The 93,060-nt window shown below is 44.7% G+C and carries 73 protein-coding genes, 2 pseudogenes and 2 CRISPR repeat arrays; of the genes and pseudogenes, 45 read left to right on the forward strand and 30 right to left on the reverse strand.

Annotation, left to right across the window (positions count from 1 at the left end; all coding sequences use genetic code 11):
• Positions 1–300 precede the first annotated feature (300 nt).
• From AS151_RS18810 to AS151_RS18820, 3 genes are all read left to right on the forward strand, one after another.
• Positions 301–876 carry a Uma2 family endonuclease gene (locus tag AS151_RS18810; protein ID WP_071518615.1) on the forward strand — a complete coding sequence of 192 codons (576 nt, stop codon included), beginning with the start codon at positions 301–303 and terminating at the stop codon, positions 874–876.
• 230 nt (positions 877–1,106) lie between these two features.
• Positions 1,107–1,514 carry a tetratricopeptide repeat protein gene (locus AS151_RS18815; protein ID WP_071518616.1) on the forward strand — a complete coding sequence of 136 codons (408 nt, stop codon included), beginning with the start codon at positions 1,107–1,109 and terminating at the stop codon, positions 1,512–1,514.
• Positions 1,515–1,581: 67 nt separating this feature from the next.
• Positions 1,582–4,395 carry a glycosyltransferase gene (locus AS151_RS18820; RefSeq protein WP_071518617.1) on the forward strand — a complete coding sequence of 938 codons (2,814 nt, stop codon included), beginning with the start codon at positions 1,582–1,584 and terminating at the stop codon, positions 4,393–4,395.
• 151 nt (positions 4,396–4,546) lie between these two features.
• Here the strand turns inward: AS151_RS18820 and AS151_RS18825 are convergent, their stop codons facing one another.
• Both AS151_RS18825 and AS151_RS21710 read right to left on the reverse strand, forming a co-directional pair.
• Positions 4,547–5,461 (reverse strand): hypothetical protein, encoded by a 915-nt coding sequence (locus AS151_RS18825; protein ID WP_139240770.1) that lies wholly within the window; start codon positions 5,459–5,461, stop codon positions 4,547–4,549.
• 475 nt (positions 5,462–5,936) lie between these two features.
• A pseudogene (locus AS151_RS21710) lies at positions 5,937–6,254 on the reverse strand (O-linked N-acetylglucosamine transferase, SPINDLY family protein); the annotation flags it as partial.
• A gap of 140 nt (positions 6,255–6,394) precedes the next feature.
• On the opposite strand from AS151_RS21710, the gene AS151_RS18830 reads away from it, so the two are divergent.
• Positions 6,395–6,793, forward strand: coding sequence for a HEPN domain-containing protein (locus tag AS151_RS18830; protein WP_071518619.1), 399 nt, complete (start codon positions 6,395–6,397; stop codon positions 6,791–6,793).
• 67 nt (positions 6,794–6,860) lie between these two features.
• Complete coding sequence (locus tag AS151_RS18835; RefSeq protein WP_211517646.1) at positions 6,861–7,118, forward strand: nucleotidyltransferase domain-containing protein; 258 nt, start codon at positions 6,861–6,863, stop codon at positions 7,116–7,118.
• Positions 7,119–7,149: 31 nt separating this feature from the next.
• Here the strand turns inward: AS151_RS18835 and AS151_RS18840 are convergent, their stop codons facing one another.
• The 5 genes from AS151_RS18840 to AS151_RS18860 form a co-directional block, all read right to left on the reverse strand.
• Positions 7,150–9,921 (reverse strand): O-linked N-acetylglucosamine transferase, SPINDLY family protein, encoded by a 2,772-nt coding sequence (locus AS151_RS18840; RefSeq protein ID WP_244533085.1) that lies wholly within the window; start codon positions 9,919–9,921, stop codon positions 7,150–7,152.
• A 1-nt stretch (position 9,922) separates the two neighbouring features.
• A complete protein-coding gene (locus tag AS151_RS18845; protein ID WP_071518621.1) occupies positions 9,923–12,124 on the reverse strand; it encodes a hypothetical protein in 2,202 nt (733 codons plus the stop codon).
• A 116-nt stretch (positions 12,125–12,240) separates the two neighbouring features.
• Positions 12,241–12,735, reverse strand: a complete 495-nt coding sequence (locus AS151_RS23165; protein ID WP_071518622.1) for a type IV pilin-like G/H family protein — start codon at positions 12,733–12,735, stop codon at positions 12,241–12,243.
• A 336-nt stretch (positions 12,736–13,071) separates the two neighbouring features.
• The gene (locus AS151_RS18855; RefSeq protein WP_170861452.1) at positions 13,072–13,632 is read right to left on the reverse strand and encodes a type IV pilin-like G/H family protein; all 561 of its coding nucleotides are present in this window, start codon (positions 13,630–13,632) and stop codon (positions 13,072–13,074) included.
• A 131-nt stretch (positions 13,633–13,763) separates the two neighbouring features.
• A complete protein-coding gene (locus tag AS151_RS18860) occupies positions 13,764–14,267 on the reverse strand; it encodes a biopolymer transporter ExbD (RefSeq protein WP_071518623.1) in 504 nt (167 codons plus the stop codon).
• A gap of 163 nt (positions 14,268–14,430) precedes the next feature.
• On the opposite strand from AS151_RS18860, the gene AS151_RS18865 reads away from it, so the two are divergent.
• Complete coding sequence (locus AS151_RS18865) at positions 14,431–14,865, forward strand: hypothetical protein (protein WP_071518624.1); 435 nt, start codon at positions 14,431–14,433, stop codon at positions 14,863–14,865.
• A 72-nt stretch (positions 14,866–14,937) separates the two neighbouring features.
• Here the strand turns inward: AS151_RS18865 and AS151_RS18870 are convergent, their stop codons facing one another.
• The 3 genes from AS151_RS18870 to upp all read right to left on the reverse strand — a co-directional run bounded on the left by AS151_RS18870 (position 14,938) and on the right by upp (position 16,388).
• A complete protein-coding gene (locus AS151_RS18870) occupies positions 14,938–15,216 on the reverse strand; it encodes a YggT family protein (protein WP_071518625.1) in 279 nt (92 codons plus the stop codon).
• An 86-nt stretch (positions 15,217–15,302) separates the two neighbouring features.
• Positions 15,303–15,638 (reverse strand): hypothetical protein, encoded by a 336-nt coding sequence (locus AS151_RS18875; protein ID WP_071518626.1) that lies wholly within the window; start codon positions 15,636–15,638, stop codon positions 15,303–15,305.
• Between the two features lie 63 nt (positions 15,639–15,701).
• Positions 15,702–16,388, reverse strand: coding sequence for a uracil phosphoribosyltransferase (gene upp / locus AS151_RS18880; RefSeq protein ID WP_071518627.1), 687 nt, complete (start codon positions 16,386–16,388; stop codon positions 15,702–15,704).
• Positions 16,389–16,966: 578 nt separating this feature from the next.
• Between upp and crtH the strand changes: the two genes are divergently transcribed.
• On the forward strand, positions 16,967–18,475 hold the full coding sequence (gene crtH, locus AS151_RS18885) for a carotenoid isomerase (RefSeq protein WP_071518681.1): 1,509 nt from the start codon (positions 16,967–16,969) through the stop codon (positions 18,473–18,475).
• Positions 18,476–18,684: 209 nt separating this feature from the next.
• Here crtH and AS151_RS18890 read toward each other — a convergent pair whose 3' ends face one another.
• Complete coding sequence (locus AS151_RS18890; RefSeq protein ID WP_071518682.1) at positions 18,685–20,409, reverse strand: SulP family inorganic anion transporter; 1,725 nt, start codon at positions 20,407–20,409, stop codon at positions 18,685–18,687.
• Between the two features lie 31 nt (positions 20,410–20,440).
• On the opposite strand from AS151_RS18890, the gene AS151_RS22305 reads away from it, so the two are divergent.
• A complete protein-coding gene (locus AS151_RS22305) occupies positions 20,441–20,599 on the forward strand; it encodes a hypothetical protein (protein WP_170861453.1) in 159 nt (52 codons plus the stop codon).
• Positions 20,600–20,701: 102 nt separating this feature from the next.
• Here AS151_RS22305 and AS151_RS18895 read toward each other — a convergent pair whose 3' ends face one another.
• From AS151_RS18895 to AS151_RS18915, 5 genes are all read right to left on the reverse strand, one after another.
• Entirely contained in the window at positions 20,702–21,808 is a 1,107-nt protein-coding gene (locus AS151_RS18895) for a DUF389 domain-containing protein (protein ID WP_071518628.1), read from the reverse strand.
• A 31-nt stretch (positions 21,809–21,839) separates the two neighbouring features.
• Positions 21,840–22,763: a glycine betaine ABC transporter substrate-binding protein gene (locus tag AS151_RS22615; protein WP_244533086.1), complete on the reverse strand. Its 924-nt coding sequence runs from the start codon at positions 22,761–22,763 to the stop codon at positions 21,840–21,842.
• 2 nt (positions 22,764–22,765) lie between these two features.
• Entirely contained in the window at positions 22,766–23,416 is a 651-nt protein-coding gene (locus AS151_RS22620; RefSeq protein WP_211517647.1) for an ABC transporter permease, read from the reverse strand.
• Between the two features lie 94 nt (positions 23,417–23,510).
• Positions 23,511–24,305 carry an ATP-binding cassette domain-containing protein gene (locus tag AS151_RS18910; protein WP_071518630.1) on the reverse strand — a complete coding sequence of 265 codons (795 nt, stop codon included), beginning with the start codon at positions 24,303–24,305 and terminating at the stop codon, positions 23,511–23,513.
• A 50-nt stretch (positions 24,306–24,355) separates the two neighbouring features.
• Complete coding sequence (locus AS151_RS18915; protein WP_071518631.1) at positions 24,356–26,338, reverse strand: mechanosensitive ion channel domain-containing protein; 1,983 nt, start codon at positions 26,336–26,338, stop codon at positions 24,356–24,358.
• 118 nt (positions 26,339–26,456) lie between these two features.
• On the opposite strand from AS151_RS18915, the gene AS151_RS18920 reads away from it, so the two are divergent.
• Positions 26,457–27,674 carry a DUF790 family protein gene (locus tag AS151_RS18920; protein WP_071518632.1) on the forward strand — a complete coding sequence of 406 codons (1,218 nt, stop codon included), beginning with the start codon at positions 26,457–26,459 and terminating at the stop codon, positions 27,672–27,674.
• Here the strand turns inward: AS151_RS18920 and AS151_RS21715 are convergent.
• Both AS151_RS21715 and AS151_RS18930 read right to left on the reverse strand, forming a co-directional pair.
• Complete coding sequence (locus AS151_RS21715; protein WP_071518633.1) at positions 27,671–29,353, reverse strand: choice-of-anchor K domain-containing protein; 1,683 nt, start codon at positions 29,351–29,353, stop codon at positions 27,671–27,673. The genes AS151_RS18920 and AS151_RS21715 overlap by 4 nt on opposite strands.
• A gap of 150 nt (positions 29,354–29,503) precedes the next feature.
• Positions 29,504–30,949, reverse strand: coding sequence for a TIGR03985 family CRISPR-associated protein (locus AS151_RS18930; protein WP_071518634.1), 1,446 nt, complete (start codon positions 30,947–30,949; stop codon positions 29,504–29,506).
• Positions 30,950–31,208: 259 nt separating this feature from the next.
• On the opposite strand from AS151_RS18930, the gene AS151_RS21725 reads away from it, so the two are divergent.
• The 15 genes and pseudogenes from AS151_RS21725 to AS151_RS19010 all read left to right on the forward strand — a co-directional run bounded on the left by AS151_RS21725 (position 31,209) and on the right by AS151_RS19010 (position 48,272).
• Entirely contained in the window at positions 31,209–31,637 is a 429-nt protein-coding gene (locus AS151_RS21725; protein ID WP_139240773.1) for a hypothetical protein, read from the forward strand.
• A 10-nt stretch (positions 31,638–31,647) separates the two neighbouring features.
• Entirely contained in the window at positions 31,648–32,253 is a 606-nt protein-coding gene (locus AS151_RS18935; protein WP_139240775.1) for a hypothetical protein, read from the forward strand.
• A gap of 99 nt (positions 32,254–32,352) precedes the next feature.
• Positions 32,353–33,104, forward strand: a pseudogene (locus AS151_RS21040) (IS5 family transposase).
• Between the two features lie 324 nt (positions 33,105–33,428).
• Positions 33,429–33,833 carry a hypothetical protein gene (locus AS151_RS18950; protein ID WP_071518637.1) on the forward strand — a complete coding sequence of 135 codons (405 nt, stop codon included), beginning with the start codon at positions 33,429–33,431 and terminating at the stop codon, positions 33,831–33,833.
• A 254-nt stretch (positions 33,834–34,087) separates the two neighbouring features.
• Positions 34,088–35,728: direct repeats of the CRISPR family, unit length 37 nt; unit sequence CTTTCATTTCCTTTAATCCCCGCAAGGGGACTGAAAC.
• A gap of 590 nt (positions 35,729–36,318) precedes the next feature.
• Positions 36,319–36,783, forward strand: a complete 465-nt coding sequence (locus AS151_RS18955; protein ID WP_071518638.1) for a hypothetical protein — start codon at positions 36,319–36,321, stop codon at positions 36,781–36,783.
• A gap of 500 nt (positions 36,784–37,283) precedes the next feature.
• Positions 37,284–39,671, forward strand: a complete 2,388-nt coding sequence (gene cas10 / locus AS151_RS18965; RefSeq protein ID WP_071518640.1) for a type III-A CRISPR-associated protein Cas10/Csm1 — start codon at positions 37,284–37,286, stop codon at positions 39,669–39,671.
• 135 nt (positions 39,672–39,806) lie between these two features.
• Positions 39,807–40,283, forward strand: coding sequence for a type III-A CRISPR-associated protein Csm2 (gene csm2, locus AS151_RS18970; RefSeq protein WP_071518641.1), 477 nt, complete (start codon positions 39,807–39,809; stop codon positions 40,281–40,283).
• A 2-nt stretch (positions 40,284–40,285) separates the two neighbouring features.
• Positions 40,286–41,239: a type III-A CRISPR-associated RAMP protein Csm3 gene (gene csm3 / locus AS151_RS18975; RefSeq protein ID WP_071518642.1), complete on the forward strand. Its 954-nt coding sequence runs from the start codon at positions 40,286–40,288 to the stop codon at positions 41,237–41,239.
• 27 nt (positions 41,240–41,266) lie between these two features.
• Positions 41,267–42,394 carry a type III-A CRISPR-associated RAMP protein Csm4 gene (gene csm4 / locus AS151_RS18980; RefSeq protein WP_071518643.1) on the forward strand — a complete coding sequence of 376 codons (1,128 nt, stop codon included), beginning with the start codon at positions 41,267–41,269 and terminating at the stop codon, positions 42,392–42,394.
• Positions 42,394–43,686 carry a type III-A CRISPR-associated RAMP protein Csm5 gene (csm5, locus tag AS151_RS18985; RefSeq protein ID WP_071518644.1) on the forward strand — a complete coding sequence of 431 codons (1,293 nt, stop codon included), beginning with the start codon at positions 42,394–42,396 and terminating at the stop codon, positions 43,684–43,686. The genes csm4 and csm5 overlap by 1 nt, the downstream gene beginning before the upstream one ends.
• A 2-nt stretch (positions 43,687–43,688) precedes the next feature.
• Positions 43,689–44,483, forward strand: coding sequence for a CRISPR system precrRNA processing endoribonuclease RAMP protein Cas6 (gene cas6, locus AS151_RS18990; RefSeq protein ID WP_071518645.1), 795 nt, complete (start codon positions 43,689–43,691; stop codon positions 44,481–44,483).
• A 27-nt stretch (positions 44,484–44,510) separates the two neighbouring features.
• Entirely contained in the window at positions 44,511–45,131 is a 621-nt protein-coding gene (locus AS151_RS18995; RefSeq protein ID WP_071518646.1) for a hypothetical protein, read from the forward strand.
• Between the two features lie 29 nt (positions 45,132–45,160).
• The gene (locus tag AS151_RS19000; protein ID WP_071518647.1) at positions 45,161–46,294 is read left to right on the forward strand and encodes a putative CRISPR-associated protein; all 1,134 of its coding nucleotides are present in this window, start codon (positions 45,161–45,163) and stop codon (positions 46,292–46,294) included.
• 337 nt (positions 46,295–46,631) lie between these two features.
• The gene (locus AS151_RS19005) at positions 46,632–46,862 is read left to right on the forward strand and encodes a DUF2283 domain-containing protein (protein ID WP_071518648.1); all 231 of its coding nucleotides are present in this window, start codon (positions 46,632–46,634) and stop codon (positions 46,860–46,862) included.
• Positions 46,863–46,940: 78 nt separating this feature from the next.
• Complete coding sequence (locus AS151_RS19010) at positions 46,941–48,272, forward strand: TIGR02710 family CRISPR-associated CARF protein (RefSeq protein WP_071518649.1); 1,332 nt, start codon at positions 46,941–46,943, stop codon at positions 48,270–48,272.
• A 341-nt stretch (positions 48,273–48,613) separates the two neighbouring features.
• Here the strand turns inward: AS151_RS19010 and csx18 are convergent, their stop codons facing one another.
• The gene (gene csx18, locus AS151_RS19015; RefSeq protein WP_071518650.1) at positions 48,614–48,934 is read right to left on the reverse strand and encodes a CRISPR-associated protein Csx18; all 321 of its coding nucleotides are present in this window, start codon (positions 48,932–48,934) and stop codon (positions 48,614–48,616) included.
• A gap of 108 nt (positions 48,935–49,042) precedes the next feature.
• Between csx18 and cas1 the strand changes: the two genes are divergently transcribed.
• From cas1 to AS151_RS19040, 5 genes are all read left to right on the forward strand, one after another.
• Positions 49,043–50,056 carry a CRISPR-associated endonuclease Cas1 gene (gene cas1, locus AS151_RS19020; RefSeq protein ID WP_071518651.1) on the forward strand — a complete coding sequence of 338 codons (1,014 nt, stop codon included), beginning with the start codon at positions 49,043–49,045 and terminating at the stop codon, positions 50,054–50,056.
• Entirely contained in the window at positions 50,053–50,334 is a 282-nt protein-coding gene (gene cas2 / locus AS151_RS19025) for a CRISPR-associated endonuclease Cas2 (protein ID WP_071518652.1), read from the forward strand. The genes cas1 and cas2 overlap by 4 nt, the downstream gene beginning before the upstream one ends.
• Before the next feature lie 331 nt (positions 50,335–50,665).
• Positions 50,666–52,437: direct repeats of the CRISPR family, unit length 37 nt; unit sequence GTCATTTCCTATCTATTCCCCGCAAGGGGACGGAAAC.
• A gap of 439 nt (positions 52,438–52,876) precedes the next feature.
• Positions 52,877–53,311 carry a nucleoside deaminase gene (locus tag AS151_RS19030; RefSeq protein WP_084639761.1) on the forward strand — a complete coding sequence of 145 codons (435 nt, stop codon included), beginning with the start codon at positions 52,877–52,879 and terminating at the stop codon, positions 53,309–53,311.
• A 90-nt stretch (positions 53,312–53,401) separates the two neighbouring features.
• Positions 53,402–54,244: a CPBP family intramembrane glutamic endopeptidase gene (locus tag AS151_RS19035; protein ID WP_139240777.1), complete on the forward strand. Its 843-nt coding sequence runs from the start codon at positions 53,402–53,404 to the stop codon at positions 54,242–54,244.
• Between the two features lie 99 nt (positions 54,245–54,343).
• Positions 54,344–55,324 carry a sulfotransferase gene (locus AS151_RS19040; RefSeq protein ID WP_071518654.1) on the forward strand — a complete coding sequence of 327 codons (981 nt, stop codon included), beginning with the start codon at positions 54,344–54,346 and terminating at the stop codon, positions 55,322–55,324.
• Between the two features lie 38 nt (positions 55,325–55,362).
• Here the strand turns inward: AS151_RS19040 and AS151_RS19045 are convergent, their stop codons facing one another.
• From AS151_RS19045 to AS151_RS19055, 3 genes are all read right to left on the reverse strand, one after another.
• The gene (locus AS151_RS19045) at positions 55,363–55,989 is read right to left on the reverse strand and encodes a tetratricopeptide repeat protein (protein WP_071518655.1); all 627 of its coding nucleotides are present in this window, start codon (positions 55,987–55,989) and stop codon (positions 55,363–55,365) included.
• Positions 55,990–56,021: 32 nt separating this feature from the next.
• Positions 56,022–56,936 (reverse strand): CRISPR-associated ring nuclease Crn3/Csx3, encoded by a 915-nt coding sequence (crn3, locus tag AS151_RS19050; protein ID WP_071518656.1) that lies wholly within the window; start codon positions 56,934–56,936, stop codon positions 56,022–56,024.
• A gap of 143 nt (positions 56,937–57,079) precedes the next feature.
• The gene (locus AS151_RS19055) at positions 57,080–59,365 is read right to left on the reverse strand and encodes a dynamin family protein (protein ID WP_071518657.1); all 2,286 of its coding nucleotides are present in this window, start codon (positions 59,363–59,365) and stop codon (positions 57,080–57,082) included.
• Between the two features lie 507 nt (positions 59,366–59,872).
• Here AS151_RS19055 and AS151_RS19065 point away from each other — a divergent pair.
• Both AS151_RS19065 and AS151_RS19070 read left to right on the forward strand, forming a co-directional pair.
• Entirely contained in the window at positions 59,873–60,838 is a 966-nt protein-coding gene (locus AS151_RS19065) for a tetratricopeptide repeat protein (protein WP_071518659.1), read from the forward strand.
• Positions 60,839–61,033: 195 nt separating this feature from the next.
• On the forward strand, positions 61,034–62,020 hold the full coding sequence (locus AS151_RS19070) for a hypothetical protein (RefSeq protein WP_071518660.1): 987 nt from the start codon (positions 61,034–61,036) through the stop codon (positions 62,018–62,020).
• A gap of 331 nt (positions 62,021–62,351) precedes the next feature.
• Here AS151_RS19070 and AS151_RS19075 read toward each other — a convergent pair whose 3' ends face one another.
• A complete protein-coding gene (locus AS151_RS19075; RefSeq protein ID WP_084639765.1) occupies positions 62,352–64,340 on the reverse strand; it encodes an S-layer homology domain-containing protein in 1,989 nt (662 codons plus the stop codon).
• An 844-nt stretch (positions 64,341–65,184) separates the two neighbouring features.
• Between AS151_RS19075 and AS151_RS19085 the strand changes: the two genes are divergently transcribed.
• The 3 genes from AS151_RS19085 to hcp all read left to right on the forward strand — a co-directional run bounded on the left by AS151_RS19085 (position 65,185) and on the right by hcp (position 71,210).
• Positions 65,185–67,701 carry a DUF4347 domain-containing protein gene (locus tag AS151_RS19085; RefSeq protein WP_071518663.1) on the forward strand — a complete coding sequence of 839 codons (2,517 nt, stop codon included), beginning with the start codon at positions 65,185–65,187 and terminating at the stop codon, positions 67,699–67,701.
• The gene (locus tag AS151_RS19090; RefSeq protein ID WP_139240780.1) at positions 67,625–69,370 is read left to right on the forward strand and encodes a calcium-binding protein; all 1,746 of its coding nucleotides are present in this window, start codon (positions 67,625–67,627) and stop codon (positions 69,368–69,370) included. Before AS151_RS19085 ends, AS151_RS19090 begins: the two co-directional genes overlap by 77 nt.
• 202 nt (positions 69,371–69,572) lie before the next feature.
• Positions 69,573–71,210 (forward strand): hydroxylamine reductase, encoded by a 1,638-nt coding sequence (gene hcp, locus AS151_RS19095; RefSeq protein ID WP_071518665.1) that lies wholly within the window; start codon positions 69,573–69,575, stop codon positions 71,208–71,210.
• A gap of 337 nt (positions 71,211–71,547) precedes the next feature.
• Here hcp and AS151_RS19100 read toward each other — a convergent pair whose 3' ends face one another.
• The 3 genes from AS151_RS19100 to AS151_RS19110 all read right to left on the reverse strand — a co-directional run bounded on the left by AS151_RS19100 (position 71,548) and on the right by AS151_RS19110 (position 74,853).
• A complete protein-coding gene (locus AS151_RS19100) occupies positions 71,548–72,219 on the reverse strand; it encodes an OmpW family protein (RefSeq protein ID WP_071518666.1) in 672 nt (223 codons plus the stop codon).
• A 471-nt stretch (positions 72,220–72,690) separates the two neighbouring features.
• Complete coding sequence (dapB, locus tag AS151_RS19105) at positions 72,691–73,521, reverse strand: 4-hydroxy-tetrahydrodipicolinate reductase (protein WP_071518667.1); 831 nt, start codon at positions 73,519–73,521, stop codon at positions 72,691–72,693.
• A gap of 75 nt (positions 73,522–73,596) precedes the next feature.
• On the reverse strand, positions 73,597–74,853 hold the full coding sequence (locus tag AS151_RS19110) for an S-layer homology domain-containing protein (RefSeq protein ID WP_170861455.1): 1,257 nt from the start codon (positions 74,851–74,853) through the stop codon (positions 73,597–73,599).
• A 268-nt stretch (positions 74,854–75,121) separates the two neighbouring features.
• Between AS151_RS19110 and AS151_RS19115 the strand changes: the two genes are divergently transcribed.
• Both AS151_RS19115 and AS151_RS19120 read left to right on the forward strand, forming a co-directional pair.
• Entirely contained in the window at positions 75,122–75,664 is a 543-nt protein-coding gene (locus AS151_RS19115; protein ID WP_071518687.1) for a peroxiredoxin, read from the forward strand.
• A 79-nt stretch (positions 75,665–75,743) separates the two neighbouring features.
• Positions 75,744–76,220: a YggT family protein gene (locus tag AS151_RS19120; protein WP_084639769.1), complete on the forward strand. Its 477-nt coding sequence runs from the start codon at positions 75,744–75,746 to the stop codon at positions 76,218–76,220.
• 22 nt (positions 76,221–76,242) lie between these two features.
• Here AS151_RS19120 and AS151_RS19125 read toward each other — a convergent pair whose 3' ends face one another.
• Positions 76,243–78,246 carry an NAD-binding protein gene (locus tag AS151_RS19125; RefSeq protein ID WP_071518668.1) on the reverse strand — a complete coding sequence of 668 codons (2,004 nt, stop codon included), beginning with the start codon at positions 78,244–78,246 and terminating at the stop codon, positions 76,243–76,245.
• On the opposite strand from AS151_RS19125, the gene AS151_RS23275 reads away from it, so the two are divergent.
• On the forward strand, positions 78,245–78,679 hold the full coding sequence (locus AS151_RS23275; RefSeq protein ID WP_071518669.1) for a zinc ribbon domain-containing protein: 435 nt from the start codon (positions 78,245–78,247) through the stop codon (positions 78,677–78,679). The genes AS151_RS19125 and AS151_RS23275 overlap by 2 nt on opposite strands.
• A 347-nt stretch (positions 78,680–79,026) precedes the next feature.
• Positions 79,027–80,397, forward strand: a complete 1,371-nt coding sequence (gene trxB / locus AS151_RS19135; RefSeq protein ID WP_071518670.1) for a thioredoxin-disulfide reductase — start codon at positions 79,027–79,029, stop codon at positions 80,395–80,397.
• Positions 80,398–80,495: 98 nt separating this feature from the next.
• Here trxB and guaA read toward each other — a convergent pair whose 3' ends face one another.
• Positions 80,496–82,103: a glutamine-hydrolyzing GMP synthase gene (guaA, locus tag AS151_RS19140; RefSeq protein WP_071518689.1), complete on the reverse strand. Its 1,608-nt coding sequence runs from the start codon at positions 82,101–82,103 to the stop codon at positions 80,496–80,498.
• Between the two features lie 488 nt (positions 82,104–82,591).
• Here guaA and chrA point away from each other — a divergent pair, with 488 nt between their 5' ends.
• The gene (chrA, locus tag AS151_RS19145; RefSeq protein WP_071518671.1) at positions 82,592–83,776 is read left to right on the forward strand and encodes a chromate efflux transporter; all 1,185 of its coding nucleotides are present in this window, start codon (positions 82,592–82,594) and stop codon (positions 83,774–83,776) included.
• Positions 83,777–83,867: 91 nt separating this feature from the next.
• Here chrA and AS151_RS19150 read toward each other — a convergent pair whose 3' ends face one another.
• Together AS151_RS19150 and AS151_RS19155 are read right to left on the reverse strand one after the other, a co-directional pair.
• The gene (locus tag AS151_RS19150) at positions 83,868–85,265 is read right to left on the reverse strand and encodes a UDP-glucose/GDP-mannose dehydrogenase family protein (RefSeq protein WP_071518672.1); all 1,398 of its coding nucleotides are present in this window, start codon (positions 85,263–85,265) and stop codon (positions 83,868–83,870) included.
• A gap of 209 nt (positions 85,266–85,474) precedes the next feature.
• Positions 85,475–86,416, reverse strand: coding sequence for a UDP-glucuronic acid decarboxylase family protein (locus AS151_RS19155; RefSeq protein WP_071518673.1), 942 nt, complete (start codon positions 86,414–86,416; stop codon positions 85,475–85,477).
• A gap of 353 nt (positions 86,417–86,769) precedes the next feature.
• Here AS151_RS19155 and AS151_RS19165 point away from each other — a divergent pair, with 353 nt between their 5' ends.
• From AS151_RS19165 to AS151_RS19185, 6 genes are all read left to right on the forward strand, one after another.
• Positions 86,770–87,474, forward strand: a complete 705-nt coding sequence (locus AS151_RS19165; protein WP_071518675.1) for a DUF3318 domain-containing protein — start codon at positions 86,770–86,772, stop codon at positions 87,472–87,474.
• A 1,152-nt stretch (positions 87,475–88,626) separates the two neighbouring features.
• On the forward strand, positions 88,627–89,694 hold the full coding sequence (locus AS151_RS19170) for a trypsin-like serine protease (protein ID WP_071518676.1): 1,068 nt from the start codon (positions 88,627–88,629) through the stop codon (positions 89,692–89,694).
• Positions 89,664–89,801: a hypothetical protein gene (locus AS151_RS22310; RefSeq protein ID WP_170861456.1), complete on the forward strand. Its 138-nt coding sequence runs from the start codon at positions 89,664–89,666 to the stop codon at positions 89,799–89,801. The genes AS151_RS19170 and AS151_RS22310 overlap by 31 nt, the downstream gene beginning before the upstream one ends.
• A 63-nt stretch (positions 89,802–89,864) precedes the next feature.
• Complete coding sequence (locus AS151_RS19175; RefSeq protein ID WP_071518677.1) at positions 89,865–91,073, forward strand: DegT/DnrJ/EryC1/StrS aminotransferase family protein; 1,209 nt, start codon at positions 89,865–89,867, stop codon at positions 91,071–91,073.
• A 276-nt stretch (positions 91,074–91,349) separates the two neighbouring features.
• Positions 91,350–92,231: a cyanoexosortase B gene (gene crtB / locus AS151_RS19180; protein WP_071518690.1), complete on the forward strand. Its 882-nt coding sequence runs from the start codon at positions 91,350–91,352 to the stop codon at positions 92,229–92,231.
• Positions 92,232–92,261: 30 nt separating this feature from the next.
• Positions 92,262–92,969, forward strand: a complete 708-nt coding sequence (locus tag AS151_RS19185) for a cyanoexosortase B system-associated protein (protein WP_071518678.1) — start codon at positions 92,262–92,264, stop codon at positions 92,967–92,969.
• Positions 92,970–93,060 lie beyond the last annotated feature (91 nt).

Below are 93,060 nucleotides of genomic sequence, written 5' to 3' on the forward strand. Positions count from 1 at the left end.
ATGGGGCTAAAGCCCCACGAGGCGCTTTTCCTCCCCGCGCTAAAGCGACGGGGATTCCAAGCTACCGAAAGTTTTACTTGAAAAGTCCGTTTTTTCCGGGGTTGTGGTTGGATGGGGCGGCGCTGTTGGCTGGTGACAGGCAACGGGTGCTGTCTGTGGTAAACTCACAGATACAGTCGGCGGAGCATGAAAGATTTGTACGGCAATTGTCAGACCAACGTTAAATCGCTCGTTTCCTAGATCTGGATCGGCTACATATAGCGAATTAAGGCCAGCATACAAAATCATGAGAATGTGCCTATGGGGACGCAAACCGCACAAAAACAGCTTTATTCGGTCGAAGAATACCTCGATCTGGAAAATAGTACCAACGAACGCCACGAATATATTCATGGATCGGTTATTCCCATGGCTGGGGGTTCCCCAAGACACAACAAAATCAAAGTCAATTTCATCATTGCCCTTGGGGTTGCCCTCAAAGATACGTCTTATCAAGTTTTTGATAGCGACCAGCGGCTATGGATTCCAGCAAATCGTACCTTTACCTATCCAGATGTGGTTGTCGTTCGAGAACCGATTCTGACGGCTGACAACGACGCCACTGCCATTACCAACCCAACACTCATTATCGAAGTTCTTTTCGAGGCGACTCGCAATTACGATCGCAGCCAGAAATTTGTTACCTACCGGGGAATTCCCAGCTTTCAAGAATATCTCCTCGTCGAACAAAATAGCGTTCAAATCGAACAATACGCGAAACAAGACGATCGCCACTGGCTGCTAGCGATTCACGACGATCTCAATGCTACACTTCCTTTGGCTTCTATTCCGGTTGAAATCGCGATCGCCGATTTGTATCATCGAGTTCGGTTTTGATTTTTCTCTGGGTTCGCGGTCAAAAGGTGGAACAATTGACGATTTAGCGCTTGGATGGGAGTTGTGGTGGGATAGGGCGGCGCTTTTGGCTGGTGACAGGCGACGGGTGCTGTCTGTGGTAAGATCGGGGATGCGTTCGGAGGGATAAAGAATTGGAAGAAGCGATCGCTCGTTTCCTAAGTTTGGGTATGCTGGAAATAGGGAGTTAAGGCCGGCATTGGGGTCATTTTATGGCTAAGTTACATCCAGAGGAACAGAAAAAGGTTAACCGACAAAAGCGACTGCAAAAGCTTAGGATGGTGGTTATGGCCTTTGCTTTTACCTTTACCTTTGGCAGTCCTTTTGTGAGAATGTTTTGGCAGTCTTTTGAAGAACCCACACAAGCCGAAGTTGCCCAACAAGAAGCAAAGGAAAAACAGCAAGACATTCAGGAAAAAATCAAAGGATATCAACTTGTTTTGGAAAGAGAGCCAGAAAACCGCAACGCTTTGGAAGGCTTGGCAGAAGCCTATATAAAAATGGGAAAATTTGAAGCTGCAGTGAAACCTTTGCAAAAACTCGTGGAACTTTATCCACAACAAGAAAAATACCAGCAAAAGCTCTCTCTTGTTAAAGGTAAGGAAAAACAAGCTCAGTAGAGATGGATTATATCAAACTCTTCGACTACAATTTATCTACCACCGTAGTTAGCTAGGGAAAAAGCCAATGTTTACAACTCAATTATTATTCAGAAATTTAGAAACTGTTCTAGATAGTGATATTTTTCTCGCATCATATCCTCGTTCTGGTAATACCTGGTTCAGGCGGCTACTAGCCGATGTCATTCTACAGGTTAATGGCTTTCATACTGAAACGGATTTACCCATTCCGTTTCAGCGAATTATTCCTGATATATACGAAGATGATATCAATCAAATAGACAATCGTATAGATATTCCTTTTCGGATAATAAAAACTCATGAGTTCTACAGCAGAATATATAAAAAAATAATATATCTATTTCGCGATCCTCTAGATACTTTGTACTCGTACTATCGCTTTCATTTAAGGTACCCTTCTATCAGGGAAAAAGTACCAGAAAATCCAGATATTTTTTGCACAAAAAAAATTGATGAATGGTGCAAACATCTTGAAAGCTATATCCAAGCAAAATCGGAACTTACAGATTCTGTTTTGTTTGTAACTTATGAAGATATGCACCAAAAACCTATTAAAACTTTAAACAAGATTTTTTCTTTTTTAGAAATTGATGTCCCTTCTGATATGCTCGAAAAAGCCGCTCAAAATCAAGCTTTTATTCAGGTCCGTTCTAAAGAAGAACTTGGCAATTATTCTGAATATCTATGTCGTAAAGGTGAAATTGGTGATTCTAAAAAGAATCTTTCTATTGACACGATTGAGTTTTTAGAAAAAAGAACAAACTCCATATATAGTAGAGCATTACTGGCTAATGAGGAAAATAGCACAGAATGTTCAAAAAAAATCCAAGAAGAAATCGAGCAATATCTTAATCAAAAAAGAAGTCACAAACCAAAAATATCTATCATATTGACCCCAAAAATTTCTACAAAAATAATAGAAAACTGTGCCAAAAATACTAACGTAGAACCATATATTGTTACATATAACGGTAGTCAAGAAAGATTTCAAAAACATATTGATTCTATGCCTCGATTAAATTATATAAAATTTAACGAAATTGCAAAAGAAAATACTAAATATACTTGGGATGTTTTAATTACAACTAGGAAGGACGCTTATGAAGTTGGACTCGATAGACTGCGACATATCTTATGCTATAAATCTGTGATTTTCGCTGACTCTATTAGCTATACCCAACAAAAAATCATCCAAAAACAACTTTATTTGTGGGGATTTGAGAAGGAATCCGAAAAACCACTTGCTTACCATTTAAAAACTAAAACAATTCTAGTCATAAATAATTTATATCCGCCTCAAGAACTTGGGGGATACGGTCGTTATATTTGCGATTTCGCAAATATTTTACGTAACCGTGGTCATATAGTTAAGGTTTTAACTTCTGATGCTCCTTATTTAGGAGATATTTCTACTACCGAACCGCATGTCGATCGCAGTTTACTTTTATTTGGTAATTATGAAAAAATGCCCCCGAAAGCGGTTCAAAGTCAAGAAGAAAAAAATGATATTATAAAAAATAATGAAAAAATTATAAAACAATATATAAAAACTTATAATCCTGATGTTTGTTTAGTAGGGAATATAGACTTTCTCAGTGAGGCTATTTTTCAACCTTTTCTTGAAAACCAAATTCCTACTATTCATCATGTTGCCTTTAATCAAACCGGTTATTCTTTAGAAAAAACTCCCCAAAATGATTTTTACCATCTATCAGCTTGTAGCGAGTTTACCAAGAATAAAATTTTAGAGCTAGGATATCTTCTAGACGATATCAGTGTGATTTATCCAGGTGCTTTTGTTAATAAATTTAGGCTACCCGTTTCTCAAAATCTTGATAAACTTCGAGTGGTCTTTGCAGGTCTAGTTCTGCCCTATAAAGGGCCTCAAGTATTAATTAAAGCTTTAAAGATTTTACATGATGCTGGTATAGATTTTCACTGTTCAATTGCAGGAGCCACACCAGAAGAAAGCGTTCTGCAAGAATTACTCAATTTTACTCAAGCTGCAGGTATGTCCCAAAAAGTAGATTTTTTAGGTTACTTATCACGTAATGAGTTAATAAGCCTATACGCTACACATAATGTATTTGTTTTTCCTTCAGTTTGGGAAGAACCTTTTGGAATTTCACAAGTAGAAGGGATGGCGGCTGGATTATTATTAATTAATAGTGGAACTGGAGGTGCTAGTGAAGTTATTGAACATGGAGTTAGTGGTATAAAATTTCCTGCAGGAAATGCTCAAGCTCTCGCAAATGCCTTAATAAGCTTGTTAAACGATCGAGATAAATGGAAGCATTTAATGATTAACGGTCAGGAACGAGCTATGAAATTATTGAATATAGAAAACTCTATAGATTTATTAGAGGAAAAGTTTGAAGAAAAATTTCAAGAACTTGTAGTGCAAGAAAATTATAAAGAAACATCTTTATTCAAAAGAAGACAGATTAGTTTGCAAGAAAATTTAAAATTACAATCTTTTAACCTAATTATTTTTCCAGATTGGTTCCAAAATGATGAGGAAAAAATTGGAGTTGAAATACAAACAATTATAAGCTCTATAGTGAATTCCCGTAAAAAAGACCATTCAACGCTTTTAATCGATTCAACTGGAATCCGAGAAGAAAACGCAAATTTAATTATAGCAGGAATTACGATGAATTTGCTAATGGAAGAAGACTTAAATGTTGAAAACGGACCAGAAATTTCTCTTATAGGAAAATTAAATAGAATGCAATGGGAAGCATTAATCCCTCTATTAACGGCAAGAGTAGTTATAGAGAATGAAAATCAAGAAGCTGTTAGAGAAACTTCAGCTGATTTACTTCCTGTATATTCGATAGATTCTTTAAATAAATATTAATGCCATTTTTATGGATCTCTTGAAGAATATAGAGGTTTCCCCTTCTTTTTAAGCGATTTTGGAGAATTAAAGACTATTACTATTTATAGAAATTTATAGAAATTTTATAAGCTCTTTGATTATCTATAAATATACTTGCAATTACAATCAACTAGGAAGAAGATTGCTTCAATTCAATCAAATATTTGCTTGAATTGACTGTTTTTCCTGGATAAGGTTGCGGTATAAAATCACCTAATTCCGGTATTTTACTACATTTTTTAATTAAACTTTTTGCTTGGTAACATTTATCAATAAGTTCTTGATTTATAGTTAGAGATATACGTACCCCCGTATCAGAATTCTTTTTGAGAGTCCAGCACAATTCTTCCCCTGGACTTAGTAAATGACAATTTATTATCATAGGAACTGTGGGAATTGCAGGATAGAATCTTTGACAAATTCCTTCTAAACCAGTTGAATCATCAAATAACAAATATGCTAAACCTTTTTCATACGCTTGCAAAATACGTTCTGCACTATTGATATGATCGTCGAAAAACACTAAAGTTTTATAAAAAGAAGTAGTATCAATATCAATTTGATAAAAATCTTTATCATCAACTAAAAGCATATCTAAACTGTTTTTAGTTGAAACTTTTAAATTGCTTAAGTTAGGATCGATTGCAATTATTTTCTTTAAATCTGGGTTTAGGGAGTTGATAAAGGCATGTAGAGAACTACCTATAAACACACCAGATTCAATATACATTTCAGGAGAAAATATATTTGCAAGACACCAAAAATTCAAGTGGTCTTTTTCGCTAATACCACCAGGCTGAAATAAACCTAATGATAAAGCATGGGAATAAATTTTATTATACTCTATATAAAGTTTTTCATTATCTAAATCCTGTCCAATATTTACCCCTTCCCCAAAAAAATCTGAGTAAAAATCACAAGCATATCTTATAGCAGCTTGAATGAATTTCGATCGTAATTTGGGACTCATGAAAGTTGGTTCATTTTTCTCCACACTAGAGTAAGTTAGTACACTATTTATATGCATTAAGTATTGTTTTTCCATATTGCAAACAAACGAAATTATCTATTCGATGAACTATAGCATTAATTTCTTCTCTTGTCAAGGAATAGCTTTCAAATCAAAAAGGATAAGGATCAAGTATAGAGCTTATACTTGGGCAAAAAATTGAATCTCATCTTTTCCTGTTTTGAAGCATTTTGACAGATTTAGAATTTTTAATGTTGAGAATTTTCGCCATGGTCAACTCCCTTCCCGAGACTCCTCTAATAGCTTAATAAACGATAGTCCATTAAATTTTGTAGTTAAAATAACTAGCAGAAACCAAATGAATAGCCAAAAATTGATTTGATTTTTAATGGGGGTTGCTATTCACTCAATCCACCGATATACTTCTGCCACATTTGCTGGTAATACTATTTCTGAAAAACAACGATTGTATGGAATTTGCAAATTGCCCTGGTAGGGGCGCTTCGCGAAGCGCCCCTACAAAAATGCCTCTATTATCTCTTGCAAATTATTAAGGAAATGTATAAGCTACTTCCATATCGCGGGTAAATTGCTTAGCATTCCACAAAGTGCCGATTTTTTCGACTGTTTGAGCTTCCAAGAATTTTCCTTGCGCAACTGCGGTTCTTTACCCCAGACGAACTCCCCATTTCACATATTCTTCATCCGTCCAAGCAATACCTTCTTCAATGCCCGCATTCACCATCATGGCATAGTTATTGCGAGCGGCAAATTGTTCTCCCACTCTGGTGACCATGGGAACTTCCATCCAAAGCATCTCCATTGTAGTTGTAGCGCCATTGTAGGGATAGGTATCCAAAACTATATCTACTTTTAAAATATGATAAGATATTACACATAGACAGGTTTTATCATTGCTATTTATTTAGGGAAACGGTAGCTAGGGAATAATCTCATTTTACCTGCTAGACTCCTGAAATAGAAAATGTTATGAACTGAAATAGATAAATGCCCAACCGCTCGCTAGATTGGCTTCGACAAGCAAACCGCGATCTTGAGCAAGCTCGCTCCTCTGGCTCGGAGGGAAGACATGAATGGGCTTGTTTTGCAGCACATCAAGCCGCCGAAAAAGCAGTTCAGGCACTACATTTACATTATCTTCAAGAGGCTTGGGGACATTTGGTAGCACGTTTGCTAAACGAGTTACCTCAAACCGTAGAAATTCCTAAGATTCTGGTCGAACAGGCTAAAGTACTCGATAATTTTTATATTCCCACGCGGTACCCTGATAGCCATCCAGAAGGTTCTCCATTTGACCACTATGGCTCTTTGCAAAGTGAGGAGGCAATTCATTATGCCAGTGCGATTATTGAATTCGTCAGTCGCGCGATGGCCCAGTCGGAATGAAGTAGATAGGGCTCTTCGTCAGTGGTTATCCAATCTTTCAAATACTGACCAGGATCGTATCTTGGGTATGGGTTATTTTGGCTCTTATGCGCGGGGAGATGCTGGGTTTGGCAGCGATTTAGATTTAGTTTTTATTGTTACCGAGAGCGATTTGCCATTTGAACGCAGAGCAAGTGTCTGGGATTTTTTCTCGATTCCTGTACCAGTAGAGGCTAGCGTGTATACTCTTGCCGAGTGGCAGGATTTACTAAAAAAGCAACCTCGCTTTTATCAAACGCTAGTTCGAGAAACTGTGTGGTTAAAAGAGTTACCGGCAACTATCTGAACGATCGCGAATCGATTTTCAGTGTAGTTGGCTATTCACTCGATTCATCAATATACTTTTGCCACATTTGCTGGTAAGCTGCTTCCATATCACGGGTAAATTGTTTGGCATTCCACAAAGGTGCCGATTTTTTCGACTGTTTCAGCTTCCAGGAAATTTCTTTGCGCAACTGCGGTTCTTTCCCCAGACGAATTCCCCATTCCACATATTCTTCATCTGTCCAGGCAATCCCTTCTTCAATGCCTGCATTCACCATCATGGCATAGCTATTGCGAGCGGCAAATTGTTCTCCCACTCTGGTGACCATGGGAACTTCCATCCAAAGCGTCTCCATTGTAGTTGTAGCGCCATTGTAGGGATAGGTATCCAAAACCACATCCGCGATCGCGATATTGGCACGATGAACGGCTTCTAAATTAACTCTAGGTAAAAATCGTAAGCGATTGCTGTCTACACCTTCCTCAGCTGCAATTTCAGTAAAGAAAGCTTGTATAGATTCTTGGTCCCCTAACATTGTTTTCGTAATAAAATAACTATTGGGAACCTCTCGTAAAATCCGCATTTGTAGACGTATATTATCTGAGTTACGTTTTGAACCAGTTTGAGAACTAAAAAAGATAACTGCATCTTTAGAAATTTCCAAATCTTCTCGGCGAAGACTAGGTGAACCAACATCAAACCCACCTACAGCAATGTAAGTTTGGGGAAGTCGCCATATCGTTTCGTTGTAATATTCATGAGCATTTTCTGGAAGAACATATGGATCGGCAATAAAATAATCAATAGTTGGAATTCCCGAAGCATCAAATCCCAACCAAGTTGCTTGAATTGGTGCTGGTTTCATGAGCATAACTCTTGAAACTTTCTGGTCTGTCAAACTATCTAAATCTATTAAAATATCGATATCATCTTCTTGAATAGCGTTGGCGATATTAGTTAGTTTGCTTTCGTTAGTTAAATCACGAAAATAGCTATTTTGCTCAAAAAATAACGCTAATGGATCTTGGGTATGATTTAAAGAATATACATAAAAATCGAATTTTTCTCTATTATATTCTTGGAAAAACCATCCAGACAAATAACCTACTGAGTGCCTACGTAAACTACTAGAAATATAACCTATTTTAATTCTAGATTGACTTTTTGATATTTTTGTTGTTGTTTTAGATAAACCTATGTTTTTAATTTTATGCTTTTCTATATATTTTTGCAATTGCTTGTGCCAAAAACAGCCAACTTTCCCTCGCCATTTATGCATTTTGCTGGGATTGTCATACAAATAGGGGAAATAGCAAGCAGCAGTTATAACTTGAAAATAACTATTTATGTCATCTATGTCTTGTTTATTAGCCTCAAAATTACAGTTGTCAAGGAAATAATTGAGTAGTCCTAAATATTCTTCTTCATGTGTTTTTATAAGTTGATAATATTTGAACTCGCCGCTATTTAACATGCCTCTTATGAGCTGATAATAACTAATTATTTTTTCTATGTCATTACTAGCAGTTTCAAGCATCCTTTGGGTAGCATATATAGCTTCTCGGTATCTTTCTTCTAAATAACAAGCTCCGCTCAATTTTGTCCATAAAGAGAAACGATTTGGTTGAAAAGATAGAGCCAAATTACAAATTTTAATAGTACCAATAAAAGGGAGATTTTTATTGTTTAAAATTTTAAGTTTTTGAGATAAAAATATATTTCTATATTTTTCATTATTAGACAAAGTTTGTCGGTATGCTTCTATTAAAGGATCGATAATATTTTCTTTAGGATTACTTTTCAAAAAATCAACTAAAATTTGAATAGCATCCTCAAATCGATCCTCTGGTAACTGTTCTGATTTCAAAATTTTAGCAAAATCATAAATTATATATTCATGTTCGTTTAGTAAATGTAACCCCATCGATAAACGAATTAGGGATATTGTATTGTTTAGATTCGTAGGATTGAGTTCCCGGATATGTTGTCGAAGAGCCCAAGCTACCGAATCTTTTTGTATAGATTCAAACTGATAAGCTGCTTTATCAAGTCGATCCACTAAACCTTTAGTTAATACATCTTCATTCTCTATATCTAACTCTAGAAAAGGATAAAACCAAGCAGCTTGTGCTTCTTCTTCTTGCTCTTGCAAAAGCAAACACAAACCATAATACCAATAGTTTTCTGGAAGATCCGATTGCTTGGCAATTGCTTTTTCATATTCTTGCATAGCATACTCATATTCTTCCTTTAAGAAATAACGGTATGCTGTTTGACTGTAAAAATCAGATTCGCAAACTTCTTGTAATTTTTGCATCCAAGTAAAAGCAAGATCTTGCCAATCGTAATTCTTATTTTGAACAAAATAAGTTAATGCTTGAGACTGAGGATATATTTCATCAAAAGATTGCTTTTCTTTTTTATTTTGGAAAAAAATAGCATCAAAGCTTTCTAGTACGCCGGGTTTTTGCAATTCATCACTTGTCAATATATTGCTATTTATAGTGCTGTCAATAAATAGTACCAAACGAGTAGACACTTCTAAATGTTTGGCAATTTCTTCTCCCCTTTCAATACCATTAAATACAATTACTATATCTACAGATGATAGCAAATCTCTGCTAATACCTTTCCAGGGAAGGCATATTACACCTCTGTCTATAGCTGGCTCTTTGGTAGCATTTAAAAACACAATTTGGTGACTTTGTTGTGCTAAAGCTACACTTAAATAGCACAATGAAGCTTGAGCTAAATCGAGAGATTCTCGATATGGGGTACTAACAGTATAAGAACAATCGCTGGGGTCATAAATAGCAATCTTCATTTTAAGCTTCACCTAAGAATTTCTGCCACATTTGTTCGTATGCCTTTTCTAAATCTCTAGTAAACTGTTCGCTATTCCATAAAGGTGCTGTTTTTTTTCCAACTCGCAACTGCCAAGAAATATTTTGCCTCAATTGAGGATCTTTGCCAAGACGGATTCCCCACTCAATGTATTCTTCTTGACTCCAAGCAATTCCTGCGGTGACTCCCGCATTTAGTAACATTGTGTAGCTGTTACGTGCTGCAAACTGTGTGCCTACCTGGGTTACTATAGGAATCTCCATCCATAAAGTTTCTAGAGTGGTAGTTGCTCCATTATAAGGGTAGGTGTCCAGAACTACATCCGCAATTCTGAGATTACCTCGATGGGTAGCCTCGAGAGGAACTTTAGACAGAAAACGCAAGCGATCGCTGCTAACTCCTTCAGATTCAGCTATTTGTTCAAAAAATGCTTGAAGCGACTCCATATCGCCACGCATACTTTTCACAAATAAAAAGCTGTTAGGTACTTCCTTTAAAATTTGAATTTGAGCTTTTACATTATTGGGATTGCGTTTGGCTCCTGATTGAGCGCTCAAATATACAATAGAATCTTGAGGAACTCCCATGCGATCGCGACGTAAAGTTGGTACAGCTACTTCAAAACCATCGACGGCAACATAAGTTTGAGGTAGTCGCCATATAGTTTCTGCATAATACTCCGAAGCTGACTCTGGCAATACATAAGGATCTGCTAAAAAGTAATCTATGGATGGAAAACCAGAAGCATCAAATCCCAACCAACTTACTTGAATCGGCGATGGCTTCAATGCCATTACAGCACTATTAATATTAGAAGTCAGGCTGTCTAAGTCTACTAAAATATCAATTTCATCTTCTACAATTTTCTCAATAATTTCGTTGATATTAAGGTTAACTTGATGAAAATTTGGTTGACATATTTTAGCTAATGTTTTTTGTAATGGAGACTCTATATGTTTTGTGGAATATGCATGGACTTCAAAACGCTCGCGATCGTGGTACCAAAGGGGCCATCTAGCAATCCAGCTTACAGAATGGTTGTAAAAGCAGTTCGATAAATAACCAATATTTATTTTTTTAGAAGCATATGGTTTTTTACTGATATACTCTTGATATCTATTAACTTGTTCTTGATATTCTGTTTGCAGTTTATCCTGGCAGAGCTTAGCATACTGATTTCTCAACGGACGATATTTTTGAGGAGAATCTTCAAAATATGCTGAAAATATACCTGCACTTATGATTGGTAATAATTCGTTAGCATCTAATTCTTCCCGCTTCGTAATAATTTCTTCCAGGAGCTTTTGATGCTGCTGGTAAACAGCATAGGCCTGTCGCCAGTGCCCACCGGCGTATACCCAACCTCTAATTTGAGAATACAGTGCTGCTAATTTTTCACCCCATCGTTCGGCCTGAGCAAAAGATTTTTCTGCAACTGGTATACTTTCTAAATGTTTTCCAGAATTTTGCAAAAAGCCAGCCATATCTTTAAATACCTTGGGATGATTTGGTGACAATTGCATGCAAATTTCTCCTAAAGAAATTGCTTTTTGAGCTTGACCTTTTTCGCTGAGTTCGTGGGCTGTTTTTAGTAATATATTAGTTATCCGATCTTTTGATTCCACATGTAAACTACAAATTTTTGCAAAATCAATTACTGATTCTTTGTCCGGAGCAATCTTTAATAGTTGGTCTAAAATATCTAGTAGTATTTCCCCATTTTTTTCATATTTAATACATTGCAACCTTTCATTGATTTTTTCTATAAGTCCATTGTATTCTGAAAAGTTTTGCAGACGAATCGCTAATATGAGGAGCTTGAGAAGATTGTCAACATTTTGAGGTAAAATTTCTTGTATATATTGGCGAATCAACCGAGCTAACTGTAATTGCTGCTGTGACTCTTGATTCTGAGATTCCTTTTCTAAAATTTGTGATAGATCTTTAATTAATTTTTCTTGTTCCTCTTCATCATGAGATGACAAAATTGGTATCATCCAGGCTGCTTGTGCCGAATCTTCTTTTCCCAATATCAATAAAGCAAGTCCTAAGTACCAATAATTTTCAATAATTGTAGGTTTTAATTCTATAGATTCTTCATACAAGTCCACTGCCTTATCATATTTCCTTTCCTGAAAATATTCATTTGCTTTTTTTTGTTTTTGTAACCAAATTTCTTCCATAGCTTATATACTATAAAAACTGCTTCAACAATAAAGAATGGATCGGATAGATATTTTCTACCCGATCGCCAACAATTTTTGTCTAAGAAAATTCGAGTAAAGACAAGGAAAATCTACTATGGACAGCTAATGGTGCCTTGGTTAATAGTTGGGTCTGGTGCCGTTGAGTCTCCATTTTCGCAGATTTCTGTAGTAATTGCTTGGGTATCTGTGTTTAAGGCAACTGCACCAGCGAAACCAGGAATTTGGCCGTCACCCTCTAAATTCTCTGCATCTGCAACAGCTCCAGTGTCGTTAGTGTTACCAGCATCTATTGAAAACTCAAATACGCTTCCTTGACTAGGCACAGCTACGTCTAAAGCTGTCAGGGTAGTAGCAAAAGAACCATTTTCCAGACGAAAAGCTTGTTGAGCCCGGTTAATGGAACCTAGCTGAGTTCTTGCTTCACTTTCCCGGGCACGGTTCGCTTGGTTTAAGAAGTTGGGCAAAGCAATGGCAGCCAAGATACCGATAATAATGATAACAACGAGTAGTTCGATTAGAGTAAAACCTTCGTTTTCTCTCTTATGCTGGATGTGTTGGAGAAATTTAGCTTTGAATTGGGTTTTCATGATGTCCTCTCCTTTCGGTGTGGGATGCTTACAAATTGAGGTATTGGTTTCATTTACCCTTTCTATGGATAGCTTACCCGGTCCTTGGTATATTTCTATCACCTTTCACCAAAAATTTTTCTCTGAGTTCTTTAATGAACTTTCTAATCTTGTTATCTTTTCTCCCATCCCATAGCAAAGCCCATCCAGCAAGTAATATATCAGTTCGCTGGTAGATTAAGAGAAGAACATTTTGCTTTACATAATGGATATTGAGTGGGCTAAACTAGCTTTTAGAGCCAATCAACAATATATCATTTTCCCAAAACTACCGTTAGGCATGATTTTGCTGTATCATTAATTTAAATTTATTGGAGAGCCGTTGTTACAGTTGCCGGTTCCATTATCTTGAATATTGGCTTCCGGAACGATTCCAGTCCCATCAGACTCGCAAATTACAGTTCTTAATACTTGCCCATTTGGAGCTCCACTAGGATTCACTAATCTGGTCGCACCTTCATATCCTCTAAATTTGCTATCCAGAGGTTGTGCTGTAGCTGTTCCTTGCTCATCATCTCCGGTTATACCATATTGATAGTTTTCAGTTTGGGTGGGAATCATAACTTCCTCTAGGTCGTTTATATTATTGGCAAACCTTGTGTTGGCTATCCGGTGGGACTGTTGAGCCCTTAAAATTGAACCTATATAGTTCTGAGCTTCACTTTGACTAGCTCTATCTACTTGCCTGAGGAAGGTAGGTAATGCGATCGCCGCCAAAATTCCAATGATAACGATGGTCACGAGAAGTTCTATGAGTGAAAATCCTCGATTATTGTAACTTTCTCGTTGCGCGTTAAGCGTCTGCTGTAAAATCTTGGCTTTAAATGCAGTCTTCATAGGAATCATAAAATAAATCATAGACATCTCTTATAACTTACCCAGATCGCGTACTCCTCCTTAACTTCTATCTCAAATTTTTTGCAATTGCCAAGGCAAATCTCCGTAAATTTAACGATTGTTAAGTATACATTTGTTAACAATTCTGAAATTTAGTTGGTTTGCTGGGGCGAAGGCAGGGTCAAAAGGTCTTCGGAGTTGATATCTGGAGAGGATTGGTTGAAGTTGCCAGGGGATTGTTGCCCTTCTTGATTGTTGGGATTGGTCGCCAAGGCTACACGCTTGCCGCCGACTCGACGCAGCAAATCCAGCACTTCGACCACCTGCTCGTAACGTGCCATTTTAGAAGCGTTGAGAACGATCAGACCATTGGGATTGTTTTGGTGGTACAGTAGAAGTTCCCGTTGTAACTTCCTGCGGCTAACTGGCTCTTGGTCGATGTAGGTTTGCCCAATCTCATCGACGCTGACCAAAAACATTTCCTGCATCTGGGGAGTACCAGTTTTGGCATCGGGAATATCTACATTTATAGCTTGCTGGCGGGTTAGCTGCAAGGCGGCGAGGAGAAAAAAGGTCAAAATCGAGAAAATGACATCCAGCAGGGGGATGAGTTCGATGCGAACTTCGTCTTTGGCAGCTTCGGCTTCGATTTTCATGGATGGTATCGCAAGGAGAGCGGTGTTGGTTTGCTCGTGCTATCTAGAAAGCATATATGGATGGTAAGGCAGGATAAAAGATAAATTTTATCGATCGCAAAAATTTCTATAATTGGTAAACGTGGTTATATCGTTGTTTTTTGTTGGTAGGCAATATCAAACTATGCGTACCTGGCTTTTCTTTCTATTTGCTAGTTTTACCGTTATGGCTAGCTGGTTGGTAGCTCCTGCTGCCTGGGCAATTACTGATATTGAGCTTTCGGATATTTCCTACAAGGAATGCCCGGAGGATGTGGGAGAAAACACGTTCATGAGCGGTTCTAGCAGGCGTGCTAATTGTTTCATGATTACTGGTTCGGCGGAAAATCCCTCTGGGAACCCGGTTTACGATGCCGATGTGTACGGCAGAATTTTCGATGCCAATGGCAATCCGGTTTTGCCGAATCGTACCCGCATTGGTTCGATTGATGAAGTTCCCCCGGGAACCAGCGAGTTTGAGGTGCGAATTTCGGTTCCTGCCAACCAACCGACACCTTTGCAGTTGGAAAATTTTAAGGCTTCTGGCTTTAGCCGCAGCGTGAAATTTCGCCTTCCCTAGGGTTTAAAAGCTGTTCGTGGTTCGTAGGTTTTGTTACCTATGTATCGAACCACGAACAAACTGGTTTTCTGTTTAAAACCCAAAGGCAGCGGGAGACGGTAGGAAGGATTGCACGACTTGCAGCAAGATGATTGCCAGGATGGGGGAAAAGTCAATCCCACCAAGGGAAGGGATGATGCTGCGGAACAGGTTGAGGTAGGGGTCGGTTAGCTGGCTGAGGATGGAAAAGGGAGGGTTCATCCAGTTAACGTTGGGGAACCAACTCAACAGGATGCGTATAATAATCAGTACCAGATAAATGGACAGAAACTGGCTAATGGTGGTTAACAAAAGGGCGACGATACTATTCATAGGATTTCCGATTTGGCTATACGTCGAACGAAATTACTTCTAATTTTAGTTTATATGCATTCCCAGCGCTTCAGCAGGGCTCGGAGTTAGCTATCTTCGGCGGTGGTGTACTCGCTTTCGGTGTCGGCGGCGCTGCGGTCTACGCTGTGCAGTTGTTGGCGCACTTCGTCGATGGCTTCGTTGAGTTGGGCGATTTTGTTTTCTAGGTTGCGGCGGTTGGCTTCTATATTTTCGTCGGTGTTGGCGGCTTGGCGTTGGTTTGTGGAACCTTTTTCTGGAGACCCCTGAGAACTTAACAGTAGCTCGTCTTCTTCTTCTTGGCTTCTACGGGAACCAATCAGTAAACCGGCTACTGTGCCAATAGCTCCGCCTAGCAGCACCCCGGTTAAAAATCCGCCTGTAAATCCTTCGCGATTGCTCATAATTTCCCTATTGTCGTTGTCGTCAGTTGGTGTTGCTATGTTATTTAGTATGCCGACCCCAGCTTATCCCGCTTCGCTGTCAGATGGCGAATCAACGGCTGTGGTGCCAAAACTGCGATCGCCGGCGTCGCCCAAACCAGGTACAATAAATCCGCGATCGTTCAACCCTTCATCAATACACGCGGTGTATACGCGCAGCGAAGAATAGGATTGGTCGAGTTTTTGCAAGGCTTGCGGTGCTGCCACGATGGAAACAATCCGCACCAAACTTGGGTCAATCCCTCGCTGTGTTAGCTCTTTCATGGTTAGCTCTATTGTACCGCCCGTTGCCAACATGGGTTCGGCGACAATAATTTGAGTGCGAGGTGGAAACTGTTCTGGAAAGCGATTGAGATAGCAGTTGGGTTGCAGGGTTTGTTCGTCTCGTTCTATTCCTAAATGGTAAATGGATGCTAGGGGCAAAACGGTTTGGGCACCTTCTAGCAATGCCAACCCTGCCCGTAAAATAGGTACGATCGCGATCGGTACTTCTGGATCGATGGTGGTTGCCGCACAAGAAGTTAGCGGTGTCTGTACGGTGGTTTCCAAAGTGGGTAGCCACTCGCGCACAGCTTCGTAGGTTAGCCAATGCCCCAGTTCTTTCATGGCTGTGCGAAACAGCGACGGCGGTGTGGTGACATCGCGTGCTACTGCCAGCCAGTGTTTGACCAGGGGATGGGGGGGAACGTAAACCAATAATCGGTCAGCCATTGTTTGTGCTTTTTCCTTCAAACCTGAAACATAATACTCGGTTGCCAGCCATTTTCGCGATACTACCAGACAACGGTGCCCCAAAAGGCGATCGCTTGTTGCCCAGAAATTTTATTGAAAATTTTTCCTGAGAATATTGACAAAATATTTCAACAAACCTAGAGTAGAAAGCAGTGTTCTCCTCTCCTTAGATTGCAGCGTCGAACAGGCATATTCCCGTAGCTGAGGGCGTCGGCTCTAGGGAGTTTGGTTTGAGACCGTCTTGTTGGTAGCCAGGCGGTCTCTTTTTTTTGGATTTTGGCGGTTTTTGGATTTTAGCGATCGCATAGCATTTTCCGCCCCAGGAAGCTACACTCTAGAATGCCTGTCATTATTTAGGCGTGGGAGCCTGGGAGCGTGGGAGCGTGGGAGCGTGGGTGCGTGGGTGCGTGGGAGCCTGGGAGCGTGGGAGATACAATTGGTTGTTTTATCCGATGCCCCGAAGCTCCGACGCCCCGATGCCCCGAAGCCCCGATGCCCCGACGCTCCGACGCTCCCTCTACCAAAAACCTGGCGTTTTCCAACTTCAAAAAGACTCTATGAGCGCAACAGCACGTACGGATTTTGATGCAATTATCATTGGATCGGGCATTGGTGGTTTGGTAACCGCTACCCAGCTAGCAGCCAAAGGTGCCCGTACTCTGGTTTTAGAACGCTACCTGATTCCTGGTGGTAGTGCTGGCTATTTCGAACGCTGCGGCTATCGCTTCGATGTAGGCGCATCGATGATTTTTGGTTTCGGTCAGCAAGGCACCACCAATCTCTTGACCCGGGCTTTGGATGCAGTAGGCGTGCATTTGGAAACCATTCCCGACCCGGTGCAAATTCACTACCATTTACCCGATGGATTGAATGTGCAAGTTCATCGAGACTATGAGAAATTTTTGCAAGAATTAACCGCTCATTTTCCCCACGAACGGGAAGGTATCAGAAAATTTTATGACGAATGCTGGCAAGTTTTTAATTGTTTAAATTCTTTTGAACTACTTTCGCTAGAAGAAATTCGCTATTTGACGCGGGTCTTTTTCCAAAATCCCATTGCTTGCTTGCAGTTGGTGCGGTATTTGCCCAGCAATGTGGGAGATTTGGCACGCAAACATATTCGCGACCCGAAATTATTAAAATTTATTGATATGGAATGTTACTGCTGGTCCGTAGTACCCGCAGAACGTACGCCTACCATTAATGCTGGTATGGTATTTAGCGATCGCCATTACGGTGGCATCAACTATCCCAAAGGTGGCGTGGGTCAAATTGCCCAAAAACTGGTAGAAGGTCTGGAAAAAGCTGGCGGTAGCATCCAATATAAAGCCCGAGTAACCAAAATTCTCAAAGAAGGAAAACGTGCTGTCGGGGTTCAACTAGCTGACGGTACCATTTATCGTGCCCGACGAATTATTTCCAACGCTACCCGCTGGGATACCTTCGAGGGGCTGCTGCCGACAGAGGAAATGCCCCCCAAAGAACGTCGCTGGCAGCAAAATTACCAACCTTCCCCCAGCTTTCTCAACCTACATTTAGGCGTGGATGCGCGCGTTTTATCTGAGGAAACGGCTTGCCACCACATTGTTTTAGAAGATTGGGAACGCATGGAAGACCCGGAGGGCACCATTTTTGTGTCTATTCCCACTTTACTCGACCCGGATTTATCCCCCAATGGCTACCACATCGTGCATACCTTTACCCCCAGTTGGATAGATAGTTGGCAGGGATTAAATTCAAAAGAATACGAACAGAAAAAAGAAGAAGCCGCCGGTCGAGTTATCGAACGTTTGGAAAAAATCTTCCCCGGATTGGATGCCGGTTTGGATTATATGGAAGTGGGAACGCCGCGCTCTCACCGTCGCTTTTTAGGCAGAATGGATGGTACCTACGGTCCAATTCCCCGCAAAAAATTACCAGGCTTGCTGACAATGCCTTTCAATCGCACTCCTGTTCCCGGATTGTATTGCGTTGGCGACAGTACGTTTCCCGGTCAAGGGTTGAATGCCGTGGCTTTTTCGGGATTTGCCTGTGCCCATCGGGTGGCAGTGGATTTGGGAATTTGATGGAGGATGGGGCATCGGAGCGTCGGGGCGTCGGGGCGTCGGGGCGTCGGAGCGTCGGGGCGTCGGGGCATCGGAGCGTCGGGGCATCGGGGCATCGGAGCGTCGGGGCATCGGAGCGTCGGGGCGTCGGAGCGTCGGAGAAAACAACCAATTATATCCCCCAAGCTCCCAAGCTCCCAAGCTCCCAAGCTCCCAAGCTCCCTATCGCTTCACTCGCTACCTACGGAACGATTGTTGCCTTCTACTGCGGTTATCACTGCCGCGTCTTGTGGAAATACTTCTTGGGATTTGCCAATGAGTTTCATGGCTTCCCGTAGGGCTTGGCGTCGGTCCATGAGTAGGTGGTCTGGTGGTAGCATGTTAAGGATACCAAAATCTTCCAAACGGCGTTTGATGTTGCCGGCAGCGCCGACGATGAATACTTCGCGGTCGTTTTCTACAGCTTCTTGAATGGCATTTTCAATGGCGAGTGAGGAAGTTACACCTAGCAAGGGAACGTCGCTGAGGTCAAAAATCAAGACCTTATAGCGATCGATGGCATTGTGCTGCCGGGAAATAGCTTTGGATACACCAAAAATCATGGGACCGCTGAGATGGAAGAGTAGTACATCTCCTCGAGCGCAGTTTAATAGTTGTTTTTCTTCTTTATCTAAATTAATTTCATCATCGGCATCGGTAATTGCCCGCACATCTTTAGATTGTAACTTGGTTAACCGATCGATGGTGAGTACGTTGGCAACGAAGACGCCCACCCCAACGGCGGTAATCAAATCCACAAATACTGTTAGCAGAATCACTCCGTAGACAATCAAAGCGCCTTTCCAGGAAACTTGGTGTGCCCGTTTGAGGAAGCTCCAGTCAATGATGTCAATCCCCACTTTGAGGGCAATGCCGGCAAGAACAGCCATGGGAATGTCTTCTACCAATCCCCTGGCACCAAAGACCACCACAATCAAAACGCCGGCGCGGGTCAATCCCGATAAAGCGGTACGAGCGCCAGTTTGAATGTTAACCACGGTTCCCATGGTGGCACCGGCACCGGGCAAACCGCCGAACAAACCAGAAGCTACGTTGCCCAATCCTTGACCGATAAGTTCCTTATTGGAGTCGTGCTGGCTGCGCGTGAGGCTATCGGCAACGGTGGAAGTGAGCAAAGCATCGATGGCTCCCAACATGCCCAACACAGCCGCATCGACCACCATCATGCGGATCTGACTTAGGTCAAACATGGGCATTTGCAATTGAGGTAGACCGGCGGGAATTTCCCCAATCCGGCGAATGCCTTCTGGGTCGGAAAACGCTACGACTGAGATGATGGTACCGAGGATTAAAGCGGTTAGCTGCGGCGGAATGATGCGACTTAGCCGGGAAGGCATGAAGAAGAGGATGGCAATGGTGAAAAGGGCCAAACCGGTCTCGCCGAGGTTCACATTACTAAAAAATTCTGGCATCTGCTGCAGGGTACCAATGACCCCGCCGCTGCTGTCGTGACCCAGAAATGGAGGTAGTTGCAGTACGATGAGAATAAAGCCAATCCCCGACATGAAACCAGATACGACTGTGTAGGGCATGAGGGTGATGTATTGCCCCAACCGCAAGGCACCTAGGGCAATTTGGAACAATCCCCCCAGCATAACTACGGTAAACGCCATAGCCATGCCGTCGGCACCGGGGTTATTGGCGGTGAGGTTGGCAATGACCGCGGTCATCACCACGGTCATGGGTCCGGTGGGTTCGGAAATCAAGGTTGGCGTACCGCCGAATAAGGCAGCAAAAAATCCAACCAAGATAGCGCCATACAAACCAGCGGTGGCACCAGCACCGGAGGCAACCCCAAAGGCAAGGGCCATGGGAAGTGCGATAATAGCAGCGGTAACGCCGCCGAAGATATCGCCTCGTAGGTTTCTAAAGTGGATTTTATTGGTAATTCGCATAAGAATCGTTTGAGTACACAACAAATAACCGTTGGCTACAACCAACATTCCAAAATTTGTTGATGGATATCTATCAAAACATCAAGCATATTTGATAGATACACCCGATAGCAATATTTCGGGTTTAGGATTTGTGGTTATTTTTATAACTATACCTTATAAAGAAAATACAGCAACACCTGGAAAATAGGAGAGAAATTGCCAGCTAAGAAGCACAGATGGATGTTCGGCGTTTGCCAATAATTTCTTCTTTGTTTTTTTCTACTATTTCCATTGTCTAAAACAATCTATGCTACTCTCCTGAGTTCCCATTTTCGGAGGGAACCACCAATTCTGGGGGAATGGGAGTGGAAATGGGGGAAGGCATGGGAGATTTTGGCGTTTTTTGGGAATTTTTGGGGTCGGAAAGGGTTTCGCGTTCGAGGTTTTCTGGATCGGCGGCGCGGACTTCTTCCACTTGTTCTACTACAAAAATCAGTTGAAATTTTTGATTCATTTCCCTTTGCACGAACTGTTCTACCAACAAAACTTGTTTTGAGGTGATGGGTTCTCTGGCAATGACATTTAAATGGGCGGCAGGAGGTGTTTGCGTCCAGTCGATTTCCGTTTTGACCAGATCGACTTGCTGGCCGACGGTGACGGTACGACTGAGTAAAATGGTTTTTAGGGTTGAAGTTAAATGAGCTTGGCGGATAAGCTGCCAAAGGCTCAGTCCTAGGGGAACAATAATGGCGGCGGTTAAAATGAGAGTAAGGCTTAAGGCCCGGTGTACGCGCCGATTTTCTACATAGTAACCTCCCAAAACAAAGACGATGATGCAGGCAAGGGTGATTCCCAACAGGTTGGTGATATAGAGGAGAAAGGCACCACCGGTGTTCGACCAGTTGCCTTGGGAGAGGTTTAACCCTACAACGCACAGGGGAGGCATGAGGGCGACGGAAATGGCGGTTCCGGCGAGGGCATCGTTGATTTCCGGGCGAATTTTGGCGAAACCACTGACTACGCCAGCTGCGATCGCGACGCCTAAATCGAATAAGTTGGGACGAATGCGGGATACAATTTCGGAACCAAACTCGGATTCGGGAATGCCAACGATTCTACCGACGATCCAAGCAATGCCAATCCCTGCGATCGCGCCTACAATAATAGAAATAATACTTTTTTGAAATAGAGAAATATCCCCTTCCAAAGCTGCTAGGGACAACCCCCGCAAGGGGAGCATGAGCGGGGCAATAATCATAGCACCAATAATAACAGCAGGACTGTTCACCAACAATCCCAAAGAAGCAATCACCGCAGAAGCAAAGGTTAATACCAGGTAGTTGGCATTGGTTTCGGCTTCTTGCATGAGGCTTTGGCGTAGTTGGGTTAGTTCTTCCTGGGAGACTTTGGAAATCATGAGTAATTCTCGCGATTTACCGAAAAAGTGGCTACGGCTTGACCAATCCTGAAGACTGCAAAAACTCTGCAGCTACTGCTTTCGCCGTCCGGTTTTCTACATCAACAGCATAATTCATTTGTTGCATTTTTTCAGCAGAAATTTTGCCAGCCAATAAGTTTATCGCCTGTCGCAGTTGTGGGTATTTTTCCAATGTATCTTGCCGTACTAAGGGAACAGCTTCGTAGGGAGGAAAATAATTTTTATTATCTTCTAAAATTGTTAGATCGAATTTTTGAATCAAGCCATCTGTAGAATTGCCAGCTACTAAATCGACCCGCTTTTCGACTAAAGCTTGATAAATTAATCCCAACTCCATCAATTTAGGGTCGTTTTGAAATTCCAAATCGTAGGTTTCGACCAATCCGGAATAACCATCTTCCCGTTCCACAAATTCATAGCCAAAACCTGGGGTCCACTGGGATGTATATTCGGCCGCATCGGAAATGGTTTCCAGATTGTATTGTTGGGCATCTTCTTGACGAATGACAATGGCAAAGGTATTGTTAAAACCTAAAGGAGACATAACTTCGATGCCAAACTGATTTTGATAGGTATCTTTGACAGTTTGGTAAACTTTTTGGGCGTTGGCATTGGTATCTTTTTCTAAAATTGCCTGTAGGGAAGTGCCGGTGTATTCGACATAAGTATCAATTTCGCCGGATTTGATGCCTTCGTGGCAAATAAACGTGCCGCCGAGATTGAGTTTGCGTTGGACGTTGAGGTTGGTAAAATTTTCAATTTGCTGGGAGAGAATTTCCCCTAAAATAATTTGTTCGGTAAAGTTTTTTGAAGCAACCACGACAGTTTTGCTAGCGCGATCGCTAAAAGTTTGACATCCCGCGATCGCAAAAGCAAGCAACAATCCAGCCATTCCCCAAGCAAAAATCCGTTGGTATAGGTTTTTCCAGTTCAATTTCAATTCCCCCTTTTGGATACAAATTGACGTTCTATCCTACCAAGAATAAAATCCACCAGCAATGCCATGAAAGCAGCCGGAATGGCACCAGCTAAAATTTGGGGTGGGTTGGCGCGGGAAAGTCCTTGAAAAATTAAAGATCCCAAACCACCAGCACCAATGGCGGCGGAAATTGTCGCCGTTCCAATGGCAATAACTGTTGCTACACGTACCCCTGCCAAAATGACACCCATCGCCAGGGGAATTTCTACTTGCCATAACAATTGCCAATCGGTCATTCCCATGCCTTTGCCAGCTTCGCGAATGGAAGGATCGACGCTGGTAATGCCGGCGTAGGTATTGCGGATAATTGGTAGCAAAGAATAAAGCATTAGAGCTAAAATAGCGGGTCTGGCACCAATACCGCCAACCAAGGGAACGGAAATTAAAAATCCAAATAGCGCCAAACTGGGAACGGTTTGAAAAATATTAGCAAGTCCCAAGATAATGCGGGATAGTTTGGGTTGGCGGGTAATGACAATTCCCAAGGGAATGCCAATACCAATGGCGATAACAGTGGAAATGCCAACCAGTACCAAATGTTCTCCTGTATGTTGGAGCATTTGGTCGCTATATCGCCATAGAAATAATTCTGGTTCGGTTTCATTCATGGCTACGATTTTGGTGGTTTTTGGTGGGAAATTGCTCAATAACTACATGCAAGGCTTGATTTTTGGTTGCAAGTTTGATATTATCTTTTATAGATTACGATCGCTTGTATTGCTGCAGCGTTTTTTCGACAGCATACAAACAGCGAGTAAAAGCACGTGCTTGGTCATCTTGCGATCGCAAAAATTCTTCTGGCGTACACAGCGTGACCAGTTCTCCTGCTTTCATCAAACCGATGCGCGTGGCTAGGGTAAATGCTTCTTGAATGTCGTGGGTAACGAAAACCACGGTTTTGCCTAACTGTTGCTGCAAGCGAGCAAACTCTTGTTGCAATTCTACCCGGGTAATCGGATCGAGAGCGCCAAATGGTTCGTCCATGAGTAACAACGGTGGATCGGCAGCCAACGCTCTTGCCACGCCGACACGCTGTCTTTGACCGCCAGAAAGTTGGTGGGGATAGCGATCGCAAAACCGACTGGCTTCCATTCCTACCAATTCTAGCAGTTGTTCTACCCGAGAACGCACGCGATCGCGGGACCAACCTTGCAATTTTGGCACCAATCCCACATTTTGAGCGACCGTAAAGTGAGGAAACAATCCCACATCTTGAATCGCATACCCGATATGCCGTCGCAGTTGGATGGGATGCCAATGGGTGGTTGGTTTGCCTTCTACCAAAATTTCTCCCTGGGTGGGAACCAGCAAATGGTTGATGGTTTTCAGGGTGGTGGTTTTGCCGCTGCCGCTACGTCCTAACAATACCAAAGTTTCGCCGCGCTGGATATAGAAAGTAAGGTTGCGAATCAGAAAGCGACGGCGGATTTGGTAGCTAACTTGGTGAAATTCTACAATGTTGGTTTGGGAGTTCCTGTCGGTGGGAATGGCACTCATTTGGCAAGAGAACTAGGTTGCATGAGAACTTGTGCTGTTTGTGCTGCAAGCTACGTGGAAGCATCGGTTTTAGCCTGTTGGTATCCTATCCGAATTTCTGTAGGATAGGCGATCGCAATATTAGCGTTTGCCAAGCCATTTTGAATCATTTCAAACAACTCCCGCCGTACATCCCAAAACTTTTGGGTGTCGGTCCACGCACACAAGCCCACGCAGATGGTAGAGTTGGTATATTCCCAAGGCAATATGTAGGGAGGTGGGTTGTCGAAAATGAAGGGATGCGATCGCACGGTTTCGCGGAAAATTCGTTCTACCTCAGCTAGGTTTTCATAGTAATCCACTTGAATCCTAATGTAGATACGACGCGATCGCGTACCGGTGTTATTCTGAATCACATTTTGCCAAACTCGTTCGTTGGGAATAGTAAACGCTTCCCCATTAAACCCGCGAATTCTAGTGGTGGCTAGCGTCACGGCTTCCACTTCTCCCCAAATATCCAGCAATTGTACTTCATCGCCGATGCGAAACGGTTGGTAGAGAATTAGCAGGAAGCCGCTGGCAAAATTGCTGATATTGGTTTGTAAGGCAAAGGCTAAAATAAAACTTGCACCTCCCAGCAACGCCAAAATTGGTCCCAAATTAACCTGCAAAACAGCCAACGCTAGCAACAACCCTACCAAGATACCGCTGCGTTTGACAGAAACCACCAAAAACTGGCGTAGTAGCAGCGGCGTGTTGCCAACTCGTTGCAAGATTTGTTGGAGAAGCCAACCGAGGATTTGAAAGAAAGGGGTGACAATCGCGAGAATTCCTGTAAAAATAACGATATTGTTCCGCCAACGCCGACCTCCCTGTTCCGATTGCCACCAACCCATCAACCGTACCCCCAAACCGCTGGTATCTCGAACGTCGATTTCCGTACCGCGAATGGCTTGGATGTATTTTTGATAGGGCGCGATCAGACCGCCTTTTTTGTCGATTTCGTCTAAAATGGTTTGCAAGCGATCGATGTGTAAGGTGCGTTCTCCTTGTAGTTCGGTGACATCTTTGACCAGTTGGTTTTTGATTTCTGTTTCGGTGGCGATCGCGTTGGTTAATTTAGAACGAATCTTTTCTAAGTTGGGGTCCGATTGTAAAGATTGCGCGATCGCTTCTAACTCCGATATGGATTGTTGCTCGAACGTAGCACCAGCAATCCCCGGAAATCCTACGGCATCCGCGATCGCAGCTTGTAGGTTTTCCCTGGTTATGGCCAAATTTTGACTGACTTCAATATAATCGGGAGCATCGGGTTCCATGGTTTGTTCCTTATCTCTCGCTGTTTCAAAATCCGCGATCGCCGTTTGTAGAGTTTCTATTTTTTTCGCTATCTTCTTATATTTCGACTGGTTCGGTTCTTTTTTATCTCGTTCTTGTTCAAGCTTATCGAGAATTTCCTTAGCCTGTTGTAGCGTTTTCTTATCTTGCGTTTCAATTTCCGCTTGTTCTACCGTAGCGCGCAAGCTGTAATCCGATTGAATGTTAACTGCTGCTTTTTTCGCTCTTTGCAACGCCTGCTGTGCTTGTCGAATACTTTGTTTTCTTTGTTCTTTTGCTTGTTCGATTTGGGAATATTCTTCCGACTTGCTTGGCTGCGCAGCCGCAGAAGCAGCTTCCTGAGCATTTTGGACCGCATTCGCTGCCTCTTCCATGGCTTGAATTTTGCGATTGCGATGTTTAATAGCAATTTCCGTTTCGCTGATGGCTTGTACCTTTTGCTTCAACAAGAAAAACCAAGCTGCCGCCTCATTTTGCAGTTCTTCTAACGTTAGCGGCTTCACCAGCAACTTGAGTTCGTCTACAGGAATGCTACTGTTGTCTGTGGTCGTCGCTGCCGCCGGTTTCGGATGGTCAACCACAGTTTGGAAGAAAGTTGGTTCTGTGTTACTCTCGCTAGAGGCAGACATTGGTTGCGAATGCACTGGCGACATGCCACCCAGCCAAACCACCAAAATAGCAGCAAACAACAACGACAAAATACGAACTTTTGGCATACAGAAATCTTTAGATCCGTACGATAAAACAATTCATTCCCCACCATCCTAACCTCCCCCTCCTCCCCCTCCTCCCCCTCCTCCCACTCCTCCCACTCCTCCCCCTCCTCAATCACCTATGCTTCCCACCGACCTACTCATCCACCGCCTGCAAGGAGAAACCATTGTTCCCAAACGGCTGCCAATCGATGACAAATATCTCAACATGGCAGCTTCGTTAATCGACCTGTTTGTCGAAGCCAGGGGATGTTCTCAAGGAGAATTGGACCGGCAACTGCGGGAATTTGAAGGAGATAGTCCCGATTATCGCATTATCCGGGGATTGGCGCATATTTTACGCAGCAGTTTTTCTACCTTTGAAGTGGTTAGTCCTTTGGAACCTGTAGAACTGCGGCGGCAGGTATTTACCATGGCTGCCAATCGGGTTCCCTGTCGCCAATCAACGGAAAAAACCTTAGACGAACTAGCCACGCAGCTTTCACAACAGTTGGAACGGGAGGTTCTTCCCAGCGAAATCAAAGATGGATTGTATGCCGATTTAAACGAAAATAAGATATTGACGGAGTTGGAAACCCCCACGCCGGAAGCTTTGCTGCATCGCTACAATCTTTCCCAAGTTCAGGGAATTTTCTACAAAGCCAGCCACATTGTTATTACCGCACATCGCAACGTACCGGGGGAATATAAGTTACTTTTTCGCTATTTGAAATTGTTTCAGTTGATGGCTTACATCGAAGGGGATGCCGATTATGGGTTTACCATTACCATTGACGGACCCGCTAGCTTGTTTAAAACCAGTACCCGCTACGGGTTGGCACTGGCAAAGATGATTCCGGCGTTGCTACACGTGACTCGTTGGAGTTTGCAGGCAACGCTACAGCATAAAGATGTTTATACGGGAAAGTACAAAACCGGTTATTTTTCTCTAAATTCGGATTGCGGGTTGGTCAGCCACTATCCGCCAGGTAAAACCTACGATAGCGCCATCGAACAGGGATTTTGCGATCGCTGGGAGAAAACCAAAACCGAATGGCAGTTGGAACGGGAGGTGGATTTGGTTCCCATTCCCGGTAGCGTCATGATTCCCGATTTTCGGCTGGTTCATCCCGACGGCAGAACCTTTTTGTTGGAAATTATTGGCTATTGGCGACCGGAATACTTGCAGAAAAAGTTCGCACAGGTACGCAAAAGCGATCGCGAGGATATTATTTTAGCAATTTCCGAACGGTTAAATTTAGAAAAAGCGGGGATTGACGTGCGCCATGTCCCCGCTCGTGTTGTATGGTTTAAAGATAAGCTACTGCCAAAGTTGGTGTTAGAAGTGTTGCCAGATTAGAGAGCAAAATCTTCTTCGGGAACTTGCAGCGTCGCGGATTCTACCTGGGTGGTGTTGCTGGTGTCGAGAACGTAGCCAATGGTGGTACCGCTTTGCAGTTGGATGGCTACGTCTTGGCTGCCATCGCCGTTGAAATCGGTTACCTCAAACACCAGTTGGGTTTGAACGGTCAGACCAATGCGATCGCTACCGGCTTCAAAATCGGCGATAATATCGGTACTGCTACCGGATTCCAGTTCGGAACGCAGGATATAGGTATCGCTGCCATTGCCACCAATGAGGGTATCTTCCCCTAAATCGCCAAGCAGAATATCGTTGCCATCGCCACCGTCGATTTCGTCGTTGCCTTGACCGCCACGCAAAATATCAACACCGTTACCACCAGTGATGGTATCGTCGCCGCGATTGCCATTGATGGTGTTGCTGCCGGTGGTACCTTCTAAGTTGTCATTGCCGTCGCTACCGATAATGACATCGTTACCATCGCTGCCACTGACATCATCATTGCCGTCACCAGCCACAATGGCATCGTTGTCGGAACTGCCAGCCACCGTATCGCCGCTATCGGAACCAACGACTTGAGTTTCGCCAAGGGTTTCCAGGTCGATTTGCTGGCTGCTGGTTTCTAGCTGGAAGAACTCGTTGCGTTCAAAACTCAGAGAAGCCGACGTGGTGGTACTCCAGAACAGATTGAGTTGGCTGGAAGTTTCGAGAACCACCGATCCAGCGATCGCACCTTCACCGCTTTCATCGCCGCCAATGAAGACACCGCCAGCATTGCGAATTTCGATGATGGTTTCTTGCGATAGGGAAGTAAACGGAGAATCTGTATCCCCGTCGTCGTCACCATCATCATCGTCACCATCGGAAACCTGGGTCAACCTAGCAAACAGCGACGCAATATCGAAACTTTCTTCTGGCGAATCAAAGCCACTTTCCGTGGTTTCGCCGCCGTCTTGGGAAAACCCAAGCAGTTCCATGGTGAAGACATCGCCATCTACTTCAAAAGTTTGCGGCGACAAGCCGCTGCTGGAGAATCGCAAACGGTCGGCATCTTCCACAGGATCGCCAGTTTCGTTGGGAGTATTGAGAATATTGAAGAAGAAATTGAAGGCTTCCGGGTCTTCTTGAGTTCCTTCAATATCCAAAATCACATCCAAACCAAAATCCCCGTCGAAGCCAGTGCCACCTTCAATCGTACCGTTGCGATAGAAGATTTGACCGACCTTAAACGGTTCTCCTGGTTCGGCAGCAAATAAGTTGGTACCGTCAAACTGCAAGACACTGTTAAAGCTATCGGAAACCGCTTCTCCCCATTCAAAGCGATTGTCGGTACCGCCGTTGCGGTCGGAAATGTCAATAACGGCTTGCGATTGCGGGTTTTCTGGTTGGGAGAACTCGCCAGCAGATGTACCGATAACGTAGGTTGTCGAGGTACTGCCGTTGCTGTCGTCGTCAGATCCGTTACCGTTTTCCCCGGTCATGTCGTCAGACCCGCTGCCGTTGCTGGGAGTATCCCCATCATCGTCATCATCGTCATCGTCGTCATCATCATCGTCGTCATCGTCGTCATCATCGTCATCATCGTCAAGGATGGTGACTTCCCCCTCGTCAGAGACAACGGTAGAGCCATTTTTCTCTTCTTCTGACAAAACTTGCTGGCTCATCTGCGTTTTCATAGGTGTTCTCCTGGAAATAAATTGCTTCAATCCCCGATGGATCCAATTGCAGCGTTTTATATTTTATTGGCTGCATTTATGGTCATTGAAGGTACTAGACAACTCAATTTGTCTCTATGTTCCTCGGATATCGAAAAAATTGGGAGAATTTCATTTTTCATAGTGGGATAGTTCTGCCATAGCTTCTGCTTTCATTTGTTTTCGTATAGACAGAGGCGCGATCGCTTCTCCGTTGGGTCGCCAATCCCGCAACCGCATGAGAACGTTAATATCATTGGTACGAATCCAAGCACAATAGTAAACATCTTGAGAAGACCGCTGGCGCAAAATATTTTGAACGGTTTCTTGTTCTTGGGAATTGCGAATATTTTTTGCTATAAGTTCTGGCAAATCCTGATAGTCAACTTTGACAAATGTGGGATGGCGAACGGTGTCATCCACATACCAGCGTGCAAAGTCTGCCGGAAAACGCATGATGAGAAACGCTTTGGGATGGTAAAAGTTAAATCCCCAGGCATTTTGAAGTTCTTGGCGTACGTATTCTGGTTGCGGCAGTTCCCCGCGACGGCGCATTCTTTTCAGGGGTTGGGGAATTTGCGGGTCTCCCCAGGGAAGAACGGTGAGGCTCTTGCTGCTGATGCGATCGAGACGATAGTTATGCCAGTGTAAGCTTCCTTGGGGGTCTAAGCCATAGGCACTGAGATATTTGGCACGGCGGAGATAGTGCAAGCAAACGGGATAGGTGATAATGTTGGCTTGTTTGTTGGTTTTGGCAATCCAGTAGCTAAATTGAATGACGCCACCTTCGGCAGTACGCCAAAGCTGTTCCAATTGTTCTTGGTAGGTATCGACGCGGTCTTGTGCTTCGTCGGATAAAATATAATCCATGTGAACGAAGATGCGTTTGGTGTGACGTTGGGGATGGAGGGGTTGGTTGGCGTTTTGGGAAAGCTGCTGCCAAAAGGTATCGATGAGAACTTCTAAGTTGGGTTGAACGAAGGCAATATCTTCTAAGACGGGAATGAGTTCCCGCAAGCGATCGCTAGAAAGGGAAAGTTCGGTCGGGGGTTCTGTGGCAACGGTATTGGTGGTGGGTAAGGTTGGCAGTTGTGCGTGGGGGAGAAGGCGAAAGTGACCGCGTTTGGCTTGTTCCAGCCATCCCAAGCTAACCAGTTGTTTTAAGTCTTGGCGAATGGAACGGTGAACGGTGGCGAAAGGACGTTCTTGCAGGTAGGTGTCTAATTCTTGGTTGGTAAAGCCGGTGAGATGGATAATTTGCTGTTTCCATTCGTCGGAGATGGTGCCTAGTAGGTTTTGGCTGGTTTGCTGGCAAATACAACGGCTTTTACGACAGTGGCGAATGAGTTTTTCGGTGGGGAGTTGGTCGCTTTTGCTGTGGGTGGCGGCGTACAAGCGATCGCGCAGTTGGGGATAGGAAAAGGGGTCTGGCAGTTCCCCTTGCCAGTTGTTTTCGCCATACAGTTTTTTCAGCAGTACCCACAATCGTAGCGATCGCAGGAAGCGGTTGGCAAGCTGACCGGCTGATAGCCACTGCAAAACATCTGGTGTTGGCGGGTAGGGAAATGCGCTTTCCATATTGAAGTACCCAATTCAAAGCTTTTCCATGGTAGCATATGGAATTTGTAGTTGCGGCAGGGCGATCGTCTTGTTTTGGTTAGCGATTGTAAAAAAACAGAAAAATTTTCTTGATATGATAGGTTGACACTGCAATCAAAGTAATTTATTGTACAAAAGTATAGTTATGGGAAATCTCTATGAGAGATTAGTTTCAACAATGTTTATTAAGTAAAGGCATTTTTGAATATCTGTTAAAATGGTTATTTTTTAACATGTTATGTCTAATAAATCACCAATAAATAATAGAAAAAAGTTCTTTCATAAGCTTTTAGCAGTTACGTTTAGAAAATTTGTTAACTTTCTTGGTTACGCAGGATTGATATTCATATTTTATGGAACTATATCTACTGTTACAGGAGAACAGTGGAGTTGGTTTGAAAAATATGTAGATTTTTTATCTTCTTTGCTAACTATATTAGGAACTTTAATAACAGCTTCCTCGATATATCTATATACTCCTACCGTACATGAACCTGAAATATTTAGTAAATGGATTTCAGCACCAGTTGCGATAATACTTTCAATAACTGCTATAATAGTGTTGTTTATCAAAGGACAATTACCTAGCTCTATTGTAAATGGTTTTGCCTTATTGGGACTGGCAGGAGGTTTATTCAGAATTCAAAAACCTCCAGAGAGTTATTAGTTTGCATCTTATGAATAATTTTCAAGACAATATTTTTTTAATAATTTTTGTGATGCAGGAATATAATGCATTACGTTCAGAAATGAAGCAGTCCATCGCTAATCGAAACTTGGTAGCTCTTTTTGGTTTTTTAAGTTTAACCATTATGTCCTATATCGGAGTATATTCTATAATTAATGGGTTTCAAGATATATCTTTCATGGTTTTTTCAGTTTTCTTACCTGCAATTGGAATAATTATATTAAGTATTTGGCTTGGAGAAGCAGAAAGAGTTACTCGACTAGGGATATATTTATACAAATTAGAAGCAAGAATTAATTTACTTTTACATAAGAGCAAAACTAATAAATTGATTCTCAATTGGGAAAACTGGTTGAGGGGTGATTCAAATACCAGTCAACAACAATCAAACAATCAATTTTTGTATCCATACTATGCCATAGTTTTATTATTTTTAGCAATTCCTAGCTTATTAAGTTTCTTATCTATAACATACATAGATTTAGAAGTGGAATATAAAATTACCGTTAGTATATTAAATTTTTTTATGTATGTTATATATACAAGATGGTTTGTTAACAGAGCTAAAAATCTCGAATTAAGATATAAAAAATAAAGGTTTTCATTTCTTTTTAAAGATAGAAATTATTAGGTTGTGTTGACATTCTGAAAACGGACTCGATAAATTACAACGGAAGCGACTTTGAACAAGGATATGCCTTCAGTTGAACTTCAACAGCAACAATGGCAACGAGTCGTCAAGCAACTGCGAGCCCTGCCCGGCGTCTATGTGGGTCGAGAGAGTGATTATCGTCGTTTTGTAGAGGCGGTTTTGTGGATTGACAAAACGGGAGCGCAGTGGCGCGAACTGCCTGCTTATTATGGGAATTGGAACAGCATTTTCAAGCGCTTCAACCGTTGGAGTAAGAAAGGCATTTGGCAGCAGTTAAGCTATGCTGTGGCCGATCTGTTTGACTTGGAAAATCTTGCCATTGATAGCACTGTCATCCGCGCCCATCCTTGTGCTGCGGGTGCAAAAGGGGGACCTCACAACAAGGATTAGGTCGTAGTCGAGGTGGCTTTAGTAGTAAGCTCCACGCCAGCACGGAAGGGTTGGGCAATCCCTTGAAATTACGAGTCACTGGAGGCGAGCGACACGATATTACTCAAGCGGTTGCCCTACTGGAAGGCTACACAGCTGAGGCCGTTTTAGCCGATCAAGCTTACGATTCCCAGACTTTAGTGGCGTGGTTAGAACAACAGGGCATGGAAGCTGTGATTCCGTCCCGTAAAAACCGTCGAATACCTCGCGAATATGACCACCATCGCTATGGTGAACGCCATTTGGTAGAGTGTTTTTTCAATACACTTAAGCGCTTCCGACGGATTTTTACTCGCTATGACAAACTACTGCGGAATTATTTAAGTTTTGCTTATATTGGAATCATGCATATTTGGATCAGGTAAAATGTCAACACGTCCTAAACTTCAGCGATCGCAGGAAGCGGTTGGCAAGCTGACCGGCTGACAGCCACTGCAAAACATCTGGTGTTGGCGGGTAGGGAAATGCGCTTTCCATATTGAAGTACCCAATTCAAAACTTTTCCATGGTAGCATATGGAATTTGTGGTTGCGGGAACTCCTTTGTCCAAACCATCTTGGTTGGTTTTTGGCTACGTATCTAGCTTATTTCAGTGCCATGTTTTAGAAATCAATCTCAAGCCATGTTGCGATCGTATATTTCGCTTTGTTAATCAATGTCGCTTGGAAAGGAAAAGCAGGATACTATGTATGGAAGATGAACTCACGATAAAAAAAATGGAAAGCGATCGCGCCAACCAAACCAAAACCCGCAAAGCCTATCAGTTTTTACAAATTAGGGTACAACTTCTAGGACGTGGCATAACCAATGAAATCATGAATCTGTATGTTAACGGCAAACGCATTAAACCCAAAAATAGTCAAACGCTACACGACTTTCTGAACCAGTTGGGAGCGCAAGGTTTTCGCATCGTAACTGCCGAACTGGAGACTGAGGGAACGTATACACATTTCTATACGATGCAGCGAGAGGTGTTTACCAAGGAAGTGCCAGAGGAAGATATCTATGAAATCCTCGACAAAACCAAGGAAGGAGCGGACTTTGGCGATTCTATGAGACACCTTTTGGAATTGAGTCTGTTCGACAATTTCTAAATTCAGGGAAAAACTAGACAAGTTCCAGAAGCTACTATACAATGAAAACAGTTTCCGACGAACCTAAGCGGAGGCAAAAACCCCGGGGGGTTCGTCAAAAACGCTAGAACCTAGACAATTCAATCGTTTCAGAAGTTTCAGTTAGAGCTTTATTGAGAGAAGGTGCCCTTTATTGCTTCTCAAGAAGCGTTTTTATTGAGCCTCGTCGGAACGGGGTCTGAAATCCTTTCCTCATCTGCTTTGTGAGTGCCAGCTCTTTCATTTCCTTTAATCCCCGCAAGGGGACTGAAACCCGAATGCATCTCCTTCTCCAAATACATTGTATTTGGAGCTTTCATTTCCTTTAATCCCCGCAAGGGGACTGAAACTTAACGTTCACGATTTGCTCGTGTGGCGTTCCTTCTTTCATTTCCTTTAATCCCCGCAAGGGGACTGAAACCCGCCAAAAATTTCGCGTAAGCCTCCTTGTTGGCGGCTTTCATTTCCTTTAATCCCCGCAAGGGGACTGAAACATTTGATTTCACTTCAAAATCTTCAAGCCAACCCGCGTTGCGCGGGCGCGACTTTCATTTCCTTTAATCCCCGCAAGGGGACTGAAACGCGAAGCGCGAGGGGATACGGCTTATCTGGATAGAATCTTTCATTTCCTTTAATCCCCGCAAGGGGACTGAAACGAACCGAACCACCTGTTCTCGATCCGCGGCTTCCTGCTTTCATTTCCTTTAATCCCCGCAAGGGGACTGAAACACGGATGCGACTGGAGAGCATCGCGTTTTTGAGAAAGCTTTCATTTCTCCCCGCAAGGGGACTGAAACACGACGACGGCAGCGATGAAACGCCACCCCCACCCCCTTTCATTTCCTTTAATCCCCGCAAGGGGACTGAAACAAAACCTTCTTAACGGAGGACTGTCGAGGGTCTTGACTTTCATTTCCTTTAATCCCCGCAAGGGGACTGAAACAATTAATGCATCGTCGTTTCCATACCACATGGCAAAACTTTCATTTCCTTTAATCCCCGCAAGGGGACTGAAACACAGAGGGGCGACCTTTTTTCTATATCATAATAGACTTTCATTTCCTTTAATCCCCGCAAGGGGACTGAAACCCTTTCATGGTTTACCTCATTATTTACTCTATTATCTTTCATTTCCTTTAATCCCCGCAAGGGGACTGAAACAAGCTCGCCAACAATACCAACAGCAACAGCTTTCATTTCCTTTAATCCCCGCAAGGGGACTGAAACGCAACACTGTCCACCAAGTCGCGCCAGGGAAGGACTTTCATTTCCTTTAATCCCCGCAAGGGGACTGAAACTCTTCTGTAACGTTTTTCCCACTCAAAGTTCCCCGCTTTCATTTCCTTTAATCCCCGCAAGGGGACTGAAACATGACAAAACGGTTTCCCCATGCTTTTCCTGACGGTCTTTCATTTCCTTTAATCCCCGCAAGGGGACTGAAACTCGAGTTTCTGGAAACGAGAAATAGAGCGGGAAAAGCTTTCATTTCCTTTAATCCCCGCAAGGGGACTGAAACCTACCTGACCGCAGGTACCTGGATGTCATGTGGGAGTACTTTCATTTCCTTTAATCCCCGCAAGGGGACTGAAACTTGTTGGTTCCACCGGTCACTACCTGAACTTTTGCTTTCATTTCCTTTAATCCCCGCAAGGGGACTGAAACTATTTTCGCTGCTATTGAATAGAACTCAATAGGCTTTCATTTCCTTTAATCCCCGCAAGGGGACTGAAACCACGACTGCCAAAATGGCAGCCCGCCACCTGGAGAGGCTTTCATTTCCTTTAATCCCCGCAAGGGGACTGAAACTAAAACTACTTGGAATAATTCCTGCATTTTTCTTCTTTCATTTCCTTTAATCCCCGCAAGGAAACTGAAATAAGAAATTTTTGCCACAGTGTGAGTAATACAATACAATTGCGAATATTGCCTCACTAAAAAAGGCGATCGCGAAGCAATTTTGATTTCCAAATGACCAACCGAACCACCAAGTGAAAACGCTGGTGGTTCAATTTTTATCGCCGGCAAATCGTTAACCTATAAAATCGCTAGAAGCAAAGCGAGTTCTGTACCCGATAACAAGCGTCGCAAAACATAAAACTCACAAATTGCTCAAAGTTCCTCCAAATCGATTGGTAAAAAACTTTGGATCGACCTTGTAACCGCAGGTTTCGCTATCTTAACCAAATGTGGATTCTTGGTTAAAGGCAGGGTACTATTAGAAAAACGTAAATTGACGCACTAGAAGCTACAGGAGGCAGATACAAAAACAGAAAACAACCACCAAACAAGCACAAGTACCATCGAAAGCCGCGATACCAATCGCCTTTGATGAAACTCAGCATGAAAAATGCGATCGCGAAACAGACCAGGCAGAAGTTGCACGACTCCACCAGTCACAAGTGGCTGAAATGCACTGGAAGTAAAATCCATAGCAGTAACTGCCATTTAACTTTGAGGGGAAACAACCATGAAATTCATAAAAGCAACCATAAAATTGATTAAAAAAATATTGGCGGGATTTTTTCTATTGTTGGGAGTGCCGCTCTTAATCCTTTGTATTGTATTTATCATTAATCCAGACCTTGCTGGTTCTCCTCCTTCCTCAACCGAAGCTCGCACAATTTGGGTAACAGTATTGTTAACTATCCCTATTCCCAGTACAGCTATTGGAAGTTATCTGGTATGGAGTATCGTACAACAAAATAAACGAGAAGCGCAGCGAGAGCAAGAAAAAGAAGACCAACGCCTACGCAAGATTTTCTTCAACCTCGTTCAGCAGCAAGGTGGAGAGATTACTGTATTTCAGTTTTCTGTAGCAGCTCAAATTTCTGGGAAGTTAGCCAGAAAGTACCTTGACAAGTTTGCTGGGGAATATAATGCCACCTTTAGAGTTGACAATCGAGGCAACGTTATTTATACGTTTATCCTTTGAAAGGAAGGATTGACAAAAAGCAACTTTCCGCAATATCGCGAAACGCAAAAAACAGTTGCAGCTTCACCTTCAGCGTGTTCCTGCCAGGGGGAACATCAAGAGGAATGCGTCTCGTGTTTGCCGTGGGTAGATGCATACAAGTTGGTGTAAATTTCGATACAAAGGACTTTCTAGCTATTTCGCTGGCTAACTGTAGAATTTTTTTTGAACAGTACCCGCGATCGCAGGGATATCTAGTGGCAATCGAAATGGTGTAAAATCGCTGAAGTTCCCCATTGGTGAGCATTAGAGAGGCAAAATATATTTGAATTACCCAGTTCAAAATTTTATTATAATGGTATATAGCATTTGTTGATGAAGCCAGCCGTCAAGGCAAGGAGGTTCGTTACCTATCTATCGTTAAGAATTGCGAATGGAGCGTCCTGAGAATCAGCAAAATCGGTATGGTAAAACCAAGGAGTTGCCAGCCAAGTTGGTCAAAAACATGAGGAACGGCGATTATGTCAAATACGAAATCAGCCTATAAAGCTGCTTTGGGGGTTTTTCAGCAAGCTGTAAGGACACTTGCCACCTGGTCGGGTACGAATTTGCCTGATGGCTGTGAGGATGTAGCGTCTTTGGAAGCAATGGAAATAGCCAAAGAACTCCTATCTTGGCAGTCAGAGGCAGACAATATTGGCGCATTACGTCTGCTGTTCGATGGTATAGGTTCCTCCAACTCAGAATCGGAATCTATAAAACCTAAGCGTCATTACTGGCAACCGCAAGCAATTGAAACGGTTGGGGAAGAATTCTATCCCCGAATTCCCTATCCTCTTTCTTATCCTACTGGTAGCGATCCAACGGATATGGATTTTGAAAAACTGAAACAAAAAATTCAGGAACAGATAAGGAATTTAAACAAATATGACTGGCAAAACTTGGCGTTGCTGACCTTATTTGTCGAAAAATTTGGCTCCTATATTCATTTGGGAGAAGAGGATGTCGCTTTTACCGATATTACCAAATCGACAGCCGCGATCGCAGCCACCCTTGCTGAAAATCCCGAAGCAGAAAACATTGCTTTGGTAGCTGGCGATTTATCAGGAATTCAGAACTTTATTTATACCATATCATCCGATGGTGCTTTAAAATCCTTACGCGCACGAAGTTTCTATCTAGAGTTGGTAACAGAGGAAGTGGTACAGCAACTTTTACAAAATCTTGAGTTGCCTCGTACCAATGTTGTCTATGCTGGTGGCGGCAATTTATACGTACTCGCGCCAGCTGGTGAAGATACCCAAAGGAAAGTTGCGCAAGTTCGCGAACAAATCAATCATTGGTTGTTCGATTGTTTTCAAGGCAAAGTGTTTTTGGCTTTAGACCATCTTGAATTCCATAGAAATAACATTCAAAGCAAAGAATTCTCTGAGTATTGGTCTGCAGCCACCAAAAAATTAGCCAAACAAAAAGCGCGTAAATTTGAAAACCAACTCCAGACTTTACTTGGCAAGCAAACTACTTACGAACCTTGTCGGGTTTGCCATCGCGATGACGAACCCAAGTTACATCCCCTCCGTCAAGAACCGGATTCCCCTCTAGCTTGTAAAACTTGTCGTGAAATGTTTGAACTAGGTGGGGATTTATTAAAGGTCAAGGCAATTGTGCGATCGCACCGAAAAGATATTCGAGGGAGTTGCCATTCTATTCATTTCCAACTACCAGCAACGCCTTCTCTAAATCAAGAAGATATTTGGTACCATCTTTTTGATAGCGATAAACCGGTGGTTGTTGAATCCGATACTGTTCTGTTGGTAGATAATTGGAACATTGACAATTATCAATTTAAACTGTTCAAAAATCCAGTTCCTTTGCTCCTGGGGAACTATGGGAAAGAAAGCGAACAAGAACAAAGCAATTTTATACGTTCTGAAGAAATGGTGGAATACGCGGAAGGGATTCCTAGAGTTGGCTATCTGCGTATGGATGTCGATAATTTAGGAACAATTTTTGCGCAAGGATTGGGAGAAGCGCAAACTTTACCGCGTTTGACTGGATTATCGCGCCAGATGAGCTATTTCTTTAAGGTCTATCTAAACAGTTTGGCAGCCAATCGTCAGGAGAATATGCCGCCAAATGCCAGAAAATTAACGCCTAGTGCCAAGAGAGAAAACCTCCTATTTATTTATGCTGGTGGTGATGATTTGTTTATCAGCGGCAGTTGGAATGAAGTGGTAGAGTTTGCTTTTGATATCTACCAGAGTTTCCGATCGCATACGGGATACAATCCCAACATCAGTATTTCTGGAGGTATTAGTTTGGCAGAAACAAAATTTCCCCTCTATCAAGCAGCAGAGGAATCTGGTGACGCAGAAGAGAAAGCAAAAGGAAATGGTCGAGATAGCTTGGGAATGTTCGGTCAAGTGTTCAAATGGGATGAGTGGTTGGGAAATCGCGATCGCGTTTTGGATGCTTTCCTACAAAATCTCGAAAACTATTTTTCTCGGGAAGAGTTTCCCCAGGAGGAGGTGCCTATTGGAATTTTCCCAACCGTTGATATTCTACGGAACCAGTTAGAAATTGGCTATGCTAGAAGTTTCCTCAGAAATTTGCTAGCCACAGCTCAACTGCAAGAAAAAGCGATTGAGGATTTGGAGGAAAAACAGAAAATATATCCAGAACAGGATAAAGACCTACGCTACTACCTGCATTTGCCAAAGGTTGCTTACACGTTGGCTAGGTTGCCACAAACCATGCGTGACAATCCAGAGTTTGAAAAGGTCAGAAAGGCGTTGCTCAGTCCTTATAATGCTCCCTATTTTCGCGCGATCGCAACTTGGTTGGAATTGCTCAATCGTTCCAGCGATACGACAACAGGTAAAGAAAAAGAGGAGGAATTGCGATCGTAAGTTTTTAATCTTTTATTTTTTGGAGAAGAGGCTTTCTTTGAGTCAAAATATGCTATAATGCAAGCATATCTACAGCGTTTAAACCTGATTCTAGCATCGATAAAATGTTTGTACTGTAACTTCACGTAACAAGCTATGCCAGAAGAAAATCAACAAAAAACGGAACAAGATTTATGTAAAAGAATCCAGAGTCTTCAAGGCTTAAAAGATTATCCCATTCGGAAGCTAGTTGAAGATGCAGAAGGATTCGGTCCTTATCTAAAAAGGAAACGTTTGGAGACGAACCAAATTCGCAAGTTTCTTGACGCCATAAACCGCGTCAAAACCACACTATCCCAAATAGATATTGATACAAACAAAACCCAACAGGAAGCAAACACAGACGAACCGAAAAAACTGCCAGAACAGACCAAATTTGACTATGTTGAGGCAGATATTGTCCTCCTCAAACCCAAATTGGCTTATGCTGCTGCCAGGCAAAGTTCGGCACAGCCTCTAAGTGACGTTATGTCAGTAGCCATTGACAAAGTTCATAGCGTTCAAGATTTTGAACGTCTCGTACAATTCATCGAAGCCATTATTGCCTATCACAAAGCAGCTGGAGGAAAATAAAAATGCCTGCATCTTTCCAACAAAAACCCTTAAAAGGAAAACTGCGTCTGGTTAGTACGATTCGTGTCGAAACTGGATTGCATATTGGTGGCGGCGGAGAAACATTGGAGATTGGTGGAATCGATAAGCCAGTTCTTCGCGATCCTCTCACTAAAGAACCCTACCTTGCTGGATCTTCTATCAAAGGCAAGTTGCGTTCAATTTTAGAACGTTTGCTCAACAAACCTCTCAATCGTCCGGGAGGTTCGGGTACTTATCGTTATGAAAGCGATGATTTAGAGGATGGATATTCCAAGGTTCAAGGACAAAAAATCTGGTTTCAAGGAGCAAAACACTGTCCGTTAAGTCGTGTTTTTGGTTCGACTGGAAATAATTGCTGGATTGAAACTTCTATAGCCGAGGACCAACAATTATCATACCAGAATACTGAGACGGATGAAAATGGCAAACAATATAGTTTCATCAGAGGCAGAAATGCTCCTGCTCGTTTGCTCGTTCGCGACGCTCATCTAACGCCAAAATCTGCGGAAGACCTGAAAAAAATTGATACGGGATTGTTCATGACGGAGTGGAAATTTGAAAATGGTTTGGACCGCGTAACGGCGGCTGCCAATCCCCGTCAGTTGGAACGAGTTCCTAAAGGAACCGAGTTTAATTTTGAACTGGTTTACACCGTAGAAGACCCCAATCAAGTTGAAGAAGATTTGCGCAATATTGCGATCGCTTTGGCTATTTTAGAAGACGATGCGTTGGGAGGACACGGTTCTCGCGGCTACGGGAAAATTAGTTTCCATAACTTTAAACTGTACTATCGCAGCATCGAAAAATATAGGGATATTGTAGGAAACGGTGGCAGTTCGTTCGATCCCATTTACCAGAAAGAGAATACACCAGAATTCCTAGAAGATTTTGGTAATGTCAACCAACAAATTCGCGGTTCTCTCGATGAACAATAGCAGCAAACAAGCAAATATGAATTTACTATGAGCGTTTGGAGATTGGTCAAACTCAATTTTGGACGTACTCCCGTCCATTTTGGGGAAGTAGGCATTGGTATTGAGAAAACAGGCGAACGAGTAAAGTCGGATACTTTATTTAGTGCTTGGATAACGGCTTATGCTCGTTTGTTTGGCAAGGATGAAGTAGAACATTTATTAACAAGATTTTTAAGTTCGCCACCAGTGCGAATGAGTTCTACATTTGTCTACCGACGATATCAAGACACAAACAAAAACTACCAAGATATCTACTACCTTCCCCGTCCTTTGCAATTTCCTCCGAACTATCCTGACGAGGATTTGAGCTTTTTTAAAAGCTACAAAAAGTTAAAATATCTTCCTTTGCCTGTATGGCAACGTTGGTATCAAGGGAAAGGTTTTACAGAAAGCGATCGCGAACAATTAGAAACAGAAACCAAAGGGAAATCCAATGGTTGCTTGTGGCAACAAGGTACTTTTGATTATGGCAAAGCATACCAGTCCCATAAAGTACCACGAATTTCCGTCGATCGCACAACCCAAGCCACCAATTTGTACCATACTGGTCTCGTACAGTTCCAATGGGAATCCACTGACAATGGAATTCAAAATTTAGCTGGATTGTATTTTCTTTTGGAATTTCCCGAAGAAGATAGCCAACTAGAAAGCAATTTGAAAGCTGCACTGCATTTATTGGGAGAAGACGGTCTTGGCGGCGAACGTTCCACAGGTGCCGGACGTTTTGAGGTAGAATCTTTTGAAGAGTTACCCGAACAATGGCAAAAATTGTTGGAATTTCCTTCAACTAGTTCCTATCGCTGTTTGCTGAGCTTGCTTTGGGAAAACGAGGCTTCAAAACTAACTGCATTAATGAATGGCGGCGAGAATATTGGTTACGAAATTCTCGAACGCGGTGGCTGGGTTTTTTCACCATTTTCCGGTCGTCAATCTCGTCGCCAGATGGTGAGGATGTTTGCAGAGGGATCGGTATTTGCCGGTGTTCCTGAAGGTACGTTGGCTGATGTTACGCCACCGAGTTTCCAAGCTCATTCTATTTATCGCAATGGCATTGGTCTCAGTCTTCCCATTCAAGTGAAAACAGCAAGCAAAGACAATACCAAGGAGGCTTCGTAATGGTAGCGACCTCAGATAAAGCAATTCCCAAACCAAATTTTTACGATACCAAACGTATTCGGCTAACCAGTCCTCTATTGCATATTGGTTCCGAACTTCAAAGTTTAAATCCTTTTGAATACGTCGCCACCAGCGATCGCGTTTTTTATCCCAACTCAGAAGCGTTGGCAAGAGCTTTGTACAAACGGGGAGCTCTTCCAGATTATATCGCTAGAATTGAAGCAAGAGAATCTATTATTTCGCTGCTGGAAGATGTATTTGGCGATGAGTGGCAACGGGAAAAAGACGATCGCGGCAATCCGCTTTTTCCCAAGCATCGCATTTGTCGCAAATGGACCAATAATAGCATCACCGATTTGCGTCCAGCTATCAGAAACGGTATGGGACAATTATATATTCCCGGTTCTTCGATTAAAGGAGCTATTCGTACCGCGATCGCATATTATCTCCTAAAACACGAAGACACATATCGACTTCCCGAAGAAAAGCGTACGAGTCATATTGAACAGCAGTTAAGAGAACGGATCGGAGGTGGTTCGCTCAAAAAAACAGCCAAGTTTGCCGATGATGAACTATTCATGGACGATATCTTTGCTAATTTTCAACTAAGTTATCAAGGAAAGCAAGCAAAAACCAAAAATAAACCCAGTCCCAATACAGATTTCATGCGAGCTGTTCAAGTCACCGATTCGCAACCTATAGAGTTTACTGTTATCAAAAGAAGAGATAAGAAAATTCCGTACAATATTCCAGCAATTGCTGAAGTTATTGTTTCCAGCAGATTTCCCAACGGAAAAGCCAAATATAGAGCTTCTTTATATGTAGAAATTATCCATAACATTCGTACGGAGTTTTCCATTAGCGTAGATACAGACATGCTCAAGTGGTTTAAACACCGACAAGGCATGAAACTACCCTTCCAAAACACGCAGGATTTGCTGAATATTTGTCAGGAATTTGCTCAAGAACAGTGGGAAGCCGAACGAATTTACTGGCAAAACATCTCTAGTAATCCCAATGCTGGCGATCGCAATTTAGATTTTAGTTTAATTAAAGAGAGAGTTTATCAACAAGAAGCGTGTCCCTATTCTTTACGCCTTGGCTGGGGAAGTGGTTTGTTGGGAACGACTGTGGGATTGTGTTTGGATGAAGAACTTGTCGAGAAAATTCGCGATGCCTGTGGTATTGCAGCTCCTCAATTTGAAGCTCCCAAATCTCGGCGTACTGTCGTAAATTCAAAGGGAGAAATTCGCTATGTTCCCGGTTGGACTAACTTAAAAATATTGGAATAATTATGTTAATTGAGTCTAAATGGCAAATTGCTGTATCGGAAGCAACGACCATTCCTCGTTCCTATCGCATTGCTTTGGCGAAAGAACTACACCAACGCCTGGGATGGGAAATGGGAGGCAACGATATTCCCCCAATCACGTCATCGGGAATTATTGGGGTTTGTTCCACGTCCAAAGAATACGTGACGTTTCATCCAGAAGAATGCTATACCCTCTATTTGTGTGGGTTAAACGAAGCTGCTGCCAAAGCGATCGCATCTTTAGAATTACCGCCAACATTGGCATTTTTAGGAGGTCAGTTTCACATTCGCGATCGCCAAGATACCACGACAACCTACGAACAATTATACACTGCTACTGTCGCTGAAGAACCAGAACCCACCAGACATTTTAACCTGCGTTTTTTATCTCCCACCGCTTTCTCCCAAGGCAAAACCCACCTACCGCTACCAGTTCCCACGTTAATGTTTCGCAGTTGGTTGGAACGATGGAATCATTTTGCCTCTATTTACCTAGGCGGCGACGAACTGATTGCCTATTTACAAGATGCGGTGGTTATCCAAAGACACAATATCCAAACCAGCCGCTTTCAACTTTCAAAGGGATACATTAACGGATTTGCCGGAAGCGTTACGTTACGAACTTTCCATCGTGTCGATCCGTTGCTAGCCAACGTAGTTCATTTATTGATTGAATATGGCAGATTTGCTGGTACGGGAATTAAGACTCGCTTGGGGATGGGAAAAACAGAGTTGATGTTACCGGAGGCATCTATGGAAGAGAAAACGGTTGCATGAATTTTCTATAAATAAGGAGCGATCGCTATGTCTATTACAGAATTCAAAAGCATTGGTTCCGTCGTTCGGGAATTTCAAATTTTCTATCGGGAAGCTGATTTTGTTGTAGAAGTACCGTTGGAAGTTCCCCAGCATTTCCGATACGATTTGCAACTGGTTATGCAAGATGGGATTGTGGATAACTCCGAATTGGCGATTTGCGAAAATTTGATTTATCCAGTTTTGAAGGAAGTTTGGAAAATCTACCGCCACAATTTTTTATTATGGAGCCATCAATTTCTCAATTATAGCGATCGCTTGTCGGGATTTCCAGAATATATCCTAGCCAAACGTTCTCCTTTGGGAAAAGTGGTTTTCGATTGTCCTTACTTAATTTTTGTAGAAGCCAAACAGGATAAATTTGATGAAGGCTGGGGGCAATGTTTGGCAGAAATGGTGGCTGCACAGCGTTTGAACGAACGGGAAGAAATCGCCGTATTTGGTATCGTATCGAATGGGAAGATTTGGCAGTTTGGCAAAATACGCGATCGCGATTTTACACGCAATATCACTTTTTACTCAATTCAAGATTTGGACAGTTTGTTTGCTTCGGTAAATTATATTTTCCAACAATGCGATCGGCAAGTCAACAACCCAACGACTGTTTAACGGAAAAACACACTTGAGAGGTACAAACAATGGTTACAACTTTTATTTGTTCCACCGGAACCAGTGCAGCCAAAATTTTACAAATGAAACCGCCGCAGTTTCAGCAATGGATAGAACAGCAAAACGATGTGGAAGCGGCTGCCGAAGCCTTATTTCAAGAGTTTCGCGACCTGGAACCTAGTGGCGAAAATTTACAAAAGAAACTTTCCGCTGAAATCCATTCTCTGGTTCGCATGAAATTGGATTCCCGAGATCGAGTTTTGTTACTATCCTCCAGTACGGATGATGGATACTGTTGTGCTTTGGCTGTTGCCAAATACTTGCAACATCATTGGCAAGTTGATGTCACGACAGAAAAAATTCCTGAATTGCAGGTAAAAGATGCTGAGGCATTTCGCCGGGAAGGTGTTGTTCGTTTCGTGAAACGGGTCATTACAGAAATTAATAACTACGGTAACGATAATGCGATCTTAAATCCCACCGGTGGTTTTAAAGCATTGGTTCCCTATACCGTTCTTATCGGTATGTTGAAAGGCGTTGTTTGTCGGTATATTTTCGAGCAATCTACCACCGTTCTAGACTTGCCTCCCTTGCCGGTTGAATTTAAGCGTTCTCAATTTGAAGCTTATCGAGAACTGTTTGAAAAAATCGAGCGAGATACCGATATTTCCAAATCGGAATGGGAAGCACAAATTCCTTACAATCAAAGAAAATGGTTCGATGCTTTGATTGAGGAAATTGGCGATCGCGTTACTTTATCAGCTATTGGTTTTTTATTTTTAGATGAAATTAGAAATGCCTCCACGTTTGTTCCCTATTTATCTAAAGTAGCTTTAGATGAATGTTTTAACAATCTCAACCAGCTAGATGAGTGCAATCCTATACAGTTTCTCGAACGAGTGTCTCGTTCTCAGGAGGCTTTTCGTCAAGCAGAACATATCAATTTAGGGAATGGCGTACGCTGGTTGAAACCTGGTAGAACAACAGACCGCTATTTGGTTTCTATTGAAGGTTGGCAATTGTTAGTATGGCGAGCGATTCGTGAAGACGAAATAGGTAAAGATTATCCCAATCAAATTAAAGTAAATCCCAATCGAGAACGAAGGAGGTATGCTCCATTTGTGCGTATAGATGAGTATTTGGCAGCTCAGATGCTAAAATAAATAAGTATAAAATTAGTTTAAAAATGTGAAAAAGTTTCTATGTCCGTATTTAGAAAGCGAAGTAGAATTACCCCTTGAAAGAGAACAACATATAATAGAGACTCATCCCGAGTTGCTGCCAGCGTATGAAAGCGAACTTGCTTTAACTTTGCAGCAACCAGATAAGGTACGATACAGTCGTTTTACTTCCAGTGCACGCTTATTTTATCGTTGGTTCGATAGCGTTCGCAACGGCAAATATATCGTTGTTGTCGTAGTAACAGATTCAAGCTTTCTCCAGCGTCATTGGATTGTTACTGCGTATATAGCTCGTAAAATCCCAAAAGGAGACTAAATCATGTCAAACGTAACTTTTTTTTACGATCGCGATGCTGATATTTTATATATTAACCAATGTCCACCCTATGCCGAACAGGAATCGGAAGAACTGGATGGAGACATCGTTGCTAGGTTCAATCCGGAAACTGGGGAAGTAGAAAACTTGGAACTGCTATTCTTTTCAAAAAGATTGCAAAACTCCCAAGTGTTAGAACTTCCCATTCAGGGAAAATTTTTACTAAATCAGTAAAATGAGTGCAATCTAGCAGGAACGCTATTCATTTTAAATTTGTTTTAAAATATCTAGAGAAATCGATCGCATACCATCATGTCTAAAATCCTACTTATTACCGTTGGCGGGTCTCCGCAACCCATCATTACCGCAGTTCAAAGCCTCAACCCCGATCGCGTGGTCTTTGTTTGTTCCGGCGGTTCTAGAGGCAGCGAAACCCAAATTATTGGCGAAGGAAAACCCTGCGAAATTCGTCAAGGCGCACAAGTGGTCGATCGCTTGCCAAATTTACCGACATATCTGGAATTAGGCGATCGCTTTCAAGCAAATCGCGATTTAATAACCATATCCAACCCTGACGATCTATCACAAAATTACCGCGCGATCGCAGAAAAAGTACGCGAAATTCGACAGGAACTTCCCCAAGCCAATCTTCTAGCCGACTATACCGGCGGCACCAAAACCATGTCGGTGGCATTGGCAATGGTAGCTTTGGATTATGGCGCGAAAGTTCATTTAACCACCAATACCACCCGGGAAAATTTAATTCGCGTAGAAGCGGGAGAACGGGTCAAAGCCGCTGCTGTATCTTCCGTTACTGTTAATCGGACGGTAGAACAATTTATTCCCCGGGTTCTCCAACAGTATAACTATCCAGCCGCGATCGCGGAGTTGAAAATTTTGTTACAAAACATGGAACTATCCCAAGAGGATCGACTTCGCATCGAACAACTGTTGGATTGCTGCGAAGGGTTGGATGCTTGGGATAAATTCGACCACAGAAAAGCGATCGCGTGCTTGCGAAATTATCTCAAAGAACCGGCACTCAAAGACTTAATCTTATTTCTAAAACGGGTCATGGGAAGCCGTCAAGAATTTGCGGCAGCCATTGGCGATGAATTTGAAACAGCCGATGGCATCAACAGACATGGTTACGAAATTGTGGAAGATATTCTTCTCAACGCCGAACGCCGCGCTACGTTGGCACGATACGACGATGCCGTAGCTAGATTGTATCGCGCTTTGGAACTTTTGGTGCAAGTTCGTCTTTGGGAAGGGTATCAAATCCAAACTGGCGATGTGGATGTCACCAAATTGCCAGCATCCCTACAGGAAAAATACGAAGCGGAACGTTCTCCCACCAAGGGAAAAATTCAACTGGCATTGACCAAAAGTTACGAACTACTTGCCGAGTTACCAGATGACCCCCTCGGCAAAATTTATCTGGAATATAAAGACAAACTTTTGGATATTTTAACCGCGCGCAACGATTCTATTTTAGCCCATGGTATGCGTCCGGTCACCAAAAATCAGTACCAACAAATTGCTTCGCTGGTAAAAACGTTTGTCACCACCGGAATTGATGCTGTGGTGGTTGGGAAAAAGAAACACGCGCCGGTACAATTTCCCCTCCAGTTACCTTTTTAACCCATACTATCTTCTTTATTCGTAAAGAAGGGAGCTTTTTTCAAGAAAAATCTATCGATAGTTGCCAATAGAAAATGGGTAGATAGCGCGATCGCAAATTTTATATTGCATACCAAATCCGATTCTCTCAACCACAAACGTCCCCCAAACCGTCCCCCTTTACAAGGGGGACTACAGGGGGTTCTAACCCAATTCTATTATCAGGTCTTACCAAAACAGATTTCGTAGCAGACCCAAAGTTTCGCCAACCGTTCCCCCTGACAAGCAAGACAATAGGAGAATTTTCCGTTCGATTTTCCCAAAACTATCCACCCCGATTTTCGATTTTTGTTTCTATTCTTTTAAGGCAAATTTTGCTGTTGCTTTCCTTCAAATTGAGATTTGGCAGGATTTGCCGTTGGCGACGTTTGGGAGTCGATGTTTTCTGGGTCGGTGGTGGCAGAGACAGAATTCCAACCGCTGGGTCGCAGCAGGGAAAACAAGGCAAAATCCCCAACGGTACCGAATACAATACTACTGAAAAAGACCAATGCCGTACACAGAATAACAGCAAACAGTCCCAAAGGCGCAACAATTAAAATCACCCAGGTAATTGCAGCGTTGGCGAGGGCAACCAAAACGCTGCGGTAGCGAACCAGTTGTTTGACGACGGAATAAGGCATAGTGGTTTTTCACTCAATCGACAATTTCTATTATAACAGCGCTTTGAAGACCCCTATTCAACATAGGGTTTAAATAGAAGGTGTAGGGTATAGCAATGTCGAACCGATATGACCACTCTCTATCTCACCGAACCGGGAACCACAGTTGGCTATAGCAACCAGGTGTTAACGGTAAGCCGCAAGGAAAAGACAACTTCCTGTCGTTTGGCTGAAGTTCACCTAGTTGTGGTTTTGCCAGGGATACAACTCAGCCACAGTGCCATTTCCGCTTTCTTTGACAATGGGATTGAAACCATCTTTCTGCGGCGAGATGGACGATTTCGCGGACGCTTGCAAGGACAGTTTGCCACCAATCCCACGGTGCGGCTGGCGCAATATCAAAAAGTGAATACAACATTTGGGAGGGCGTTAGCACAAAAATTGGTTTTTGGCAAGGTTTGCAACCAACGAGTTTTGTTGCAGCAGCGAAATCGCAAAAGTCGCGGTCGTATTAGCCAACTTACAGAAGCCATTGACATTCTCAGCGCTTACCAGCAGCAGCTAAAAGCCAGCGATACGCCTTTACAGGAAGACGAAATTATGGGAATCGAGGGGATTTGTGCGCGGACCTACTACCAGGCTTTGCGCCATTGGTTTCCTGAAAAATGGGGATTTACAGGACGCAACCGCCGTCCTCCCCGCGATCCCATCAATGCTTTGCTCAGTTGGGGATATGGGGTTTTGCTGGCGCGTGTCTTTGCTGCCTGCGTTCAAGGGGGACTCGATCCGTACTTGGGATTTTTTCACGCGATCGCGCCTTACCGTCCCAATATGGTTTTGGATTTGATGGAGGAGTTTCGTCCGGTTATTGTCGATCGAGCCACCATTCGTTTGCTGGAAGCCGATTTACTGACGTGGGAGGATTTTGAGCCTTCTCCAGATGGTGCTGGCATTTGGTTGGGTCAAACCGCCAAAAAACTATTCTTAGCCCAGTTAGAACAGCAGTTTCAAACCAAATACCGCTATCCACCCCAAAACCAGCGTCGTTTGGCTTTAAATCAAATTTTGCTAGAACAAGCGCGATGGATGGGGCGATGTTTGGCATCTTCTGAGTTGGACTATGAGGCGTTTGTGTTGCGATGACAAATTTATGGTTGGTTTGCTACGACATCCGCGATGACAAGCGACGGCAGCGGTTGGCAAAGCTAATGGAACAGCGATGCCAGCGGGTACAGTATTCGGTTTTTGAATGTCCTGTGGACGCGCCGACGCTGGATAAATTGTTGTCTCGGTGGTTGAAGGTGTTGAAGTTGCCGGAAGATAGTTTGCGCGTTTATCCGTTGGATGCGAAGGCGAAAGCGCAAGCGCGGGTATACGGAAGTCCACCTCCCTACGAACCACCTGATTATTTAATTTTGTAACCAAAGTTGTGGAAATTGAATGCCACTGCAGGCGTTCTCAGCCTTGCCCTCCCTGGCGGAGGGCTTTTGTTTCGGAATGTAAATTTGTACCAACAGTTTGACGCGAAGAGCAGGAAAGTCTCTGTGGGAGGGAGAAGCAGCGAGTCGAATTTTTTTTAGGATTTTTGCCTTGACTTCTGGAGAAAATTGCCCTATATTGAGAGTAAAGCTGGATATTGAAGATTTTATCTGGCGGATTGGAACCTTGTAAATTTTTGTAAAGGACTACGTACGTGGTCTGGCGCAATTGGACCTTGAAAACCAAATATAGAGCGAGTTTCCTAGGGGTAGGGTCATTTCCTATCTATTCCCCGCAAGGGGACGGAAACAAGATGAGGAGTTATTTTTTGGAACACTTCCTCTTCCTCTGTCATTTCCTATCTATTCCCCGCAAGGGGACGGAAACTACATTTTTCTGGGATCTTCGGAAAAATCCGTGGAAGTCATTTCCTATCTATTCCCCGCAAGGGGACGGAAACACAAATTTTTTCTTGATTTTCTATTGAAATCTGATGAAGTCATTTCCTATCTATTCCCCGCAAGGGGACGGAAACTTTCGTCCTCATCTTCTGCTTTAAACAGGTCATCTGTCATTTCCTATCTATTCCCCGCAAGGGGACGGAAACTATTCATCTCAGTCTCCAATAATATAAATAAAAAGAAGGGTCATTTCCTATCTATTCCCCGCAAGGGGACGGAAACTTGGGTTTTGTTAGAATCAGAACGACTCAAAGCGTCATTTCCTATCTATTCCCCGCAAGGGGACGGAAACTCGGCTTCTGATACCTCTACCTCCTGCTTTGGATGTTTGTCATTTCCTATCTATTCCCCGCAAGGGGACGGAAACTTACCTACCATGAATCCGTCTACATTTAAAGCGATGTTTTTTGTCATTTCCTATCTATTCCCCGCAAGGGGACGGAAACGGCATCACTCCCCTTAAGGAGTAAGTAATACCATTCGTCATTTCCTATCTATTCCCCGCAAGGGGACGGAAACTCTTGCTTGCTGTAAAAGCCCGTTGCAAGCTTGTCATTTCCTATCTATTCCCCGCAAGGGGACGGAAACCGCTCTTTTCTTATTTGGAAGAACGATCTTAAAATCTCCTTTTTGGAGTCATTTCCTATCTATTCCCCGCAAGGGGACGGAAACGCTTCTTCACTGCGAACGGAAAAAGAATAAGTCGTTGTCATTTCCTATCTATTCCCCGCAAGGGGACGGAAACGGCTCAAACCCAATCGATGTGAAAGATGTTTTCCTTTTTTGGTCATTTCCTATCTATTCCCCGCAAGGGGACGGAAACATTTTCGTAGGCTATGTTGACTAAATCCAAGCATTTTGTCATTTCCTATCTATTCCCCGCAAGGGGACGGAAACCACCTTTCGCCTGGCCCACGGCCTGGATCGGCTATCACTGGTCATTTCCTATCTATTCCCCGCAAGGGGACGGAAACTTGCAAAGGGGGATGATTCCCCACTTGACTCCCCCGTATGAGGTGAGTCATTTCCTATCTATTCCCCGCAAGGGGACGGAAACCCGATCACAAGCGGCGCAAACCGCTTCTTGCCCTTTTGCTGTCATTTCCTATCTATTCCCCGCAAGGGGACGGAAACGAAACCCGGTCACTCGCGTCTTTCAGGTCGATTGTACTGAAGTCATTTCCTATCTATTCCCCGCAAGGGGACGGAAACGGCGCCACTCTCGTAAGCGGTGATTCCCTGTGTTAATGTCATTTCCTATCTATTCCCCGCAAGGGGACGGAAACCGTTGTGTTCGGGGAGTGCATCGACCTCAGTAAATGTCATTTCCTATCTATTCCCCGCAAGGGGACGGAAACAGAAGGTAACCTTTGAATGGACGAAGGAGCCCCTTCCAGTGTCATTTCCTATCTATTCCCCGCAAGGGGACGGAAACGACAATCACAGTTTCCGCATATGGAATATGTTTGAAATCAGTCATTTCCTATCTATTCCCCGCAAGGGGACGGAAACATAAAACGTGCCTCCATGGACAACAAACAAAGAACGTCATTTCCTATCTATTCCCCGCAAGGGGACGGAAACTCTGAATTTTTGGGTCGTAGACTGGGAAAAACTCTTCGTCAAAAGAAACATCGATCGCGACATAGCCACCCTTGGTATCAACCACCTTTCCATCAAACCGTCTAGGAACCTCTACAAAAAACCCCTCGCAAATACAATTCTTGTAGAACTTCCCTGCATGGCATTTCCATAACTGGCAAAATTGGATAAGCAGACTAGAACGAGAAATGTCACCAAATACCGATACTTGGGTATACTTTTCCTCGGAACCAGACATGATTCCACAAACACTCCTTCGTTGGAAGTAGGTAGAAATTTATACTCAGGTCACTCCCTTCATAAAAAAAGCAAACCCCCCATTTGACCTCACCGACCAAACGGACCAATTTCCAAAGCCGGATTTCTCCAGTACCATAAATCCAGAAGCGTGCAACCAGGAGAAAAGACCGTGGATAAATGGATGTTAGCTGCATGGCAAGAAGCGAAAACTGGCTTTGGTGAAGGAGGCATCCCCATTGGTTCGGTCATTGTTCGCAACGGGGAAATTGTTGGTCGCGGTCACAATCGCCGGGTTCAGCAAGGGAGTGCCATTCTCCATGCGGAAATGGATGCTTTGGAAAAGACTGGCAGACAACCAGCCTCTTTTTATCAAGAAGCAACCTTGTATACCACTCTCTCCCCTTGCAGTATGTGTGCCGGTGCTATCCTGTTGTATAAAATTCCCCATGTGGTCATTGGCGAAAACGATAATTTTCAAGGAGAAGAAGACCTCCTGAAACGTCGCGGGGTTCGCGTAGAAGTTCTCAACGACCCGGATTGTATCGAACTGATGAAAGATTTTATCGAGTTACAGCCGAATCTGTGGTTTGAAGATATCGGTCAACAACATTGTTGATAAATTGCTGTCGGCGGCATCTCGTTGCTGGAAAATGGGGTTCTAGCTGGCGATATTTTAGAACAAGCGTTGCTTCCACAATATGGAACCATGGTCATACGGCATCCGTTGTTTGCCTTTTTCTTGCTAACTTTTGCCATTTCTTGGGGGATTCCGGGATTGCTGCTGCTATTGGCTAGCTGGGGAAACTATGACTTTTCCATTGAAGAATATTCTCCCCTTTCCTATCTGGCTGTCTGGTCTCCCGCGATCGCTGCTATGATAATCGTTACCACCACCCAAGGATGGTTGGGTCTGCGCCAATACCTGCGACGGTTGCTACTTTGGCGAGTTCATTGGGGATGGTATGCAGGCATTCTCCTGGGAATTCCTTGCGCGAACTTCCTAGCCGCTGCTTTCACGGAAGCCACCGGCAAAAATGCTCTCATGGTACCAACAGTTTCCGCCAGTAGTTTACTGGTTGCTGCTTGGCTGCGACTCACGGAAGGACCATTGGAAGAACTTGGCTGGCGGGGATTGGCACTGCCTCTGCTGCAGCGACGCTTCAGCGGCTGGCAAGCTTCTATTATTTTAGGGTTTGTTTGGGGATTGTGGCACGTTCCGGCAATTTTTCTCGGCAGGGAATTAGGCGGCGGTACCCAAGGCAATCTGGTTTTGGTTCTGCTACAGTTGTTTTTGGGGTTCATCGCGACGGCGATTGTCATGACGGTGGTTTACAATGCTACGGGTGGCAGTCTGCTGTTGGCGTTTCTGTTTCACTGGATGACCAATTTTCCCTATCCTTGGGAAACCGGAGTCGATATTTCGGCGATGATGGATTTGCTGACGGTTTTGGCTGCGAGTCTGGCGGTGGTTCTGGGAAGAAACTATCTAGGCAAGGCTCATTTATATACGGAAGTGATTCCTGGTATCGACGAACTACCATTGAAATAGTTGTTGCAATTTATAAAAACAACGATTATGCTATTAAGCAACCAGATAGTTTCTCGTGGTGACCGAAAGTTATTTATCATTTATTGGTATTAGGAGATAATGAGTATTCCCTCCAATTCTAACTATCAGAAACTTTTTGTTGTGGGTTGTCCCCGTTCTGGAACCACTTGGATAACCAAAATGCTCGGCAGCCATCCTCAAATTGTGAAATTACCATCCGAATCTCACTTATATAAACTTGTATACGATCCTTTTACGTACTTAAAGAAATTAAAATTGTCCGTACGTCTAAAAAAAGCTTCTTGGATTTTCAAACATTTTGGTTTCAAACCTATACTTTTTGGATTTCATAGCAACGATATTTGGAATGGAATGCTTCGTACATATAAATTGTATCAAAATGCAAACCAAGTTGGTATACATATTTGTATAGATTATGAAGATTTTAAAGAAGAGATAGCTAAGCTTAAAGAAGCCTCTGAGGATGATTTGATTAAAGCTCAAAATCTAATTGCTCATATTCTCGATATGTACTTTCACCAGAAAGGAGGGAATTCCGAACAAATCTTATTAGAAAAGACTCCGATGCATATTCGCTATGCAAATAGCATCCTCGCTCATTTTCCAGAAGCCAAAGTATTAGAAGTTGTTAGGGACGTACGAGATGTTTGTACTTCTTGGAAAGCACGTTCTAAAACGCAATGTTGGGCACGCAAATCTACAGAAGATGTAGTTCAAAGATGGCAGAAATGTATTCAGTGGGGCGATCGCATTCAAGCGGAACCGGAATTTTCCCATCGCATTCATAGAGTAAAATATGAAAACTTGCGACAATCTCCTGTGCAGCAGCTCAAAGAAATCTTCGATTTTTTAGAAGTTGCTTACGACGAGGCACAAGTACATCATATTGTTGATACATGGGATATTTCTAAAGAGAAAAATAAAGGAGAAGGGAAACACATTCGTCAGGGAAAAATTGGAGACTGGCAAAATAGTCTTTCTCAGGAAGAAATTGATGTTTGCGAACAATTGGCTGCCCCCATGTTGGCTAAATTAGGATATCCTGTTTCATCAAGCTAGCTACTTGGATTGCAAAGCCACCTATCCCTCCTTTTCTTCTAGTTTTTAAAAACCTGACTGAGTTGTTGCTGCAAACGCCTGGCTTGGGGATGGTTTTCCTGGCAAGCCAAAGCGCGATCGCAATCGGTGGCGGCAGCTTGGGGATTTTCTAGCTTCAAATAAGCTTCTCCCCGGATAGCGTATGCCAACGCATGGTTTTCATCGAAACTCAAGGCTTGGGTACAGGAAGCGATCGCGCGGTTGAAATCTCCCATATCGAAAAACAAACAACCCAAAGCCACGTACGCATCAGCATACTCTGGAGCTAGGTTAACACTTTGGCAATAATCGCGATACGCCGCACGCAAATCCCCAATTTCGTGTAGCATTTGACCGCGATGGAAGTAAAGGATGGCATGATTTGGATCGAGGGAAATGGCTTGGGTGAAACGCGCGATCGCTTGACCGCGTTTTCCTGAAATTGCCTCAAATCTGGCAATCAATGCCGACTGGTGGCGGTTGCTGTCAGTTTTTCGATCGTTTTTAAGAGCTTGGATAAACCCTTTCAAAGCCATTTGCGATCGCTTTGGGGAACGCCACCGCTGCTGTTTCTTGCTACCCCGTCGCCAAATTTGCCATGCTACCCAAAACAAAACCATCACCACCAAAACAAGCAATTCTCTCATCTCTGTTTTTTCTAGTTCCCAAAAAGCAGCTTTTACCGAACGATGGCTAAATTGCGAATCTTTTCTAACAAGATTTGGGGAACGGCTGTTGCTGCCGAACGAATCCAAGGACCGCAGGTAATTTCCAAATAAGATTCTTTGGTGGGATAAATGGTTTCTGTTTCGGAAAGGGTGCTATGGATAACAGCAATGGGAGAGAGATTGCCGCGATCGCGACAGAACTCGTGCCAGACATCTACCTGTTCGGGGTCGGAACTAATAATGATATAGTGAGAGCAAGACTCCAAAATTGGCTTTTTCTCCGGCTGTACCATGCCTCCCACATCAACAATAACCAGAGATTTTTGCCGTCGTAGCTGTAAAATCGCTTGTGCGTGGTAGGGAAAAAATTCTTCCGTCAGTTCGCCTTTGTGTTGCCGCTTGAAGGTTTCCCCGTCGGCTTCCTTGGGTAATTCCAAAATATAATTGCCTTCCCCATCCCAATTGGCGCGTTGCAAGTAAATATTGGGAATTTCTGGCAGCAAAGCTTGGAACAACGCATGGGAGAACACGCTTTTGCCGCTATCTGGCGGACCTACCACCATCACCGCCGCGCACAAGTTTTTACTGGTACTCGGCAACGCGATCGCTTCACCCACATTTACCAGACGGCTGTGGGTAGAAACCACAATGGCAGCTTGCCTCCGAGGTTCGTAAAAAGCCACCCATGCGGTCGGATGGAGTTCGTGAACCAGATAGCCGTACAGCCAAATAGGCGCACGTCCGGATACTACAATACCTATAGTTGTATCAATTTCTGGCGGCAGTTGCAAGTTTGTCAGCGCTTCTGGATAAATAACGCGATCGCGTTTTGTGAGTTCGATTTCCAGCAATTGATAGGATAATCCTTGCGTGGTCTGCTGCCGGGAAACCGTGAGAGAGATACCGTCATGTTGGGATGTCGCCATAATCGTTTGCTTCCAATGCACAACTATACTCTCTATTATAAAGAAGCTTTGAACTGGGGTCTTCAACTACCCGGAAATTGCTCCTACCTGCAGCAGCAGGGAAATCTGCCTGCCGACATCCCAGAAAAAGGAACCGCCAATGATTACAAAAATTCCTCAATTTGACAGCGAAATACTTCTGCTTCTTTTAAATATTGCTCTGTCTCTTGCAATAAAAACTCCAAGTTTTGTTCGATCGTTTCTAGTTCCTCTTTCGATTTACTTTTAGAATAAATGGAATTTTCTAGAGAATCTATGTAGGATTGGAGAACACCATTTACTTTATCGGCATACTCTTGAAAACTGTTGGGTAAAGTTTCATCGACGTAATAACTCATCCGGTCGAATAGACTGTTTATTGCATTTTCGATATTTTCTCGAAAACTATTGATATTTTTTAACTTCAACGTATAAACTTTATCTACCTTGGGGATTTCAAAAAGGTATTGAAAAGGAGATGAAAATAAATTATGTAAAAATCCCCATATGGAAATTCGTGGCTCTAGATTTTCTACCAACGATGGCGAATCCTCAAAAATCGATCCAAGGTACAATTCTGGCGGCTGCCAATATAGGTTGACCCCTAAATAAAAATGAATAGATGCTTGCGCTTCTTGAATTTTAGCAGAAATTGCTTGTAGCTGAGGATGGATATACCGATCTAGATTGTACTGCAAATTATTATCAAATTCCTGGACAATCGTTTGCAAAACTTCTTCCTGATAGCTTTGCAAGCAACGTTCGGCTCTCGCTGCTTCTATTTCTGCTGCTTGTTTGCTGGAGAAGTAGTGTGTATCCAGTTGAACATTTGACGTTAGCAGATATTGCTTAATCTCTTGCTTTAAAATATCTCCTTGATATCTATAAACAAGTTCTTCCCGTATACATTCTAGTTGTTGGCGAACGCTCTGAAGCTTTTGACTTTTTAATTCCTCTAAAATATCGCGACTAGCCTGGGAAAGTTCTTGATTGCTTTGGAGGTCGTAAAGTGTCTTTTTTACTTGTTCTACATTTGATTTTTGCGTACTGAGTTTTAAATTACAAAAGTCGCTAATTTCTTGCAAACGATTGCGAACGAGGTTGTTTGCTGAATTCATGGATTTGGGAGCTGCCTTAGCAATTAAAACATCAACTACTCCTTTTAAAAAAGGTTGAAACCCAGATTTAGACCATAATTTTTTCGCTTTTTTATAAAGGAAATTAGGTGTGGCTTCTTCTAAGTCTTCTTCCCAATCAATTCCCAACACTTCCTGCGCTAAAGAACGCACAATAGACTGGTTCATTTCGCTTAAACTGGTTCCCGAATCGTGTTTTTGATATTCCTGGAGAAAATTAATGGCGCAGAAAGCTTGCCTTGCTGAAATTTCAAAAAAACACTGTATGTTTCCCGACATTGGCACACCAAATTCGCTTTCAACGAGTTCTTGAATGCGTTCCGAAGTCATGGGATCTCCCTCTTTTCGTTGGTCGATTTTATTAACCAAGATGTATAAATTATTCTTGCCGATATACTCGCTAATTTGGCGAACTTCTTGTTTTATTTTTTCGGCGGCTTCGGTTTTTAAACTCGTAAAATCCAGGACAACCAAAACAGCCAAACTGCGACGCAATTGCCACGTAACAATTTCGTATAAATTAATCTCTGTTTTTTCTTCCATCGCTTCGTTGGGTCCTGGGGTATCTACTAAAACCAATTTACCGAGATAGCGATTTGTATTTTCTTGATTGCCGTTGCTTTCTACAGGTACAAAAGGAGCCTCAATACGGGGGATTTTTGATAGTCTACTCAGGGGATTAAAACGAGGTACAATCCAGTTGCACAAGCGGATTAAGTCGTTAATATCGGTTAAGATTTGACGAATTTTTTGACGTCCTTTGGTTTCTTTGGCAAAAGCGATTTGGTTGGGCTTCTGAATTCGTTGCAGGAGATTTTGTAAGTGGGGAAAATCGGAAATCCTGTGTTCGGCTTCTTTTTGACCAATGGTTTGAATTTTTCGATTCAGTTGCTTGATGGTTTCTTCAAAAATAGAAATGAATTCTGGGTCTAGAATTAGTTGGGGTTCTGCTAAATTACCGTCAAATACAATTTCTGTGGGAATGGTGGTCATGGCAGCGGCGCGATTGGGAAGCAAATCTTGACCGGCGATCGCGTTGAGAATGGTTGACTTCCCAGCTTTCATCGGCGCTACAATTGAGGTGGTAAGCTCTAAATTCTCTACTTGTTCGGTAGCCTTGCGAATATCTCGTTGAAAAACCTGATATTCTGCTTGGTTTTGCGGAATTCGAGTACCGGCATTTTCAATCACGCCACCCACCCGATTGAGCCACTCTGAAAGATTTTGATGTAGCTTTTGAATATCTGTAGCCGCATTACCATTATTGACAGTCATTCCCAATCGCTCCTTGCCAACAAAGTTGATTCAAAAGATAGCCATACCCGGATTTTCCTGCGGTTGTATGACCACGGGCAGCCAAAACCCAGGAAGTCATTGGATAATTTTGTCTATTCTAGCCTATTTGTTCCCGAATGCAAGTGGTAAAGCTAGCTTAAATTACTAAGAAATGTGAATTTAACCGGATAGCCAACCACTATAACCGCGATCGCTATTTTTTATAGATCGTTTTAAATCAGAGATAGATCGTTTTAGGCGATCGCTCGTTTGTTTTTCTATTAAAATTGTAATATTTTTTCATCCAACAAAACAACAAAACGATGAAAGAGGTTGTCCAAGTATAACGACAGAATTTTTTGAGTGGTCTTTCCATCGATACTTATTTGCCCCCGTCTAGGAAGGAAAAGTGCGATCGCGCCGTTGTTGTCTCTTTTAGAAATGTCAGCGATCGCCTTCATTGGCTACCATAGAACAATGGAGATTGATAGATTGGGAAATCTTGCCATGAAAAAACGTATTTCTACACTACCTTACCAGAAATTGCAACCTTCCCAGTTAAAACGGCTTCGATGGTGGGGATTCTGCTTGAGTGTAGTGGGTTTGCTAGGAACCTGTTCTGTAGTAAGTGCAGCAAAAATACCAGCCAATTTACAAACACCCAACATTCCTTCAGAAGATTTTCAATCGGCACAAGACTATTACAATCGCGGCAAGGAATTGTACAAACAGAGAGACTATCGCCAGGCTGTAGAAGCATTGACCAGAGCCATTGAGTTAGATTTCAAAAATGTGAATGTATATTTATATCGGGGACATGCCTACGATAACCTCAGAGAATATCAGAAAGCAATTGCTGACTACGATCGCGCCATCGAACTCAAACCTGATTATGCCGCTGCTTACTACAATCGGGGAAATGCCTACTACGATCTGGAACAATATCAGAAAGCAATTGCCGACTACGATAGCGCCATCGAACTCAATCCCGATTATTCTGTTGCTTACAACAATCAAGGAAGTGCCTATCAGCAATTAGGAAAGTACCAGAAAGCCATTTCTAGCTATACTCGTGCTATTGAAATCGATAATGACTGGGGGAGTATCGGTCTGGAAACTGCTTACAACAACCGGGGACTAGCTTATAGAAATCTAGGACAATACCAAGAAGCCATTTCTAACTACCATCACGCTATCGAACTCAACCCCGATTTTGCTACTTTTTACAACAACTTAGGAAGTGCCTATCAAAAGCTAGAACAATATCAAAAAGCCATTTCCAACTACAATCGTGCCATTCGTATCGATCCAGATCGCGCATTTTTTTACTACAACCGTGCTTTCGTTTATGAAACTCGTGGCAAAATAGACGAAGCACGTACAAATTTCGAACGAGCTGCTGAGTTGTTCCAACAAAAGGGCAACCAACAAGGCTATCGCGATGCCATGGAACAATTAGAAAAATTGCGTTGATAGCTTTTTGACCAGCTACATGTTGTTCTTAAAGAGATAAAAACAGTTCTCTTTCTCTTTATCTCAGGAAACAGGAGCATCAACCCAAAACTGGTTATACAAGAAAAGACGCTTGCTATGTTATGGTCCGATTGGAATTAGAACTTTCCATAATTTACAACAATGGCGAACACCTATAGCAGAGTTCGTTGGCTTATGAAATGGTATTTGTGTTTTCCGATTCTCTCTACGGTTTTCCTAGGATTGTCTCCTATAGCTCAGAGTGCAGAACTCATCAAAGGTCCGACCAACGCTCGGTTTACGGTAGAAAGCTTACCCAATGGAAATTATCGTCTATGTAGCGATCGCCCTCCATCCGATATTCAACGGGTTTCCGGCGTATGTTTTCGCTTTCGGAAACAAGGGGAAGACATTGTGGGTGAGTATTACTATCCTTACAAAGGTTCCAGAACCTGCATCACAGGTGAGGTGAATAACAATACAGTAACTGGGCAAAGTGTAGAAACAATTCCTGGAAATGCCGATATGCCCTCCGATTTGCCCCGCCAAGATACAATGGAAAATTGGGGGCAAGATGGGTTTTTGCAAGTAGGTCGCGCTCAACTCGAGACCGAAGGTAGCATCAATGCCATACGCTATCGCAGTACTCTCCTCCACCTCAAAGATTTTTATCAGTTTAATCTTGGTCAAGGTAAGCCACCTCAAAATTGCACCACCGACACCCAAGAAATGGCGAACCTACCCACAGCCAATGAAATAGAGTACCAACTATATACAAATCCACGCTTTTACTATCGCGTCAAGTATCCAGCCAATATTTTGACCCCACAACCGCCACCTGCAAATGGAGATGGTAGAGAATTTCAGTCAACTGACGGACAAATTATCATGCGGGTATATGGCAGCCACAATGCTTTGTCCGAATCATTAAACGAACGCTACCAGCAAGTTCTACAACAAGATTCTTCTGGTTCGAATCGGGAAGTTATGTATCGAAGCATCAACGATAATTTCTTTGTCGTGTCTGGTTATCGAGGAAATATGGTCTTTTATCGCAAGACAATTTTCGATAACAATATGTTTAAAACGTTAGAATTGAGTTACCATCGCTCTTTTCAACCAGAATTTGACGCTGTTGTAGGGGAAATTGCTAATTCTTTTAAAAGTGCCAACCCCAATTAAGTAATATGAAATCCGGCTATAGACTTATGGGGAAGAACCCCCTGTAGTCCCCATTGCTAAGGGGGACGGCGACCCTTCGGCAAGCTCAGGGATTGCAGCCGGGGGTCTGAGAGCGATTCAATCTATTCAAGTGGATTTCATATAAAAATTGTCGCCATTTCAACTACAAATACGAAACAGAGACTTGTTTGTAGCAAACAATTACCATCAATTTAAGGGGGAGAATAGAAATTTCTAATCACCCCCTATCAATTTTCGTGATTCTAAGGGAAAGTGGGTTAGAGTGAAAGAAAATTATTCTTTGTCTCTCCCCGCAAAATCAAGTTCCATCCTAGTAAATATAAAGAGCTTCTGATGTAGAAACAACCAAAGAGGTACCATCAGCACTAAAGATAGCATCTCGAATGTGGTCTTTACCGCCTGGTTCTTGAAAATCAGCTAACTCGTAAATGGAACGACGCCAGAAATCAATGAGTTCCTCACCGACCACGTAGCTACCGCCAAAAACTTTTTGCGCTTCAAAACTAAGGGCATACATGCTTAAAGTGCGATCGAAGGGACCACCAAATGTATGGTGCAACTCTCCCGTACGAACATCCCAAAGTCTGATGCCGTGGGTCCGACCGAAATCCACCATGACCAACAACATCTCACTATCAGCACGAAAATCTAGAAAAGAGCGAACTTTATACGCATCTGTGAGTACCCACTCTTGTTTTCCTGTTTCTACATTCCACAGTTGAACCTTGTTATCGCTGGTAACCGCCGCTAGCAGGGTACTATTGGGGGCAAAAACCATTTTTCTGATGGGGTGATGGGATGTTTGCAAACTCCGAACCAGATTGCCAGTTTCTACATCCCACAGTTGAATGGCTTGGGGATTGCTATTTTTTTCGGAACTGCTAACACTGGTAGCCAAAAACTCGCCATTTGGACTGTAAGTGAGGTTGATATGAAGTTCTGTGTTGTCGTTTGCATCGTTATGGGGAAGTTCCAGTGGAGAAAGCGATCGCAAATTTTCTCCCGTTTGCGCATCCCAAATTTGTACTGCCAGCGATGGTTGGTTCTGGGAACGGGTTAAAGTGGCTATGGTGTTTCCATTGGGAGAGACCGCTGCGGTTAGAATTTCCGTGTTTTCACTAACAGCAATTGTTCGTTGTTCCTCGCCGGTTTCCGTATCCCACAGTCGCACTTGTTGGCCTTGCTGGAAATAGGTGGCAAGGGTTCGACCGTCGTTGCTTAAAGCCAGGGTAGCATCTTGTACATCTAAGCGGTGGCGTAACGGTGCATCTTCCCAGGATTTCGCTGGTGCTGAGGGTTCGGGAGGTACTTGGAAAACATAGCGAAGCTGTATCTCCTCTATCTCACCAGGTTTTCTCCTTGCCTGGCAAACTGAGGCAGCCACCTCGGCACGAGTTGCCGGTTCGTTTGGCAGAAATGGATCGCCAGGGGGAAGAACGACCAGTTGTTTCTGCAAGGCGGCTGCAATCTTCCCAGTAGCGTAATTGGGAATAGCATCTGTATGGCCATCGGGTAACGCATCCGTGAGAGTACGGAGGAAGCGATCGCTACCGTTGGGAATTTCTAGTCCCAAACCACTGGCGATCGCAACCAATACTTGTACCCGTGGAATCTGGAGATTGGGTCGAAAGGAATTTCTCGGATATCCGCTGAGAAAACCAGTGCGATTGGCTTCGCGAATGGCATCTGCAGCCCAATAATTAGCAGAAACATCTCGAAACGGCGTTGCTTCCCGCACTGTTGCTGCATCGGGGAAAGCACTGCGAACAATAGCCGCAAACTCAGCACGGGTTACCGGTCGTTGGGGTCGAAACGTACCATCAGGATAACCACTGAAAATATTTTGTTGCCCCAATTTCCAAAAACAGTGTTTCCATGGATGATCTACCGTATCGGACCAAAGCCACGCAGGTAATTGCGTTTGCTTGAGGTTGCTATTGTGAAATTTTGTGTGTCTGTTAAAACGAATATTTTGCAGTTGTGCCAAGCGAAGATTGCTAGAAACCAAATTCGTGCCTCGTAAATCTGCATCTCGCAAATTGGCACCTTGTAAATTGGCTTCATTGAGGATGGCTCCTCGTAGGTTGGCACCTTGAAGATTGGCACCTACCAGGGTAGCACCTCCCAGTCGAGCTTTCCGTAAATTGGCTCCTTGCAAATCTGCTTGTCGTAGGTCGCATCGTTCGCATTCGTTGGTTTCTAGCAGTTGCTTGACGTGGTCGGGGTTGGCAGCGTTGACCGTTGGGGATACCACGCAAAGTAGCGAGCATACAGACGTAGCGATCGCTGTAAGTCTCACAAACTTATCCTCCAGGAAAATTCTCTAGCAACCGTTACTATATCACTTGATAATCGCGATCGCTATAACCGGAAACAAATTTCCAAAAACATTTTCTAAAAATTTAACATTGCCGCCCCCCATGTGAATTTTGCCGAAATCAAAACAAAAATGCGCCTTTTATACATTGCAGTTATACTAAAATTTACCTTTAATTTAATTATTATATAAAATTTTTAAATATCTATTTAGATAAATAATAAAACACAACGCGGCCTTGTACGGAACCTGAATGTTCTTTTCCCTACCTGTTTGGACGAGTGTCTTTCCATACTTTCCAGACAGAATCCCGGTTTTAGAGGACGCGATCGCGCGTGCCAAGTTCCTGGCGTTGGGAAATCTTTCTACCCGCGCAGCTACGGCTTAGTACAGAAACTTCCCGAATTCAGGGGCTATAGTTGGTGAAATTAATGCTTATGCAAGATTTTACCCCCATTTTGGAATGAAAATCCTACAATTTTTACATCTAATAGTTTTTCGCGATCGTCTTTTGTTTGTTTTTTTAGGACATATTCACCAAGATCCATCTCCCATTTCCTATGTATGATGGATCCATCTCCAGCCTTAAGCTTATCCGAAACTCGTAAAAACTGAATTTTGTCGCGGAATAAGCCATTCAGATGTCTGGCAAAAACGCCGCCATGAAAAATCCTGAAGTACGCACAGTAAGCGGATTGAAGGTATTTTGGTTGAGAAAACCTACAGGAAACTTGGATGGTGATTCCCAAAACCCTATTGACACTCCAAAAAAGTACGAGCTATAAAGGCTAGTCGGAGATATTTCTTGGATCAAAAGGAGATAGTTATGGTTCAAGTTGCCTTTCAAGCCACTTTAGTTTCGGAATTGGATAGTGTAGCTAACGCGGTTGAGAGCGCAAAAACACACAATTGTACTAGCCAGCATCTACGGCAGGATGGCAGTTGCACATCTTTGGCATTGATCGATCCGAGTGTAGAGAACTACCAAAGCTTGATAGCAGGGATGGTTCCCGGAACCAAAGCCATTCTGCTCGATCGCGATCGCAACGGCATCCAACAGATTGGGGAAATCCTAGAAAATTACCGCAACCTTGAATCCATTCATATTATTGCTCACGGTTCGCCTGGGTGTCTCTACGTAGGCAACAGCGTTCTCAACCGCCAAACCCTACCCACCTACGAACGCAACTTACAAAGCTGGCGAGATGCCTTGGCAGCAGATGCGGATATTTTCCTGTATGGTTGCCGTATTGCCGATACCGTTCGCAACGAATCTTTCTTGGAACAACTGGCTGTTCTGACAAATGCGAATATCGCCGCCACCAGCAGCATTACCGGCAATGCCAAGCAAGGCGGTAACTGGAACTTCGAGGTACAAATTGGGAACGTTCGTTCTTCGCTAGCCATTTCCGAAACCACCCAGCAAAGCTATCCTGGTATTTTGGATACCATTACCCTCAACGTTAATATCACCACAGACGAAAGCGACGGCGAGGCAAATACCGGCAATGGCTTATCGTTACGCGATGCCATTCTGACTGCCAACAACGATCCGGATAATGACTACATCATCGAACTGCAAGGAGGCGAAACCTACAATCTCAGTCTCAGCGATACCAACGATGCCGAATCTAGTCCGGATGCTACCGTAGCCGACCTCGACATTGCCAACAGTGGTAACGTCACCATTCGTACCAGCAGCGGTCAAGCCACCATTGATGCCAGCAATATTGGTGGTGGTAGCGAACGACGCGATCGCGTTTTTCAAGTATTGGATAATGCCAATCTTACTTTAGAAAATGTAGTAGTCACAGGTGGCGAAGCACCATCCGATGGAAATAGTTCTACCTTACCCAACTCCGAAGAAGGAGGCGGCATTCGGGTTAACTTACAGGGAGAACTAACCCTGAAAAATAGCACTATTTCTGGAAATTCTGCTGTTCGCGGTGCCGGTATTTTCAGCGATTCCAACAGCAACACCACCTTCAATAACAGTGAAGTTTCTGACAACAGATCGGGTCTGGGAGGTGGCCCGGGAGGTGGCATTTTCAACGATATTTATAGTACAGCTACTTTCAACAACAGCACCATCGCCAATAATACTAGCAACGGTAGTGGTGGCGGCATCTTCAACAATGAGAATGCGAGTGCTAGCTTTACTAATAGTACTATAAAAGATAACGCTACATCGTTTGGAGGCGATGGCGCTGGTATTTTCAACGGCCAAAATGCTACTGCTACGGTCAGTAACAGCCAAATTTCTGGAAATTCTGCTACTCGCGATGGTGGCGGCATTTTCAATGATGCCTCCGCCACTCTTTCTGTTAGCGATAGTACTGTTACAGGAAACTCTTCAAGTGACGATGGTGGCGGGATTGCTAACTTCACCTTCAATAGCACAGCTAACATCCAGAACAGTACAATTTCTAATAATTATGCAGATAACGGAGGGGGGGGATTCTTCAACAATGGCTCAGCTCGCATTTATGGTAGTACCATTTCCGGTAATTCTGCAGGTGATAACGGTAACGGTGGCGGTATTGACAACAGCGGTTTAGCTCGTATTTATAACAGTACCATTTTTGGTAATTCTGTAGAGGAGAGAGGTGGCGGCATTCATAATGCTGGCTTCTCCGGCGAAACCATTCTGACTTTGACCAACAGCACTATCTCCGGTAATACCTCATCTTCAGATGGTGGCGGTATTTTTAATCTTAAAACAGCTACGCTAAACAACAGCACGATTTTTGAAAATTCAGCAACTGGCAACGGTGCTGGGATTTTCAACAAAGATACCGTTACCATTAATAATTCCATCATTGCTCAAAATCAAGGATTTCGCGATCTGCAAAACGACGGTGGCAACATTGGTACTGGCGGAAGCAATATTGTCGAAGATACGAACGTCACCGATGCCACCTTTATCAGCGAAAACCCGCAACTTGGTTCTCTCAACGATAACGGCGGTCCTACGCCAACCCACCTTCCCCTTGACGGAAGTCCTGCAATTGATGGTGGTGCGAACAGTGCTGTTCCCGCAGATAGCGAGGATTTAGACGGAGATGGCGATACCAGCGAAAGCATTCCCTACGACCAACGCGGATCTGAGTTCGATCGCATTAGCAACGGTACGGTCGATATTGGTGCTGTGGAAGTTCAACAAGGAGACACCACACCTCCCACCATTAGTGCCGTCACTACTACCAACAGCGGCACTCTGACAACCGACGATACTCTGACGTTGGTGGTCCGATGCCAACGAAGATTTGCTTACCAATGGCAATGCTTCCTTGGAATTGGATATCGGTGGCACCACCCGCACTGCCAATCTCGATACTATTAACAGCGATGGCAACGCCGTCTTTACCTACACCATCCAAAGTGACGACAATAACGATAGTGATGGCATTGATGTTACTGCTATCTCTGTAGAAAACAATGGTCTGGAAGATGCCGCTGGCAACGATTTAGATACCAACAGCTTTTCTGCAGTCAATCTCGATGTCAATGTAGTCAATCTCGATGTCAATGTGGATACATCTCAAGATGATGGCGACGATAGTGACGACGGTGACGACGGTGATGGTGGTGACGATGGTGACTCTGGTGGTGGAAATGGTGGTGGAACCACCAACAATCCTCCCAGCATAGAACACGTCGATATTACCAGAACAGTTGCTGCCAACGGTCAAATCGATCTAAATGGCGATACCTTTGCTGAAGCTTTCTCCGATCCGGAAGGCAGCGAATTGCAAGCCATTTCCATCGAAAGCTTGCCAGAAAACGGTACTTTGTTCCTGGGTCAGACAGAAGTAAATCCAGAACAAATTATTGCTGCTAGCGAGATTGACTCGTTGCTTCTAGAACCTGACGCTGGCTTTGAAGAAACTTTGGAGTTTCGCTGGAATGCTTCTGATGGCGAACGGTTCTCTCTGTTTGATAAGAGTTTCAGTATTGATGTGGAAATCGATGACGGTGATGGCGACAATGGCGACGATGATGACGATGATGATGGTGATGATAGCGACGACGGTGACAACGGTAATGGCGACGACGGTGACGGTGACGACGATGGTCTCTTGAATGTCATTACCGGTTCCGATAGCAACGACACGTTAGAAGGTTCTAACGAAAATGACGATGTTACTGCTGGTGGTGGCAGCGATGGCATTGCTGTCTTTGCTGGAGACGATAACGTTCGCGGTGACGCTGGCAATGACTTCATCTTCGGCGACAGCGGCGATGACAACTTAAGTGGCGGTGACGACAACGATATCCTCTTTGGTGGTTCGGATAACGACAATCTCCAAGGGGATGCTGGCAACGATGTTGCACTTGGCGGTGATGGTAATGAAAATATCAATGGTGGTAGTGACAATGACTTGCTTTTTGGCAATCAGGGAACGGATACCATTGACGGCAACGACGGTAACGATACCCTGTTTGGCGGTCAAGGCAACGACAATCTCCTCGGTGGTACTGGTAGCGATCGCTTGAATGGAGATTTCGGCGACGATATCCTAAATGGTGGCAGCGACGATGATGTCTTGTCTGGCTTGCAAGGAAATGACACCATCTTTGGCGGTCAAGGCAACGACAACTTTCTTGCGAACAACCCAGGAGACGATCTTCTCAGCGGCGATTTCGGAAACGATATCCTCAATGGCGGCGATGGCAACGATATCCTCCTTGGTGGAGAGGGGAACGACACACTTACTGGTAACGCAGGAGAAGACACCATTATTGGTGGTGCTGGCAGCGATGTCTTCTCACTAACTTCCCAAGACGGTGTCAACTTCATTGGCGATTATCAAGATGGCGTGGATACGTTGGAATTGATTAGCAATGACATGCCACCCCAACCGGAAAATATCACTTTTGAAGATGTCAGTATTTTACAAGCTACTGGTGGTACGGTTATCTCTGTCAACGGAGAAGCGATCGCAGGTCTAACAGGTGTAGATGCCAGCAACATCACTGAAGACGATATCCAAATCACTTCTCTGGCATAACCCAACCCATCTTTAGAACCATTTGTCTTGGTAGGGTGTTTTGTTGCACCCTACTTTTTTTATTTTCTTGATAGAGGGAATTTTGTATTTTGCTACCAACAACAAAATTCTAGAAATTGGCTGCGATTTGACTTAGGTCAAGGAAATCTTCCCCGCAGTTCGGATAGAGTAACAATAGACCAGCAGGAAGGAGAGAAACCATATGTTTTGCAGCCAATGCGAACAAACCACCAAAGGCGAAGCTTGCTATAAAATGGGTGCTTGCGGCAAAACCCCGGAAGTCGATGCTTTGCAAGATTTACTCGCTCACTGTTTGCGGGGATTGGGAGAAGTTGCTTTACAAGCCAGAGAAGTAGGTATAACTGACAGAGAGGTTGATGTTTTTACCTGCGAGGCACTGTTTGCTACCCTCACCAACGTTAACTTTGACCCAGAAGACTTTTGTAATTATATCCAAAAAGCGATCGCGTTGCGAGAAGACCTGAAAAATCGCATCGCCGCCACCGGCAGTACGCCACTTTGGTCGGATTTAGCAAATTTCCAACCCGCTAGCGACCAAGCCAACTTGGTACAACAAGGCAAAGATATCGAATACGAATTCATTGGTCAATCCGGCACCAACAAAGATATATTCTCCCTCAAACTGACCGTCTTGTACGGACTAAAAGGCATCGCTGCTTATGCTTTCCATGCTGCCGAACTCGGTCAACACGACGATAGCGTATATGAATTTTGCCATCGTGCCTTAGCTGCTTTAGATAGCCAAGACAAAAGCTTGCAGGATTGGGTAGAAATTGCCCTAGAACTGGGGAAAGTCAACCTGCGGACCATGGAACTGTTGGATGCTGGCAATACGCAAACCTACGGCGACCCCGTACCCACCAGCGTTCCTTTGGGTGCCAAACGCGGCAAAGCCATTTTAATGTCCGGTCACGATTTGCTAGAGTTGGAAAAACTGCTGCAGCAAACTCAAAACACAGGCATCTACGTCTATACCCACGGAGAAATGTTGCCGGCACACGGCTATCCCAAATTAAAACAAAAATATCCTCACTTATACGGTCACTATGGTACCGCTTGGCAAAATCAAACCAAGGAATTTGCCGAGTTTCCCGGTCCCATTGTTCTCAACACCAACTGCCTGATGCCGCCGCGAGATAACTATCGCGATCGCGTTTATACCGCCGGTCCGGTAGGTTTTCCTGGTTTACCCCATATCCAAAACGATGATTTTACCCCCGTCATCGAACAAGCATTAGCCATGTCTGGTTTTACCACCGACGGTGATTCCCGTTGCGTCACCACGGGATTTGCTCGCAATGCCGTTTCGCAAGTAGCGGATAAGGTTATCGAGGCAGTCAAACAAGGAGATATTCGCCACTTCTTCCTGGTTGGCGGTTGCGATGGTGCCAAACCTACCCGCAATTACTATACCGAATTTGTGGAAAAAGTTCCCAACGATTGTGTGGTTCTCACCCTAGCTTGCGGCAAGTTCCGTTTCTTCGATAAAAATCTGGGAGACATCGACGGCATCCCCCGCTTGATGGATGTGGGTCAGTGCAACGATGCCTACTCTGCCATTCAAATTGCTTTGACGCTGGCGAATGCTTTCTCGGTGGATGTGAACGAACTGCCGCTATCGATGGTTCTCTCTTGGTACGAACAAAAAGCGGTGGCAATTTTGCTGACGCTGCTGTACTTAGGCATCAAAGATATTCGCCTCGGTCCCAGCATACCGGCGTTTATTTCTCCCAATGTCTTGCAATTGCTCTCGCAGCAGTACAACCTGAAGCCAATTTCCACCCCCGATGAAGATTTGGCTGCTTGTTTGCAAAGTTAGAAGTGATACCAAATTCGATATGCAAAGACCACGTTTGAGATAGAGGAGGGGGAGGAGTGGGAGGAGGGGGAGGAGTGGGAGGAGGGGGAGGAGAGAAAAAACCACAAGAAGTTTTAGCGTTATACCATTTCCTTAATAATTTGCAAGAGATAATAGAGGCATTTTTGTAGGGGCGCAAGGCGTGAGCGCCCCTACCAGGGCAATTGGCAAATTCCAGACAATCGTTGTTTTTCAGAAATAGTATTACCTACTATTTTAGCCTAGATACGCTCCTACAAAAACCTTTTCTCTTTTCAAGAGGGTATGCTTCCTTCGAGCCAATGAAATTGAATTGGTGTTAAAAACGATACCCTACACCAATACTGAAAATCCAAGGATCGATGCCTACATCCGCATCCACATCAGTTCCTCCAACTGAAACATCTACCTCAGTATCTAAAAATATCTTTTTGACATCAAAATTTAGCGACCAATTACCAACAATAGCGTAGTCAGCTCCTATTTGAAGAGCAAAAGCAAATCTATCGTCGTATTCAATGTTTGTGGCATCGCCGTCTTCTTCATCGAAGAATATCGTGTAATTCACACCGGTTCCCACATAGGGACTAAATCGCTCTTGGGAGAGAAAGTGGTATTGTAATGTGAGCGTTGGCGGTAAAAGTTGCACTTCTCCCAAGTCAGCATCTCCTAAAGGCGTGTCAATAGCTTCTACGTCGTGACGAGTTGTGGCTAGGATAAGTTCAACAGCTAAATTATCTGTGAAAAAATAACTAATATCTAACTCCGGAACGTAATCGTCATCAACCCTGGCTTCCCCAGAAATGTCAATATCGTTTGATGTTAAATCGCTATCCTCATCGGGTATAACACCAATTCCCCGCAATCGAATTAAAATATCTCCAGCTTCTTTCGGTTTGAACTCTTGAGCGACACCTGGGGAAGCTGGAAAAATTCCCAGGAACAACGCCAAAAAAGTCGTGCCGGCGAGGGCAATTTGTTTTTTTTGCATAACTCGAATAACTGGTTTTCTTTATGTTGGGTTCAATTGTAAATATACTTTTTTGTTATAGTCAATCCATTTTTGATTGCTTTTAGTTATTAGATCGATAAAATGAAGGGCTCGATCCTATTTCTGAAAAACAACAATTGTATGGAATTTGCCAATTGCCCTGGTAGGGGCGCTCACGCGTTGCGCCCCTACTCACGCGTTGCGCCCCTACTCACGCGTTGCACCCCTACCAAAATATCCCAATTATTTATTGCATATTTTAAGGAAACGGTATTCACCTGGATGCGCTACTTACTCCTCACTCCTACCCTCTAGAACCATGCTATAGAGATAATGAGAGATCGGTCTTTTCCGAACTTCCACAAGGGATGGCATTATTGATACTTACTTCGACTTAATGTTATCAAAATTTAAAACAGAATAAAGCATATCATAGACCCTAGGGTGGGCATACCCACCCTAATCCTCTAATTACAGGATTTTTTCTAAACCATACACCAAAGTTTTTAGTTCCAAAACTTTACGTACGGCAAGCAAAACCCCAGGCATGAATGAGGCACGATCGATGGTGTCGTGACGCAACGTATACGTTTGTCCGGGACCACCAAAAATAACTTCCTGGTGAGCCAGCAATCCCGGCAGACGAATGCTGTGAATGGGAATATTTTCCGGTGCTTTCGCTCCCCTGGCACCGGCCATGTTCTCACTTTCCTCTACTTGGGGAGGATTGTAAGTTTTGCCCAGCTCTGCCAGCATTTGAGCGGTTTTAATCGCCGTACCGCTGGGGGCATCTGCCTTTTGATTGTGATGGAGTTCGATGATTTCTACGTTCTCGAAATATTGAGATGCGCGAATGGCGGCTTGTTGCAGTAAGACCATGCCAATGGAAAAATTGGGAACAATCAACGCACCCATGCTGGCTTTTTCGGCAAAATCCGCCAGTTCGTCGAGTTGTTTGGCGGTTAAGCCGGTGGTTCCTACTACGGGTCGAATGCCATACGCGATCGCGGTGCGGATGTTATCGTAAATGCTATCGGGATGGGTAAAATCCACCATCACCCCCGGCTGTTTTTCCTGTACAGCCATGACCATGGTTCCCTGCAAATCGTCGAGAATGGGAACCTCCAAAGCACCACAGCTAGCCACTTCGCCGACATCTTGCCCCATGTATTGCGGATTTTTGTCAATAGCACCGAACAGGGTCATGTCTTCGGCTTGGGAAACTGCTTTTACCACTTCGCGACCCATTTTGCCGGCGGCACCGTTTACAATAACGGGAATGGGAGATTGACGCTGCTGCATGTTTTTAACCTATTACATCTATTGCTACGTATGGATATTCTAAGGGATTGGCGTGTCTGGGTCGAAGGAAACCCCCTACCCGCTATGGCTAGTACCAGACGAGTTCATTTCCAAAACATTCTTTGCCGACAATCCCTCCCCTTGAGAACCAAAGTACCACAAAGCAGCGGCTGCCTCGGCGCGGGTCACTGGTTTGCTGGGTTGAAACAGTCGCGTATAGCCAAAGGCACGGCGAACGTTGGACAAATCGCCATTTTTATAATCGGCAAGCAAGGCACGCATGGTTTCGGAGTTAATTTTCTGCGCATCTTGAAATCCCCATTTTTCCTTGACGGCATCCACAGAAGCCGCTGGCAGGGATTTGCGAACATCCAACGGTACTTTCCAACGCAACAACTGGGAACGAGTTAAAGGTTGGTCGGGGTTGAATTGGGTTTGGCTGTCTTCGCCGGTTTGCGGATAGGGAATAATGCCAGCTTCGGCTAAACCTTGAATTGGCGCAAAATCTCGATCGCTGGTGGGTACGTCACCAAAGACGGGTTGTGAGGATTTCACTCCTTGGCGCAAACGCTGACCCGGTTGTTGGGCATAAATTTTATTATGGGCTAAAAACAACCAGCGGGCAAATGTTCGTCGGGTGATAGGTTGGTTGGGTTGAAATTCACCGGTTTCGGTGGCTGGTTCCAAAATGCCTAATTTCGCCAAGTCGCGGATGTAACTGCGAATTTCTTCTGGCGCTGGTTCTAAATCGGAGAAGGTTGGTGAGGAAGTGGGTGATGGCGATGGGGTTGGCGATGGGGTAGATGTGGTTTCGGGAGTAGGCGTGATTTGGCTGGCGGGAGAAGGTGTCGCGGTTGGTGTTTCGGAGATTTCTGATGGTTGGGAGGTTTCCAGGGTGAAGGTGGTGGCGGCTTGGGAAGATAGTCGCTGGTTGCCAGAGAGCGATCGCAACGATACCGTAAGTTGCAGGCTATCCCGTTGTGCGACAATTTGCGATGGTTGGTTGGTGGTTTGTGTTTGCAATTGCCAGCCGCTATCTTGCAGCTGTTGTTGGTAGTATTGCAAAATTTCCTGGCGGGATGTGTTTGCTGCTTTCCATTGGGTCAGCCAACTGGATTCTCCTTGAGATTTGACCTCTTGCAGTTGGCTGTCGGGATAAATGGGAATGGATGGGGGAAACTCTGCCGGCAGGGTTGGCGATGCTGGCGAGGCGTTTTGGGTCTGACCTTGTTGATCTGACAGCAAACGCGGGTCTGGTTGTAACGATTCTTCCACAGAACGTCCTGCTTCGCTATTGGCACAGGAGGTGGCCAGCAGCAGCAAACCGGCCATAGCTATACTTAGAATTCCAGGACGTCGGTACAATAACATTGGCGATCGCAATTGTTGATCGTAATGGTGCTTGAAAATATCCACCCCTACCATACTACGATAGCGAAAACAGCTACTGTTTGTTGGCAACGCGATCGCTACTTAATTTTTTGCTTAAACGAAATCATTATGACTACAAAGTGCAACAAATTGAGATACAATAACCACCGAAGGGGCCACGCCAGCCCCTATACAAATGTTGTTGCAATCGCAAACAATCGGAGAAACTATGGCTGAAGCTACTAGAACTCACGTTCCCAACGTTACCTTTAAAACCCGCGTCAGAGACGAATCCATCGGTGGAGATAATCCCTTCCGCTGGGAAGACAAAACCACCCAAGACATTTTCGGTGGCAAGCGTGTAGTTGTTTTCGCACTACCCGGTGCCTTCACGCCAACCTGTTCTTCCAACCACTTGCCTCGCTTTGAGGAACTGTACGACGAAATTCGCGCGCAAGGCATCGACGAGGTGATTTGCCTGTCTGTAAACGATGCTTTTGTGATGTTCCAATGGGCCAAACAGCAAGGGGTGCAAAAAGTCTTCATGCTTCCCGATGGCAATGCTGACTTTACCCGACAAATGGGTATGTTGGTGGAAAAAGAAAACCTAGGCTTTGGTTTGCGTTCCTGGCGCTATGCCATGGTGGTTAACGACGGGGAAATCGAAAAAATGTTTATCGAACCTGGTTTCTCCGATAACTATCCCCAAGACCCCTATGAAGTTTCTGATGCCGATACCGTTCTCAATTATCTAAAATCGGCTAAGAAATAGAAACTTCTTCTAGCCTCTGGTTACCAGCTGTTGGCCGGTGGGGCTGATGGCTGGTAACCTTCTATAGTACAATCATCTTATGAGTGAACAGCGCGATCGCCAAAACCAACAACAGCCAGATCCAGAACGTACCCAACGGCAAGAATCCCAAACCCACCTGGGTTCTGGTTCCCACGAGCAACATCTCAAGCGCTCCCAACCTTCCGAACAATGGCAGCTCTACCAAGAAGAACGTCGGATAGAACTAGCACAACGGGAAGCTGCCGTTAACAAAGCCGTACAGTTTATATATTATTTAGCCGGTGCGCTGGGCATTTTGCTGTCCTTACGCATCTTTCTGCGTTTGTTTGGTGCCAATCCCCAAAACCAGTTCGCTATATTTATTTACAAACTATCCCAACCATTTGTCGCTCCTTTTAACAATTTATTTCAAAATCCTACTTTTGGGGAAAACAACATATTTGAAATTAACGCTTTGATTGCCATTGGTGCCTACGCATTGGTTACTTGGTTGGTGGTTCGGTTAATTTACGTTATATGGATGCCCCCAGATTGAAACCATGCAGCTACTTGGAAACTTATTGCCTTAGCTGGCCATTGGCAATTTGAGCAAAAGGCACCACACGAGCATCCACACGATTGCGTGTGAGATGTCGCAGCAAGCGTTTGGCTTGGTGAAAATATAGAGGATGGGGAAGATATACAGGTAAGGATACCATAAAATCCCTAGCTTTGCCAATATCGCAACCCACAATCCGCGCGATCGCATTGGCACCTTCAAATACTGCTTCTGCCGTCATTGCCCTATCCACCACCATCCCATAAGTCGGTTGGCCGCGTTCTCCTTTTTCAATCCGGCGCAATCCTTCTGTAGTAGCTAACACCACCAAGCGATCGCCAATAGCCAATTGTAGATCGTCGGAAGGCAAAAATTTCGCCTGACCGCCCGGATTTTGGTGCAAAAGCGGCATCACTTCGTAGCCATACGCCACCTGTGCCAGCATTAACCCATGCAAGGTATCCCCCGACTCAACACAATATTCCGTTACCAAAACCGTTTCCCCGTACAGACGGAACAATCCCGCAATATTTTCCCCAAAAGCTGCCCCAGCAAAAGCTTCCGCTGCCAAAGCATGGGCGCAGAGAACGTGAGCATAGGGTAATAATTGGGCTAAATTATCGCTAAATCGCTGGTTGAACGTACGAATCACCAACCCCGCCTCTACATTCTTTGTATGAGCCAGTAACCCCAACTCCAGATTCTGCATTTCATCATCGGTAGCCAAAATCATGCTGCGTGCGGTGGACCAATTCGCCGCTTCCAAACAAGAAGCCATATCTCCCGTAACTACTGGCAATTCCGGTAAAATTTCCGGTGCCAATCCCGTAGGTGCGATCGCGACCACCGGCTGTCCGAACTTTTGCAACCAAGTTACGATGCTGCGTCCCGTCCTACCCAACCCATACAACACCACGTGGTCTTCCGCAGGAACTGGCGGACGTTTAATGGTAAACTGAAAGCGAGCGCTCAACAGCCGTTCCGTCAGCAACGCATATAAGACACCCACAAATGCCGTGCCTGCCACCGTCAGTCCCAGACTAAAAAGCAACAGCCAACTGGGAATTTGTGGATCGGCTTCCACCCCACCCACCACATCAGGATATCCCCCCAGCAACAAGCCAATGGTGGCATTGACAGCATCCCGCAAGCTGCTATTGGGATAGGTCCATAGGAATAATATGGTTCCCAACAGCAAGAGAGCAGCCACCGCGATCGAAGAAACCATGGCGACTCGCCGCAAACGACGGTGTTCGGCAAACCAAAAATCCTGCACCCCTTGTTTTAGAAAAGACCAATTATATTTAGAAAAAATAGAAAAACCCGATCGCGAACTGGGCATTGTCGGAGAACTTTCCTCATTTGACATCAGAAAAGTTTCTATATAAATCACCTCATCACCAGGCTTTACTGGTTCCTCCGGTTGCCATTGGTGAAACTTTACCAAGCGATCGCTGCGCAAATGAGCAATAACCCGGCGGTAGCGGTTTTTAAAATCCACCAACGTGCGATCGCGCCAGTGGCTATCCCATGAAATCGTTTCCTTCACCACCCGCATAAGTTTGCCATCCAAAGAAAAACATCCCAACGTCGTCTCTCCCAGCGCCGACAAAGCAAACGCATCCGCCGACAAACTCGCCGGGTCAAAAGCCACAAAATTCCCCAAATGAGTCGTCAGCAATTGATTTAAATTCAACTTATTGGAACGAATCACAATCCGAATATCGGGATTGAGCAACCTAGCCGCAAACGCCGCATCCAAATTAATATTTTCATTACTACTCACCAGCAAAACCGCCCGACATTGGCGAATTTTTGCTTTTTCCAGTACCTGCTGGTAGCGAAAATCCCCCTCAACAAACAAATCCGGCAAAACATCGGTTTCCCAATGTTGGGGATAAAAGTCATTGATGGCATGCACCAAAACACCAAATTGCTTTAACGTGGCGATCGAATGTTGTCCCAAACTTCCCAAGCCACATACCAAAAATAAATCCGGTTTGAAAACAAAATTAACACTCATGAGAATCTCTGTTGGTGCACAGAATCAATCGAATGAAACCAGAAAATTTCACCAGAGAGAAAACATGGTTTCGCCTCCTTCTCCTTTTCTGGAGTTATACTATAGAAATCCCTTAATCTACAACTCGTTTGCCTGTGGATATCGCCTTTTCAATCATATCTACTGCACGCTGAACACCACCTGCTCGGCCGAAAAAGCTGGTAAGCAAATCATTAAGGTAAATCCAAAAGGAACCTCTCAGCATCGCTCTAACTGTCTCAACCGAGTTCCGAAAGAGTTATCTGACCGTTGGCACAGTTATCCTCATTGCGGTATGGAATTCCAAAGGGATGTAAACTCAGGAATTTTAATGAAGAAAGTGGGGTGGGACATCGCCTCACTAAAAAACGCGAATCCCTCTAAAGGGAGGAGAAAGCAGCAGCGTACCGCGTAGCGGTCGCTGTCTGGAGTATGTCACTTCGGACAGATAACACCAAAATGAGTCATGAAATTAGCCCTCCATCCTACAATGGATCCTTTGGGATCGGTGTAGCAGAAGATTGTCAGTAGAGAATATTTGTTATAAAAATCATGAAGCGATCGCTCGCAGAACTGAGAAAATAATAGGAGCAGGACAAATTTGGTGATTGACCCATTCCCCTAGTGCCACCCAAAATCAATAACAACCCCCAACCATAAAAATGCAATTTGCTCGGCGATCGAGAAACAGATAGCACGCTCATTCTATCACCAAGATCGTTATAATAGAGCAAAGCGAAGTCGTTATGAGTTGGGAGCGATATGGCAAGTCCCCAAGTAGAAAACCTGGTCATCATCGGTTCCGGTCCAGCCGGATTCACCGCTGCCTTGTACGCAGCGCGCGCCAACCTAAAACCCTTTGTCTTTGAAGGATACCAAACCGGTGGATTGCCAGGGGGTCAGCTAATGACCACCACCGAAGTGGAGAACTATCCCGGCTTTCCCGACGGCATTACCGGTCCGCAACTCATGGAGAGAATGAAAGCACAGGCAGTCCGTTGGGGTGCAGAATTGGTCACCGAAGACGTAACCTACGTGGATTTGCAGCAGCGTCCTTTTACCATACGTTCCCAAGAACGGGAAATCAAAGCACACAGCATCATTATCGCCACCGGTGCCAATGCCAAACGCTTGCACCTTCCCAGCGAAGACAAATTCTGGAACCAAGGCATCTCCGCCTGTGCCATCTGCGACGGTGCCAGTCCTATCTTCAAAAATGCAGAACTCGTGGTGATTGGTGGCGGCGATACGGCAGCAGAGGAATCCGTTTATCTCACCAAATACGGTTCTCACGTTCATTTGCTGGTTCGTCGCGACCAAATGCGTGCCAGCAAAGCTATGCAAGACCGAGTCTTAAATCATCCCAAAATTACCGTCCACTGGAACACCGAAGCTGTGGATGTATTTGGTACGGAAGGCAAACAAATGGAAGGGGTGAAGGTAAAAAATAACCAAACTGGCGAACAAAGGGAAATTGCTGCGCAGGGATTGTTCTACGCCATTGGTCATACGCCCAATACCCAATTGTTCCAAGGACAGATAGAATTGGATGAGAAGGGGTATGTTATTACCCGCAATCATGTGGAAACCAATATTGAAGGCGTTTATGCCGTTGGCGACGTGCAAGACTACGTATTTCGCCAGGCGGTTACCGCTGCCGGGTCTGGTTGTATGGGTGCCATGTTAGCAGAGCGCTGGCTGACGGAAAAAGGCTTGGCGCAGGAGTTCCACCAAAGTAGCGAACAAATGGAAACTCCCAGCTACGAAGAATCAGAAAAATCAGCTGCGGATACCGAAGAAACATTTGACCCCAACGTGACTTTCCACCGGGGAAGCTATGCCATTCGCAAATTGTATCACGATAGCGATCGCTTAATTATGGTCCGCTACGTTGCCCCCACCTGCGGTCCTTGCCACACCCTCAAACCCATCCTCGACAAAGTCATCAAAGAATTCAACGGTCAAATGTACTGCGTAGAAATCGATATCGACGCCGAACCCAATATTGCTGAAGGCGCTGGTGTCACGGGAACACCAACCGTCCAGTTCTTTAAAAACAAAAAGCTACTGGCAGAAATGAAAGGCGTCAAACCCAAAAGCCAGTATCGAGAACTCATCGTTAATAATGTCTAACTCTGCCAAATTGGATGTCAACATACGTTGTTCGTTTTTCCTCCTGGTAGAAGCAAAGAGGGGAAACTTCCCCTCTATCCAAAAACACGGCAGCAGCGTTATTCCCACTCAATCGTAGCCGGTGGTTTGGAAGTCACATCGTACGCCACGCGATTGACCCCACGCACTTCGTTGACAATCCGATTGGAAACTGTCTCTAGAAAATCATAGGGAACCCGCGCCCAATCCGCCGTCATGCCGTCTTCGCTCGTAATAATTCTTAACACAACCGGATAGGCATAGGTGCGTTGGTCTCCCATGACACCGACACTACGAAGCGGTAGCAAAACAGCAAAAGCCTGCCAGAAGTGATGGTACAGTTGCTGGCGATTGATTTCCTGACGTAGGATAAAATCGGCATCTCGCAGGATTTCCAACCGTTCTTCGGTAATTTCCCCAATAATGCGAATCGCCAATCCCGGTCCTGGGAACGGATGGCGGTTGACAATTTCATCGGGTAAACCAACATTGCGCGCCACTTCCCGCACTTCGTCTTTGAACAAACGCCGTAAGGGTTCCACCAGCTTAAACCGCAAATTGCTGGGTAAGCCGCCAACGTTGTGGTGGCTTTTGATTTTGACCGCAACTCGTTCCCCAGTTTGGGGGTCGATGTTGGTATTGGCAGATTCGATCACATCAGGATAGAGGGTTCCTTGGGCCAAATAGTCAAATGGTCCCAAGCGCGTGGACTCTTCCTCAAAGACTTTAATAAACTCGTGACCAATGAGGCGGCGTTTTTCTTCTGGGTCTACCACCCCTTCTACAGCTTGGAGAAAGCGTTCTCTAGCATCTACATAGCTGACCGGAATGTGGAATTGGTCTCGAAATAGCTTCACCAACCGTTCCGGTTCATTTTTGCGCATGAACCCTTGGTCGATGAACATGCACACCAGTTGGTCGCCAATGGCTTTGTGTAGCAGAAAAGCCAAAGTAGATGAGTCTACGCCGCCGGAAAGGGCCAGCAAAACCCGCTTGTCGCCTACCTGACCGCGAATTTCTCGGACTGCCTCTTCCACAAAGGTTTCTGTGGTCCAAGTGGGTTCGCAGTTGCAAATGTGGTAGACGAAATTGCGAATTAGGGCAATGCCGCCTTCCGAATGCACCACCTCTGGGTGAAATTGTACCCCGTAAATTTTACTTTGGTGATCGGCGATCGCGGCACAGGGTGTATTTTGCGTATGGGCCAAAATATCAAACCCTTCCGGCAAACGCACCACCGAATCCCCGTGGCTCATCCACATGATAGACCCATCTTCCACATTGGTGAGCAAATCGGTGGGATCGTCAATGGTTAGCGAAGATTTGCCGTATTCCGCTCTTTCGGCGCGTTTGACTTCTCCCCCCAACTGCTGCACCATCAAATGCATGCCATAGCAAATCCCCAACACTGGCACCCCCAAATGCCAAATTTCTGGGTCGCAGTGGGGAACGCCAGAGTCGTAAACGGAGTTGGGACCGCCAGAGATAATAATCCCCTTGGGTTGGAGTTTCCGCAGCTGTTCGGCACTGGTGCGGTAGGAGAGAATTTCGGAGTAGACCTGAGTTTCGCGGATACGACGGGCAATAAGTTGGGAGTATTGCGAACCGAAGTCTAAAATAACGATGGTTTGCCGGTTAACATCTCCTACTGGTTGGGTACTTTGAGCTGGCGCGGTTTGTGGAGTCACGGCTATTTTCCAAATGCTTGTGATTTCGACGAAATTGGCAAGAAGGAAAGAAAAAATGTAGGAAAAATAATTTCGGCTGCCCTCTGGCAATCGCTACGGGCAAATCTTGCCAACGGAATTTATAGATATATTCTTCCTAAATTAGCATATTTTGGACAATTGACACAGAGGGATTTCCCCTGTTTTTCCCATCTTCTCCAGGGTCGTTTCCTTCTCACCTTTACCAAACCTTGTATCCCAGGCTGGGATGGGATTTTGCCAATTTCCTATTCTCGAAAACTCTGTTCCCAAGAAAAAATGGCGAATCGCAGAATTTCAGGAACTTTCACCACCCCTATGAAACATTTTGGTCTCCAGAAGGAAACGACTCTATCCTCTTCTCCTTTTTCCCCTCTGCTTAGATGGGGATAACCAAACATTAACCACCATTAGCTAGGCTTGCTAGAAAATAACTTTTGTTATCTACGGAAATGAGATAAATTTATCTTATGAATTCTATTGCTCAAAACAAACTGAGGGAACTCGCCCAAGTTTTTTTTAAATTAGGGGTCATTGGCTTTGGCGGACCGGCGGCGCATATTGCCATGATGGAAGATGAGGTGGTTAACCGACGCCAATGGATTTCGCGATCGCATTTTTTAGATTTGGTAGGGGCCACCAATTTGATTCCCGGTCCCAACTCCACGGAAATGGCCATTCACGTAGGCTACACCTACGGCGGCTTGCCAGGACTGCTGGTGGCAGGAGTTTGCTTTCTCTTGCCAGCAATTGTAATTACTGGAGTTTTGGCGTGGGTTTACGTAGCTTTCGGACAAATTCCGCAAATTGCTCCTTTACTGTACGGCATCAAACCGGCGGTGATTGCTGTCATTTTTGGCGCTTTGTGGCGGTTGGGAAAAAAAGCAGTTAAAAGCCGCGAGCTATTTGTTCTATGGATTCTGGTTGCCATTATTTTACTTGTATTCCCCATCAACGCAGCCGTGGCTCTGTTATTGGGCGGCTTTTTGGGAATGCTGTGGCTGCGACGGGACTCGTTGCTGTCTTGGCGGTTTCCCAGAGATGGCGATAAAAATGGGTTTTGGTTGCCGTTGTTGGCTATGGCTGGGTCAGCAGCCGCCGAAGCCACGACCAGCGCTCCTTTATGGCAGTTAGGAGTATTCTTTTTAAAAGTAGGCTGCATTCTATTTGGCAGCGGTTATGTCTTAGTTGCATTTTTGGAAGGAGAATTAGTGGAAGGATTCGGTTGGTTGACCCAGCAACAATTGCTCGATGCGATCGCGATCGGTCAGTTTACCCCCGGTCCGGTTTTGTCCACTTCTACGTTTATTGGCTACCTGGTTTCCGGCTGGCCGGGTGCCATGGTCGCCACATTGGGAATTTTTACCCCTTCTTTTTTGTTTGTGTTGCTGCTCAACCCGCAAATTCCGCGTATGCGATCGTCAGCAACCATGAGTGCGTTTTTGGATGCCATTAACGTGAGTGCCGTCAGCTTAATGGCAGTGGTAACCGCACGCCTGGCTGTCACCACCTTATTCGATCCTTGGGATTTTCTGGCAATTGCCATTACCGCGATCGCTGGCTTTTTAGTAGTTCGCTACCGCACCAACGCCGCCTGGCTGGTGTTGGGAGGTGCCATCGTCGGCTATATCGGCCAGCAATTCCTGCCAGCATAACTTGCTGCTTCTATAGCTTATGCCATGGGGAGAGGCGCTGCGCGCAGCGCCTCTAGTTCGCCGAAATTGCCTAACGTTCGTCAAACAGCCATCAAGAACGACCGACACCAACGTAGCGGAAACCAGCCTGTTGCATCGTTTCCCGGTTGAGGAAATTGCGACCGTCAATAATCACCGGATGAGTCATCAGCAACGCCATTTTGGCAAAATCTAACTTCTGGAACTGCTGCCAATCCGTGACCAAAACCAAAGCATCGCAACTATCCGCCAACCGTTCCGGGTCCGTTTCCACAATTACCCCAGACAAACCTTGACCGACACCCGTTTGCGAAACAATGGGGTCGTAGGCTTTGACCTTAGCACCCAAACGGTTAAGCTGTTCGATGAGAATCAAAGAAGGTGCATCGCGCATATCGTCGGTATCGGGTTTGAACGTCAGACCCAACAAACCGATGGTTTTGCCTTTGAGAATTTTTAATTCCTTCTGGAGTTTCTCAATAGCAATTTGGCGTTGGTGGTGGTTGACCGAAATGGCTGACTTGAGCAAGCTCGCATCGTAGCCGTAGTCATCCGCTGTGTGCACCAACGCCGACACATCTTTGGGGAAGCAAGACCCACCCCAGCCAATACCAGCTTGCAAGAACTTATGGCCAATACGGGAATCAAGACCCATGCCTTTGGCTACTTCCACCACATCCGCGCCAACGCGATCGCAAATATTCGCCACTTCGTTGATAAAGCTGATTTTCGTCGCCAAAAAGGCATTCGCAGCATATTTAATCATTTCCGCCGAACTCAAATCCGTCGTTAGCACCGGCACTGGTGATAACGACGGATCTTCAGCTTGAACGCGCTTGACAATCGGTTCGTACAGTTGGGTCATCACCTCCAAAGCGCGACTGCTGTTGCTGCCGAGAACAATGCGATCGGGATTGAACGTATCGTATACCGCCGACCCTTCCCGGAGAAACTCGGGATTGCTGACCACATCAAATTCTACCCCAATTTCAGAAGCCACGCGATCGCCAGAAGAAACGTTACCAGCACCAACCAAAGCCTGCTGGCGTTCGGCAATGCCATCGAGAACGATCATCCGTACCCAGTCGCCAGAACCAATCGGTACAGTAGATTTGTTCACAATCACCTTATAACCGCGATCGAGGTGGGAACCAATCCCTTTGGCCACCGCCTCCACGTAGCGAGTATCGCTTTCGCCGCTAGGCAACGCCGGCGTACCCACAGCAATAAACAGAACATCGCCGTGGTCCACCCCAGCACCTAAATCGGAGGTAAAACTCAAACGACCCTCTTGGGCCGATTTTTGCATCATTTCCGACAATCCCGGTTCAAAAATCGGCGATTGTCCGCTTTGCATCATCTTGACTTTTTCTTCATTGTTGTCCACACAAACAACTTCGTGTCCCACGTGTGCCAAGCAAGTTCCCGTTACCAAGCCGACATAACCAGTACCGATTACACAAACACGCATGACGATGGCTCCTTATTGCATGACCAAAAAAATTGCGACAAATCTCAAAAAATTCTCTGGAAAAAACCAACAGATCGAAACATCGATCGACTCAGGTATAGCTCACCCAGTAGCCGTTTGTCCGCATCTGTTTCGTAAATTGTTCGTAAATTTATTTCGCTAGCGGACCGTTATTGCAGCACCCCTGCTAAAGTCAATCGACCGTATGGCTAAGACAGAACCCCTTCAGACAGGCGATCGCGAAAGTCATCGATAGTTAATTTCAACCCTTCCACCAATCCTACCTGCGGTTCCCAATCCAAATACCTTTTCGCGCGGGTAATATCCGGTTGGCGCTGACGCGGATCGTCAGAAGGCAGTGGCTTAAACTCAATTTCCACATCGGGGTTCACCTTATCCCGAATCGTTTGTGCCAGCTGCAAAATCGTGTACTCGCCAGGATTCCCCAGATTTACCGGACCGACGTAATCGTTGTTCATCATCCGGATCAACCCTTCCACCAAATCGGAAACATAGCAGAAACTCCGGGTTTGCGAACCATCTCCGTATACTGTTAAAGCACGATTTTGCAACGCCTGGTAAATAAAATTGCTCACCACCCGACCGTCGTTTTCCAACATGCGCGGACCGTAAGTATTAAAAATCCGCACCACGCGAATATCCACATGGTTCTGCCGGTGGTAGTCAAAACACAGCGTCTCCGCTATCCGTTTGGACTCGTCGTAGCAACTGCGCAATCCAATAGGATTCACATTGCCGCGGTAGTCCTCCGATTGGGGATGTACTTGCGGGTCTCCGTAAATTTCCGAAGTCGATGCCAGCAAAATCCTGGCTTTAATTCGCTTGGCCAGACCCAGCATGTTCAGCGTTCCCAACACGCTGGTTTTTACGGTTTTTACCGGATTGAACTGGTAGTGTACCGGAGAAGCCGGACAAGCCAGGTGATAAATTTGGTCCACTTCCAAACGAATGGGTTCGGTAATATCGTGGCGGATGAGTTCAAAATAGGGATTGTTTAGCCACCGGCTTAAATTGCGTTTATCTCCTGTGTAGAAATTATCCAAACACAGCACTTCGTGGCCGGCATCCATCAGGCGATCGACCAGATGGGAACCAATAAAGCCAGCACCACCAGTCACTAGAATTTTCATAATTTGGCAATCTCCCCAGCGGGCAAAGTTACAATAGAATCGGAATCAACAGTATAAAGTGGAGGCGACGCCAGCTGCAGTGGCATGCTGCGCAACCAGCGACAGCTAGCCAATTGCGGTGTCAACCTCTACTATAATCTGGAATCTTCCTATCAAACGGTATACTTTATCATCGTTAATTCCTTCGTTTTCAAGGATGGAGATTCGTTCGGGACAATTTTAGCTGCCACCAAGCAGCTGTTACCAAAAATGTCCCCACGGCAAAAATGCACCGGTATCTGTTTTCATAGAAAAAGCGATATGCTACAAAGCAATATTTTGCATCTTGTTGCCAGTTTGCTGGGGTTGGGTACATGACATCGTTTGCAACCACAAAATCAGAAATGAACGAACTTCGCCGGCTGAAAGGACTGCTGCCGCCGGAATTACAAAGTTGGGTAACTGTAGAAAAGACGGCAGAAGTGAATCCGCCGGTGATTCGCAGCGAGGAAATCGGTAAAGACCAAGTGGAAATCCAAATTGACTTGGTGAAATGGGAACAGTTTGCCATTGACCAGCGTAACTTGCTGTTTTGGCATGAGGTGGCCCGCATCCAGAACGATACCGTTCCTAAGGAAGGATGGGAAATGGCTGCTCTCGCCATTGGCTTAGGAGGGGCCGTCGGCGAATTGTGGGTCCAAGATGGCTTGCTACTGTTGCTGGCGCTTTCCCTGTGTGGGGTGGCTGGCTATCGCCTGTATCGGCAAAATAACAGCGAAAAACGATTGGTGGAAGCCATCGATGCCGATGAAAAAGCCATCGAAATTGCCACCCGTCGGTTTAATTATTCCCTGCCAGGGGCCTACAAAAGCTTGGGAAGTGCGCTGAAGCTGTTGGTGGAACAAACACCGAAAAAACGGCAGCGTCGTGCCTACGAAGCGCGTCTGAAAGCACTCAAACGCAGTGCTTCTAAAGCCAAGGCGCGTACGAAGAAAGCACCCCAAGAGTCTGGTGATAGCGAACAATCGGAAGCAATTTATACGCCAGAAACCAGAAGCCAAACCAGACAGGCAAACTAACGATATCCGATCTTTGATTTGGGGAGAAGCCACCTGTTAAGCGATTCTAGATGGCTTCTCCCTTACTTTTTGGTTGAATCGCAAATCTCCCTACCATTTCCGATCCCATTTTTTTTAAAACCTGCAACAGATAATTGGGGTGTTTTTGTCAGAGGGCAACCCGTGATACGAAATCTGATATTGCTAAACCACAAACATAAACCGAACCGTCTCCCTTTACAAGAGGGAAACAGGGGGGGATTCCCCGCTGGCGCGATCGGGTTTTGCCAGTACGGATTTGGTATGAAATCCCTACCAGGGAAATTGAGAAATTCTAGGAAAGTATTATTGTTTTTTAGAAATGGTATGCAATAGAGCGATCGCGTTTGTTTCTCCAACCACGCTTGCAAGAGAAATCATATTCCCGCTCTCTCATAAAAATAGATAATTTGTTTTTGTTTGAATTCCCTTTTATAGAAATTTTTATGATTTCTATGTATTGCAGCATTTTATGGATAGGAAGGGCGATCGCTTTTACCGTCCATGGCCTCCTATTTCTAAAAAACAATGATTTCCTGGGATTTTCTAATTGCCCTCGTAGGGGCGCTCGCGCGCTGCGCTCCGACAATAACTCCCGATTATTTATTGCACACTTTTAAGAAAGCCATCGAACCATAGTGCCGATACCAACGGTATCGGGTTCTCAGAATTATTACGGAAGTTTCCAGTTTCCATATACAAAACGACCCGGAAAAATCAGTAATTTTCAGGTTATCAACAAAAAATTGATTTGCTACATTAGAAAATGATGTCATACGCAAAATTTTCCCATAAAATCGCCCAGCAACCATGAAATTCAAAAATTTTTTATTGAGCCTATCGATCTGGTCATAGCATCGTTGGCATGGGGAAAATTCGCTCGAACGCTAGCAAAAGCAACTCAAAAGCTTGTCTCAAGGGATAAAAATAGAAACAGAATTTGGCTTGGCGATCGCTGTTTTGCAGGTTAATTTCATTGTTGCTAGTTTTTTGCCTGACCCCCCTTGGTAGCAGCAGACCTTTTGGCTGTCAGCAGTTGTATTTGCAATCGACAAAATCTTGCCAACCAACAGCATCTATCTCCATCAATCTGCCAGAAAAATATTGGTAATAGCAATCTAGGAGTCGTCGGGTATGAGCGCACAAAATGATTTCCTGGCTTTCCTCACAGCCAGTGGCATGGTGGGAATAGCCATTGGCAATTCTTTTCCTTCGCCAGCGATCGCCGGAACCCTCACCAACAGCGACGTAGAATACATGCCAGCAGTCGTAGCTGCCGATTCCCCCAGCGATCGCGTCGATCCCAACACCACCGATTCTCGCTTTGGTGGCGTAGGCAGTTTGTTGCTGGATAATAATTACCTTTGTACCGGAACCGCGATTGGTTCTTCTCATATTTTGACGGCTGCTCATTGTTTGGATAGCAACCAAAATGGCACTGCTGACCATACCAACGATGAAGTCCAATTTCATTTAAATCTCGGCAGCCGTAAATCCCATACTTTTACTGCCAGTAATTTGTGGATTCACGAAGACTTTACCGGCTTTGGCAATCCCACTTTTAACGACGATTTGGCGATTGTCGGTCTCAAGGGTTCCCTTCCCGAAGAAACGCCAATTTATCAATTGTGGCGCGACCCCATTGCCGCAGGAACCACCCTGGCGTTGGCGGGATACGGAAGGTCAGGAGATGGGGAAAATGGCTATACCACCAATGCCAGCTTGACCACCAAACGCATAGGGGAAAACAACGCCGATTCCTTCCGGCTAGACGACGAAGGCAGCGGTTCCCGAGAAGTTTTTTATATGGATTTTGACGGACCGACACCGGCAAGTGGTTTTCTAGGCGGTCCTTCCCTAGGCAGCGATCGCGAAGCCATTATCGGACCCGGAGATTCCGGCGGACCCAGTTTCCTAGACAGCAACGGTTCCCTGTGGTTGGCGGGGGTAAACACCTTTACCTTTTCTGGAAGTTCCGCATCAGAACCGGGAACCTTTGGCAGTGGCAGCGGCGGCATCCTCGTTTCTGCCTATACCGACTGGATCGATAGCGTTGTGGGGTCATCCGAAGACCTCATCGACCGCGACCCCCCTGACAAAGGAGACAATCGCGCCGATATTCCAGAACCCACCCCATGGGTCGGTTTGCTGGCCGTGGGAATTGCTTGGATGTGGCGCAAATCGCCGGCATCTGGCGGATAGCAGCAAATGCTTCCCAGTGCGATCGCCAAATTTTTATCCCCGATCGCGCCAACTTTAAGAAAACTTTATCGGCTTGCCTCCTCAAAAACACCGTATATGACCCATAACAGAAGAAGGAAACAATATATTTTTCTATTTTTTCCGTTTACCGTCACCCACGATGACAAATCATGAATAATTCCCAGGTAACCGTTCCCTTTGTCAACCTCAACTTGTGCCACCAACCCATCGAAGGGGAATTGGCGCAAGCCATGCAGCAGGTTTTGCAACGGGGAGATTTTGTATTGGGTCAAGCCGTCCGCGATTTTGAAGCCGACTTTGCCGCCGCCTGTGGCGTGAAATACGGCGTTGGTGTCGGTTGCGGTACCGATGCAATCGCCATTGCCTTACAAGCCTGTGGCATCCAAGCCGGCGATGAAGTGATTCTCCCCGCCAATACCTTTATCGCCACCCTCATGGGGGTTGTGAAAGCAAAAGCCGTACCGGTTTTGGTGGATTGCGATCCGGAAACCGCGTTAATCGACCTAGAAGCCGCCAACCAAGCCGTCACAGGCAGAACCCGCGCCATCATTCCCGTTCATCTATACGGTCAAATGGTATCGCCGCAGCAGTTGCTGGACTTTGCCACCACCTACAATCTCCTCATTGTAGAAGATGCAGCGCAAGCACATCTGGCGCGGCGAGAAGGCTATACCGCCGGATCTGTGGGAATGGCTGCTGCCTTTAGTTTTTACCCCAGCAAGAATTTAGGGGGATTTGGCGATGGTGGCGCGATTGTCACCAACGATGCCGCGATCGCGCAAAAGGCCAAAACCTTACGCAACTACGGCGCGCCGCAGAAATATTTGCATACCGAAGTGGGGACCAACAGCCGCCTGGATAGCTTGCAAGCTGCAGTGTTGAACACCAAACTACGCCACCTTCCCGCTTGGAACGAAACGCGCAATACCGCCGCCAAACAGTACGATACTTTCCTGCAACCGCTGCAAGATTTTGGCATCATTCCCCTACACAACCAAAGCCACACCGGTCACGCATATCACTTGTACGTGATTCGAGTTACCCCCGATTCCCCTTGCGATCGCGATACTTTACAGCAAACCCTCGCCGATAGCGGCATTCAAACCGGCATTCACTATCCTATTCCCTGCCACCTACAACCTGCCTATCGTTATCTCGGCTATCAAGAGGGAGATTTTCCCCACGCGGAAATGCTATCGGCGCAAGTGTTATCGTTACCCATGTATCCCGGCTTGCAAAAAGAACAAATCCAGCAAGTGGTTCGCGCCATTGAAGCGGCTATTTTACCGAAAATCTCGCCAAGCCACAGCTATTCCCAAGTTTGGCAAACTACCCCATCCACGCTGCGTCGTTCGTGAAAAAATTGGGGAAGGGTCTTTAAACCGAAACCTAAAACTGGATGCGACAGAATGGGATATCCCCCGACCGCTGACCAATGGTAGGATTGGGAAAAGGGTGCATTTTTGAAGATTTCCCAAAAAAGCACTTTATTGTTCGCCAAAAACAATTCAAAAAAATATACATAAAGGGGGGAGGATTCCCCAGCCAGGTTTTTTGGGATTGTCTAAACTAAAAGAGGCACTTTGCGAAGTGTCTCTATCTCTACAAACATGTCTGAAAAATCCAGTGAAGCCATGCAAACCCAGCGCCAACTTCTGCAAAATACCTCGCGCTATCCCTTAGAAATGGGGATTTTGTTTGTATTAGCAGTTCTGTATCTTCCCCTGCTCGTTCATTGGTACGATGGTTGGGTTAACAAAACCATTAGTATCGAACACGAATATTTCAGCCACGGGGTCATTGGCTTGCCGTTTGCAGCTTATATTGTTTGGCAGCAACGACACCAATGGCGTCGCCTAAGCGAGCGCACCCATCCTTGGGGTGTTATTTTGTTGGTATTGGGGGGGATTTTGTACCTCGCCGGAACCCCCAACTTGCTGAATTTTTCTTTTCCTCTGGTATTAACTGGCATTTGTCTGTGGTGGAAAGGCATCCCAGGGTTGCGCTTGCAAGCTTTTCCACTGTTATTTGTGTGGCTGGCAACTCCCAACGACCTGCCTTATTTGATTGCGCCTTACATTCAACCGTTGCAAAGTTTTATCGCCGGTGTGGCTGCTTTTATCCTCGACCAATTTGCCATTGATGTAACGGTACGGGAAATTTATTTGTTTGTCGGCGGTAGAATTGTGGAGGTGGCCCCCCACTGCGCCGGGTTGAAAAGTTTGTTAACCAGTATCTACGTAGCTTTGATGCTGATGTATTTAACCAAAGCCTGGCGATCGCGTTGGAAAATGGTTGCGTTTGCTGCCACAGCCGTGGTTGTTAGCGTGGTGGGAAATATTTTGCGCAATACCATTTTGACGTTTCTGTACGGCAATCAAATGGACCGCCTGTTCCACCTGTTCCACGAAGGTTTGGGAGGTGACTTATATTTGGCTGCCGTTCTCGGGGTGTTGGTGGTTTGTTTGCTACAACTGGACCAGAAAATTCCCCATCCAACCGACAACCAATCCTAAAATGGGGATGCAAGGGTCCCGCCAACGGCTATGTCTTCTTTTTTGAAATTCTTCCAGAGGCTACGAAAATACAAATCTACCCAATTGGGATTGTTTGTCTTCCTCATCGCGATCGCAGCCATCGGCGTGGTTCCTACTTACCTCCGCGGTCGGTGGCTGTGGTCGGACGATCCCATACCGGTAGATAACATCGATCGACTGCGGCAGCTAAGGGAAACGGGAATCGATCTGCCGGGATGGGAAACCGTAGATGCCAATCCCGTACAAATGGGAGGCCGCAAGTGGATCTTTCAACAAATGCAAGCCAACGACCGAGACCAAACCGCCTACCTGCTGCTGCGACCCCAAGTCGATGCCAAAGACCAACCCCAGGTGGAATGGACCGATGTGGATGGATGGCAGCAGTGGAAAACCGATTCCCGCCAGTCGCTACAGTTTGACGTATCTGCGCCAACCGTCCATGCTAGGTATTATCGCGCTTGGCAACCGGCGGAAACCTTTGCGATCGCACAGTGGTATGCCTTTGCTAACGGTGGCGGCCATGCCAGTCCCAGCCAGTGGTTTTGGCGCGATCGCCAGGCGCAGTTACAAGGCGATCGCGTCGGATGGGTGGCGGTTAGCCTCATGGTTCCCATCGAACCCCTCGACGATCTCGAAAACTATACCACCGAGGTCAAAGAACTGGCGCAAACCGTACAAACAGCTTTGCAGGAACAAGTCTTCGCTGGGAAGCCTTAACAAAAAGTTACGGCGTGAATCGGGAGCTTGAAAGCCCTGACCTTTTAAAGCAGGGATGAAAAGCGACCCGTGCGGCTTTAGCCGCCGTCAA

This window comes from Geitlerinema sp. PCC 9228 (assembly GCF_001870905.1).
Taxonomy (GTDB): domain Bacteria; phylum Cyanobacteriota; class Cyanobacteriia; order Cyanobacteriales; family PCC-9228; genus PCC-9228.

Coding starts and splice junctions, on each gene's coding strand:
- AS151_RS18810 (WP_071518615.1), top strand. CDS start 301: ATGGGGACGCAAACCGCACAAAAACAGCTTTATTCGGTCGAAGAATAC.
- AS151_RS18815 (WP_071518616.1), top strand. CDS start 1,107: ATGGCTAAGTTACATCCAGAGGAACAGAAAAAGGTTAACCGACAAAAG.
- AS151_RS18820 (WP_071518617.1), top strand. CDS start 1,582: ATGTTTACAACTCAATTATTATTCAGAAATTTAGAAACTGTTCTAGAT.
- AS151_RS18825 (WP_139240770.1), bottom strand. CDS start 5,461: ATGGAAAAACAATACTTAATGCATATAAATAGTGTACTAACTTACTCT.
- AS151_RS18830 (WP_071518619.1), top strand. CDS start 6,395: ATGCCCAACCGCTCGCTAGATTGGCTTCGACAAGCAAACCGCGATCTT.
- AS151_RS18835 (WP_211517646.1), top strand. CDS start 6,861: ATGGGTTATTTTGGCTCTTATGCGCGGGGAGATGCTGGGTTTGGCAGC.
- AS151_RS18840 (WP_244533085.1), bottom strand. CDS start 9,921: ATGAAGATTGCTATTTATGACCCCAGCGATTGTTCTTATACTGTTAGT.
- AS151_RS18845 (WP_071518621.1), bottom strand. CDS start 12,124: ATGGAAGAAATTTGGTTACAAAAACAAAAAAAAGCAAATGAATATTTT.
- AS151_RS23165 (WP_071518622.1), bottom strand. CDS start 12,735: ATGAAAACCCAATTCAAAGCTAAATTTCTCCAACACATCCAGCATAAG.
- AS151_RS18855 (WP_170861452.1), bottom strand. CDS start 13,632: ATGATTTATTTTATGATTCCTATGAAGACTGCATTTAAAGCCAAGATT.
- AS151_RS18860 (WP_071518623.1), bottom strand. CDS start 14,267: ATGAAAATCGAAGCCGAAGCTGCCAAAGACGAAGTTCGCATCGAACTC.
- AS151_RS18865 (WP_071518624.1), top strand. CDS start 14,431: ATGCGTACCTGGCTTTTCTTTCTATTTGCTAGTTTTACCGTTATGGCT.
- AS151_RS18870 (WP_071518625.1), bottom strand. CDS start 15,216: ATGAATAGTATCGTCGCCCTTTTGTTAACCACCATTAGCCAGTTTCTG.
- AS151_RS18875 (WP_071518626.1), bottom strand. CDS start 15,638: ATGAGCAATCGCGAAGGATTTACAGGCGGATTTTTAACCGGGGTGCTG.
- upp (WP_071518627.1), bottom strand. CDS start 16,388: ATGGCTGACCGATTATTGGTTTACGTTCCCCCCCATCCCCTGGTCAAA.
- crtH (WP_071518681.1), top strand. CDS start 16,967: ATGAGCGCAACAGCACGTACGGATTTTGATGCAATTATCATTGGATCG.
- AS151_RS18890 (WP_071518682.1), bottom strand. CDS start 20,409: ATGCGAATTACCAATAAAATCCACTTTAGAAACCTACGAGGCGATATC.
- AS151_RS18895 (WP_071518628.1), bottom strand. CDS start 21,808: ATGATTTCCAAAGTCTCCCAGGAAGAACTAACCCAACTACGCCAAAGC.
- AS151_RS22620 (WP_211517647.1), bottom strand. CDS start 23,416: ATGAATGAAACCGAACCAGAATTATTTCTATGGCGATATAGCGACCAA.
- AS151_RS18910 (WP_071518630.1), bottom strand. CDS start 24,305: ATGAGTGCCATTCCCACCGACAGGAACTCCCAAACCAACATTGTAGAA.
- AS151_RS18915 (WP_071518631.1), bottom strand. CDS start 26,338: ATGCCAAAAGTTCGTATTTTGTCGTTGTTGTTTGCTGCTATTTTGGTG.
- AS151_RS18920 (WP_071518632.1), top strand. CDS start 26,457: ATGCTTCCCACCGACCTACTCATCCACCGCCTGCAAGGAGAAACCATT.
- AS151_RS21715 (WP_071518633.1), bottom strand. CDS start 29,353: ATGAAAACGCAGATGAGCCAGCAAGTTTTGTCAGAAGAAGAGAAAAAT.
- AS151_RS18930 (WP_071518634.1), bottom strand. CDS start 30,949: ATGGAAAGCGCATTTCCCTACCCGCCAACACCAGATGTTTTGCAGTGG.
- AS151_RS21725 (WP_139240773.1), top strand. CDS start 31,209: ATGTCTAATAAATCACCAATAAATAATAGAAAAAAGTTCTTTCATAAG.
- AS151_RS18935 (WP_139240775.1), top strand. CDS start 31,648: ATGAATAATTTTCAAGACAATATTTTTTTAATAATTTTTGTGATGCAG.
- AS151_RS18950 (WP_071518637.1), top strand. CDS start 33,429: ATGGAAGATGAACTCACGATAAAAAAAATGGAAAGCGATCGCGCCAAC.
- AS151_RS18955 (WP_071518638.1), top strand. CDS start 36,319: ATGAAATTCATAAAAGCAACCATAAAATTGATTAAAAAAATATTGGCG.
- cas10 (WP_071518640.1), top strand. CDS start 37,284: ATGTCAAATACGAAATCAGCCTATAAAGCTGCTTTGGGGGTTTTTCAG.
- csm2 (WP_071518641.1), top strand. CDS start 39,807: ATGCCAGAAGAAAATCAACAAAAAACGGAACAAGATTTATGTAAAAGA.
- csm3 (WP_071518642.1), top strand. CDS start 40,286: ATGCCTGCATCTTTCCAACAAAAACCCTTAAAAGGAAAACTGCGTCTG.
- csm4 (WP_071518643.1), top strand. CDS start 41,267: ATGAGCGTTTGGAGATTGGTCAAACTCAATTTTGGACGTACTCCCGTC.
- csm5 (WP_071518644.1), top strand. CDS start 42,394: ATGGTAGCGACCTCAGATAAAGCAATTCCCAAACCAAATTTTTACGAT.
- cas6 (WP_071518645.1), top strand. CDS start 43,689: ATGTTAATTGAGTCTAAATGGCAAATTGCTGTATCGGAAGCAACGACC.
- AS151_RS18995 (WP_071518646.1), top strand. CDS start 44,511: ATGTCTATTACAGAATTCAAAAGCATTGGTTCCGTCGTTCGGGAATTT.
- AS151_RS19000 (WP_071518647.1), top strand. CDS start 45,161: ATGGTTACAACTTTTATTTGTTCCACCGGAACCAGTGCAGCCAAAATT.
- AS151_RS19005 (WP_071518648.1), top strand. CDS start 46,632: ATGTCAAACGTAACTTTTTTTTACGATCGCGATGCTGATATTTTATAT.
- AS151_RS19010 (WP_071518649.1), top strand. CDS start 46,941: ATGTCTAAAATCCTACTTATTACCGTTGGCGGGTCTCCGCAACCCATC.
- csx18 (WP_071518650.1), bottom strand. CDS start 48,934: ATGCCTTATTCCGTCGTCAAACAACTGGTTCGCTACCGCAGCGTTTTG.
- cas1 (WP_071518651.1), top strand. CDS start 49,043: ATGACCACTCTCTATCTCACCGAACCGGGAACCACAGTTGGCTATAGC.
- cas2 (WP_071518652.1), top strand. CDS start 50,053: ATGACAAATTTATGGTTGGTTTGCTACGACATCCGCGATGACAAGCGA.
- AS151_RS19030 (WP_084639761.1), top strand. CDS start 52,877: ATGTTAGCTGCATGGCAAGAAGCGAAAACTGGCTTTGGTGAAGGAGGC.
- AS151_RS19035 (WP_139240777.1), top strand. CDS start 53,402: ATGGTCATACGGCATCCGTTGTTTGCCTTTTTCTTGCTAACTTTTGCC.
- AS151_RS19040 (WP_071518654.1), top strand. CDS start 54,344: ATGAGTATTCCCTCCAATTCTAACTATCAGAAACTTTTTGTTGTGGGT.
- AS151_RS19045 (WP_071518655.1), bottom strand. CDS start 55,989: ATGAGAGAATTGCTTGTTTTGGTGGTGATGGTTTTGTTTTGGGTAGCA.
- crn3 (WP_071518656.1), bottom strand. CDS start 56,936: ATGGCGACATCCCAACATGACGGTATCTCTCTCACGGTTTCCCGGCAG.
- AS151_RS19055 (WP_071518657.1), bottom strand. CDS start 59,365: ATGACTGTCAATAATGGTAATGCGGCTACAGATATTCAAAAGCTACAT.
- AS151_RS19065 (WP_071518659.1), top strand. CDS start 59,873: ATGAAAAAACGTATTTCTACACTACCTTACCAGAAATTGCAACCTTCC.
- AS151_RS19070 (WP_071518660.1), top strand. CDS start 61,034: ATGAAATGGTATTTGTGTTTTCCGATTCTCTCTACGGTTTTCCTAGGA.
- AS151_RS19085 (WP_071518663.1), top strand. CDS start 65,185: ATGGTTCAAGTTGCCTTTCAAGCCACTTTAGTTTCGGAATTGGATAGT.
- hcp (WP_071518665.1), top strand. CDS start 69,573: ATGTTTTGCAGCCAATGCGAACAAACCACCAAAGGCGAAGCTTGCTAT.
- AS151_RS19100 (WP_071518666.1), bottom strand. CDS start 72,219: ATGCAAAAAAAACAAATTGCCCTCGCCGGCACGACTTTTTTGGCGTTG.
- dapB (WP_071518667.1), bottom strand. CDS start 73,521: ATGCAGCAGCGTCAATCTCCCATTCCCGTTATTGTAAACGGTGCCGCC.
- AS151_RS19110 (WP_170861455.1), bottom strand. CDS start 74,853: ATGGCCGGTTTGCTGCTGCTGGCCACCTCCTGTGCCAATAGCGAAGCA.
- AS151_RS19115 (WP_071518687.1), top strand. CDS start 75,122: ATGGCTGAAGCTACTAGAACTCACGTTCCCAACGTTACCTTTAAAACC.
- AS151_RS19120 (WP_084639769.1), top strand. CDS start 75,744: ATGAGTGAACAGCGCGATCGCCAAAACCAACAACAGCCAGATCCAGAA.
- AS151_RS23275 (WP_071518669.1), top strand. CDS start 78,245: ATGAGAATCTCTGTTGGTGCACAGAATCAATCGAATGAAACCAGAAAA.
- AS151_RS19125 (WP_071518668.1), bottom strand. CDS start 78,246: ATGAGTGTTAATTTTGTTTTCAAACCGGATTTATTTTTGGTATGTGGC.
- trxB (WP_071518670.1), top strand. CDS start 79,027: ATGGCAAGTCCCCAAGTAGAAAACCTGGTCATCATCGGTTCCGGTCCA.
- chrA (WP_071518671.1), top strand. CDS start 82,592: ATGAATTCTATTGCTCAAAACAAACTGAGGGAACTCGCCCAAGTTTTT.
- AS151_RS19150 (WP_071518672.1), bottom strand. CDS start 85,265: ATGCGTGTTTGTGTAATCGGTACTGGTTATGTCGGCTTGGTAACGGGA.
- AS151_RS19155 (WP_071518673.1), bottom strand. CDS start 86,416: ATGAAAATTCTAGTGACTGGTGGTGCTGGCTTTATTGGTTCCCATCTG.
- AS151_RS19165 (WP_071518675.1), top strand. CDS start 86,770: ATGACATCGTTTGCAACCACAAAATCAGAAATGAACGAACTTCGCCGG.
- AS151_RS19170 (WP_071518676.1), top strand. CDS start 88,627: ATGAGCGCACAAAATGATTTCCTGGCTTTCCTCACAGCCAGTGGCATG.
- AS151_RS19175 (WP_071518677.1), top strand. CDS start 89,865: ATGAATAATTCCCAGGTAACCGTTCCCTTTGTCAACCTCAACTTGTGC.
- crtB (WP_071518690.1), top strand. CDS start 91,350: ATGCAAACCCAGCGCCAACTTCTGCAAAATACCTCGCGCTATCCCTTA.
- AS151_RS19185 (WP_071518678.1), top strand. CDS start 92,262: ATGTCTTCTTTTTTGAAATTCTTCCAGAGGCTACGAAAATACAAATCT.